We start from the raw sequence: 101072 nt of genomic DNA, 5'->3' as shown, positions 1-101072 counted from the left end.
CCACGTTGCCCGACAGGATGGCCGCCGGCGGCTGGTCGGCGAAGACCTCGCCCAGCGCGCCCAGCTTGCGGTCGCGCAGCTGGTGCGACAACTCGGGGTGCAGCACCGAATAGGTGCCCGCCGAGCCGCAGCACAGGTGCGACTCCACCCGCGCCAGGCGCAGGGTAAAGCCCAGCTCGCCCAAGTGGCGCTCGACGCCGCCGCGCAGCTTCTGACCGTGCTGCAGCGTGCAGGGCGGGTGGTAGGCCAGGGGCGCGGCCGGCGGGCGCACCCGGTCGCGCAGCGCCGGCACCAGCTCGGGCAGCAGCTCGGAGACGTCGCGCGTCAGCTCGCTCACGCGCGCGGCGCGCTCGGCGTAGGCCGGGTCGTGGCGCAGCAGGTGGCCGTATTCCTTGACCGAGGCGCCGCAGCCCGAGGCGTTGATGACCAGCGCCTCCACCTCGCCGCGCTCGATGTAGGGCCACCAGGCGTCGATGTTGGCGCGCATCTGGGCGCGGCCGCCGTCCTGGTCGTTCAGGTGGAACTTGATGGCGCCGCAGCAGCCGGCCTTGCGCGCGATCACGCACTCGATGCCGGCGGCGTCGAGCACGCGCGCGGTGGCGGCGTTGATGTTGGGCGCCATGGCCGGCTGCACGCAGCCCGCCAGCATCAGCATCTTGCGTGCGTGCTGGCGCTTGGGCCAGGGCCGGGCCTGCTGCTCGGGCGAGGACTTGGGCGGCACCTTCTCGCGCAGGCGCCCGGGCAGCAGGTCGCGCACGCCCTGGCCGAGCTTCATGGCCGGGCCGAACAGGGGCGAGGGCAGCCCTTCCTTGAGCAGCCAGCGCACGGCGCGCTCGCCGGCCGGGCGCGGCACCTGGTCGTCGACGATGCGCCGGCCGATGTCCACCAGCCGGCCGTACTGCACGCCGCTCGGGCAGGTGCTCTCGCAGTTGCGGCAGGTCAGGCAGCGGTCCAGGTGCAGCTGGGTGCTGCGCGTGGGCTCCTGGCCTTCGAGCACCTGCTTGATCAGGTAGATGCGCCCGCGCGGGCCGTCGAGCTCGTCGCCCAGCAACTGGTAGGTCGGGCAGGTGGCGGTGCAAAAGCCGCAGTGCACGCACTTGCGCAGGATGGCCTCGGCCTCCTGCCCTTCGGGCGTGCCGGCGTACTGGGGGGCTAACTGGGTCTGCATGGGATGGAGGAAAGTGCTTGGGAAAACCGGTTCAGGGACGGAGAGCGGCGGGCATCAGCGCGGCCGCGTGGTGCGCCGCAGCTGGCGTGCATCGGCAAACAGGGGCGGCAGCGACAGCGCCAGCAGCAGCGCCGCCTGCGGCACCACCCAGGCAAAGCCCGCGTATTTGAAGCCCGCCGCGCCCACCACGCCGCCCCCGGTGAACAGCAGCAGCAGGCTGGCGAACAGCCACGCGCGCTCGCGGTTGGCGCGCACGCGCGAGGCCGGCGGCGTGCCCGGGCGGTTGGGGTAGAGCATCTTGCCCAGCTCCATGCCCAGATCGGTGACCACGCCCGTCATGTGCGTGGTGCGGATCTGCGCCGAACTCATCTTGGTGACCACCGCGTTCTGCAGGCCCATCATGAAGGCCAGCAGCAGCACGGCCAGCGGCACGGCAAAGGGGGTGGGCCACTGCAGCGTGAGCGTGCCCAGCAGACCGAAGAGCAGCATCAGCAGCGCCTCGAGCAACAGCGGCAGCGCGTAGCTGCTCCACAGGTGCTGGCGCCGAGCCCAGTTGACCAGGATGGCCGTGGTGCCCGCACCCGACATGAAGGCCCACAACACCCCCGTGGCGGCCAGCACCAGGGCGAAATCGCCCAGCACCACACTGTCGGCCAGTGTGGCGAGAAAGCCGGTCATGTGCGAGGTGTACATGTGCACCGCCATGAAGCCGCCGGCATTCATGGCGCCGGCGTTGAAGGCCAGCATCAGTCCCAGGGTGCGATTGGTCGAACGCGTGCGGTGGCGCGCCGTCAGGTGGCGCAGCACGCGCATGGCGCTTCACCCCCGGGCGCCGGCGCCGCGGAAGATGCCGGCCGGATCGAACGCCTCCTGCAATCGCTGCTGCAGGCCGGCCAGCACCGGGTCTTGCAGGTCAAAAATGCCGGGAGCCCTTGTCCTGCCTTGACCTGTCGCCATGAAAAGCGTAGCGCTGCCGCCGGCCTGCGCGGCCAGCGCCCGCAGCGCCGGGCCGTGCTCGGGCGCGGCCTGCACCCAGCGCAGGCCGCCGTGCCACTCGATGAGCGGCGCCGCCACGCCCGGCGGCAGGGCCAGAGCCGGCGCGGTCTGCGGCAACGACAGGCGCCACAGCGCCAGGTGCGGTTCGCGAAAGGTGAACCACGACAGCCGCTGGTCGCGGCAGGCACGCCAGAAACTCTGCACGCGCGCGCCCTCCAGGCGCTCGCCGCCCAGGCTGCGGCAGGCGGCCTGCACCGCCGCGCGCGCGCCGCGCAGGCGCAGGTGCAGGCGGCCACGGCCGTCCTCGCTGCTCCAGCAGCTGGCATTGAGCGGCAGCGGCTTGCCGCCCCAGGCATGCAGGCGCGCCAGCGCCTCGGCCTGCTCGAAGTCGAAGGCCAGCGTGGCCTCGGACACCGCCATGGGCAGCACCTTGAGGCTGACCTCGGTGATCACGGCCAGGCGCCCCCAGGAGCCGGCCATCAGGCGCGAAACGTCGTAGCCGGCCACGTTCTTCATGACCTGGCCGCCGTAGCGCAGCAACTCGGCGCGGCCATTGATGATCTCGGCGCCGAGCACGAAGTCGCGCACCGCGCCGACGCTGGCGCGCGCCGGGCCCGACAGGCCGGCGGCCACCATGCCGCCCACGGTGCCGCCGGCAGCCAGGCGCGGCGGCTCGAAGGCCAGGCACTGGCCCTGTTCGGCCAGCAGCCGCTCGACCTCCGCCAGCGGGGTGCCGGCGCGGGCAGTGAGGACCAGCTCGCTGGGCTCGTAGCTGACCACGCCGGCCAGGGGACGCAAGTCCAGCATGGGCACGCCGGGGCCCGGGCGGCAGCTGGCGTCAGGGTGAAAGGCCTTGGTGCCGCCGCCGCGGATGGCAAGCGGCGTGCGCTGCGCGGCGGCATCGCGCACGCGCTCAAGGGTCTGGCGAAGGGCTGCATCCATAGGGCGTCGATGGTAGCGCCCACCCCCGCGCCCGGCCCGGCACGGGCTTTTGATTTTTTTGAACGCCGGCCGTGAAGGGGGCGGGACCCGCGTCAGCCCAGCTCGCACCAGGCCACGGGCAGGCCCGGCACGGCCACGCGCGCAGCCAGCACCTGGCCCGACAGCGGCAGGCGCGCCAACTCCTCCTCGCTGCGGCCGCCGCGCGCCGAGGTCACCAGCAGCGTGTCGCCGTCCGGCCCGCCCAGGCAGGGCATGGTCGGGCACTGCGCGGGCAGGGCCAGCTCGGCCAGCACCTCGCCCTCGGGCCCCAGGCGCAGCACGCGCCCGCCCTCGTACAGCGCGCACCAGTAGGCGCCTTCGGCATCGACGCAGGCGCCGTCGGGCCGCCCGCCGTAGGGCTGGCCGGCCTCGCGGCTCTCGGCCTGCGTGGCGAAGCGGCGCAGCACGCGCGGCGCGCCCACGGGCTCGTGCGAGGCGTCGCAGTCCCACACGCGGATGGCGTGCGTGGGGGTGTCGGCAAAGTACATCCGGCGCCCGTCGGGCGACCAGGCCAGGCCGTTGGCCGTGGTCACGCCCACGAACACCGCGCGCACGGCGGGGCGGCCGGCCACGCGCAGGTCCACGCAGTGGAGCGCGCCGACCGGCTGGCGCGGGCCGCTGGCGGGTTCGTGGATGGTGCCGACCCAGAAGCGCCCGAGCGGATCGCACTTGCCGTCGTTGGCGCGCTGGCGCGCCGCGTCGATGGGCAGGCGGGCCAGCTCCGTGAGCGCCCCGCCCCACTCGGGGGCGTGGCAGATGCGGTCGCGCAGCGCCACCACCAGGCCCGCGTCCCGGCCCTGGCGGCGCGCGGGGGCGATGCAGCCGGGCTCGCCGGGCAGGGGCCAGCGCTCGGCGGCGCTGCCGTCCAGGCGGGCACGCAACAGGGCACGGCCGGAGATGTCCACCCAGTACAGGCGCTGCTCGGCAGGGTGCCAGAAGGGGGACTCACCCAGTTGCGCGGGCGGGTGGGCGGGCAGCTCGGCCCAGGCGGGGTTCAAGGCAGGCATGGAGGCATTGTGGAACAGCGGCTGTCGCAGGCAGCGGTGCGCCACTGCCGCGCATCACGGTCCAACCCCGTCCGGCGTGGCACCAATCCGGTGGATCGCCAAGTCGGCGCCCATGAACTCGTCCTCCCGGCTCAGGCGGATGCCGACCAGGCGGCGCAGGGTGGCGTACACCGCGAACCCGCCCAGGCAGGCGACGGCCACGCCCAGCAGCGTGCCCAGCACCTGGCTCCAGAAGCTCACGCCGCCCAGTCCGCCCAGGGCGCGCTGGCCGAAGATGCCGCAGGCAATGCCGCCCCAGGTGCCGCACAGGCCATGCAGCGGCCACACACCCAGCACGTCGTCGATCTTCCAGCGGTTCTGCGTCCAGGTGAACAGGTGCACGAACATCAGCCCGGCCACGGCGCCGATCAGCAACGCCGCCAGCGGGTGCACGATGTCGGAGCTGGCGCAGATGGCCACCAGCCCGGCCAGCGGGCCGTTGTGCACGAAGCCGGGGTCGTTGCGGCCGCCCAGGGTGGCGGCGAGGGTGCCGCCTACCATGGCCATGAGCGAGTTCATCGCCACCAGGCCGGTGATCTTGTCCAGCGACTGCGCGCTCATGACGTTGAAGCCGAACCAGCCGACGATCAAGATCCAGGCGCCCAGGGCAAGGAAAGGGATGCTTGACGGCGGGTGCGCCGTCACGCCGCCCGTGGCGTAGTGCCCGCGGCGCGCGCCCAGCTGCAGCACCGCCATCAGGGCGATCCAGCCTCCCACCGCGTGCACCACGACCGAGCCGGCGAAGTCGTGGAAGGGCGCGCCCAGGTGGGCGGCCAGCCAGTCCTGCAGCCCGAAGGCTCCGTTCCAGGCGATGCCCTCGAAGAAGGGATAGACGAAGCCGACGATGAAGAAGGTGGCCGCCAGCTGCGGGGCGAAGCGCGCCCGCTCGGCAATGCCGCCCGAGACGATGGCCGGCACGGCGGCGGCAAAGGTCAGCAGGAAGAAAAAGCGCGTGAGGTCATAGCCGTGGTGCTCGGCCAACACCGGCGCGCCGCTGAAGAAGTGGATGCCGTAGGCAATGCCATAGCCGATGAAGAAGTACGACAGCGTGGAGACCGAGAAGTCCACCAGGATCTTGACTAGCGCATTCACCTGGTTCTTCTTGCGCACGGTGCCCAGCTCAAGGAAGGCAAACCCGGCGTGCATGGCCAGGATCAGGATGGCGCCCAGGAGGATGAACAGGACGTCTGCGGGAGTGTGCAGGGTGGACATGGCGGACTCTGGTGGCAGCGAAAAAATGGTTGTGCGCGGCTCAGACGGCGGCGTCGCCGGCCTCGCCGGTGCGGATGCGGATCACCTCGGCCAGGGGGGTGACGAAGATCTTTCCGTCCCCGATCTTTCCGGTGTGCGCGGCGACCTCGATGGCTTCGATCACGCGCTCCAGCAGGCCATCGGCCACGGCCGCGTCGATCCGCACCTTGGGCAGGAAATCGACCACGTACTCGGCCCCCCGGTACAGCTCGGTATGTCCTCTCTGGCGCCCGAAGCCCCTGACCTCGGTGACCGTGAGCCCTTGTACGCCCACTTCTGACAGTGCCTGGCGCACCTCGTCGAGCTTGAACGGCTTGATGATGGCAGTGACCATTTTCATGACGTGCTTCCTGTTGGGTGACATGACCCGCATTAAATGCTGCGTTGCATCATTATGCATAGATTGCATTGACTCATGCATATTGTTTTTAGACCACACCGTTTTTTGTCGTGCCGCGCCGGGTTCCCTGCCGCCCGCTACAGTGGCCGCACCCCGACAGATACCCTTGTCACCCATGAGCCTCGCCCTGGTTCAAAGCCGCGCCCTGCTGGGGCTCGCTGCCCCGCCGGTCACCGTCGAGGTGCACCTGGCCAATGGTCTGCCCAGCTTCACGCTGGTCGGCCTGGCCGACGTGGAGGTGAAGGAGGCCCGCGAGCGTGTGCGCTCGGCGCTGCAGAACGCGGGCCTGGAGTTCCCCCACAACAAGCGCATCACGGTCAACCTGGCGCCGGCCGACCTGCCCAAGGTGTTATCAAAAGCGATAAATGAGAATGAAAGACGCTCTGCGAGACTGAAAAATGGTTTTCGAGAACGGTGCAGCGGCTTCTGGCAAGTCACATATCAAGTTCTTACTCGGTGCGGCGCTCGGATTTGGGTCACCTCAGGGCTTTTATGAAGAGAAGTCCGCGAATGCTGTTAAAGCACTTGGGCGTTCCTCCAGGTGCATGGCAACTTTTCTGGTACGGACGGCTGACCGAGGTTCCCAGCGCTAGGCGAACGCCTTACATTCGGGCATATTTCGCCAAGGTTGTGCTGGAGGAAGGTGTAATCATTGATCGACCGGCGGGAGTGATACATCTTGACTTGCCTATATCGGACATCCCAGCTATCCCGCTCGGGACTGTATTTGATGATCGATTGATAATCCCGTCGCTGCCGCTGCACGACGATGCCGAGTGGACCGACATCTTTGTCGACTTCACCCGTCAGAACCTCCGAATTGTCGAGCGGATGGGCTGCCCCGATGACGGCGTTCGATTTTTGCCTCGTGGGCCAAAAACACCGAGCGAAGACAAGGAATATGAAGGATTACTGTTGGTCGCGGGCAGCGAGCAGCGCGGTCATCTAAACTACCTTTTTCCTTGCTCAACCATCTTTCAGTTCTTCTGGGCGCGGACAAGCAAGTGGGCTCAGCTAATGGTCGACGGAAGATTTGTGGATTACAACCGCTACATCTTTGACGCCCGAAACTCTTACCTTAGCGGCGATCGGCGCGAGGCCTTGGTTTGGCTGAGACAGTGGATGCGCGACGCTGATGCTCCATTCATCGCGACATTGGCCTTCGACGAATACGCACTTAACGCTGGGGCAGATATTTACAGGCATTTAGCGCAAGCACCTCGAGAAGTCGAGCGCCGTTCTCTTCGTGCGCTTCCCCCATACCAGGGCTGCATGTCGCTCCGCGTCCTCCAGCACACGGTCATGACCAGAAGCGGTCCCGCGATGCTTGTTCAGTGCATCTCGAGTTGCGACTACAAGTCGACAATCGAAAAACTCAGATTCGATCGTGATAACGATGGCCGCCCTCTGGCGGAAGTGGCTAGCGGCGAAGCAGGAGAAAAACTCCCGATGGACCGCCCGAGTTTTGGGGGCCCACTTGTCACGCTTCTAGAATCATCTATCACCCTCGAGAACGGACCTCACGCCACTCAGAAGGGAACCGTCGACATCCAACTCGCCCATCTGACAGAATGCTTTCCCGGCCTTCAGTTCATCGAAACGACCAAGCTGCCTCAAACAGAAACCATTTATACCAATCAAGCCCAGGCATTGATACGGCAGAAAAATTGGGAAAAGGCGGTATCAACTCTTGAAGACGCAATGACTTCGGGCGAATTGGCGCCCCACGCGCTTATCCGAGGTGAAGAGCACCTAGATGAAACAGAAAATGACGATGCCACCCTAGTGAACGGCGACATTGTCGAACTCGCACGGCGGCTGCTTTCGGGGGAGCACTTTAGCATCCAAGGCGATGAAGCGACCTGGACTGCAGCCCCATCGCTAGTCATCATGCCCGGACAATACGGTTACTTTTTCCCGGTTCGCCGCCGCGTTGCTGGCACCGCTTTGGCTTGGCTCTATCGGGACAAAGACAAATCATTGCGAAAACGCGCACTCTGTATTCGCGTGACATTTACCCATCCACGGAGCAAAAAAACGATAACGCGCTATCTCTTGGACTTCGAACCACGGCAAACATCAGGTACATCGCGGCAGACCAAGGTGCTTTTCTTTTGGAATTTTGAGAACACTCCCATTTATGGCGAGGTGGACTACGTATTGAAACTGATCAACGCAATAGCCAAAAAAGGGCAAACCAGCATTGCCAAGAGCGATATGCTTGGACTCGAGGGGCATCCTCGCAACCATCTATCGCGAATTACACACGAGAACGCGCAACGTTTTTTACAATCGATGTTCGACGCCGTTGACACCATGTTATGACATCGATCTGAAACACAGGTCGGGACGCCATCTACGTGAGAAAGACAACGATTTTTTCTAGATAGAAAAAAATCATGACTACAATTTTTTAAAAGAGTGAGCTCTTGATCAAATTGTCACCCTGCTCAAAGCAGGAGCGCGTTTGCTGGATTTGCATGATCTAATCCGAAATCCCGGCGCGTCGACCTAATATAAATTAGAAAAACAACCAGCCCTGCAAGAGGATCGTTATGTCACCATCACCAGCGAAGTCCTTACAGCACTCCAAGACTCCGGTGAAACTTGCAGAGCCACGATGAAAAAATTACCGCAGCCGAATTCCTGGCGCTCACTCGACTGCATATTGGCTTAGCGGCAAGCCAAAACGGCGTGAGATCATTACGATAAACTCTGGCATCCCTTCGATCAGGCTTTGACCACTTTTAGCCCTGTCGTGATGAGCCGCTCGACACGATACAGGCCACAGTTCTCGCCCGCTTCACGCAGGTCGCAGAAGACACGCCGAGCGCCATAAACACCGTGGCTGGCCGCGTAGGAGTGTCGGATGAGCTCCAGCAGCCTGGCATCGTCCTTGGCCCGCTCGGACAGCGGCCATTGCAGCCAGGCATAGAAGCCGGCGCGTGCCACCTGCAGCACCCGGCACATTACAGCCAGAGGGTATTCATGTCAGTGCTCGTTCATAAAGGGGTACTTCACTCGGGCCCCCTGGCAAAGTACCGCGCGGCTTTTTTTAGCAGGTCACGCTTCTCCTCGACCCGACGCATCTGGGCTCGTAGCCGAAGAATCTCGCTCTTGGCTTCGAGCAGCCCCTTAGACTGCTGCTCAGTTCGGTTCGGCGATACCGCCTCGACCCACTTGTACAAGCTATGCGCTGAGACTCCCAAACGGGCTGTCACATCGGGCACAGGGTAGCCGCGCTCGACCACCTGTTTGACTGCTTCTTCCTTGAATTCCGGTGTAAACCTCTGGGTGCTCATCGCACTCTCTCCTATGCTTAAAGGATAGGCGAGGGTTGTCTACGGGACCAGGAGCAGTCCACCAAAGGAGGGCGCGCCGTGGAGAATGACGAATAAAAGGGAGAGAGAAATGACAAATGCCAGCCCGCTGGGTGGAGGCGAGGGCGTAGCTCTGCCGACCAGCGCGTGGGTCCGTTTCCTGCGCAGCTACGGCCCGACGCCGAACAACCTGACGATGTTCGACGAATATGTGTCGGGCGCTCTACGTCGGGCCAACGTCCAGCCGATCAGCCTGTCGACGCCGATGCTCGATGACATGGTCAAGCACATCGAGTCCAAGGCTCCGGGGTCACTCTTGATTGCCGGCACTGCTGGAGACGGCAAAACTTACCACTGCCGAGCCCTTTGGGCTCGTATCGGCGGCGATCCGAAGGTCTGGGCAGGCAAAGAGAACGTGAAGGAGCATCGCCTGGACGATGGCCGCTTGGCGGTCTTCATCAAGGACCTCTCCGAGTTCAACGGCCAGGAGAGCGACTTGCCGCTGCAACGCCTTGAAAAATCGGTGCTCGGCGGCGACGACTCCGAGATAGTGATCCTGGCAGCCAATCATGGACAGCTTCTCGATCGCCTGCGCGACCTGGGCAAGCGGCAGGACCGCGTCCATCCGCTTCGCAAGCCCCTGCAGGAGCGCTTTCTGCAAGCCGGCCCCGCGCCCGACCGCCTGGCTGTCTTCGACCTTAGCCGCTCGACCAGCCGTAAAACGCTCGACGAAGTCGCCAAGGCGGTCGCGGGGCATCCCGATTGGGACAACTGCGAGCGCTGTTCGTTGAAGTCTGGCGGAAAGGTCTGTCCGATCGACGAGAACCGCCGCCGCCTCCTAGGCGAAGCCGATGGAGGGCAGCTTGCTCGCCGGCTCGGCGACCTAGTGGAGATCGCTCGCCTCAACGGGCTGCATCTTCCGGTGCGCGACCTGCTCGCTTTGTGCTCCAACATAGTCCTTGGCTACGCCGACGCCAAAGGCGCCAAAGAAAATCTGATGACTTGCGCGGACGTGCCCAAGATCCAAGAGGGCAGGAACGTCGGCAAAGCCAGCGTCTACGCCAATGCTTTCGGCGCGAACCTGCCCAAACGCAGGGCCTCCGACCGACCGCTCTTCAAAGCCATGGCAAGTTTCGGCGTGGGCGAGGAGACGACCAACGCGGCCGACGGCCTGCTGGTCTACGGCAAGGACGATTCGCGGCTTCAGAAGGATTTCGCTCGCTTGGTGGCAGTCGATCCGGTCTACGGCGCGACAGCCGATTTCCGTGCGGCCCAAGATGCCTACCTTGAGGGTCATGAAGGCGTTCGCTTGGAGGGCGGCTCCAACGAATTCATGGAGATGCTGGAGGACCAGCGCCGCCGGCTCTATTTCTCGCTGCCCGAGTCCGAGCCTGGCTATCCTCGCTGGTCGATGACTGTCTTCCGCTTCGCGGGCGACTACCTGGACATCATCGAATCGCTAAAGGCCAAGAAGCCTGTGAGCGACGCCACGCGCGGGCGCATCGCCCGGGGCCTCAACCGGGTCATGACCGGCCTGCTCTTGGAGAACGTCGACCGGATATTCATCGCCAGCTCTGGCGGCTTCACGCAAAGCCGGGTGAGCGTGCTCTGCGACCACGAGACGCCCTCGCGCAGGCAGGGTGGCGTGGGCATGGCCATCAAGCTCGACGAGGAGACCGGCCGCCCGCAGCTCGATGTCTCGCTCTCGCCTGGCCCCAGCAACTCGGTGGCCTTCGACTTGACTCCCATCCGGCATGAGTTCCTCTCGCGCGTCGCCGAAGGCGCGCTACCGGCGAGCTTCTCCAACGAGTGCCTCGAAGATCTGCTGGCCTTCAAGGCGAAGCTACTGCGCAAGGCCGAGATCGTCCGAAAGGCCGGGTTTGCCGGCGATGACGACGAGGTCGGCGGAGAAGCCTCGGCCTTGACGCTCAATTTCATCGACATCGAGCCGGGAGGCCGCGGCTTCTCCCGCCCTGTAACCGTGAGGGCCCCAGCATGAGCGAGATCTTCAAACGCCCCGAGATCAAGAGCGTCGACTTCACCGTCGACGAGAACATCTGGGGGCACCGCCTCTACGACGAGCAGCTCCCACATTTGACAGTGCTCGAGTTCCTCGGCGCACTGGGGTCGAACCTAGACAAGCCACTGCGCCCGCATGAGGGCCTCGGTGGCGCCTTCAAGTTTCAGCCGCAGCGCCAGATCCGCCTCCGCGGGCTGCTCTTCAACAACCCCTACGTTGAATCCATCTCCGAGAGCGCCCAGCCTGATGAGGAGAAGTGGCGGCAGTGGTTCGAGCACTTTGCCCAAGGCTCGACCGGCAATGGCGATGGCACCGACGACATGTCCTACCTGCGCCATTCGTTCGCTAGCTTCGACGATTTCGCCAAGGCCGTGGAACTGCTGCGCTCGTCTTCCTTCGAGTCGCGCAGCAACAAGCGCTGGAGCTCCAAGTTCGTTTTCCCTTTCGGCCCCGACGCCCTCTATGAGGACTTGGAGATCGACTCCAAGGGCAAGATGAACAACGACCGGCGCTTCTTCGCCCGCACCGGCGAGTTGCTCTACATGATGCTCACGCGGGCTAAGCGCGGCGCTGAGCTCGGCGATCTGCTGGCCAAGCGCCTCTTTGATCGCGAGGCGCCGATGAATCGGCTCGCCCGAGCGATGCAAGGAGCGCCGCAGCGCGCCGACGATTCCCGGCAGTCAGGCTACCTTCCTGAGACATCCAACCCGCGCTTCGACCAGATCTGCGAAGACTGGCTGTCGATCCTGGCTAAGGACATGCCGATCTACGACGCCTTGGAGCATCTGATCGCCATTTCCGGTCTCAACATGCTGCTCTACTTCCTCGAGCGAGCCAAGCGCGTGGCCGGTGACGATGATCCGGTGGAGATCGTCTGCGAGATCATCTCCAAGGAGCGCACGAAGGTCCGCGCTCTCTCCGGCGACAGCTACCAGCTCAATCAAGGACTCTCCGCCAAAGCGGTGCGGGCCCACGTCGAGTCGATCCGCAAGGACTCGGGCTGGGCGAAGGCTGGCGTGAGCGAGTTCCCCGAGGCCGAGCGCGTGAGACTCATGCGCGAGCGCTTCCAGTGGCCATCCGCCGTTGGTGGCGACGACGAGGACTATTCGGGAGAAAACCCAGACATGTTGGTTGGCAAGCTCGCCGAGCTGGCCCTCGCGCGCCATGAGCAGCATGTCGGCAAGATCCACGCGTCTTGGTCTCGGGCGATTGGCCTCAGTTCGCGGCGCCTCTCGCGTCGCACACGCTACGCTCCAAACGATCGGCTCTTGAAGTCGATCGTAGTGACCATTGTCGACGACCGCATGCAGTTCGATGAATTCTTGGCCGAAGCCAAGAAGCGCTATGGCCTAGTCCTCGGCGACGCCGAAGGCTCGCGCCTGGTCAACGCGAAGCTCGTTGATCAAGAGGAACTCAGCGAGAACCGGGACAACCTCGAAGCCCGGCTCGTGGGGCTGGGCTTGGTCCGCAGGCTCTCCGACTCCTGCTCGTTTGTCGAAAACCCGTTCGCGTTCAAGGGAGAGGCCGCATGCTGACCGACCGCATCATCGGGCGCGTCGGCGCGAACCTCCTCGCCACGCGCATTTCCAACCCCGGCCAGCCGGGTGATTCCGCCGCGCTCTTCCGGCTTGACAAGCTCTCGTCGAATCAAATCGCGGCGGTGGCGCGGGCGATCCTCGCCAATCCCGAACTGCTCTCCCGCGTTGATCTTATGATTCCGGAGGCCTTGGTCGAGGGGCAAGACCTGCCGCCCGAGATCCTGATCTCGCACAACGCCGGCTACGTCCGCAACAACGTGACGACCGCCAAGGCGGCCATCCTTACGGCCAACGGCAACGAGCACAACCTGGCCGATACGCTCGGCCACGTCATGGCCATCGGCGCCAAAGAGATGCGAGCCGACCCCGAGCCCTGGGTGGAGGCTGCTCTGCATGCCGGCGGACAGTCGCCCGTGCCGGACGACCGCCTCGTGTTCCTTGCGGCCCTGGGCGGCCTGCTGGCTTCTTCCGAGCTCTCGCTCATCCAGCTCGGCGAGTTCTGTTCCGAGATCGTCGAGGCCATGTCCACGCGCGGCCTTGCCATCCGCGACGCCGTGGGCTTTGCTCTTCCTCGCGCGGGCTTGCCCCGCGACAGCGCGTTCTTCGCGAACTCCAAGAGCTTCGGGACGCTTCGAAAGCCTTGGCAGAAGGCCTTCGCCAAGCTCTACACGCAGCGCGCGCCGCTGCTCAAGAAGCTTCGCCAGAACGGCCAGCCGCTGGATCCAGAGGAGTTGTCCGAGCGCATCGCAGCCAACGCCGCCGAGATCGCCGAAGCCGCGCGCCTTGCGCTCGACGCTTTCGCCGCAGCCCCGGCCGGCGACCAGGAGGCCGCCTCTGCCTTGGCGCAGTTCGAATGGGAGGCCGACGGCGTCTACCTGGCTTTCGACAAGCCCAAGGAGAAGCAGCTCGGCTTGGCCGATGCCACTGTCCGCTTCTTCGATCACGACTGCGACCAAGAGAATTCGCTCGACCCCGAGGGCCGCAAGCTCCTGGAAGATTTGAAGTCGCGCGAGCGACGCTCCGACTTCAACGAAGACGACGAGGAATTCTTCGTCAAGCACCGTCGGCTGCTTGAGCAGGACGCCAAGCTCTGCGCCCGCTGGGAGAAAGCCCTCTACGGCAAGCCGATTGAGTGCAACGACTTCTTCGACGGCTTCGCCCGCGTGGTCAATAGTCTCCATGCGGGCCTACGCGATGCCGAGGGCGATCGGATCCTGCGCTTTACCGTGGCCAAGGGTCGCAAGGAGTGGCGCGAGCGCTTCAACTACGACGCTGGCAGCTACTTCTCGGCGATGTATCGCGGCTTGAAGGAGCTCATGGGCTCGAAGGCTGAATGGAAGGTGGAGCGCCTCGGAAACGCGAATCTGCCCGACCCGCTCTTCGACTATGAGAGCTTCTTCGCCAAGGAGAAGAAGCTTCGCAACGACAAGAAGAACAAGGTCCGGCCGAATTCGTCGCTCTCGCGCGTGGCCTTGCAGATTAAGTTCGATGTGGCCCTGGTCCAGGTCTCCAAAGACAAGGAGACGGTGCTGGCTAAGACCCAGCTCCTGTGGAGCTACAAGCCCACATCGATCGGCCTGTCGATGGTCGCAGACATGCGCCGCCTTTTGGAAAAGGGCGCGGTCGGCTGCACGGAAGTCCCGCGCCGCCTGGTGAGCAAGAAGGGCGGGGTGCAAAACGTCTCGCTGCTCGACACCGGCACCTTGGAGGCGACTTATTCGACCGACGCGGGCTCGCTCGTGCCCGCGGCCAACAAGCTCCGAAGCCTGCGCCACGAAATCAAGACCCGGATCAAGGATCTCGCGGACGAAGGGCGCCTGACCCCCTCACGGCGCGACGAGGTCAAGGCCTCATGGGACAAGTTCGAAGAGGACTACATCAAGGCGATGGAGGATTTCGTTTCCATCGGACTGCATGGCGACGCAGTCATGCGCCAAGCCGAATCCTTTGGCGCCCTGTTGACCACCTTGATGACTCACGCTCGCGGCGACGTGTGCCGCTCGCGCCTGGTCTCCGAGATCCTCTCTGTAGGCACGGCCCGCGTGGCGGGCGACAACCCCGCGCTGATCGTACCGCCCTGGCATCCGGAGCGCATGAAGGCCCTGGCGGTGAAGTCCCGCCGCGTGGCCGGTTTCGCCACCCACTTGCTTTCGAGCGACAGCATCCTCTACGGGGATCGCGAGATCTTCATGCGCGAGCTCTCCGACGAGATCGCCCACCCGTTCTATCCGGAGATCGCCGTCCTCAACAGGGCCGGCGCGCCGACGCTGGTCTCGGAAAGCAGCACGGTCAACGGCTACAGCCTCTTGGAGTCGCCCACGCGCGGCGCCGAGGACGCCATGACCGATGTGGACTCGGCCGCAGCTGCTAAGCAGGCTCGCGAGCTCTTAGAGCGCTACGTCGGTTTGCAGCCCCACGAGGCCTCGAACCTAAGCGTCGTGCTCTACAACGCCGACGCGGCCGAGCTGCCGCTGGCGACGGTCCGCGAGCTCTCGTCGATCCAAGAGGACGGCAGGCTGCAATGCAGCGTGTCGGTCCGCCATTCGGACCCGGCCAAGCTTCGCAGCGTCTACGGCGAACTGGTCAACAAGGCCGGGGACGATCCGGATCTACCCGTGGTCAGCGAGACCAGCGACAACTTCATCTCGAAGCTGCGCATTTCGGTGACGCCGATCTCGGCCACGCCAAGCGAGAGCGCCCAGGGCTTCAAGGCCTTCGACGTGGCCTTCTTGCATGACGTGGTCGCGCGGGCGGCCCAGTCTGAATGGCTGCCGGTCTCTTGGACGAATGATCGGCCCAACCTGGAGCATGCCCCTTCGCGCTGGTCCTATCGCAGCGTCTCGGGTGAGAACGAGCTGAAATCCACCACGTTCTTGGCCTGCCCCTGGCAGACCGCGTCCGGCTGGGCCTATGTGTCGGCCGTGGCGGCCGTCTGCCGCCAAACCGACGCGTTGCCCGACGAGCGCTACCTGCCGGCCCGGCGCATCTCGCTGCAAAGCCCCGCGCTGGTCGGGATGATCAAGGACGCCCACGACTTGGCCGAATGGGTCGCCACCTACGACGAGCTGCTAGACAAGCGCCAGCTCCAGCACAACGACATCACCGTCGTCCGCTACCGCCGAGGTTCAACCAATGGCCGCAACATGATCGTGAGCTCGACATCCGAGCTGCGGCTGCTGGGCGTGCTGGTGCGCCGCCGCCTCGATGAGCTGAATTTGCAGCTCGACGCGGCCGAGATCCAGGCTGCCGCCGACAAGGCCAAGCGCGATGCGCTCTCCGTCTCCGGGGACATCGTGCTGCGGGCGGCCAAACGCGGCATCTCCGCAGGCGAGATGATTGGCTTGGTTCTCAGCCGCCACTTGCTCGCCGAGGAGTTCAAGGCCGCAGCGGCCGGGGGCCAGGTATTAACGGCCTACTTCCTACTCGACGACTACGCGAGCTGGCTCTCACAGCCAGAAAGCCGCATCGCCGACATCCTCGCGCTCAACGTCGAGGAGCGGGAGGAAGGCGTTCGGGTGGTCATTTCGGTCGTCGAATCGAAATACGTCGCCACCGATGGCCTAGCCAAGGCGCGCCGGGATTCCAAGGACCAGCTGCTGGCGACTCTGGGCATGTTCCGCGAAGCGCTCTTCGGTGACCCAGGCCGACTCGACCGCGACGTGTGGCTGGCCCGCCTGGCCGACATGCTCATCGACGCTGACATCCCGCCGGGCATGACGGGCTTGATGGAGCGTGCGCGCTCGAAGCTTCGCGAGGGCGACGTGGAGATCTCGCTGCGCGGCTACTCACACGTCTACGTCCACACCTCGGACGCCGGGTCGACATCCGCATCCGACCAGGAGCTTTTGGAGGAGTCCAACGGCGTGAAGGCTTGGCAAGAGGTCTTCGACCGGCCCGACCTGCGAAAGCTTGTCGAGGCCTACGCTAAGGGCGCCGGTGGGCTCGATGCCCGCGCGGGGCTTGGATCCCACCAGCCCTGGGGCGGTCACGGCTTCAAGAAGCCCGCCCCGCGCGTGCCCTGGCTCGCCGCCATGGGGCAGCTCGCCAGCGGCGGGGTCGATACTCCGGTGGAGGACGCTTCCGCTCCGTGGCCTACGCATACGGTCGCGGCAGCTCCGGCCAGCAGCCCGGCGCCCGAGCCGGCGGCACCGGAGCAAAGCCTGGCCCAAGCCAACGCCACGACGACGACTTCGGCATCGAGTCCCGCGTCCGCGCCGGCCGCCAACCCCGGCCCGGCGCTCTCGGAGCTGGTCGCCTCCAAGTTCGCCGGCGGCGCGCACTCCGACGCTGAGCGGGAGGAGTGGGCCCATGATGTCACCAAGAAACTCAAAGCCGCACTCAACAGCTACGGCCTACAGGCGGCCATCCTGGGCACGCGCTTGACCCCCAATGGCTGCCTGGTGCGCCTGGCCGGCTCCGACCGGCTGCGTGTCGAAGACATCGAAAACAAGCGAACCCAGCTTCTGACCACGCATGCGATCAACCTCGTCACGGTCCAGCCCAAGCCCGGCGAGATTGTAGTGACGGTTGCCGGGTCCAAGCGCCAGGCAGTATCTCTCTGGGAGCTTTGGTCGCGCCGCGAGCTCAATCGCAACGTCGCCGGGATCAACACGTCCTTCCTTCTGGGCCTCCAAGAGATCAACGGCGCGCTGCTGTATCTGAACCTTGGGGCAGAGTTCGGCGGGCTCTCCTCGCACGAGCCGCATTCCCTGGTGGCTGGCACGACCGGTAGCGGCAAGTCGGTGCTGATCCAGGCGCTGCTCTTGGATATCGCCGCGACCAACTCGAAGGATCTGGCCCAGATCATCTTGATCGATCCAAAGATGGGCGTGGACTACGCCCCCTTGGCCGACTTGCCGCACATGCGCGACGAGATCATCACCACCAAGGAGAAGGCCGGCGAGGTTCTCGAAGCGCTGGTCCAGGAGATGGAGGACCGCTACCGCGCTTTCGCTAAGGCCAGGACACGGGATCTGCCGACCTACAACTCCAAGGTCTCGGCCGAAGAACGGCTGCCCATGGTGTTCCTGGTTCACGACGAGTTCGCCGACTGGATGCTTGACGACGCCTATAAGGCGGGGGTGGGCGCGGCGGTGCAACGTCTCGGCGTGAAAGCCCGCGCGGCTGGCATCCACCTGATCTTCGCGGCGCAGCGTCCCGACAAGGACGTCATGCCAATGCAGCTTCGCGAAAACTTGGGCAACCGCCTGCTCTTGAAGGTGTCGAGCGAAGCTACATCCAAGATTGCGCTCGACCGCCCAGGGGCGGAGTTGCTGCTGGGCCGTGGCCACTTGGCCGCCAAGCTAAACGGCGAGCAGGGCCTGGTTTTCGCTCAGGCGCCGTTCCTGTCCGACCAAGACATCGAAGCGGCTGTGGCCGCCATCCGAGCCGATAACTCAATCCAGTAATTCAGGGAGCTCTCCGTGGCGCAACCATTCAAACACGATGCCGCTAGCCTCCAAGATTTCTTCTCCCAGGGAGGACGCGGCTTTTACGTCCCCTACTACCAGCGCAACTACTCATGGGACGAAGAGAACGCGACCAAGCTCATCGGGGACATCTTCTCGAGCATCAAGCGTACGCTGACCAAGCCCAACAACAGCATCTTCTTGGGAACAGTCATTCTTCACGACGAAAAAAATGTCGTAACCGGCGTCCACTCTGACACGCCAAATCTGCTGACAAAGGTGGCCAACGTCGTCGATGGTCAACAGCGCATCACCTCGATCGCGATGCTCGCTTGTGCCATCGAGGAGCAGATCAATCAGATGGTGCCCAAGCTCAAGGCATTGGCTGGATCGGCTACTGAGTTCGATACGCTTGCGACCGAGTTGACCGATGAGCTTCCGAACATTCGCCGGTTTTATTCGGTCGAGATCACGAAAACCGGCGCGCAGCCCAAGCTGAAGCCGAAGATCATCAGGGCAGGCGACGTGTCCGCCAATCCTGTGTCTGACCAGTGGACGCTTGGCGGAAACATCAACCACTTCTATCTCTCCAACACCTCGAGCTTCCTCTCGAAATTCATTGCTGGGATCGCGATCGATGCGATCCCAACCGACGAGCGGGTGGGGTCAGTACTGGAGGTTTTTCGAGAAAAGATCAGCGAAGAAATCAAGGCGGCAGACGCCGGGCTTGCGACTGGACTGTTATCGGCGAATGGCGTCACCGATGGCAGTCTGTCCAACTTCATGGCTTATCCGCCCAACTGGGCGAACATCCACACCCTTCCGCCGGATAAGCAGGCTCTCTACTGCGGCGGAATGTTGCTCTTGGCCGTCTGCTCGTTCTTGAAGAATTCATGCCATCTGGTTGTGATCGAGTGTCTCGACCTTGGGTTGGCTTTCGACATGTTCCAGTCGCTGAATGCGACAGGCACGCCGCTGACCGCGTTCGAAGTGTTCAAGCCGCAGATCGTCAAAGTCTGGGGCGCGGGCTACTCCACCGCGATCAAGCCGCAGGTCGATCGCATCGAGAAGGTTTTCGAGACTGAGAGCAACTCGTCAGACAAAGAGGATCTCACGGACAAGGTGATCGTGTCCTCTGCCTTGGTCTTCAATGGGATGGAGCGAAGTAGGCGATTCAGCGAAGAGCGCGACTGGCTGACCGACACGCTCGAAGGCTCTCTTTTGGCTGGTGTGCCAACACAGACGTCGATCGATTTTGTAACCTCCATCGCAGATCAGGCGGAATACTTCCTGACGTTCATCAAGCCGCGGAGGTCTCCTAAGAACTCGGCCACATTCGGCCTGTGCAACCACTTGCTAAACATGGGTCTGACGCAGCAGCAGGCTGATCGCGCCGCGCTGTGTGTGTTCTACCTTAAGGACGCCGGGCATCAGTTTGCCCATGCCGTTCTGAGTGTCTTCTATTCCAAGCTGCTACGCGTACAGTCCAACGCGGCTGCCAAGACGGCCGCAGCGGCTGAGTTTGTGGCGGTGTGCAAGGCAACGGCTGCCTTCTTTACGCTCTACATGGGAGCGCAGCAGGGCCGCTTCCCTGACTCAGACTATCGAGCCTTGTTCCAGTCGACTGCCGGGAACATCTCCTTCGCCAATGGGGCTGCGAATCAAACTGCTGCGTTTGTCAAGGCGGCATTCAGGCAAGCATTGGAAAACCAGAAGATCTACGACGCGGCGAATCCAGTCGCTGCGCGTCAAGTCTGGGTGGACTTGGCCAAAGAGAACGCCTGGTATTCCCGAAGGGCGGTTTGCCGCTTTGCACTGCTGGCTTCGGCGCATGACGCGGCACCGGATCTTACGGCTGGCAACGAGGGGTTTTTCACCAATGGGATGCTGAACTGCTCCGACCTGTTGAATTGCCGCGTATGGCACATGAGCAGCTACGAGGTGATCGAACACGTTGCCACTCGTGAGCAGCCATCGTCTATTAAGTTCGCTGCGCACTTCGATGCCACGATCTACCCAGGGAACTACTCGATCGTCGACAAGCTGGGCAACCTGACCCTACTCTCGGGTGCAGTGAACTCATCGATCTATTCCGAATGGCCCGACAAGGTCTTCTACTACTGGAACCTCACCACGCCGGGGTCGACGGCAGTGGGGCCGACGGGAGCGGCTATCGCCGCTTCCCTCGGGATCGGCAGCGTGCCTCCGGCCCTCTCTGCGCTAGTCGCTGCCTCGAGCTACCTCTCGCACTTGGCGCCGCTTGCGTTCAGAGGACAACATGGTCTTCGTTGGGACGCGGCCTTCATCGCGAGGCGCTCAGAGCACTTGTGCCAACGCGTCTTCGACAAGCTCGACGCCTGGCTGCGATAGCTCCCTTCAGCGCTCATCCGCTCCTCGCCTGCTATGAATTTACTTGTGACAAACGGCGCAGGATCCGTTGCCTTCATCCACGCCGTAGACATCGTCGATGTCCTCGGGGCATGCCTTCCCAGGCCGCAGCGGATTAATGGGGATGGCCTTGCGCATGCGAGCGCGGCGGATCTCGTATTCCGCCTTGATCTCCGCCACGCGCTCCGGCTGCTCCATATCCCCGAGCGACTCGCCCTTTGACCAGGTGAAGGGCGAGCCATGCTCCAAGGCGTCCTTTTCAAGGGCCTTGGCGGCCGCGTAGGCCTCGGGATGCCTCTCCCTGAGGCGCACCCACTCGATCTTCTGTTGGAAGAAGCAGAAGGTGCAGCCGCTGCGCGAGCGCCACTCGTAGTACTTGGGATAGCCGACCCCGGAGTTCTCCAAGATGTCGATCACGCCCGCCTTGTCGATGCCTTCCTCGCGGAAGGGCAGCTTGACGAACAGGTTGTCCGCCTTGGCCGCGTAGCCTTCGCGGTAGTCCTCATCGGCGCGGATCGCGACGTATGAAGTGACCTTGTCGCCCGCGGCCAGCATGGGTCTCACCCATTCTTCGAAGGGGGCCAGTTTCAACTTGCGCGTGCACCAGCGCGAGTTGGGATTGGGAAGGAAATGGTCGTATTGGCGCAGCCAGAAGGTGAAGTTGCGCTTGGGGTTCAGGCGAGCGATCGGCTTGCCAAGGAAGCCCTCCAACTTGCCCAGAAACTCCTCGACCTCAGGAAGCTCTTCGCCGGTGTCGGTGAAGAAGTAGTCAATGTCGAGCTCGGGGTGGCGGTCGCGCATGTAGACGGCCAACGCGGCGCTGTCTTTACCACCGGAGATCCCCAGAACATGACGTTCAGCCATTGACCACCTCCTTGTCGATGGACGCCAGCTTCATCCCGGCCTTGGCCAGGATCGCCAGCAAAACTTCCGTCCCCAAGCCTTGACCCTCCAGCATCGAGGCGACCTCGTCGGCCTTGGACTCCACCGTCTTGCGGTGGCGATCGGATATCGCGAACGAGCGCGAAATCGTCTTGGTGTCCGAGCCCGCGCCGATGACTACGGCGATGGCTTCGCTGTGCGCTTTGCGGCCTTGCACGGCCACGAAAGCCTCGGCTTCGCGGAAGCGCCGGGCGAACTTGGCTAGCTCCAAGATCGCCGCGTCGATGTGGCGGTCAACCCAGTCGCGAGGCGGCTTCTCGGCCGCCAAACTCAGGATGCCTTCAAGCGAGGCTCGGCTTCCGTCGAAGTTGGCCAAGCGCGTCGCGAACGCGTCCAGACGCAGGTCGCCCGAGACGCCGGAGACGGAGCTGGCCCGCTCGCGCAAGGCTTCGAGATCATCGCGGCTCGCGTCGAGCGCATCGAACATCTTGGCTTCGACCTCGCCGAGCATCTTGTTGTAGGCGCCGGCGAGTTCCTGCAGCGGCGCGCGCAGGGCCTTCACATAGGTCTTGCCATCAGCGGCGCTCAGCAGCGAAGCCAGGTCGACGAACAGGACCTTGTGTGGGTCGCTGGCCTTCAAGAGCATGTCGCGCATGTCCTTGGCCGTCTGGCCGAGCCGAGAAGTCCTTCGGGCCCACTCGGGCAGATTGAAGACCATGGCCACCAGGCCGCGCGCGGCTTCAAGCGGGTCGGCAGCCCCGGCGTTCTCGCCGATCTCGGCCAAGAGCGTGGAGATACCTTCGAGGATGCGGCTCTTGTCCTCGTCGATGGCTACCCAGCGCAGGGAGAAGCGATCGGGGTCTTGCAGGCACTCGTCGATGTCGAAGTCGGTGAGCCGGGGCACGAACATCCCGTCCTTGTAGACGGCGATGTTGGCCTTGTGGGCGAGCAGGAACGCCGTGAGGATCACCGGCTGGATGCCTAGCTTCATGCCGAAGGGCGGCAAGCTCCACAGCTCGTAGACCTCATGCGCACCCACGCGGGCGTTGGCATCTGAGAAGAGCGCGCGCGTCGCATCCCATAGCGGCGCGAAGCCTTCGGCGAACCCATCGCCTGGAGGCATGCAGCGCCAGGCTCCGGTAACGTCTTGACGGTGCAGCTCCGTGTTCCGCAGCAGCGTCTCGTAGAGCCCACGCTCAGCGGGGAAGCCCTCGAAGCCAAGGGCCTCTTGGCCTTCGGCATTGATCATCGCGTGTAGCAGGTCGCGGCGCGCCTTCACGCTGTTGCTCGACACGCTGTCGCGGTTGGCCAGCTCGCTCCACACCGGTGGCGAATGGCTGAACAGCTCTTCGCCGAGGACGGATGCCACAGGTGAGAGCCTCGAGCCAGGCTCGACGACTTGATCGGTTCCGTCGTGCCACTTTGCGAGCGACACGGCGGCTTGCAACTGGTCCTCAAGGTCGGCGCGTGTGGCGGCCAGACGCGCGTAGACCTCGCGGCGGGCCACGGCGTCGCCTGAGAGCTCGTGGCGATCCTTGACTTGCTCCAAGGCAACCAGCTCCGCGGAGAGCTCAGCGATGCGAGCGTGGTTGGAGGGGATGCCCACCATCACCGGCCAGGGACGGAGTTTTGAACAGGCCTGCGCGCGGATGCGCGCCGCCCTCGGGCTCATGCCCTTGCCCGGAAGGGCGAGGATGAAGGTGCCGAACTCGCCCTTCTTGGGCTGGAAGTTGGCGGCGATCTTCTCGGCCTGCTCGATGCTGCACAGTGAGAGCTCCATCCAGCGCATGGAGCCCGTCTCGTGATAGTGCCGCTTGGCCACCACGGGATGCAGCCCCATGAGTTGAGCCAGCCGTGCGTAGTCGATGCCAGGCGAGGCGGCCAGGGCTTGGGCGATGGCCGCGTCGATGTCAAAGTCGCTGCCCTCGAACACTGACCAAGCGCCGGTGTAGCTCTTGAAGAGCGCGACCTTGAGCGAGCTGAGCTTTTGCAGCGCGGCGTCGAGCTCCTCGGGCGTCTTGCCGTAGAAGAGCGCGGCTACGACCGCCGCGTCAGCCGCCAGGCCCGATCCGTTGCGGAACAGGTCGATGACCGCGATGTTCTTGATCAGCGACACGAGCAAGACGTCGCCCGTCTTGGCTTCGGCCCGCTCCACCGCTTCGACGGCCTGCGACCAGCGATGCCCATCAGGGGAGGCGAGGATCGCGGGCTCCAAGTTCGAGCGCAGGTAGTCCCAGTAATCGCTTGGGCGATACCAGCTCGTTTCGCTTTTGAGCGTCGAGTTCAGGTAGGAGCGGAAGCCATGCGGCTCCACTGACGACAGGAAGCCGAAGGTGCTGCGCTCGTTTTGGCCAAACTGCCGCTTGGAGATCGGGCCCAGCAGCGCGGCCATGGCTGGATGCAGCGGCCAGCAGGCCTCTAAGGCCTTGGCGAAATTCTGCCCCACGGCGGGGCGGCGCGCGCGGATCGCCTCGGCGATGGCCTTGGACGCGTCGCGCATCCATGGCGGACGCTCCTTAGCTTGGATCGCGCGGCCGATGAGCTCGACGACTTCGTCGCTCGCGGCGACGAAGGGCAAGTCGACGTAGCGGCCTTGAACTTTGGCCCAATCATCGCGAGTGTCGATGCCCAGCCGGGCCGAATACTGCGCGAAGGACTGATGCAGCACGCCGATGACCACCAGTCGGCCTTCGGAGCGGGCCGCGGCCTCGGCGAGCTCTTGGAAAAAGTAGACATCGTCTCCAGAGCCCAGGGCCGAAGCCTCCAGGAACTTGCCCATCTCATCGATGAGAACCAGCGCGCCATCGTGCGGGCGGCTCTTGGCTTCTTCGAGCAAATCGGCGATGAGAGACTGCGAGGTGGGCTTGCTGCGGCCGTCGACCGTCTTGCCCTGCGCCCTGCGTAGGGCAGCATGAAGCTCGGCCACGACGCTGCCGCGCCGGCCCACGGCCGGGACGATCAGCCATCCCTTCTGAACGGGGAAAGCTTTGTCGAAGAGCGGCTTGGAGTCCAGATGCAGGGCTTGGCGAGCCTTGACCCGCAGAGTCTTGTTGGTGTGCAGCGCGCTCGCCAAAGCTACTGCCAGCGAACTCTTGCCTCCGCCAAACGGCCCCGTCCAGGTGAAGCAGCGTTGATTGGTTTCCGCGATTTGCCTGCACATGCCCTCGACCACGGAGGCCGCGGTCGCATGGCAGATGTAACCGGAGAGGGCGTCGGCTCGGCCGATGTCCGCATCGACGCGGATGGAGCGCTGGTATTGGCGCGAAATCTGGACGATGTCAGAGAGGGCCTGTTGCTTCTTCTCAGTCATAGGCGCACCTGATCATGTTCTTGATGTCTTCCCGGGTCATGTGCTTGCGATGGACTTGCCGCAGTCCCGCCGAATCGGTCCATTCGAGCCTGCGCCCAGTGAAATCGGAGAGGGCGATGAGCCGTTGCGCGATCGATTCCTCGTCGAGCTTGAAGACCCGTCCCGGAGAGCCTTCCGCATAGGCGACGGTCTCGAAGGCCAGCGAGCTTTGGCCTTCGTCCTCTCGGTCCCAAAAGTCGATGAGTGCATAGGCGAAGACACCATCGTGAAGAGAGGCCTTCGGGCCGCGACGGAAGGCGTATTGCCCTTTGTGGACCTCTTGCAGCAGGCCCAATTCGCCAAGCAGCGGCTCGGCGAAGTCCTCGGGCGAGCCGCCGGCCGCGCGCGGGGCGTAGCTGCGAAGGCACGTCTCCAAGTCACGCGAGATCGTCGAGGCGGAGAGGCGATGCTTTGGATCGAGCTCGCGGGCGTATCGAGCCAGAGGCTCCTCGAGCTCTTGGCGGGTGAATGTAGGCGCCGTCACATGGTTGAACAGCCAATGCCATGTGGTCGAGCGGAAGCATCGGCCCGCGAGCTGCCAATGGGCGAGCCATGCGGTCGAGGGGCTCTCCGCATAGGGGTCGAGACCGCCGTCTTGCAGGATCTCGGAGGCGAGGTTGCCGACGCGGAAGCCACCGTCGGCCTGGCGCATGACCCCGCATGCCAAGGCCCAATGCCGGATCGACGCGACCATGTTCTTGCCGACGCCAAAACAGGCGATTGCGCTCTCGTCGGTGAAGGTCGTTTTGCGGATCAGGCCGCCATCGGTTGCTTGGTCAAAGGCCTTCTTGAGCCACATTTGACGCAGAGGGAACGTCTCATGCCCGGAAAAGTGGGCGGGCGTCGCTCCGCTGATTTTTGATGTGGTCTTCATGAGGCGCATTCTAGCGCCGGGTAGGTCCAACTGGTGAAGTTCACCAGTTAGCCCCTTCGCAAATACTGTAAAAAACAACAGTGCGCCACAGCGGGGCTCAGCGAGAACGATTTGCCGTGCTTCCTCTACGGACGGAAGGCCGGGAAAGCCCTCGAATTGCAAGGTCGGCGGGTGGCGCAGGATGAGCTACTGCGGCGCTGAGAGCCTCAAATTGGCGCTTTAATATACTGAATGAGCGGCGAAATTGAAATATTATCCTCAACGCCGAGCTCGCAACATGGCGAATTTCAGCTATCTCGCCACCATACTCAACTAAAATTGAATCGAGGGGAAACGGAGCGGCCGTCTAAAGCCTGACCCGGCGGTGAATATGCGCAGATCAGAGGAGATGACAAGATTTCATGACAGCTGCTACACGAAAACTGTGATTAGTTCGCATGTTAAGCAAGCAGCACACATCGCGTTGACGGACACGTCCCCCAAGGCGTACTAGATACAGAAAAGCATTCGTAATTTCTTCGTCACTGGGCACATACATCGATCGATCTAGAAAATCGTGGATGGGCTTCCATAGCCAGAACGGCGTCGATCCCTGACCGTGCAAGCTAAAATGGAGCACGTGATTGCTCGACACTCTTGCTTCGCTTGCAACCTCGACGAATCTATTCGGCCAATCATCCAGCAACCAACCTGAAGCCGCCAGCAACTTGTGCCGTCCTTCTGTACGCCGGACGTCAGCACCGCCATACCGCTTTTCTTGTCCCTCAATAAAGGAAAAGCCACGTCTTTGCATGCCACGGCGGAATGAAGCAGACCATCTTGGCGCGTCGAGAAAGGCCCACAGCATCCGCAGACCCTCAAAGAACAACACTGAATTAATCACGCGGCCACCCACATTGATCCAACCTCGCCGTAGAGTGCTGAGGAGAAGGATCTGAAATTCGAGCAAGTCGGCATCTAGCTTATGACTTGAAATCATGGCGTCAGCGAGGTCTGCTCGGCAATAGCTGCACCACCTTGCAGACGATTCGGGCTCGGGTGTGAATATGCCAACGTCGCCACGATGGATGACAAGCGGCGCTTCACAAGCGAAGCAATGATCCATCAGTAGGCAACCGTGGAACGGACACGCGATGTGAAACGCAAGTCGCCAAGAACGCCTGAAATATGGCATTTCATCACTGCGCAGACACTCTGCACATGCCTGCAATCCATACCCCGTTCGTCCGCTGCTTCGGCTCAAAACTGGCATAACCCAGCGCCGAACTCCGCGCGCTGAAATCTCATCCCATAGGTAGCCTGAATAGGCACCCAAGGTGGATGCGGCAACTCGCTCCTTTGCAGTCCTGGTCGCAAGAGCCAAAATCCTTAACACATCTGCGTCATGCCCTCGATCCAGATTTTGGTCACCTCCCTGAACGAAATTGAGCCCGCCATCAAACATTTTGAAGCTCAAGCTGTGCGATTTTTCTCCGTTGGCGTGAGCAAGGCGAACAAACCACGAGGACAGCAACTCATCGGGTAGCGGAGGAAAGCGCACGGGCAGGAGGCGTACACTCATGATTTAGCCCGCGTAACGGTGCCGACGGTTCGGGTGAACCCAGCCAAGCCTTTTGAGATTGGCTTCTTTTAGCGCGTGTGAGGTGATACATTCCGCACCGCTTCGGATGGCATCAATTGCCAGCATCTGCAACAGGTCGGACATGTAACCGATGATTCCGTTGCTTTCGTCGAGAATGCGTTGTGCGGCTGCTTCGGCCGCGAGGTTGGATGGCAACCGTAGGCTGAGGGTCTTTTCCATCGTGGCGAGTAGCTTCTGAAAATCCTCCCCCATCTTCCATTTTGGCAAGAACACGGGTTCGAAACGATTCGCCACTTGAGGATCGGACTGCAGCAGATTCAAGGTCTCTGGCACCGCTGCGACGACGATCGGGATCTGCAATTCATTTCCCAGGAATTTCAGGGCATTGAGGAGTTTGCGCTGTTTCATGGGAGTGCCTGCTTGAAAGAAGCCGAACTCGTCGATCAGCACCATGCGCGTCTTCAAAGCCTTAAGAATGACGCTGACCCGCCGCAGCTTGCTTTCGGCGGGCTCGCGGTCTGCTCCAGGGGCGTAGAGTTCGGTGAGCATGCGGTTGTAAAGCCGTCCCTCGTCAGGCTCTGGCGGCGCTTGAAAGAGAAAAACAGGTCGCTCGATCTTGTCGTCGTTGACGCTGTACCCTGGAGCACGTGTAGGATCGTGTCGACGCGCAAAATTGTTCAATAGCATCGACTTACCATTATTCGACTCGCCGATTACTGCGAGGTTAGGCATTCGATGCATGCGAGGATGATTGAACAGCTCTTCCATTTGCCGCCGTATTTCCACCACGCGCCCATAGCCAATCCACACCGGTTGCTTCAAAGCTTGAATGCGAAGATAGGGATCATTATTCGAATCCATGTGGCTCCTAAAAACGTTCTATCTCGTCGTACGGCACGATCGAGCTTGGCAGTGGCGATTCCACACCATCCGCAGCTTCTTTCAGATCGCCCTCAATGGGCGCGTTCGAACCAGCGGGCGCCGGAGAATCACGTCGACGCATGGAACGACGCGCGCCTTGGCTACGCCGTGCCTTGGCAGTCGCCCGCACGGCCTCCTCTTCAATCCGCCGCATCTCGTCGAGCGCCCGAAAAATTACATCTTCGTCGGCATCCTTCTTTCCTTGCTCACGAAGGTGAGCGCGTATCGCGCGCAACTCCCACAGACTGATCGCCGGATGCGCCATGTTGCGATAGGGCACGCGAAAATACGTCTCCGCATCCGGGTCGTAAAAAAGGATGCTACTGATGTCTCTTGGATCCCTTCGGCAAATGAACTTCCGGCGCTCAGTCTTTTTCTTTGGATCTACCGACCCGACCCATCGTCTGAGCACGTCCGAGTGATAACAAATATGATCGATCTTGATTCCATAGGTTTGCACGGTTGGCTCAAACAACGGCAAAAAATCGATGCGCAGCCGCTCCTCGTCAGTGACCACTTCTACTTGGCCGACGCCAGCGGTTTTGGCGTCGCCAAGAATGCCTCGCGTGTAGCGCCTGATTGGCTCTTCGCCAGTGCCGCCGTGCTCTCGGTTGTGGTATAGGCCAATTATTACATTTCCGAGCCACAGCTCAAACTCCTTAAGCGTTAACGCGGCGCGACCCTCAGAGTCGTAGTTACCTCGCTCGTTGGAGTTGGAGAAAGTCGTACCCGGCAATGCATGAATCTCGCCTCCCAGCGTCCCTAAGTAACGCTCGATATGCGCCCCGTAGCGCGGGGTCTTTATTTTGCGGAAAACCAAGTCGATGCCATATTCCAGACAAGCGCGCTCAAGCGCCTTTCCATGAAACTCCCGCGCGTTATCCATGTGGATGATTTGCGGCTTTCCCATGCACGGGTACTCATTTGACAGCCCAAGTCTACTGAGCAAACTTTTCTTCGACAAAATGGCGTTGGCTACGCATATTCCCGTACCTAATGTGCCAGGCGGATCAAATGAGATATAATAACCCGCGACCATGCGGCTATAGACATCGATGGCAAGAGTCAGCCAAGGACGGCCGATCGGAATTCGACGCTCTTCATCCACAAGCTGAATGTCCATCAGGGTGTGATCAATCTGCAATATGCCATACGGCCGATCGGCAAACGGCACCGTACCATCCACGAGTTTGAGCTTATCTTCAGCCGGTTGGCCGACACGCCGCTTTGCGACGTGTTTGCTGTCCATCTTCGCAATTCGCGCTATGAACGTTGGCAAGCTTGGGGGCGTCAGCCTTGGACTGGCGTTCCAGCAAAGGCGCTTCACTTCACGGTGCGCGCGAGTCGCACTACGCCGCTCTGGTGTGAGCCAGTAATCAGTGATGACCTCGCGCATAATTTTTTCGACTTCGGGCGGTAGGCGCTGAATACCGACATCTTTGCGTCGTTTCCGCATCAGGTTCGATACGAGATTGCCCTGCTGAAAATCCTTGAGCCATCGATAGATCGTCGAGCGCGCAACTCCGGCTTGCATTGCCGCCGCATCAATATCGGCTGGCGTCCATTTTCCGGCATCAAGCAGAGGTTTGAGCACAGCATATTTTTCCTGTGCTGCGTCGAGTCGTGGTTCTGCAATCGCATCGAGATCGATGTTCTGGCGGCGCGATGCAGGAACTTTGCATCGCAGGTGTTCCAACGGGACAACTTTGACCTCATTGGTATCCATATCTCGAATTTCCACGCGTGTCGGCGTTTCGAAACGACGAACTATGTACTCCCTGTTGCCGTCAAGTTTCACGATTGCGCCGGCAACAACCTTAGCGATACCAGTCATATACCTCCTGCCTCCACTTTGGTGTGGGATATGTGGTCTGGAACGGCCGATGAAAAATTCCGGGCCACACGACACTATTCATAGTCAATGGCTCAATCAAATCGGTTTCGAGCGCGCATATAGCGACAAAGTACCAGAGTCTAGTAAGGAGACGCGCACGCAACTCGAAACTCTGGCTGAATTCATCCAGAATTTTCTGCGGGGTCGTCGGTTCATTCAAGCCCCAGACCATTTTTAGCAACGCGGCGTCCATGGATTTTTCCTGGGGATCCTTGGCATTCTGAAATCGCTCGACCTTGTAGTTGAGCAAGAACCTGACGTTAGCTGCGAAGACTCGGTTGATCTGCCGATCTGTAATGAGCTTGAAACGCACACCCGTCCCCCGCAGGATTCGCATGGTGGCCCGATATTTCGGCTTTAGTTCGGCCAATTTATCGGAGAGCACTGCCGACGGCTTAACCTCAAAAATCGTTCCTCCCAGCCGGCGATCCGCTTCCCGCGCTTCGCGCGTGAATTTCACGAGCACGTCGGGTGTATAAAGAAGACGCCGCCCAGTAGGGTCGATCCAAGGAACGGATAAACATTGAGCACCGTATTTCTCCACCCTCGGATCAAAGTCGAGGATGTTCAAAAAATCGTATTCCAATAGGGATTCTGCTTGGATTGTCTGTCCGAGTTTTTTGCTGGACAGCCGTGCGGTAACACTGAATGGGTTCTCCCGCACCTTGCGTACTACGCCTCGCACCATGGGCTCCTCCTCTCGTGTAAGGAAGGCCAACAGCTGTTCTTGAACGCTTTCCTGGATCATTCGGATGTCCGTTCTTAAATAGCAATTGACCAGTTTCTCATAATTTTTTTTCAATCACACAAGGACTCGGGGCGTTTCGACCTGCCCATCGCCCTGGGCATCCTGGCCGCCAGCGGACAGCTGGACGCGGCGCGGCTGGCGGGCTGGGAATTTGCCGGTGAGCTGTCACTGTCCGGGCAGCTGCGCCCGGTGCGCGGCGCGCTGGCCGTGGCGCTGGCGCTGGCCGCCCAGGCCGAAGCCGCGCCGCGCATGGTGCTGCCGCCCGGCAGCGCCGAGGAGGCGGCCCTGGTGCCGGACGCCTGCATCTGGCGCGCGCGGCATCTGCTGGATGTGGTGCGGCAGTTCGTGCCCGCCGGGGACGACCCGGCCTGGCAGGCCGGGGAAGGCGCGGACGACGGCGGCTGGCAGCGGCTTGCGCCCGCGCCGCTGCAGACGGCGCCCTGCGGCCCCGATCTGGCCGATGTGAAAGGCCAGGCCGCCGCCCGGCGCGCGCTGGAGATCGCCGCCGCCGGCGGCCACGGCCTGCTGCTGGTGGGGCCGCCGGGCTCGGGCAAGTCCATGCTGGCCGAGCGCTTTTCCGGCCTGCTGCCGCCGATGACGGTGCAGCAGGCGCTCGAGAGCGCAGCCATCGCCAGCCTGGCCGGGCGCTTCTCTGCGGCGCAGTGGATGCAGCGGCCCACGGCGAGCCCGCACCACAGCTGCAGCGCCGTGGCCCTGGTCGGGGGCGGATCGCCCCCCCGGCCGGGCGAGATATCGCTGGCCCATCAGGGCACGCTCTTTCTCGATGAGTTCCCCGAATTTGCCCGCAGCGCGCTGGAGGCGCTGCGCGAGCCGCTGGAGAGCGGGCGCATCACGATTGCCCGTGCGGCGCGGCGCGCGGAGTTCCCCGCGCGTTTTCAGCTGGTAGCCGCCATGAACCCCTGCCCCTGCGGCTTCGCCGGCTCACGCCAGCGCGCCTGCCACTGCACACCCGAGCAGGTGGCGCGCTACCAGGGCCGACTGTCGGGCCCGCTGCTCGACCGCATCGACCTGCACGTGGAAGTGCCCGCCCTGCCCGCGGACGAGCTGCTGGCCGCCCCGCCGGGCGAGGCCAGCAGCGCCGTGCGCGAACGGGTGAGCGCCGCGCACGGCCGGGCGCTGGCGCGCCAGGGCAAGGCCAACCAGGCGCTGGCCGGCCAGGAGATCGACGAGCACGCCCGGTTGGAGCCGGCCGCCCGCGCCTTCCTGCAGACCGCCGCCACGCGCCTGGCCTGGTCGGCGCGCGGCACGCACCGCGCGCTCAAGGTGGCGCGCACCATTGCCGACCTGGCCGGCAGCGAGACGGTGGGCACGGTCCACGTGGCCGAGGCCGTGCAGTACCGGCGGGTGCTGCGGGCGGCGCAGGACTGAGCCAGAGAGACTGCGCGGCGGGCATGGCTTGCGGAACGCAAGCAGGTTTGTGCGTGCGCAACCAGTCGCGCAGTGCGTCGTTCATGCGCGCCTGCCACCCCGGGCCGTTTCATGGGCACTCCAAATCGTTCGCCTGCCGCTCCTTCACACCCCCAGATACCGCCGCCGCGCCGCCTCGTCGGCCACCAGTTGCGCCATGGGCGCCTCGTGCACGATGCGGCCCTGCTCCAGCACGCAGGCGCGGTCGGCCACGGCGGCGGCAAAGGGCAGGTTCTGCTCGCACAGCAGGATGCCCAGGCCCTGCTGTTTGAGCTCGGCGATGGCGCGCGCCATCTGCTGGACGACGAGGGGCGCGACGCCCTCGGAGGGCTCGTCCAGCAGCACCAGCAGGGGCTGGCCCATGAGCGTGCGCGCCACGGTCAGCATCTGCTGCTCGCCCCCGCTCATGCGCCCGCCCGGGCGGTGCGGCATCTCGGCCAGGTTGGGAAACAGCGCCAGCAGCCGCTCGGGCGTCCAGGGCGCCAGTGGCCGGCCATCGGGCCGGCGGCGCGGCGGCTGGCGGCCGACGTCGAGGTTCTCCAGCACGGTGAGGTCGGTGAAGATGCGCCGCTCCTCGGGCACGTAGCCCAGGCCGGCGCGGGCGATGCGGTGCGCCGGCCAGCCCAGCAGGGACGCGCCCATGAACTCCACCCGGCCAGCGGTGCGCGCCAGCAGCCCGGCAATGCTCTTGAGCGTGGTGGACTTGCCCGCGCCGTTGCGCCCCATCAGCGCCACGACCTCGCCCGGTGCGACGGCGAGAGACACGCCCTGCAGGATGTGCGCGGCGCCGTACCAGGCGTGCAGGTCCTGGACGTTGAGCAGGGACGAGGCGGGGTGAGGGCCGGCGAGCGCCGTACTCCCCGGCGCGCCCTCCCGCCCGAGCGCCTCGCCAAAACCACCCCCCAGGTACGCCTGCTGCACCCGCGCATCGGCCTGGATCTCCCGCGGCGGCCCCTCGGCCAGCAATTGCCCGCGCACCAGCACGGCCACGCGGTCGGCCTGGCCGAACACGACGTCCATGCTGTGCTCGGTGAACAGCACGCCCATGCGCCGCGCGCGCGCGAGGTCCCGCACCAGCTGCATCAGCGCGACGCGCTCGGCCGGCGCCATGCCGGCGGTGGGCTCGTCCATGAGCAGCAGGCGCGGCTGCCCGGCCAGCGCCTGCGCCAGCTCCAGGCGCTTGACGTCGCCGTAGGCCAGTTCGCTGCACGGGCGCGCGGCCTGCTCCTGCAGGCCCACCTGCGCCAGCAGCTGCAGCGCCTCTGCAGGCTGATGGGCGTCGGCGCGCTGCCACCAGCGCGCCGTGGCGCGCGCCTGGGCCAGCAGCGCCGCCTGCACGTTCTGCAGCACGGTCAGGCTGGCGAAGGTCTCGGCGATCTGGAAGGTGCGGCCCACGCCCAGGCGCGCCAGGCGGCGTGGCGGCACGCCGGTGATGTCCTGCCCGGCCAGCAGCACGCGCCCGGCGTCGGGCACGAGCTGGCCGCCGACCATGTTGAAGGTGGTGCTTTTGCCTGCACCATTGGGGCCGATCAGCGCCAGCAGCTCGCCCTCGGCCAGCTGCAGCGAAACGTCCTGCACGGCCTGCACGCCACCAAAGGCCTTGCGCAGGCCCTGCACGCTCAGCAGCGGCGGCGCGCTCATGCCGGCCCTCCCGGAGCATCTTTTTTCATAGCTGAAAGTCCGCGCCAGTATTGGGCAAAACCCGAAATTCCCTGCGGAAACAACAGCACCAGCAGCAGGATGATGCCGCCCAGCAGGGCGCGCCAGTACTCGGTGGCGCGCGCCAGGCTGTCGTGCAGCCAGGTGAAGGCCGCCGCGCCCACCAGCGGGCCGGCCAGCTGCTGCACGCCGCCCAGCAGCACCATGGCCAGGCCATCGACCGAGCGCGCCACCGCCAGCACGTCCGGCGACACGCTGCCCTTGGAGAAGGCGAACAGCGCCCCGGCCAGCCCCGCCAGCGCCCCGGTCAGCACGAAGGCCGCCCACTGCACGCCGCGCACGTCGATGCCGAGGGCCTCGGCGCGCGGGGCCGAATCGCGCGCCGCGCGCAGCGCCAGGCCCCAGGGCGAGAGCAGCGCGCGGCGCAGCAGCGCCACGCCCGCTGCGCACAGGGCAAGCGCCAGCCAGTAAAAGCCTGCGCCCCCGCCCAGGACCTCGGGCGGCCACACGCCCGTGATGCCGTTGCTGCCGCCGGTGACGGCGTCCCACTGCCAGGCGATGGCCCAGGTGATCTGCGCGAAGGCCAGCGTCAGCATGGCCAGGTAGATGCCCGACAGGCGCACGCACAGCCCGCCATAGACCAGCGCCCCGGCGGCCGCCACCAGCGGCGCGGCGGCCAGCGCCAGGCCGAAGGGCAGCTGGCCGTGGTGCACCAGCAGCGCCGCGCCATACGCGCCCAGCCCGAAATACGCCGCGTGGCCAAAGGAATGCAGCCCGCCCGGGCCGATCAGCGCGTGCAGGCTGGCGGCGAACAGCGCGGCGATGAAGACATCGACCAGCAGCACGCTGGCGTAGCTGCCCGGCCCGGCCAGCCAGGGCACGGCGGCCAGGGCGGCGAGCAGCAGCAGCCAGCCCGCGCGCTGGCCGGGCGTGGCCGCGTGCAGCGGCGCCTCGGCGCGCGCCAGCAGCCGCACCGGTGCCTGCGCGCGCCCCAGCAGCCCCCAGGGGCGCCACAGCAGCACGGCGGCCATGACGAGAAACTCCGCCACCAGCGTGAGCTTGGGAAAGGCGATCAGGAACGGCCCCAGCTGCACCACGCCCAGCCAGATGCACAGCGCCTTGACTTCGGCGATGACCAGCGCCGCGACGAAGGCCCCGGCGAGCGAGCCCATGCCACCCACCACCACCACGACGAAGGCGCTAGTGACGACGGCCAGGTCCAGCTCCAGGCTGGCGGGCTCGCGCGGCAGCTGCAGCGCGCCGGCCAGGCCCGCCAGCAGCGCGCCCAGGGCGAAGACGCCGGTGAACAGCCAGGCCTGGTGGACGCCCAGGGCCCCGACCATCTCGCGGTCCTGCGTGGCCGCGCGCACCAGCCGGCCCCAGCGCGTGCGCTTGAGCAGCAGCGTGAGCAGCAGCAGCACCAGCGGGCCGGCGGCCATCACCAGCAGGTCATAGACCGGAAAGCGCCGCCCCAGCACGTCCACCGCGCCGGCGAGAGCACCGGGCGCGCGCGGGCCGAACAGCTCCTCCGGGCCCCACAGCCACAGCGCCGCGTCCTTGAGGACCAGCACCAGCGCGAAGGTGGCCAGCAGCTGCAGCAGCTCGGGCGCGCGGTAGATGCGGCGCAGCAGCGCCAGCTCCACCACCGCGCCGAGCGCGCCCACCACGAGCGGCGCCAGCAGCAGCGCCGGCCAGAAGCCGATGCGGCCGGCCAGGTGCTCGACGCTGGAGTACGCCACGTACAGGCCCAGCATGTAGAGCGAGCCGTGCGCAAAGTTGACGATGCGCATGACGCCGAAGATCAGCGACAGGCCGGCGGCGACCAGGAACAGCGTGGACGCGCCGGCCAGGCCGTTGAGCAGCTGCACGAGCAGGCTGGAGAGGGTCATGGGGCTTGGGTTGGAGCGGGTGTTGCGCCCATGGCGGACCTGCCCTCACCCCCACCCTCTCCCAAAGGGAAACGGGGCAAGGCCCGAGGCATAACTGCCCCCCTGCTCCTTCCCCCCCTGGGGGAAGGCCGGGATGGGGGCCAGCACCGCCGAACGACCGCCACCGCCAGCCTCACTTGCCCGCAGGGCGCAGCCTGGCCACCTCGGCGTCCGAGGGCTGGAACTTGCCGCCGTCCATGTAGGTGAAGTCCACCATCACGCCCTTGCCCTGCTGCTGGGCCGTCTTGCCGACGTAGGCGCCCATGGTGGATTGATGGTCCTGCGTGCGGTAGGTGATGGGGCCGAACGGCGTGGCCACCTCCAGCCCGCGGAAGGCGGCAATCAGTTTTTCCGTATCGGCCGAGCCGGCCTTCTTCAGGCCCGCCGCCACCGACAGCACGGCGTTGTAGCCCACCACCGAGCCGGCGCGCGGATAGTCCTTGAAGCGCTTTTGATAGGCGTCCAGAAACGCCTGGTGCTCGGGCGTCTTGATGGCATACCAGGGGTAGCCGGTGACGATCCAGCCGTTGGGCGTCTCGGTCTTCAGCGTGTCCAGGTATTCCGGCTCGCCCGACAGCAGGCTGACCACGGCGCGCTGCTCGAACAGGCCGCGCGTATTGCCCTCGCGCACGAACTTGGCCAGGTCGGCGGCGAACAGCACGTTGAAGATGGCGTCCGGCCGGGCATCCTGCAGCGCCTGCACCACGCTGCCCGCGTCCACCTTGCCCAGAGGCGTGGCCTGCTCGGCGACGAACTCTACGCCCGGCTGCGCGGCGGCCAGCAGCTGCTTGAAGGTCGCCACCGCCGACTGGCCGTATTCGTAGTTGGGATAGACGATGGCCCAGCGCTTTTTGTTCATGCGCGCCGCCTCGGGCACCAGCATGGCGACCTGCATGTAGGTGGAGGGCCGCAGGCGGAAGGTGTAGCGGTTGCCCTGTTCCCAGACGATCTTGTCGGTGAGCGGCTCGGCGGCCAGGAAGAAGCGCTTCTTCTGCTGTGCGTAGTCCGTGAGCGCCAGGCCGACGTGCGACAGGAAGCTGCCCATGAGCACGTCGATCTTCTCGCGCGCAATCAGCTCGTCGGCGGCGCGCACGGCGTCGCCCGGCGTGCCGTTGTCGTCGCGCGTGATCAGCTCCAGCTTTCTGCCACCCACGCCGCCGGCGGCGTTGACTTGCTCCACGGCCAGCTCCATGCCCTTCTTGTAGGGCTCCAGGAAGGCCGGCTGGGCCTTGTAGCTGTTGATCTCGCCGAGCTTGTAGCTGCCCTGGGCGTGCACCAGGGCAGGGGCGGCGCCCAGCAGGGAAAGGACCAGGGCGGCGGCGCGCAAACGGGACTGCATGGTGGTTTCCATCCTTTGTCGCAGGTCAGTTCAAGGGCTGGCAAATGTACCCGGCACGCGGGTTTGCTCCACAATCCCAGGGTTTGCCCGTATCGGCGCCGCGACCAAAGGGCGCCTTATGCCTGGGAGGCATAACAAAGCGGTGACACTCGCATCCCGCCGGGTTCCCCCCTTTTTTCTCCTCTGCCCTTCCCCACCCATGAGCGCATTTCTCGAAGAGCGTGTCCTGTCGGTGCACCACTGGACCGACCGCCTGTTTTCCTTCACCACCACGCGCGACACGGCGCTGCGGTTCTCCAACGGCCACTTCACCATGATTGGCCTGAAGGTGGACGGCAAGCCGCTCTTGCGCGCCTACAGCATCGTCAGCGCCAACTACGAGGAGCACCTGGAATTCCTGTCCATCAAGGTGCCCGACGGCCCCCTGACCTCGCGCCTGCAGCACATCCAGGTGGGTGACACCATCGTCGTCGGCAAGAAGCCCACGGGCACGCTCTTGATCGACTATCTGCTGCCGGCCAAGCGCCTGTACCTGATGTCCACCGGCACGGGCCTGGCGCCGTTTTTGAGCGTGATCCGCGACCCGGAGACCTACGAGAAATTCGAGGAGGTCATCCTGATTCACGGCGTGCGCGAGGTGGCCGAGCTGGCTTACCACGACTACCTGACCGAGGAGCTGCCCCAGCACGAGATCCTGGGCGAGATGGTGTCGCAGCAGCTCAAGTACTACCCCACCGTGACGCGCGAGCCGTTTCGCAACCAGGGCCGCATCAACGAGCTGATCGACAGCGGCAAGCTGTTCGAGGACCTGGGCGTGCCGCCGCTGTCGCCGCTGGAAGACCGCGTCATGCTGTGCGGCAGCCCCGAGATGCTGGCCACGCTGAAGGAGTTGCTGGAAAAGCGCGACTTCGAGGAAGGCAACACCACCCGCCCGGGCGACTTCGTCATCGAGCGGGCCTTCGTCGAGAAATAGGGGCATCCCCCTGAGCCGCTGCGCGGCCTCCCCCTTCTCTGGCGCGCGCTTCGCGCGCTGGGAAGGGGGACGACGCCACTGGACCGGCGAAGCCGGATCCACGGCGTCCGCTGGTCTTGGGGCGCGCCGGTTTTTGAGGGCGCTGCGTTTTTCGTCCGCTGGCCAGGGATAGGCAGGCCGGATGTTTGCTTCTTTTTTTGTAGCTACCTGTCCCTGCTGAATAAGGGCGTAAGCCTCTTTTCATCCAAATCCGTTTCAGGCGGTGGGGCCGGGCGGGTCGTGGCGGGCCATGCGGGCCAGCTGGGTGAAATCGGGGCGTTGCTCGAAGCGGGCTGGGGATGGCGGCACAGGCTCGTCGGGGGCGTCGGCGGCCGGGGCAGGTGCTGCAGGCCGGGAGGCTGCGGTCGCGCCACTTTTCGCACTGTTTTTCGCGTCATCGCAGGTCGGCCGGGCGGCTGCGGCTTCCTGGGGCCGGGCCTGTTCGTGCAGGGCGCGTGCGCAGCTGGCGGCGAACAGCAGCACTGCCGACGAAAAATAGATCCACATCAGCAGCACCACCAGCGAGCCGGCCGCGCCATAGGCCGAGACCACGGCGGCGGTGGACAGGTACACGGCCAGCGCCTGCTTGCCCACGGTGAACAGGACGGCGCCGACGACCGCACCGAACAGCAGGCAGGCCATGGGAGGGTGGCGCCCGCCGCTGATGCGCATCAGCCCGACGAACAGCAGCACCGTCACGACAAAGGCCACCAGCTCGTTGACCAGGCTCAGCACCAGGCCCGAGTCATCGAAAGGCAGCCAGCCCCCCGCCCAGTTGGCCAGCACCTTGATGGCGGTGGACAGCACCAGCGAGACCAGCAGTAGGAAGCCGAACGCCAGGATGTAGGCCAGCCCGCGCAGGCGCAGCGAGGCCAGCCGCCACCAGGCGGACCTGCCGCCATCGGCGTCCTTGCTGTCCGCGCCGGTGTCCCACAGCCGTGCCAGCGCCGACTGCAGCTCGACGAAGACCCCGGTGGCGCCCGAGGCCAGCAACGCCAGGGCCACCAGGGACGCCAGGCGCCCCTGCGCTGGCTCCTGGGCGCTTTGCAGCGCCCCGCGCACCACCTCGGCGCCGCGCTCGCCCACGACGCCCTGCACCTGCGCGACCAGATTGCTCTCGAGATAGGAGCGGTCGAACCACCAGCCCAGCACGCCCACCAGCAGCAGCAGCAGCGGCGCCAGGCTCAGGATGCCGTAGAACGACATGGCCGCACTCATGCGCAGGCCATCGGCGTCGGACCACAGCCCCACCGCCCGGATGAAGGGCTGCACGGGCTTGAGCACTGGCTGCAGGCGCGCCTTGAGGGTGTCGAGCGTGGAGGAAAGAGCCATGGCGGCGATTGTGTGCGGCATTTGCAACCAGCCGTGTCGGCGCACGCCGCATGGCGCGCCCGTACACTCGTCAGCCCGCCCGGCGCACGTTCGCCTCTTTTCTCTCACTCCGGTTTTTCGGCTTTCCACCATGCAAGCACGCTGCGCCCTCGTCGGCCTGCCCGGCTCGGGCAAAACCACCGTCGGCCGCCAGCTGGCACGCCGCCTGAAGCTGCCGTTCATCGACATGGACCAGCTGCTGGAGGAGCGCCTGGGCACGAGCATCCGCATCTATTTCGAGCAGTGCGGCGAGGAGAGCTTTCGCAACCACGAGGAGCAGCTGCTGGCCGAGCTGGCCGCCCAGGGCGGGCCCATGGTGCTGTCCACCGGTGGCGGCGCGGTGCTGCGCCCGGCCAACCGCGCTGCGCTGCGCTCAGGCTTTGACCAGGTGCTCTACCTGCGTGCCGCGCCGGACGACATCCTGCGCCGTCTGAGCCACGACCAGAGCCGCCCGCTTCTGCAGGTGGCTGATCCGCTGGCGCGCCTGCGCGAGCTGTGCCGTGTGCGTGATCCGCTGTATCGCGAGACGGCGCACCACGTCATCGAGACAGGACGGCCGACGATCCAGGCCCTGGTGCGCATGGCTGCCATGCAGCTGGAGATGGCGCAGGCGGCGGGCACGCCTCCTCCGCCTGCCACCCCGGCCTGAGACGCTTGCGCCCTACAGCTTGCCGCCGTCCCCCGCCTGCGGCTGCCAGCGCATCAGGCGCCGTTCGATGCGTCCGACCACGGCGTCCAGCGCCAGGGCAAACGCCGTGAGCACCAGGATGCCGGCCATCACCGTGTTGATGTCGAAGCTGCCCTCGGCCTGCAGGATCAGGTAGCCCACGCCCTGGCTGGAGCCCAGGTACTCGCCCACCACCGCGCCGACGAAGGCCAGCCCCACGCTGGTGTGCAGCGAGCTGAAGACCCAGCTCGTGGCGCTGGGCAGGTAGACGTGGCGCAGCAGCTGGCGCTGGCTGGCACCCAGCATGCGCGCGTTGGCCAGGATGACCGGGCTGACCTCGCGCACGCCCTGGTAGACGTTGAAGAACACGATGAAGAACACCAGCGTCACGCCTAAAGCGACCTTGGAGCCGATACCCAGGCCGAACCACACGGCAAAGATGGGCGCCAGGATGATGCGCGGCATGGCGTTCATGGCCTTGATGTAGGGCTCCAGGATGGCCGAGGCCATGGGCGACAGCGCCAGCCACAGGCCGCCCGCGAGGCCGCCTGCGGCGCCGATGGCGAAGGCCAGCACGGTCTCGGCCAGGGTGACCCCCAGGTGCTGGTAGATGTCGGCATCCACCACGAACCAGTCCCAGATGCGGCCAAAGATCTTCAAAGGCTCGCCGAAGAAGAACGCCGCCTGCTGGTCGTTGTCAAACATGAAGGGCGGAATGACGCCCGGCTTGGTCATGACGTGCCAGAACACGAACAGCAGCACCAGCAGCGCCAGCTGCCACAGCCGCAGCGTGGCCGGGCGCGGTTTGATCAGATTCCACATAGTCGAGAAGGGGCGCCCGGGTTCAGGCGCGCTGCAGTTGTTGCTGGTAGCCCTTGAGCACCTCGCCGCGCAGTTCGTCCCAGATGGCGGCGTGCAGCTCCAGGAAGCGCGGCGTCATCTTGACCTCGGCCACGTCGCGCGGGCGCTCGATGTCGATGACGAACTCACCCATGGGGTGCGAGGCCGGCCCGGCGCTCAGCACCACCACCCGGTCGCTCATGGCAATCGCCTCGTCCAGGTCGTGGGTGATGAACAGCACGGCCTTCTTCTTGCGCTGCCACAGGTCGAGCACCTCGTTTTCCATGAGCTGGCGCGTCTGGATGTCCAGGGCCGAGAACGGCTCGTCCATCAGGATGATGTCCGGGTCCATGACCAGGGTCTGCGCCAGGCTGGCGCGCTTTCGCATGCCGCCGCTCATCTGGTGCGGGTAGCGGTCGCCAAAGCCTGCCAAACCCACGCGGCGCAGCCAGTCCTGCCCCTGGGCGCGGGCGTCCGCATCGAGCATGCCGCGAAACTGCAGCCCCGCCATGACGTTGTCCAGCGCCGTGCGCCAGGGCATCAGGCTCTCGGCCTGGAACATGTAGCCGGCGCGCGTGTTGATGCCCGACAGGGGCTCGCCAAAGATGCGCACGCTGCCCTCGGACGGCGGGAGCAGCCCGGCCGCCATATTCAGCAGCGTGCTCTTGCCGCAGCCCGTGGGCCCGACGACGCTGACGAACTCGCCGGCGCCCACCGTGAGATTCACGTCGCTGACCGCCGTGTAGCGCTGCGCCGGGTTGTCCTTGGACGTGAAGGTGCAGGCCACCGCCTGCAGCTCGATCGCGGGAGCACTCATCGCCACGTCAGCCCTTGGGATATTTGGCGTTGGCCCGCTTGACGAAGTCGTTGGTGTAGATGGCGTTCAGATCAACCTTCTTCACATCCAGCTTGGGATCGATGCTGGCCAGCGCGCGCAGGGCCGTCTCGGCCCCCTTGGCCGGAAAGCTGCCATCGGGCGACAGGGCCTGCTTGGACGCCAGAAAGCCGTCGATATAGACGGCTCGGTCACCCAGCAGATAGCTCTCGGGCACGACCTTGATGACGTCGCCACCACCCGCCTGCTGGATCCACTTGTCGGCGCGCACCATGGCGTTCACCAGGGCCTGTGCGGTGTTCGGGTTCTTGTCCAGAAAGCCCTGCGGCGCGTACAGGCAGCCCGCCGGCATGGGGCCGCCGAAGACCTGCTCGGCCTCGTCCATCTTGCGCGTGTCCGAGACGATCTTCAGGTCGCCCGAGCGCGCGAGCAGCGTGATGACCGGATCGAGGTTGGAGATGGCGTCTATCTGCCCGGCGCGCATGGCCGCCACGGCGCCATTGCCCGCGCCCACGCCGACGAAGCTCACATCGCTGGGTTTGAGGCCCGCCTTGGCCAGCACGTAGTTGGCAACGATGTTGGTCGAACTGCCCGGCGCGGTGACGCCGATCTTCTTGCCCTTGAGATCGGCCACGGACTTGAAGTTGGGCATGGTCTTGGGGTTGACGCCCAGCACCACCTGGGGCGCCGCGCCCTGCAGCACGAAGGCGCGCATGGGCTGGCCCTTGAGCTGCATGTTGATGGTGTGCTCGAACGCGCCAGAGACCACGTCGGCACTGCCGCCCACCGCCGCCTGCAGCGCGCGCGAGCCACCGGCAAAATCCACGATCGTGACGTCCAGCCCCTCATCCTTGAAGTAGCCCTGCTGCTCGGCAATGGTCAGCGGCAGGTAATAAAACAGGTTCTTGCCGCCGACGGCGATGGTCAGCTTGGGCTTTTCCAGCGCCTGGGCGAAGCTGAATCCGGGCAGCGCAGCCGCGGCCAGGCCGCCGGCAATGAGGTGGCGTCGTTGCATGGTGGGTGTCTCCTGTTGTCAGAAAAAAGCACCTTCGACGGCTGACCGGGGCCAGCGGCGGGGCGCTGCGGGCCATGATAGCCGTGCCTCACCGATGGCTGACACGTAGAAACCGCAACCCCCACCAGCCCCCGGGGGGGCACGCTGCAGGACATCGGCTGATTTATCCCAGATTTGGCGCCAGCCTCCGGCGCAGTTCGTCGAGATCCATGCCCCGGCGCGTGGCCATGTCCTGCACCTGGTCGTCGCCGATCTGCCCGACGCTGAAATATGTCGCCTCGGGGTGGGCGATGTAAAAGCCGCTGACACTGGACGCCGGGTACATGGCGAAGCTATCGGTCAGCTCCATGCCAATCTCGGGTGCATCGAGCACCTTGAACAGATCGACCTTGGCCGTGTGATCCGGGCAGGCCGGGTAGCCGGGCGCGGGGCGGATGCCCTGGTATTTTTCCTTGATGAGCTCCTCGTTGCTCAGGGTTTCATCCGCCGCATAGCCCCACAGATCGCGGCGCACGCGCTCGTGCAGGCACTCGGCAAAAGCCTCGGCCAGACGGTCGGCAATCGCCTTGAACAGGATGTTGGAATAGTCGTCCAGCGCGTCCAGGAATTCCTTTTCCTTCTTCTCCGCGCCTATGCCCGCCGTGACGGCGAACAGGCCGGCGTAGTCGGCAATGCCCGACTCCCTGGTCGCCACGAAGTCCGCCAGGCAGCGGCTGGGGCGCAGTTTGCCTTCCGCGTCCACCTGTTTTTCCGTCTGTTGGCGCATGCCGTACCAGGTCATCAGCACTTCGCTGCGCGTCTCGTCGGTATAGAACTCGATGTCGTCGCCCACGCGGTTGGCCGGGTACAGGCCCAGCACGCCGTTGGCCGTCAGCCAGCGGCCTTCGATGAGTTTTTTCAGCATGGCCTGGCCATCGGCATGGACCTGCCGCGCCTGCTCGCCGACGACCTCGTCATCGAGGATGGCGGGATAAGACCCGGCCAGGTCCCAGGTCTGGAAAAAGGGCCCCCAGTCCAGGTAGCGCACCAGCTCGGCGAGATCGAAGTTGCGCAGCACGCGCCGTCCCAGCGCACGCGGAACGGTGGGCCGGAACTGCGTGAAATCCACCTGCGTGGCGTTGGCGCGTGCCTTGTCGATCGGCCACAGCGGCACCTTTTTCTTCCTGGCGTGCAGCTCGCGCACGTGGTCGTAGTCGGCCTGGACTTCGGCCAGGTACTGATCCTTGCCCTCGCCCAGCAGGCTCTGCGCCACGCTCACGCTGCGCGACGCATCAGGCACATAGACCACCGGCCCGTCGTACTGCGGCGCGATCTTGACGGCGGTGTGCACGCGCGAGCAGGTCGCGCCGCCGATCAGGAGCGGAATTTTCTTGATGCGGAAATAGTCGTCCTTGTGCATCTCGCCGGCGACGTACTGCATCTCCTCCAGACTGGGTGTGATCAGGCCCGACAGGCCGACGATGTCTGCCCCTTCGGCCTTGGCGCGCGCCAATATCTCGTGGCAGGGCACCATCACGCCCATGTTGATGACCTCGAAGTTGTTGCACTGCAAGACCACGGTGACGATGTTCTTGCCGATGTCATGCACGTCGCCCTTGACAGTGGCAATGACGATCTTGCCCTTGCTGGTCACGTCCAGGCCGGCCGCCTCCTGCTGGCGCTTTTCCTCCTCGATGTAGGGAATCAGGTGGGCCACGGCCTGCTTCATCACGCGCGCGCTCTTGACCACCTGGGGCAGGAACATCTTGCCGGCGCCGAACAGGTCGCCCACGATGTTCATGCCGTCCATGAGCGGCCCTTCGATGACGTGCAGCGGCCGGCCACCGCCCTGCACCACGATGTTCTGGTAGGCCTCCTCGGTATCGTCCACGATGAAGTCGGTGATGCCATGCACCAGCGCGTGCGACAGGCGCTCGCCCACGGTCTTGGGGTTGTCCGGCGTGCCGCGCCATTCGAGCTTCTTGCTGTCGTCCTTGGCCGCGCCCTTGGTGGCCTCGGCGATCTCCAGCAATCGCTCCGCCGCATCCGGGCGGCGGTTGAGCACCACGTCCTCGACGCGCTCGCGCAGGGCCGGGTCGAGGTCGTCGTACACCCCCACCATGCCGGCGTTGACGATGCCCATGTCCATGCCGGCGGCAATCGCGTGGTACAGGAACACCGTGTGGATGGCCTCGCGCACCGGGTCGTTGCCGCGGAAGGAAAACGACACGTTGGACACGCCGCCCGAGACCTTGGCGCCGGGCAGATTGGCCTTGATCCAGCGCACCGACTCGATGAAGTCCACGGCGTAGTTGGCGTGCTCCTCGATGCCGGTGGCAATCGCAAAGATGTTGGGGTCGAAGATGATGTCCTCGGGCGGAAAACCCACCTCATCGACCAGCACGCGGTAGGCGCGCTCGCAGATCTCGATCTTGCGCTCGAAGGTATCGGCCTGGCCCTTTTCGTCAAACGCCATGACCACGGCGGCGGCGCCATAGCGGCGGATCAGCTTCGCCTGGCGCTTGAACTCCTCCAGGCCCTCTTTCATGCTGATCGAGTTCACGATGCCCTTGCCCTGCAGGCAGCGCAGTCCGGCCTCGATGACCTCCCACTTGGAGCTGTCCACCATGACCGGCACGCGGGCGATGTCCGGCTCACTCGCGATCAGGTTCAGAAAGCGCACCATGGCCGCCTTGCTGTCGAGCATGGCCTCGTCCATATTCACGTCGATGACCTGGGCGCCGTTTTCCACCTGCTGGCGCGCCACGGACAGGGCTTTTTCGTATTCCTCGTTCAGGATCAGCCGCGCGAAGGCCTTGGAGCCGGTGACGTTGGTGCGCTCGCCGACGTTGACGAACAGGGTGTCCGGACCGATCAGGACGGGCTCGAGGCCCGAGAGTTTCATGGGGGGCGGAAAAACGGCGGGGGCAGTCATCTGGCTCACCTGTGCAATCGAGAGAAAACGGGGACAGGCGAGCGTCGTTGCAAGGCCGGAGGGCCGGCTGAAAGCCCCAAGCCTGACGGGCCGCATGCCCGCTGCAACGCTCCTTGGGGAAAGCCGCCGATTCTATCGCCGCCCATCTGCATGGCCGCGTCCTACGCACCGTTCGGGCGCCACGCCCCTTGCGCCGTCGCCGGGCCTGCCTAGCATGGGGCCATGCCGAACCCGCTCCACGACGCCGCCCGCCTCGCGGTGCACCCCGCCTCGCTCGACTTCACCCTGCCCGCCCACGAGCTGGCCCCTCAACTCATCGGCATCACCCTGCTGGTAAACGGCGTCGGCGGGCGCATCGTCGAGACCGAGGCCTATGACGGCGCCGACCCGGCCTCGCACAGCTTTCGCGGGCGCACGCCGCGCAACGCCGCCATGTTCGGCCCGCCGGCGCGGGCCTATGTCTATCGCTCCTATGGCGTGCACTGGTGCCTGAACCTGGTGTGCGGGCACGAGGGCGATGGCACGGCGGTGCTCATCCGTGCGCTCGAACCCACGCATGGGCTGGACGCCATGCGCGTGCGCCGGGGGGGCGTGCAGGACGAGCGGCTGCTGTGCGCCGGGCCCGGGCGGCTGGCACAGGCCCTGGCCATCGATGGCGGCTTCGACGGCCTGCCGCTCGATGCGCCACCCTTTGCCCTGCTGGGCCCCGCGCCTGACAGCAGTGCGCCGGCCGTGGTGGCGGGCCCGCGCATTGGCATCACGCGGGCGGTGGACGTGCCCTGGCGGTTTGGCGAGGCCGGCTCGCGCTTTCTGAGCCGGCCGTCTCGTTGAAGATGCTCAGGAAGAGGCCAGCGCCTGCGCCGAAGCGGGCAGCCCGAAGATGCGGTCGAAGGCCCAGTTGAAGGCGTAGGTATAGACCAGGAAGAACACCAGCAGCCCGGCCTCCATCAGCGTGGCCTGCCACAGGCCGACGCCGAACCACCAGGCCATGAGCGGGATGAGCATCAGCGCCAGCCCCCCTTCGAAGCCCAGGGCGTGCACCACGCGGCGCAGCGCCGAGCGGCCGCGCACGCGCTGGCGCGACTCCCAGCGCTCGAACAGGTGATTGAAGGCGACGTTCCACAGCACGGCCAGGGTGGAGGCGACCACCGACATGACACCCGAGGCCGCCACCTCCTGGCCGATGGCCATGAACAGCAGGGTCGAGGCGGCGATGGCGATGAGTTCGTAGAGGCTGACGAAGACCACCCGGCGCCAGGGGCCCTGAAAGCCCGCGGGCTGGCGTGCGGGGACCGGTTGCGTGGTCGGGGAAGCTGCAGACATGCGGCAGTATAGGCACCAGGGCAATCCCGGCGCATGCACAGGAAAACCGGCTGCAGCCCTTGTCCTGCCTCGACTGTTAGCTACTCTTTTTGAAATCCTTGTCTGGCGCTCGCGGCCCGGCCCGCCATGCCGGCGCTGCATGGCGCAACAACGCAGCGGCGTTGGACAAGCCCGCGGGCCCGGCCTACAGTCGCCGGCTTGCCTTGCAAAGGCCCGCTCCCGAAAGGATTCGCCATGCCAGCCACTTCCCCCACCGCCCAGTCGCCCGTCGCCGGCCACGCCCTGCCCTCCTACCTCGATGCGGGCCACCTGGGCCCCTGGGGCATCTACCTGCAACAGGTGGACCGCGTCACGCCCTACCTGGGCAGTCTGGCGCGCTGGGTGGAAACGCTCAAGCGTCCCAAGCGCGCGCTGATCGTGGACGTGCCCATCGAGATGGACGACGGCACGATTGCCCACTTCGAGGGCTACCGCGTGCAGCACAACACCAGCCGCGGCCCGGGCAAGGGCGGCGTGCGCTTCCACCAGGATGTGACGCTGTCGGAGGTGATGGCGCTGTCGGCCTGGATGAGCATCAAGAACGCGGCGGTGAACGTGCCCTACGGCGGTGCCAAGGGCGGCATTCGGGTCGATCCGAAGAAGCTCTCGCGCGGCGAGCTTGAGCGCCTGACGCGGCGCTACACCAGTGAGATCGGCATCATCATCGGCCCGACCAAGGACATCCCCGCGCCGGACGTGAACACCAACGGCCAGATCATGGCCTGGATGATGGACACCTACTCGATGAACGTCGGCGAGACCTCCACCGGCGTGGTCACCGGCAAGCCCGTCGACCTGGGCGGCTCGCTCGGCCGCATGGAGGCCACCGGGCGCGGTGTCTACACCGTGGGCGTCGAGGCGGCCCGGCACACCGGCATGCAGATCGAAGGCGCGCGCGTGGCGGTGCAAGGCTTTGGCAATGTCGGCGGCACGGCGGGGCGGCTGTTTGCCGAGGCCGGCGCGCACGTGGTGGCGGTGCAGGACCACACCGGCACGGTCTTTTGCGACCGGGGCCTGGATGTGCCGGCGCTACTGGCGCACGTAGAGCAGACCGGCGGCGTGGCCGGCTTCGCCGGCGCCGAGCGCATGGAGGACGACGAGTTCTGGGGCGTGCCGTGCGACATCCTGATCCCGGCGGCGCTGGAGAGCCAAATCACCCGGGACAACGCCGACCGCATCCGCGCGAAGATGGTCATCGAGGGCGCTAACGGCCCGACCACGCCCGAGGCCGACGACATCCTGAACGGCAAGGGCGTGCTGGTGTTGCCCGACGTGATCTCCAACGCCGGCGGCGTGACGGTGAGCTATTTCGAGTGGGTGCAGGACTTCACCAGCTTCTTCTGGTCCGAGGACGAGATCAACGACCGGCTGGTGCGCATCATGCAGAACGCCTTCGCCGGCGTCTGGCAGGTGGCGCAGGAGCACCAGGTCAGCTTGCGCACCGCCACCTTCATCGTGGCGTGCACGCGCATCCTGCACGCGCGCGAGATGCGCGGGTTGTATCCCTGAGTCCTGGCCCGCCCTGGGCCGCCCCTGGCTGGGCGGCCCCGTGGCATGACAGCTGGGCGGCCATGAGGCCGCCTTTTTCCGCGTCGACGGGCGTGCCTCAGAACTTGGCCGAGAACGTCACCACCAGGTTGCGCCCCGGGCCGGGCAGCTCGTCGACGCCGGCGCGCCAGCCCTTGTCCAGCAGGTTGTTCAGGTGCAGGGCGGCGCGGTAGCGGTCCTGCGGGCCGAAGCTGCTACCCACGGCCATGTTGAGCGTGTCGGGCTGCGCCGCCTTCCTGTCGCTGCTCACCATGGCCATGTTTTCGGCAGTGGCTATCTATGTTTGGATGGCCTTGAATTCCAGGAATTCCTCCAAACCGATGGCGCCTGCCTCACGCCCAACACCACTTTGCTTGAAGCCGCCGAATGGCGCTAGCGGGTTGAAGCGCGCACCGTTGATGTCCACTTGGCCGGCGCGGATCTGGCGGGCCGCCTGTAATGCTTGTTTGGGCTCGCCCCATACCGCGGCCGCCAGGCCGTAGACGGAATCGTTAGCCAGCGCGATTCCATCGTCGACGCTGTCGTAGGTCAGCACGGTCAGCACCGGCCCAAACACCTCGGCGCGCGCCAGTGGGTTGTCACGCTCCACCCAAAAGGCCTGCGGGCTCACGTAGTTGCCATGGGCCGGCACCGGTGCAGCCTCGTTGATTGCGACCGCGCCCTGCGCGATGCCATCATCGATCAGCGCTTGCGCCCGTTCGCTTTGGCGAGGCGACACCAGCGGTCCGACACGTGTGCCTTCGCTCAGTGCAGGGCCAACGGTGAGCTTGGCCATCTCCTGGCGCAACAGGGCCTCGACATCGGCACGCTGCTGCGCCGGTACCAGCAGCCGCGTCAGTGCGCTGCAGGTCTGGCCATTGTTCAACATGCACGAGCCGAGCGTGCCCTTGACTGCACGTGCCAAGTCGGCGCCCGGCAACACCAGGGACGGCGACTTGCCACCCAGTTCGGTAGTGACCTTCTTGACAGTGGCGGCCGCCATCGCGGTCACCGCTATGCCGGCTTCGGTCGAGCCTGTGAAGCTCACCATGTCGACCAGGCCGGTAGTAGCCAAGCACGCCCCGACAACCGGGCCTGTGCCAGTCACCACGTTGACCACCCCGGCGGGAAAGCCTGCCTCGTGCAGCGCGGCACAGATCAGCTCATTGGTGCGCGGCACCATCTCGCTAGGTTTCACCACCACAGTGTTCCCACCCAGCAGCGCTGGCACGATTTTCAAGACAATCTGGTGCAGCGGAAAATTCCATGGGGTGATACATGCCACGACACCCACTGGCTCGCGCAGCACCTGCGAATTGCCGATCTGCCGCTCCCAATCCAGCGTGCGCGCCGCTTCAATGAAGTGCTCGACGTTGCGAATGGGAGAGTCAACCTGCACGATCTGCGCAATCTTCAGCGGCGTGCCCACCTCGGCAGCGATCGTTTGGGCTAGCGCATCCTTGCCTCTAGCCAGCGCAGCGCCAAAGCGCTGCACAAATTCAACACGGCGCTCCAGCGGCGTGGTGCTCCACCCGATCCATGCGCCGCGGGCAGCCGAGGCCGCGGCCAGCGCATCGCGCTCGTCGCCGCAGACGACACGCGCCACCGGCGCACCCGTAGCAGGGTCGGTAATCTCGATCGTTTCATTGCTGGCAGAAGGCTGCCAGTCTCCGGCAATGTACTGGCGAAGGAATTCTTGTGTCATAAGGATGTCGATACCGTGCCGGGCGCTCCATGACGTCGGCAAAATTTTTAAATCCACGCAGTCCATAGAGACCGCGCCTTCACGCCTTGCTGAACACCCCGGGTTCAACGAAGCGTCTATTGCGTTTGGCGGGCCAGCGTCCCAGGAGCGGGTTCAACCCGAGAGGGCACCCATCCTCATTGGCCGGCCAGCCTCTTCATTGCGCGCAAAGCAAATCCAGGAATAAGAGAGCATCATCGATTCAGATATCAGAGGATTTCCGCATACCCGTGGCTCAGAGCGACAACGCCCCGTTCCGCCACACGGGCGCGCAATTGGAATTTTTCTGGATAGCTTGGCACCCTCCAAATCTCGGTAATCAACGTTTCGCCCGGATAGACCGGTGCAGCAAAGCGGATGTCCAGCGCCTTCAGGCGCGATGCATCGCCACCGGCGCACCGGCGCACCACGGCCCAGGCCACCAAGCCGTAGCTGGCCAGGCCGTGCAGAATCGGACGTTCGAACCCGGCCTTGCGGGCCGCGGCCGGGTCGGCATGAAGCGGGTTGTAGTCGCCCATCAGGCGATACAGCAGCGCCGCCTCGGGACGGATGGCCTGCTCGTAGCACCAATCCGGAGCCTGACCCTCGGGCGTGGGTTGCAGCGCGCGCAGCGGCTCGTCGCTGGCCTGACCCGCGCGCTGACTGTAGCCGCCATTGCCGCGCAGGAAAGTGACTTGTTCGAGCGTTGCCAGCAACTCGCCTGCCTGGCTTTCCAGCCGCCGTTCTGTCACTAGGACAGCACCCTTGTCCGGACCTTTGTCGGTCAGGCGCGTGATGCGGCTCACACCGACCACGCTGCCGCTGGCCGGCAAGGGCTGATGCCAGCGCACGCGCTGCTCGCCGTGCAAGAGCCTCACCCAATCGATGCCGGTGTCCGGCTCGCGTGCCCAGAAGCCCGGGTAGCCCAAAACCACGGCCAGCGTGGGCAGAGCGCGTAGACCACCTTCCGTGCCTTCGTAGGTGAAGGGCAGACTGGCGGCATCCAGCGGATCGCGGCCCAGGCCCAGGCTCAGCGCATAGAGCATGGCATCACGCTCGGCATACTGCTGGTGCACCGGTGCGAACAGACGGCTTTTCAGGTGGTGGTAGTCCATGAACATCTCAGTTTTCCGAAATGCCGCACCGCTCCGGGAGAGCCGCTCATTGCCTCGGCAATATCCTGCCTGGGTTCCCTGACCAGCCCCAGGCCAGGGTGTCGCGCGAGATGCCCAGCAACACGCCGTGCAGCATCGAGGGGTGCACCCACAGGCCATCACGCTCGACAGGCTCGGTAGTCCGTCGGGTCCACTTTCCGTTGCGGGCCTCAAGACGCCTGATGATCTCGCCCAGATTGTTGGTCTCGACATAGCACATGTACAGCCCGTCCCCGTGCCGTTTGCTGAACCTGCCCATGGCGAAGCTCTCATCATGCGCTTCGGACAGCTCGATACGGTCCAGCTGGTCCGGGTGGAACTTCATCAGCGTGCCGGTGTAGCCGAAACGCTCGAAAGTGATCGGCACTTCATGCTGCCTGTCGATCCCGAGTTTTTCACTGTAATTTTGCGCAACGGTTTCCCACTTCGTGTCCAGGACAACGGTCAGCTCGTACAGATGGGTCACCAGAGCGCCGGGGGAAGCATCTATCGCTTTCTCCCCTTCGGTAATTACCAGCGGCAGGCCGTGCAACTGCGCACCAGAAATGTAGATCCGGTCTTCCGCTTGCGTGAATTCGACACCCACGCTCTGCAGATGCTCCGCATAGCCTTGGAGACTCTTGACGCAGATGCCCCCGGCCGCCAGCCCTTCCCGGGACTGCAGCTTGTCCGCTACCAAGCCACCGCCCTCGGGGACACACAGTTCCACCGCGCTACCACCGATTTTCATTTCCGCCACCTCGGCGGCCATGTATGGCGACTTCCACCGACGCACGAGCTCGGCATCCAGCAGGTATTCGTAATTCCCGATGGCCTGCTCCAGATCATTCACTGCGACGACGATCCGGTCGATTCCATTCAACATAAAGCCTCTCCAATCCGAAAATTCAAAACAACTCTTTACTCACCCGCCGGAAACTGCATCGATTCCGAGAACCTTGTCGACCTGCTCGGGGGAATAACCCAGTTCCTCGGCCAAGATCGAGCGCGTATGCTGCCCCCGCGTGGGCGCGGCACGCACACCACCGACGGGCACCCCATCCAGCCGGATGGGAGACCTGACGTTCGGGATCCAGCCCAGCGTGTCGTGGTGGATCCTGCCGACCATGTCCAGTTCACCCGCCTCCTCCGAGCGCAGCGCCTCCAGGACATTGCGCACCTTGCCGGCAGGAACTTTGTGTTCGGTGAAGCGGCGGTTCAATTCCTCCCAGGCAAGCTTGCCGAACTCTGCTTCTAGCACCGCGAAGATTTCGACCTGGTGGGCCAGCCGGCCGGTAGCCGTGGCATATTTCCCGGCTGCGGCCAAGTCCGCCCGGCCCAGCACGTCCCGCATCAGCCGCACAAATATCTCCGAATTGCCGCAGTGCAGGAAAAACTCCGCATCTTCGCACTGGAACACTCCGGTGGGACAACTGTCTGCACTGGTATTTCCCCGGCGCTCCGTGGGCACACCCGTGCACAGGGACTGCAGGGTCGCATATCCACTCATCAGCAGGGAGGAGGAGAACAACGGAATTTCCACATGGGCCCCGCCGCCCGTGCGCTGGCGGCGGACCATGGCGTTGAGAATTCCGATGACAGAAAACAGGGCCGTGCCGATATCCATCACCGCAGACGAGGTCCTCACACCCGGTCGGTCGGGGTAGCCATTCATCGATACGAAGCCGCTCTCGGCCTGTACCACGGTATCGAACCCCGGCCTTTTGGAGAACTTTCCTTTCCGGCCATAGGCCGAGATGGAGCAGTAGATCAGGCCGGGATATCTCTCTTTGAGCGTCTCATATCCGAGGCCCAGCCGATCCATTACACCGGTGGCGAAATTCTCGACCACCACATCGGCCTTCTCCAGCAGGCCAAGGATGATTTCCTTGCCGTGGGGCGATTTCAGGTCGATTTCTATGCTTCGCTTGTTCCTGTTGGCCCAGAGGAATGCGCCGCCCTCTTCCGGATGTGCTGCATCGTGCGGCGGGTAGGACCGGAACCTGTCGCCGCCAGGGCCTTCGATTTTTATCACATCTGCGCCGAAATCACCCAGAAGCATGGTGCCAAAGGGGCCCGCCACATAGTGGGTGAAATCCAGGACTCTCACACCTTCCAGCGGCAGACCGGTGGTGCCAGAGGCCTTGTGCTCCTGCAGGGATTGAATACCGTCAAAATCAAACATGTCTAGGGACGCACTCCTGTGAAATACACCAGCAGGCCCCTCGGGGCCGCCGGTCCAGTCGAACAAATATCCTCAACCAAATACGTAATAGTCGTTCGGGTGATCCATGGTGGTGAGGTTCTTGGCGATGACGATCTGCTGGATCTGGCTCGTTCCCTCGTAGAGGCGCAACAGGCGCACATCCCGGTAGAACCGCTCCACCTTGTACTCGCTGATGTATCCGGCACCACCGAATATCTGGACAACCCGGTCCGCCACGCGGCCCACCATTTCCGTACAGAACAGTTTGGCGGCAGCGGCCATGTTGCTCACGTCGAGGTTTCGCTCGCCGTTGTCCAGCGCTTCGTATTTCCGGCCTGCCGCCCTGAGCATGGAGAGCCCGGCCGCCAGCTCCGTGTAACTGTCCGCAATCATCGCCTGGATGAGCTGGAAGTCCGCTATCGGCTTGCCGAACGCAAAGCGTTCCTTGGAATAACGGATGCCTTCGCTCAAAAGGCGGTCCGCCATGCCGCAGGCTTGTGCTGCAATATGCAGCCGGCCGCGGTCCAGCACTTTCATCGCGGTGTAGAAGCCTCGGCCCGGTGTGAGGCCAATGATGTTTTCCTTGCTGACCCGGACGTTTTCAAAGATGACGTCGGCTGTCTTGGTACCTCGCTGGCCCATCTTCTTGTCCGGCTTTCCGACGATCAGGCCGGCGCTGTCGGCAGGAACAATGAACGCGCTGATGCCCCGTGCGCCTTCGCCACTCGTGCGCGCCATCAATGTGAACGCGCCGGCCCGAGTGGCGTTGGTGATGAAGCGCTTGGTGCCATTGACGACGTAATCGTCACCGTCAGCCCTGGCTGAAGTCCGGATGGCCGCGGCATCGGAGCCCGCGTCCGGCTCTGTGAGGGCAAAGGATGCCGTCAGCTCGCCGCTGGCGAATTTCGGCAGCCAATACTCTTTTTGCTCGGTCGTCCCGTCCATCAAGATCCCTTGGGAGCCTATGCCGACATTCGTCCCGAACAGGGAGCGGAATGCGAACGATGTGTGGCTGATGGTGTAGATAAGCTCAATCTCCTGGCTCATGGAGACACCGATACCTCCATACTCCTCAGGGATGGACAAGCCATACAGACCCAGGTCCTTGATATCGGAAATGATGTCTTCCGGTACTTCGTCGCGCTCTTCGACCAGATCCTCTGCAGGAATCAGTCGTTCAATGACAAAACGTTCTATCGAACTCTGCAGAAGCTGGAAAGTTTCCTGATCTACGCTCATGTTGCTGTGATTTTCCGGGGTTGGATGTCAGATATTTCAGTTGGAACGGGAAACCAGGGACTGGGTCGCATCCGTCTTGAGGCGCGCGTTGAATTCGGACACTTCACGGTCGATAACCTCAGCAAGCTTTTGCTTGTCGTGCGCCTTCATCAGTTCCTTGGCCATGTTCACCGAGCTGCGCGGCAGCTTCACCAGTTCATTCGCGCGCTCGCGTGCGCGCGCCAGAGTCGAACCCGCTTCCGCCAGCTCACTCACGAAACCGCTGGCCAAGGCTTCGTCGCCATGCACATACCTGCAGGTCATCAACCAGTCCGTGGCTTTGCGCGTACCGACGATCTTTTCCAACAGATAAGTGGAACCCGCCTCCGGCAGAAGCCCCAGCGCCACGAACGGAAACCGGAACTTGCATGTGGAGGTGGCAAAGACGAAATCACAATGCAGCAACATGGTTGCGCCTATGCCGACGGCAAACCCTTCGGTGGCCGCCAGGACAGGCACCCGGCAGGCCGCAAGCGCCCGGATGAACTGGATGCCGTGCGATTCCCCCGGAGCTCTCGGCTTCTTGAAGTCCTCCAGGTCGGCGCCCGCCGAGAACATACCGCCGGCTCCATGAATGATGATGGCTCGGGCAGAGGCTCCGTCGCCATGAGTCAGCAGCAACTCACGCATGCAGTCGTACATTTCATGCGTGATGGCATTCCGTTTTTCAGGGCGGTTTATTTGTATTTCCAGTATTTCATTTTGGATTTCATGAGAAATCATGGCAAACGCTCCTCGACAATTAAAAGGGGATGCAGCCGTAGCCGCCGTCAGGTAGGCCGTGGCCTTCTTCTGCGCTTGATCGCATCACGCCCCATCCAGAGAAGGATCAACGCGCAGATGCCGAGACAGACGCCGCTGATCGGGCGCTCGATGAAGGACATCAGGGAGCCCCGGGCAATCACCAGACTGCGCCGGAAATTCTCCTCGAGCATGGGCCCGAGCACGAAACCCAGCAATATTGGACCCGGTTGCATGCCAATCTTGGCGAACAGCACCCCCGCGCCTCCTATGATGCCGACAACGGCGACATCAAACAGACTATATTTCTCGCTATAAACCCCGAGACAGATCAGGCACAACACCACCGGAAATATCAATCGGTACGGCACGGAGAGCAGACGCACCCACAAGCTGATGAATGGGATATTCAATATCATCAACAATACATTACCGATCCAAAAACTGGCGATCAGCCCCCAGAACAATTCAGGCTGGTTCGCCAGGATGTTGGGGCCGGGGATGATGTCGTGAATGACCAGGGCACCCAACATCAATGCCATGACGGCATCCCCGGGCACGCCGAGCGTCAGCGTGGGGATGAAGGCGGTGATCGACGCGGAACTGTTCGCCGATTCAGGTCCGGCCACGCCCTCAATCTCTCCGGTGCCAAATTTTTCCGGGTGCTTCGAGAGTTTTTTCTCTAAGGAGTAGGACATGAAGGAGGCCAGGGTCCCGCCGGTACCCGGCAATGCTCCAAGGAAAGCCCCGATCCCGAAACCGCGCGCTATCGGTAGGGTACTGCGCCGAAAATCATCGCCACTAGGACGCACAGATTTTGCAGTGATCTTCTTACCGCCGGCGTCCGCGCTTCCCTCGCCGATGTTACCGGCACTGGTAAACACATCGGATATGCCGAAAAGGCCCATGGCCAAGGCGACGAGAGATACACCCTCCTGAAGGGAGATCAGACCAAAATCAAACCGGGGCGTGCCGGTAGTGATGTCCAGCCCCACGACACCAATTAACAACCCGAGGATCACCGAAGCGATTCCCTTGAGCGTCTCACCCGACCCGATCACCGAAGCGGCGATCAGTGCCAGCACCATCAGCGAAAAATATTCCTGGGGTCCGAATTTGAAAGCCAGCTCGGTGATGGGAATGGATGCGGCAGCCATGATGATTATGCCGACCGTCACGCCAACAAAGGACGCGAACATGGCCATGAAGATGGCTTGACCGCCCCGCCCCTGTTTCGCCATCGGATTACCATCCAGACAAACAACGGCGTGGGTGGCCGTACCCGGCAGGTTCAGAAGAATGGACGTGGTGGCGCCACCAAAGCTGGTCCCGTAGTAAATGCCCGCGAGCATCATGAGTGCAGCGACCGGGGGGATCCCGTACGTCATGGGCAGCAACATGGAGATCGCCGCCATGGCACCGATTCCCGGCAGCACGCCGATGAGGTTGCCTATGAACACCCCTGCGAACGCATAGAGCAGGTTGTTCCAGTGCAGTGCGACTTGCGCACCAAGTATCAAGTTGTCGAACATCGCTCAGCCCCACCTGAAAAGAGGAAATTGAATATCAATCATCAGATTGAATATCAACCCGCAGGCAACGCTGGTAGCGGCAGCGAGCAGGAAAATATTTTTTGGCGTGTTCTTGGTGTCAGCCAAGGCACTGAAGGCGACCAGTGCAAAAGTGGCAGGTACCAAACCACCGTACTTGCCCAGCAAAATGAAGCTCGCCAAGCCAGCAATGATGTAGAGCGGTGCGTTCTTTCTTCTCGTGGTGGGGACGGCGGGCGCATCCTGGGCAGCTTCCCGCACGACGCTTTCCAGCGTCTCGCCCGATCCCGGCAAGAGAAACAGGCCGATGGCGAACAATGCGACCCCCAGCAGCAACGGATAATAACCGGGTCCCATCTCGTTGAGCGTCCCGATTTCGTATTGCAGCGAAGCAACAATTGCGGATATTCCGAGAATTGTGATCACCAGCGCAGGCAACTTGCGTTCAATCAGTCTTTTCTGCATTTTGTCCACTTTGAATCATGAGCTGATCGATGCGGGGTTTGCGTCAATCTCCGCCCGGGTTCTGGTGAGGTGGAGAGATATCTCGATGGAGGTTGCTCTGGACCATGGGGCAGGGTTGTTGCTGCGGCGCAATCGCATGCGGCGTGCGTTACGACCCTGCGAGCCAGCACTGCATTTCGACGGCATCAGGAATGACGCCTTTCGACAGGCGCATCCCAGTCGCTTCCATGGCCGTCTCAATGCAGCATGCAAGGGGCGCAACCACAGCGCCCTCATACAGCCTGCTGGCCAATCAACCCTGCCGGCTCTGGGAAGAATGAATTATTTCTTCTTCAGATTCGCCTCTTCGATGATGGGCGTCCACTTCGCAATCTCACTCTTCACGAATTCCTTGAATTCCTCGGGCGTGCTGGTGCGCGTGGTCATGGCAAGCGTGTTCATATTCTTCTTCACATCCGGATTATCCATAGCCGCCTTGACTGCCTGATTCAGGCGAGCCGTCACATCGGCAGGCAAACCGGCCGGCGCCACGATGCCGAAGAAGGATCCGCCCTCGAATCCCTTGATGTAGTCATCGATGGAGGGCACACCCGGAAGCTGTGCAATTGTCTGCGGCTGCGTGACTGCAAGGATCTTGATCTTCTTGGCCTCGAAATGGGGCAGCAACGGGATGATCATGTCGATGCCAACGGGCACCTGCCCGCCAACCACGTCGACGACTGCCTGTGCGCTGCCCTTGTATGCCACATGTCGCATTTTGAAGCCCTGCTCCTGCTGCATCAATTCGCCCGCCAGGTGCGCGGCGCTGCCCTGCCCGTAGGTGGCGTAATTCATCTCGTTGGGATGAGCCTTTGCGTAAGCAACGAATTCCTTGAAGTTATTGGCCGGGAAATCTGCGTTCACGTAGATTGCGGTCGGCTGGTAACCGAAGGTCGAGATGTATTGAAAATCCTTGAGAGGATCGTATGCGGCCTTGTGGATGATGGGGGCAGTCACTAGGGGAGTGCTCGAACCAATCATCAGCGTGTAGCCGTTCGGTTTGGCACGCGCGGTTTCCGTGGCACCGATCAGCGTTCCGCCTCCGGCCACGTTCTTCACGATGACCGGTTGCCCGAGGTTTTCGCCCAGAGCTTTTGCCATGACCCGCGCCAGTGTGTCGGTGGGACCGCCCGGCGAGTAGGGAACAATGATCTCAAGAGATTTGTTAGGGAAATCCGCCGCCAGAGCGCTTCCCGCGAGAAGGAGACCGGAGGAAAACAGGGCGATGGGCTTCAGAAATTTTTTGAACGAAGTATTCATGGCGGTGTGCTTCTCTGTGTACGTTGAGTCAGTATCGGATGACTACCCGCTCTGTCAGGGAAATTTGGCGGGCACCCGGGCAATTCGATCAGTCACGCTCCAACTACGCTATGGATTGTTTTCCCCTGACCAAAAAATATGAAATGCGCTGGACGTGGTTCAATGGTGGTCCTGTAGTGCTCCTTTGAAATTTTCGACAAAAGAATAGAAATGCCAAACAGGGAGAAAACTGCCCTGCCCCTCCATTTTTCTGATAAAAGCCGGGCAGAAAGGCACGCAGCGCACTCCACGCAAAGTCCAACCCCGACAGGGCTCGACGCCGCCTGCTGGCCGGCATTTGGCGCAGGGGCGCAAGCGTGCTTGGCATTTGCCTTGGGAAATCCACACAAACCTTCGGAACAGGACTTTCTGCAGAACCACCGGGACGACTGTTGACCTCTTGGGATACATCATGTACGGTTCGTGGCGTTGTATCGAAGTTCACTTAGATGAACCAAGTGCTATACAATGAACTTCGGTCATGATATAGAATCTGCGGAACCGCTGTCAACCGCACCCCATGAGTGTTAACCCTAGTGACTAGGCGCTCTCGGGGCGTATTCGTTCAATTGCGTCTTACACAACCTGAGAGGTGTCCCATGGGAGACAAACTTCCGTCACCGGCCGTAGGCAGGGCAGCCGCCATCCTCGACTGCATCGCACATGCTGGAGGGCCGCTGTCGTTCACCGAGCTGGCGAAACTCTTGCAGTTGCCCAAAAGCAGCCTGCACGGTCTGTGCAACACGCTGGTGCAGCTCAATCTGTTGACGCGCCTGGACAGTGGCCTGCTGTCACTCGGCCCTCATGTGGTGGTATGGGCCAATGCATTTCTCGCGCGGATCGATATCACCCAGGAATTTTTTGCTTCCTGGGATGAAATGCGCGTCCTCCCCGACGAAACCATCACCCTTTCCGTAAGGGATGGCCGGGAAGTGGTCTATATCGCCTGCAGAAACGGCAATCGCCCCTTGGGTTTCATTTTCAAAACCGGTAACAGAATCCCGGCTGTCTATACGGCAACCGGTTTGGCGATATTGAGCACGCTACCGGACCAGAGTGTGTACAGGCTCTTGGATCCAACCCAGTCTCCATGGCCCTCGCCGCTGACACGCAAGGGTCTGACCAGCCTGGAAGAACTGATGGCCGAGCTTCCGAAAATCCGTCAACGCGGCTATTCGATCGATCGAGAGGGGGTGCGCGAGGGCATGTATTGCTTCGGTGCTCCGGTATTCGACTCCCACAGTCCGGAAGCAGTGGCGGGTGTGGCAGTGAGCATTCTTGCGAATGAGGTCAATCCGCAGCTGGAACAGCAGGCTGGGCTTGCGGTGCGCCAGCTCGCTGATCGCCTGACCGAGCGGTTGGGGGGGTTCTCGACGTTGCGCAGCGCTTGGCATCAACACCCCCCGGTCTCTCTGCCTCGCGTCCCGCTGTTCCACACCTCGTTGCCCGACGCCCCACTGCCAGACGCCGAGTCGGTTTCGGCGTGAGGAAGGCGGCGCCCGCCCCGCAGTTCGCGCCCGGCCTTCCGGCATCCGGGACAGACATGCACGGTCATCCGGTTCCATCAGGTGGTTGCCGGCAGGCAGATCACCGCCTGATTCCTCGCAGCAGCGGGCCTCCTGAGCGCCATGGCAGGGCGCCAAGACGTTTTTCATTTCATCTAATTACGGAGACACACCATGCACCCTTCCCTCTCGCCGCTCGCTTCGCTGCAGGACCCGAGCTTGTTCAAGACCGACAGCCTGATCGATGGGAAGTGGGTCCAGGGACATCGACGCTTCGATGTGCGTGATCCAGCCACTGGCCAGAAGCTGGCCGACGTGGCTGACCTGGGAGCACAGGAAACTCGCGCCGCCATCGAGGCGGCCCATGCCGCCTGGCCGATGTGGCGCGAGTTCACGGCCAAACAGCGCCACCGGGTCCTGATGGATTGGTTCCAACTGCTGATGGACCACCAGGAAGACCTTGCACGCATGATGACCGCCGAGCAAGGCAAGCCGCTGGCGGAAGCGCGCGGCGAGGTGGCCTATGGCGCAAGTTTCGTCGAATGGTTTGCCGAGGAGGCCAAGCGTATTCACGGTGAGACGCTGCCCACCTTTGATCGCAACAAGCGTGTCAGTGTGATCCGCCAACCCATCGGTGTCTGCGCCGCCATCACGCCCTGGAACTTCCCGCTCGCCATGATCACCCGCAAGGTGGCGCCGGCGCTGGCTGCTGGCTGTCCGGTCGTGATCAAACCGGCCGAGCTGACGCCGCTGACCGCGTTGGCTGCGGCTGAACTGGCCCAGCGCGCAGGCCTGCCGGCCGGTGTCATGAACGTCATTACGGGCCTGGATGCGAAGGCCATCGGCCAAGAGCTGTGCAGGAGCGACGCGGTACGCCACCTGTCGTTCACCGGTTCGACCGAAGTCGGTCGCATCCTGATGGCGCAATGCGCGCCGACGGTCAAGAAGCTGTCACTGGAGCTGGGCGGCAATGCACCCTTCATCGTCTTCGACGATGCGGATCTCGACTCCGCCGTCGAAGGCGCACTGGCGAGCAAGTATCGCAACGCAGGCCAGACCTGTGTGTGCACCAACCGCCTGTACGTGCAGGATGGCGTTTACGACGCTTTCGTCGAGAAGCTGGCATCGCGCGTCGGGGCAATGAAAGTCGGCAACGGCTTCGAGGATGGCGTCACCGTAGGCCCCTTGATTGAGCCCAGCGCCTTGCGCAAGGTCGAGGAGCACGTGCGCGACGCCGTGCACAAGGGAGGGCGCGTCGTTACTGGCGGTAATAGGCTGGACGGCCAGTTTTTCGAACCCACCGTGGTCGCTGATGCAGACGCCGGCATGCTGGTGGCACGCGAGGAGACTTTCGGCCCGCTCGCGCCGGTCTTTCGCTTCAAGACCGAACAGGAGGTGATTGCAGCCGCCAATGCCACCGAATTTGGCCTCGCTAGTTACTTCTACGCACGTGACATAGGCCGCATCACGCGCGTCTCCGAGGGGTTGGAATGCGGCATGGTCGGCATCAATACAGGCATCATCTCGACCGAGCACGTCCCTTTTGGGGGTATCAAGCAGTCTGGTCTCGGCCGCGAAGGCTCGACCCATGGCATGGATGAGTACCTGGAGATGAAATACCTGTGTCTCGGAGACGTGATGAAGTGAGAGAAGGTTTGGTAGCAGCGAACCATTTCAGGGTGGAAGAAGGCCACGGGACTCAAGCATCTGCCTCTGGCGGCTCCGCTGCCTTTGCGTCCCCTGGCCGTTCCGGGGACCGCTGCACACACCGCTTCGCACAGGAGCATGGCCCGCCGGCCTCGCCGGCTCAAAAGGCGTAAGGCGACTTCAATGGCGCTACCGGGAGCGCCTGGCGCCCGCTGTAGGGCTGCAACGCGTAGCGCACGTACAGCCCGCCCGTGAACTGGCGGTAGTTGCGTGCATTGTCCAGCGCCAGCTGGCCGCCCAGGAACAGTTGCGGATGCAGCTGGTACTCCATCGCCACGCCCAGGTTGTAGCCCAGGCCGGTCTTGCTCTGGCCGGGGTAGATGGCGTTGGTGCTGGCGCCCACCTCTCCGAAGGCCTCGGCGTCGCTGGCGGCCTGGGCGGCGGCCGCCTGGCGCGCGCGGCTGGTCGGGAAGTAGGGCGAGGCGTCCTCCTTGAAATACTGCACACCCAGGGCGCCCTTGATCTGGTAGCTCAGCCGGCCGGTGCGCTGTGCCCAGTCGAACGGCACGCTCATGGCCAGGAACTGCTGCGGACTGAAATAGCCGCCATGGCCATAGGTGAAGTAACGCAGGTTTTTGTTGTAGCTCATGCCCGTGACGTTCAGCCCGGCGGTGAAAACCGAGTCGCTCGCGCGGTGGATGCGCCAGTACATGCCACCGCCCAGTTCCAGGCGGCTGTTGCTCTGCACGTTGCGGCCCTGCAGCGCGTGCGCCGCGCCCACGGCGTAGGCGCCGAACTCGCCGTCGTCCCAGGTCAGGTCCAGCCGTGCGCCATTGGCCGAGACGGCGCCCCAGCGCTCGCCGGTGCGCGCGTCGCGTGCGCCGGCGAACGACAGCACGCTGTCGGTGACCGGCCGGCGCGACAGGTCGCCCGTCAGGCTGATCTGCTCGGACAGGTTCATGCGGTAGCGCACGCCGCCCATGACGTCCGTCTGCTGGAACCCGAGCGGCAGCGAACCCACGTCCACGGCCAAGTTGCCGGTCTCATATCCCACGCCCAGGCCCACGCCGCTGTCCTTTTGAGAGCCGGGCGAGCGCTCGGGCATGTCCAGCGCCGTGGCCGGGCCCGCGCCAAAGCGGCTGAGCGTGCCGTAGCTGGTGTCGGGACTGCCCGCACCCACGCCGGTGGGCGTCACGCGCACGGCCATCATGCCGTCGCCGGCGGGGAACTTCAGCTCTACCGGCGCCTGCAGGTCGGTCAGGCGGCTCAGGCCGCTCTCGCCCTGGCGCGCCCGGCCGACCACGCCCACCGAGAGCATGCTGGTGCGGCCTTCCTGCAGTTCGGCCAGCTCGTCGAGTGCGCTGCGCGGGCGCGCCGGTGCGCCGGGCAAGGCGGACGCCGCGGCGCCCTGCCCCATCCAGGGCGAGGACGCTGCGGGTGCGGCCTGCGCCACGCCATAGCCGGCGGGGGGCGGCAGATACCCCACCGGCCCCACACCCTGAGGCGCCATGGGAACAGCCGGCACCTGGCCGGCCACGGGCGCCGCCATGGAGCGCGCGGCAGTCGGCGTCATCAGCCCGCCGTTGGCGAGCATGGCCGGCGCGGCAGTGGGCGTGCTGGCGGCGGCCATGGGCATGGCTGCGCGCCCGCCGGGGGCAGCACCGGAAGCGGAGCCCGAGGCCGGCGTGCGCTGCGCCGGCTGGCCGGCCGCAGCGCGCGGAACAGGGGCCGGACTGGCGGGAGCGCGGGCGGCCTGGCCAGAGGCGGGCGCTGAGGTATCGGCGCTGCCGTAATAACTGGCCGGCGTGGCCGGCGCCAGCGCAGGCTGCTGCACCGGAAACCGTGCGGCCCCGGCCGGCTGCGGGATGAACGGCTGCGGCCCGGGCAGGGCCGCCGGCGCCGCTGCCGCCACGGCATAGCCCGCGGGCAGATAGGCCGGGGGGGCGGCAGCAAGTCCGGGCAGCGGGGCGGCCGCGCCCCACACCGGCTGCGCCGCGCCGCGCCGGAACGGGTTGCCGCCCGGCGCCCCGGGCGCGGCGTAAGCGCTCCCGCCCTGCCCCGTGGTGGCCAGCAGCTGGGCGCGCTGGCGGTTCTCGGCCTCGACGGCGGCGGCGAAATACTGCCCGGCCTTGCTGGCCTGGCCCTTGGCGCGGTAGACGCGGCCGGCGGCGGTGAGCACCTCCGGGTCCTGCGGCGCCAGCTGCAGCGCGATCTGCACCGCCGATTCGGCATAGGCCAGGTCCCTGGCGCCGGTGGCGGTGTTGGCGGCGGCCAGCAGCAGGCGGGTGTTGCGTGGGTCCTTCTCCAGCAGGCGCTGGTACAGGCCCAGGGCCTGGGCGTGGTCGCCATGGTCGGCGTACATGCGCGCCAGCGCGCCGACCACGTCCGGATCGCGCGGTCGCTCGGCCAGCAGCGGCGCGAGCACGTCATAGGCGCCGGCCAAGTCGCCGGCGGCGCGCAGCGCATCGGCCTGGCGCAGGATGTAGCCCACGCGCAGGTCTTCGAAGCTGCGCCGCTCCTGCGCCGTCATGGGCGTGTCCTGCAGCTGGCGCAGGATGCCGGCCAGCTCCACGTCCTGCTGGGTCTTGAGCAGGGCGGCGGCGTACTGCAGGCGCAGCCCCGTGCTCGGGCGGGGCGAGCGCGCCAGCATGTCGCGCACCATGGCCAGCGCCCGGGTGGGGTCGCCGGCATCGGCCCAGGCCAGTGCCACCGTACCCAGCAGCTCCGCATCCTGGCCGACGAAGGGCTCGGCCTGCGCGAGCAGCGCCTGCGCCTGCGGCAGGCGGCCCTGGCGCGCCAGCGACGCGGCAGCGTCGGCCTGCACGTGCACCCAGACGCGCTTTTGCAGCGCGGCGATGTCGCGCGTGCGGTTCTGCTCGGGGATGCGCTCGAGCGTGTTCAGGGCGCCGGCCCAGTCGCCCGCCTCCGAGGCCAGCAGTGCGCTGGCGTACAGCGCCTCGGGCATGTGCGGGTTGGACACCAGCAGCCCGTCCATCACGCCGCGCGCCTCGGCCATGGCGCCCATCTTCAGGTACAGGCGCGCCAGGTCCAGCCGCACCCAGGGGTTGCCCGGGTCGTTGAGCAGCGCGTCCTCCAGCGCCAGGCGCGCGGCGTTGTCGTCGCCCCGCGCAGCGGCGGCGCGCGCCTGGCCCATGGCCTGGGTGGCGCGCAGGCGCCCGAGCGCGCCCACCTTCTCCTGCTGGCTGGGCGTGAGGCGCTCGACCAGGGCCAGCGCCTCGGACGCCTTGCCGGTCTGGGCCAGCACACCCACCAGGCCGCGCAGGGCATCGGGGTTGTCGCCCTGGCGTGCGAGCACGCGCCGGTAGCCCGCCTCGGCCGCTTCGAGCTGGCCCGACTCGGCCAGCACGTCGGCCAGATCGTTCTCGCCGGTGATCTCCTTGGGGTCCAGGCGCACGGCCTGTTCGAGTAGCTGGCGGGCACTGGCGAGGTCGCCCGCGTCGCGGGCGCTGCGCGCCTGCTCCAGCAGCGACCAGTAGGTGGCGCTGGCGAGGGCCTGCTTCCAGCGCGCGGGCGAGCCCTGGCGGCTGGCGCGCTCCAGGTAGCTGCGGGCCTGGCTGAATTCCTCCTGGCGCAGGCGCAGCACGCCCAGGCCGCCCAGCGCATCGGCGTCATTCGGGCGCGCCTCCAGCACGCTGCGAAACTGCGCCTCGGCCGCCTCCAGGTCGCCCTCGTCGAGCGCCTTGAAGCCCTCGGTGCTGCGCTCGCGCAGCGGGTCGCGCGCGGCCGCCGCCTCGGCGCGGGCCGTGCGCTGGCGCGCCTGGATCTCGCGCAGCCGCGCGGCCACCGCCTCGTCGCCCGGGTTGGCCTGCAGGAAGGCCTGGTAGAGCGGGATGTCCGAGGCGCGCGAGCCCGTCCAGGCCAGTGCCTTGCGCCAGCCCTCGGTGGCGGCCTTGCCGACATCCGGGTGGCCAGCCAGCCGCGCCAGCTGGGCGATGCCTTCGCGCCGGGTGGACTCGCGGTAGGTCAAATGCTGGGCCAGCGCCAGAGAGATCTTGGGATCGTCGGGCGACTCGCGCGCGAGCCGCTCCAGTCCGCGGCGCGCTGGCTCCCAGCCCCCCGAGGTACCGCCCAGCGTCTGGTAGTACTCCAGCGCCAGAGGCCCGGTGGGCTGCTGCTCGCCCAGCGCCGCCTGGTAGTTCTCCATGGCCTGCTCGGCCTGGCCGGCGCGCGCCAGGTTGCGCGCCTGCTGGATCTGCGCGCTGTTGCGCTGCACGTTGAGCTCTTGCGCCAGCCGCTCGCCCAGACGGTGGCCAGGGTGGGCCTGGCGCAGCTGTTCAAGGTAGCGCTGGGCTTCCTCCAGACGCTGCTCGGCCATCAGGGCGCGGGCCATGCCGTAGAGCGCCTCGGGCTGGCGCGGCTGCACGCGCAGCAGCTTCTGCCAGGCGTCGGCCGCGCGCTGGGCGTCGCCGCGCGACTGCCAGTACTGACCCTGTTCGATCAGGGTCTTGATGGCGGCGTCCTGCTCCTGCGCCAGGGCAGGAGAGGTGCTCAGCGCGGCCGCCAGCCCCAGGATCAGTGTCTGTCGGTGGCGGCGGCGTTTTGGCTCTTTTGCGAAGGACATGCCTTTTCCCAGCGTAATTGCACCCTGCCCGTGGGCAGGAATTGATAGCGTTGTTCCATGTAGCCCGTGCCGAACAGGCCCAGCACCTGATCGTAGTAGCGGGCGGGTGTCTCGGGCGGCGCCTCCAGCAGCAGGGTGCGCACGCGCTGGCGCTGCGCCTCCAGGGCGCTCGACAGTCCCAGCGACTGCAGGTAGGGCAGCAGCGCGGCGGAAAAGCCCACCGGCGCCGCGCCCTCGACCTCACCGCTGGCCGTGCGCACCCGCTCGGGCGGCAGCGGCACGCTCTGCAGCGCCGTTGCCATGCCCGACAGCTGCTGGCGCAGCAGGGGCGCGAGCGGGTCGGCCCGCGGAGTCATGCCGGCCCAAAGGTAGGTACGGATGGCGTCGTAGCTGCCGATATCGCCCTTTTCCGGGTCGGTGACGAAGGCGCCCTTGCCACCGCCCTCGGGCACCTCCCAGGCCACCCAGTCGGCCGCGAAGCCATGCGGCGTGGTCTCGGCCAGCATGCGGGCATGGCTGGCGGCAACAGCCTTCCAGGGACCCTGCGGGTCGAGGCGCTCCAGCGCACGCACCAGGGGCACGGGCAGGTAGCTCGGGTTGAGGCGCCAAATGCGCTCCTTGAGCACGAAGCCCGAGGGCGCGGGCAGCAGCGTGGGCCCCAGGCCCGGCAGGTCGGCCACTTCCTTTTCGGCCACCTGCGCCAGCAGTGTCCTGGCGGCCTGGGTATAGCGCGGCTCGGACCACAGTCGGCCGGCCTCGGCCAGCGCGTAGACGAACCAGAGGTTGGCGTCGGAGGCCGGGTTGGGGTCCACCACGCCCCAGCTGCCGTCGGTCTTCTTGCCCCACTGCCAGGCCGGCAGGCGCGCGCCGATGTCGCCGCCCGCCAGGTTGGCGACGCTCCAGCTCCACAGCTTGTCGAAGCGTGCGCGGTCGTGCGCCACCAGGGCGAAGAACATGGCGTAGGACTGCCCTTCGGAGGTCGAATGCTGCTGCGAGACGCTGTAGTCGATCACCCGGCCGTCGGCCTGCATGAAGCGCTGGGCGAAGCGCTCCCACAGCGGCCAGGACGCGGCGGCGCAGCCAGGGGCGGCTTGCGCGGCCGGCAGCGCCAGCATGCCGGCCAGCAGCGCAGCCAGGGCACGCCGACGGCGCCGCGGCGCGCCGCCTGCGGGAGTGTCAGGTCTGGAGAACATGGAGAAGACGCCTTTCGCAAGCCATGTGCCGCCCGGCCCGGGCGCAGGCCGACGCTTCACTTGTGCTGCATGCGCAGCCGGGCACGGGCGCGGGCACGCAGCGCAATGTAAAGCAGGAAGCCGACCAGCAAGGCACCCGTCACCCCCAGCAGCACCATGCTCAACGGGTTGCGCGACAGCCACCATTGCACGTAGGTGAACGGGTCGAGCCGGCCAACGTAGTACGCCGGCTCGGCCAGCAGGCTGCTGACCTGCTTGCCGCGCACCACGGCCGCGCTACCCTGGATGCGCTTGAGCAGGTCCGGGTCCAGCAGCGCGTCCATCGCCTGCTGCAGCCCCGCCGCCTGGTGGCTGGCCAGCAGCACCACGCTGCGGCCCTTCTGGTAGGGCGATTCCAGACCGGCGATCACGGCATCACTGCTGCTGCTGGAGAAGACGATCTCGCTGCGCGCGCGGCGTACCCGGTCGCGCTCGTCCGGATCGAACCAGTTGAACAGGTGCGACGCATAGTCGGACAGCCGGAAGCCCTTGGCGCCTTCCTTCAGGCTGAACGGCAGGCGGTCGGCCCACTGGGTGAGCAACTGGACGTTGCCGCCGGTGGCCAGCACCAGCAGGTCCTTGTCGGCCAGCTGGGGCAGCAGCTCGGTGCCCAGCGCCACCGTGGCGGCATGCGCCGGGTAGCCGGTGACGTTGCCCATCAGGCCCATGAGCAAGAGGTAGGCACTGTAGTCGGCCGCCTCGGGCCGCGCCGGCAGCACCACGGCCGTCTGCGACAGGTCGGCCAGGCGCGAGAACGGAAATCCGCTGTTGGCGAAGGCCGCCAGGTCGGGCATCGCCATGAAGTGCGAAAAGCCCGTGATGTCGATGGTCGAATCGGGCTCCACGGTGCCGCGCACGTTGTCCAGCAGCACGTCTTTGCAGGCGCCCTCCTTGACGACGTCGTGGTAGTAGTGGAACTGCAGCTGGTTGCGCGCCGTCAACTTGAACAGTGGCACCTTGAACAGGTCTTCGGCCGGCAGCAGGTCGCCCGCGGGCAAGGCCTGGTTGAGCCAGCCTTCGATGCGGCTGGGCTTGGCATGGCTTATCGCGCGCAGCGGCAGCGAGCGCAGGAACTGCTGGTTGACGTTGATGTTGAGCGTCGACTTGTCCGCCGCCGGCCGCGCCGTGTAGCGGTATTTGAGGCGCACGGGGATGTCGCGCTTGCGCCAGCCGAACAGGTCTGGTGGCACCTGAAAGTTGACCCGGATCAGGTCGGGCGAATAGCCGGAGACGCTGAGCATGTCGGCATCGACCAGCTCGCCGAACTTGACCGGCCGCTCGCGTGAGAGCCAGTTGGGCGCGTCGTAGGGCTGGCGCGGCTCGGTGTCCTTGAAGGCGGCAATGGTGGCCGACGGCCCCGACAGTGCTGCCGAGCCCAGGGCGAGCGAGGCCGCAGCGCGCTTGAGCTCGGCCGCGTCGCGGCCGCTGATGACCAGCACCTTGGAGGCCGGGTCCGACGGGTGGGTGGCCATGGTGATGGTGGGGCCCGTCGGGGTCGGCAGGCCCAGGCCACCCAGCTCCTGCACGCCCGTTCCAAGCGCCAGCACCACGGCATGGCCGCGCAGGGGCAGCTGCCCGATCGAGGTCGGAAAGCTCGCCCCGCGAAAGCCTGCCAGTGCCCCGAACCACGAGGACACGGTGCCCGCGGCCTCCAGCTGCGCGGCGTCGGGCGGGCGGGCGAAGACGATGGGCATGACCAGCTGGCGGGCGTCGCGCCGGTCAAAGAAAGGCTCGGGCAGAAAGGCCAGGTCGTTGGGCAGGGCCAGCGGATTGACAGCCAGCTCCAGCACGCTGTCGTTGCCGACGTTGGCCCACAGGCTGGAGTGAGCGGGGTCCTCGCACTCCATGGTGTAGTGGCCAATCAGCTCGATGTTGAGCCGGTTGAACTCACCGATGACCCGGGGCGGGATGTCGATCACACGCTGCAGGTTCTGCCCGCCCTGCTCGTTGGGTACCGGGATGGTGGCCACCACCTGCTCGTTGACCAGCACCCGGATGTGCGACAGCGAGGGGATCAGCGCGGGCGAATAGGCGTAGTTCAGGTGCAGGCGCGCGCCAGTGACGACCTCGTCGCTGCGCACACCGAACTGCACGCCGCTGGAGCCCTGCACGCCGTGCAGTTGCATCGGAAAGACCGCGCCGAGCTGGCGGAAGGTGACCTTGTAGCTGCGCCCCGGTGCGCCCTGGGTCTGGCCGGGCAGCTGGCCCTCGGCCTGCGCCGCCGGCAGCGCGCGGGGCGTGGGCGCGCCCTGGGCAGAGGCCGGCGCCGCCATGGCCAGCAGGGCCGCCAGCAGCAGTGCCGGCGCAGCCGGGCGTGCCATGGAAGCGGCGGTCATGCGGTTTTCTCCGTTTTCATGGTGATTTGCGAGGGTTTGGTCTTCCTGAATTCTTCCTGCGGGTCGAGCAGCTCGCGGCGTCCGCGCACGATGTTGCCCAGGTTGCCCACCACCTGGCGCAGACCGCGCAACCCGACGCGCATCACGCTCCTGAGCGAGCGCAGGGGCTTGTCGCGCCGGCGGTTGCCCCAGAAGTCGAGCCAGGCGTCGGCGCGCGCGAACGTCAGGCGCGTGAGGTCGGCCTGCTGCTGCAGGTTCAGCTCGGCAAAGGCCAGGCCGATGCGCCCGCGCGCGCTGAAGGTGACGTGGGCCGGGAAAGTGCCCTCCTCCTGTGAGCGCATCAGCGACACCTGCACCGCCGTGCCCAGCGGCAGGGAAAAGTCTGGCGGCACCTGCAGGCCCACGCCGCCTTGCGAGAAGTCATCGGTCTCGCACATCAGCGTGCGCCCGTCGGCAAAGCGCAGCGCCGCCGGCATCACGGTGGCCACGCGCGGCGTGCTGCGCACCTGGCGCGTCTCGCTGGCCACGGCCAGGCTGGCGCTGGCCAGGACGATGTTGTAGAGCGTCCAGAGCATGTTGATGAGCACCGTGGTGACGACCTCGCTGCTGGGCGCCACCAGCAGCCGCCCTATGCCCACGGCGAAACCCAGCAGGTTGATGAGCAGCAGCACCAGGTAGGGCCTGGCGATGGACCAATCAAAGTAGGAGCGCTCGATGACGCCGCCCTTGGCCGTGACGTTGAATTTGCCCAGCTTGGGGTTGAGCACGGCCAGCATGACCGGGCGCATGATGTACCAGGCCAGCACCGACTCGTAGACCTCATTCCAGAACGAGTAGCGAAAACGCCCCTGGATGCGCGAGTTGGTGATGCTGGCGTGCGCCAGGTGCGGCAGGGCGTAGGCGGTGATCAACATCGCCGTGGCCTGGAACACGTGCGCGCCGAAGAACAGGTAGGCCAGCGGCGCCGTCAGGAACACCAGCCGCGGCAGGCCGTTGAAGAAGTGCAGCATGGCGTTGAGGTAGCACAGGCGCTGGCCCCAGTTCAGGCCCTTGCCCAGCAACGGGTTGTCCACACGGAAGATCTGCGCCATGCCGCGCGCCCAGCGGATGCGCTGGCCCACGTGGGCCGACAGGCTCTCGGTGGCCAGGCCGGCCGCCTGGGGCAGCTCCAGGTAGGCGGTGTTGTAGCCCAGGCGGCTGAGCTTGAGCGCGGTGTGCGCGTCCTCGGTCACGGTCTCCACCGCCACGCCGCCCACCTCCAGCAGTGGGCCGCGCCGGATGACGGCGCACGAGCCGCAGAAAAACGAGGCGTTCCATAGGTCGTTGCCGTCCTGCACCACGCCGTAGAACAGCTCGCCCTCGTTGGGCATGGCGTGGAAGGTATCCAGGTTCTTCTCGAACGGGTCGGGCGAGAAGAAGTGGTGCGGCGTCTGCAGCATGGCCAGCTGCGGGTCGCGCAGGAACCAGCCCATGCACACTTGCAGGAAGGAGCGCGTGGGGATGTGGTCGCAGTCGAAGATGGCAACGTATTCCGAACTGGTGACGGCCAGCGCCGCATTGATGTTGCCCGCCTTGGCGTGGTCGTTGTCGCTGCGCGTGAGGTAGCCCACCCCCAGGGCTTCGCAGAAGGCCCGGAATTCGGCACGCCGCCCATCGTCGAGCACGTACACGTGCAGGCGATCGGCCGGCCAGTCCATCTGCATGGCCGAAAACACCGTCTGCTTGACCACGTCCAGCGGCTCGTTGTAGGTCGGGATGAAGACATCCACGCTGGGCCACGTCTGCGTGTCGGCCGGCAGGGGCACGGGTTTGCGCTGCAGCGGCCAGGCCGTCTGGAAGTAGCCGATCAGCAGCACCAGGAAGGCGTAGAGCTCGGCCGCCACCAGGCCGAAGCCGAAGAAGCCGTCGACGATGTTGGTGAACCCCGTGGTCTCGGTTACGCGCCAGTACATGTAGCGCGTGGAGGCGGTGATCGACAGCACGATCATGGCCAGTGTGGTCAGCCGCCCCGGCGTGCGGTTGAGCAGCAGGGCGCCAGCGAAACTGCCCGCAGAGAACAGCAGCTGCCCCGTCAGGTCCAGCGGCACGCTGACCACGATGGACAGTAGCAGCGCCGACAGCACCACCGCCACCAGGCGGGCCAGCGGGTGGTGCCACAGCGGCGCGTCGGCCAGGCGATGCACGGCGCGGCGCCAGCGGGCCTGGAAACTGTTCGGGTCGAGGTCGGCGACCTCGTCGGCGGCGGTGCGGTTGTCGGTGGTCACTGGCTGCCTCGCCCCGGGTGATGCGCGGCGGGCAGCACCTGCATGCGCTCGGCCAGGGCAGAGGCGAGGGCCATGATGTCGTGGCGTGCCTGGCTGTAGGGCCCGTGGTCGAGCACGCTCTGGCCCAGCGCCAGTGCCTCGGGCACGGCCTCGTCGGCGTGGATGGCGCCCAGGTAGCTGTCGCCCACCGACTCGCGCAGCACGCGCAGGATGTCCTGCGAGAGCTGGCGCGCGGAGTTGAGCTGGTTGAGCAGGTAAAACGCGCCGGCGAATTCGGGCCGGGGCGTGCAGTAGGTCTGCACCATGCGCTGCATGAGCGGCATGGTGGCGTAGGACGCCGCGTCCGCCAGCATCACCACCACCACCCACTGCGCGGTGCTGAGCGCCTGCTGGCCATACACCGAGGGGCCGGGCGGCGTGTCCAGCAATACCAGCGCGTCGTCCGGCAGGTCGAGCGCGTGCAGCTGCTGTGCCAGCCAGCGCGGCTCGGCGGCGATCTGCGCCTCCAGCGTCGTGCGGTCTTCCTCGGTCACCACGCCAAACGGCAGGGCATAAACGCCCTCATGGCGCTCGAAGCACACGGCGCGCCAGTCCTGGCCCGCCAGGCTCGAGCGCGACAGGCCGCGCAGCTCCTGCGGGTCCACCCCCAGGTGCAGTGCCAAGGCATTCTGCGGGTCCAGGTCCACGGCCAGCACGGTGCGGTGCGTCAGGCGCGACAGCGCGACGGCCAGGCTTTCGGTGACGGTGGTCTTGCCCACCCCTCCTTTGGCGGAAGCGACGGCCAGGATCTTCATGGGCGCTCATGACCCGTCAGCCGGGCGAAGAAGGACTGCAGGCCCGCCGGACGAGTATCCGGGGCCGGCTGTGCCACTCTCTGCGCCAGCCGCGCCAGCGGGGATGCGCCCCGCAGACCGCTGGGCTGCGATGCGGGGTCGAAGCCGGAGCTGGATGCGGGAGCGGGCGTTGCCTCCGGCCTGGCCGTGGCGGCAGGCCCGGGCTCCGGCGCCTGCCAGGGACGGGCGGGCGGCGCAGGTGGCGCGGGCCTGGCGGCCGGAGCCTGCCGGGCCGCGGCGGGCGGGGAGGCGAACAGCGGGTTCGTTGCCGCCTGCCCGGCTGCCGGACGGGCCGCAGCAGGCTCTTGCGCCTGGGGCTCAGGCGGGCGAAACAGCGGCGAGGGCGTCGGCTGTGGTGCCGCTGCGTCCTGCCGGTGTCGCGCGGGAGCCGGGGCTGGCCCGGAGGGCGGGACGCTTCGGTGAGGCGGCGGGCTTTCACTGCGCGCCCAGGGCAGAGCCGCTGGCGCTGGCGCTGGCGCTGGCGCTGGTGACGGCGACGGCGACGGCAAAGGTGGTTGCGGGGGCTTCGGCGCTGGCGCCGCGCCGGACGGACCATGCGGCAGCCAGGGCAGCGGTGCTGGTGCAGCCGCCAGCCGGGGCGCGTCGCAGGCGGCCGGCACAGGGCCCGCCCCCAGGGCCGGCCAGGGGCCGCCCGGCTCGACGCGCTCCTGCGGGGGGCGCAGCGCCGGCACCGGGGCCGCGCGCCAATCCAGCTGGGCGTCGCCGGCCGGCTCGTCGGGCCGCACCGGCGGCACGGCCGCGCCGGGTGGCAGCTCTTCCAGGCGGGAGATCAGTGGCCAGCGCTCGCGCGCCTGCTCGGCCGCCCGGGTGCGGGTCAGCTCCTGGTAGGAGTCGGGACGGCCGCCGAACTCCTGGTAGAGGTGAACGATGTCCTTGGGCTGTTGTCCGGCCATGGCGTGTTCAGGCAGTGGCCAGACGCAGGCGGGCGCTGCCCAGCGTATCCAGCGGCGCGGTGACCTGCACCCGCAGGCCGCCGGCGCCGGCAGCCTCGAACCATTGCTGGTAGACCCCTTGCAGGAAGCCGGTAGCCCAGCCCTCCTCGCTGTTGCCGAAGGCTGCTGCCAGGGGAGAGAAGCGGTGATGCACTTCCATGCCTGCCGGGGTCTGGGCCAGTTCGGCAAAGCCCCAGTCCAGCCCTTCCCAGACCTGGTTCATGGCGTCCTGCAGCGCAGCGATGGTCTCGCAGTTGCCCAGGTTCTGCTGCACGGCAAAGCGCGTGCCGATGCGCGCCATCAGGGCATGCAGCTCTCCGGGCGGCAACGCCTCGGCGAATTCCTGCCCCAGTGCGGCCAGGAAGCCGCGCCACTGGCGCGTGCACTGCAGGCGCCGGGCGTAGGTGGCATCGATGGGGTAGCTGCCGCTTTGTTGCGGGGCGGGTGAAGGCATGGCTGCTGCTCTGCTGTTGGAGGTTCGGGGCCGTTTTAACCGCTTTTGCGGAAAAACCAAATCAGACGGTGACTCTACCTAACCAAGCAGCGATAACAATAAAGACTTTCAATTGAAGACACTTATTTGCACATTGCCAAAAGCAGAAAAGCCACGGACACCGAAGGCGCCCGTGGCTCGTGCAGTTCAGTGCCGGCAGGTCGCCGCCGTGGTCAATGCACCACGGTCAGCGAGAACGGCCAGACATAGGCTTGCAGCGTCACGTACAAGCCCACCAGGCAGGCCAGCGCGATCGAGTGGAAGAACACATAGCGCAGGATGTCGCCTTCGCGGTTGAACCAGCGCGTGGCGGTCGAGGCCACGACGATGGACTGCGCGTCGATCATCTTGCCCATCACGCCGCCCGAGCTGTTGGCCGCGCCCATCAGGTTGGGCGACAGGCCCAGCTGCTCGGCCGCCACCTTCTGCATGCCGCCGAACAGCACGTTGGAGGCCGTGTCCGAGCCGGTGAGTGCCACGCCCAGCCAGCCCATCAGCGTGCCAAAGAACGGGTACAGCACGCCGGTGTTGGCAAATGCCAGGCCCAGCGTGGTGTCGGTGCCCGAGTAGCGCGTGAGCGTGCCCAGGGCCAGCATCAGCACGATGGTCAGCAGCGAATACTTCACCAGCCACAGCGTCTTGAAGAAGGTGCGCACGATGGCCACCGGGTTGTACTTCATGACCAGCGCGCTCACGATGGCCGACAGCAGGATGCCGGTGCCGGTCGCCGACAGCAGGTTCAGCGTGTAGACGGCGCCTTCCTTGGTCGGCTGGGGCACCACGGGCGGCACCTTCTCGACCAGGTTGTGCAGCCCTTCCATGGGGAAGGCGGGCGCGAAGATGCCGTTCATCCAGGCCTTGACCGAAGGCAGGCCCCAGATGAAGACGAACACCGACAGGATGACCCAGGGCGTCCAGGCGGCGATCAGCGCCTGGGTGCTGTGCTGGGTGACGGGCTTGGGCGGCTTGGCCTCGGCAGCGCTCACGTCGTTGCCGCGCAGCGAGGGCGAGGTCCAGACCTTTTTGGGCTGCCACACGCGAAGAAAGCCCACCAGGCAGGCCATGGAGACGATGGCGGCGATGATGTCCACCAGCTCTGGTCCGATGAAGTTGGACACCAGGTACTGCGGAATGGCGAACGACAGGCCGGTGACCAGGATGGCCGGCCAGATTTCCATCATGCCCTTGCGCCCGGCGAAGGCCCAGATCAGCCAGAACGGCACGATCATCGAGAACACAGGCAACTGGCGGCCGATCATGGCGGTGACCTCCATCAGGTCGTAGCCGTGCACCTTGGCCAGCGTGATGACCGGCGTGCCCAGGGCGCCGAAGGCCACCGGCGCGGTATTGGCGATCAGGGACAGGCCCGAGGCCGCCAGCGGCGAAAAGCCCAGGCCGATCAGGATGGCCGCGGTCACCGCCACCGGAGTGCCGAAGCCCGCCGCGCCCTCGAAGAAGGCGCCGAAGCAAAACGCGATCAGGAGCAGCTGGATACGCCGGTCCTGCGTGATGCCCGAGAGCGAATCCTGCAGCACAGCGAAGCTGCCGTTCTGCTCGGTCAGCTGGTGCAGGAAGATGATGTTCAGCACGATCCAGCCGATGGGCAAGAGGCCCGTGAAGCCGCCGAACAATGCGGCCCGCCCGGCCATGTCCGCCGGCATGCCATAGACGAAGATGGCCACCACCAGCGCGGCGATGAGGCCCAGACCGGCGGCGATATGCGCCTTGATGTGGAAGAAGCCTAGCGCCGCGAGCATGACCACCACTGGCACGGCAGCCAGCGCGGTGGAAATGACCATGTTGCCTAACGGGTCGTAGATTTGCTGCCAGGCCATATGCCTTGTCCCCTGTCGTTGTACGGATGTGTCGGAACCAAAAAAAGCGCGCTTCGCACCGCCGGCATGGCCGGCCGCCGTTTGCGCGCGGCTTGAGACTGTAGGTAGCCCGACGGCGGCGCAGCGTGAAAATTGTTGTGCCGCCGGGTGAAGCATTTTCATGCGGCGGCGGAAGGGGCGCGTTGCGGTTTTCACTACCCCCGCCGTCCGGCAGGCGACAGCGCAGGGCGGCGCCCGGGCGGTCAGCCCTCGGGGTCGATCGCGGCGATCACGCCGCCGCCCAGGCAGACCTCGCCGTCGTAGAGCACGGCCGACTGCCCCGGCGTGACGGCCCATTGCGCCTGCTCGAAAGCCAGCGCGAAGCCCTGCAGGTCGGCCCGCTCCACCCGGCAGGCCGCATCGTGCTGGCGATAGCGCGTCTTGGCCGCGCACAGCCCCGGCGCGGGTGGCCGGCCGGCGATCCAGCTGGCATCCTGGGCCGCCAGGCGGTGCGACAGCAGCCAGGGGTGGTCATGGCCCTGCACCACGCGCAGGGTGTTGGTGTCCAGCTCCTTGCGGGCGACGAACCAGGGCGCGTGCTCGCCGCCGCCGCGCTGCGCGCCTTTTTCCTTCACGCCGCCTATTCCCAAGCCCTGGCGCTGGCCCAGGGTGTAGAAGGACAGGCCCACGTGGCGGCCCAGCTTGCGGCCGCGTTCGTCCAGGATGGGGCCGGGTGCATGGCTGATGTAGCGGTTCAGGAATTCGCGGAACGGCCGCTCGCCGATGAAGCAGATGCCGGTGGAGTCCTTCTTCTTCGCGTTGGGCAGGCCGATCTCGGCGGCGATGCGGCGCACCTCGGTCTTTTCCAGCTCGCCCACCGGGAACAGCGTGCGTGCCAGCTGCGCCTGGTTCAGGCGGTGCAAAAAGTAGCTCTGGTCCTTGGACGCATCCAGGCCCTTGAGCAGCTCGTGCAACCCGGTGGCCGGGTTGTGGCGCACGCGCGCGTAGTGGCCGGTGGCGATTTTTTCGGCGCCCAGCGCAAAAGCATGGTCCAGGAAGGCCTTGAACTTGATCTCGGCGTTGCACAGGACGTCCGGGTTCGGCGTGCGCCCGGCCTGGTACTCGCGCAGGAACTCGGCGAACACCCGGTCCTTGTACTCGGCGGCGAAGTTGACGTGCTCGATCTCGATGCCCAGCACGTCGGCGACGCTGGCCGCATCCAGGAAGTCCTGGCGCGACGAGCAGTGCTCGCTGTCGTCATCATCCTCCCAGTTTTTCATGAAGATGCCGACCACCTCATGGCCCTGGGATTTCAAGAGATGCGCCGTGACGGCCGAATCCACTCCGCCGGACAGGCCGACCACGATGCGCTGCTTCTTGCTGGACATAGGCGGGCGATTATCCCGGCGGGCCCAAGGCCTTGCGAATGCTCAGGACGCCTGCGCGGCTGTCGCCCCCACCCGCAGCACCGACGCATCGGTGTGCACCAGCGACAACGGGTGGCGCTGGCCGGCCAGGTAGTCCTCCAGCGAGCGCAGCAGCAGCGGGCTGCGGTGGCGCCCGGGGCAGGCGCGGATCTCGTCGGCCGTCATCCACACGGTGCGCACGATGCCCTCGTCCAGCGCGCGCCAGGCGTGGTGTGCGCCCAGGCGGCCGGCAAAGGCAAAGCGCATGTAGGTCACGTCGTCGCCGGTGCGGGTCTTGATGAAGCGGTTCAGATAGACGCCGATCAGCGCCTCGGGCACGAAGTCGTGGGCGGTCTCTTCCAGCACCTCGCGCGCGCAGGCGTCCTGGGGCGACTCGCCCGGGTCCAGGTGGCCGGCGGGATTGTTGAGCTTCAAGCCATCCGTGGTGTTTTCCTCGACCAGCAGAAAGCGGCCATCCCGCTCGACGATGGCGGCCACGGTGACGTTGGGTTTCCAGCGGTGGGGCATGGCGCGGATTATGGCGAGGGCCGGGGCATCGCTCGCAATTTGAAGTGTTTTTGGCCTACAGCCCTTGCTGGTCAACGACTTGCAACTATCTATTCAGGAGCGTCGACGTCATGTATACCGCCTGCTCGCCATAGCTGGCCAGGCGCTGGCGCTGGGCGGCGGGCAGCTGGGCGCAGGCGGCAAAGCCGCGCCGCTGCCACCACGGCTGCGAGCCCTGCACGGCCACCAGCGCGGCGTGGGCCAAGCCGGCGGCGCGGGCCTGCGCCAGCACGGCCGCCAGCAGCGCGCCGGCCAGGCCCTGGCCGGCGCATTCGGGCAGCACGGCCATGTCGTGCAGGTACAGCGTGTCCGGCTGCGCCGCAGCCTCGAAGTCGCCGTGCAGCGGCGTGACACGGCCCAGGCGCGAGCGGTAGGCCGCCAGGTAGGCGCAGACCCGGCCCTGCGCCGTGGCCAGCACCAGCGAGCAGTTGGCGGGGCTGGCCAGGCGGCGGGCATAGACCTCGGCGGCCTCGACGTAGGCGTCGCTATAGCAGGCGCGCTGCACCGCCAGCAGGCCGGGCAGGTGCCGCGCGGCCAGGGGCTGGGGCGCGGCGTGGCCGCTCATGCGCGGGGGGCGGCGGGCAGCTCGGGCCGGGGCAGGTAGTCGTCCAGCGACAGGCCCTTTTCCGCCAACAGCGCCTGCAGCACCGGCTCCAGCGCGCCCAGGCGCTCATGCACCGCCTCGCGCACCGTGTCCACCACCACCTGCGTGCTGCGCTCGATCTCGATGTTCAGCAGGTCGCCCGCGCGCTTGCCCTCGAACACCGTGGCGCGGCGCGTCTCGGGGATCAGCCAGACCTCGAACCAGCCCTCCTGGCGGTCCACCTCGGCCACCGTGAGGCTGGCGCCGTGGATGGCGATGTAGCCCTTGGCGAAGATGTAGCGCCGGTGCGATGCGGGCACGCTCACGCGCCAGACCAGGTTGTTGTCGAACTCGCGCACGCTGGCCAGCTGGCCGGTGCAATCGATGTGGCCCGACAGCGGGTGGCCGCCGATCTCCGCGCCGTCCCTGGCCGCGCGCTCCACGTTCACGCGGTCGCCCTGCGCGTAGCGCCCCAGCGTGGTCACGTTCAGACTCTGCTGCATGACGTCGAAGCGCGCCTGCACGGGCGAGACGATCTCCGTGACCGTCAGGCACACGCCATCGACGGCCACGCTGGCGCCGATGGCCAGGCCCTCACAAAAGCCTTCCGGAAAGGCGATGGTGAAGGTGCGCAGACCGGCGCGGTCTTCGATGGCGGCGAGGGTGGCGACGGCCTGGACGATGCCGGTGAACATGCGTGCGGGTTTCCTGGCAAAGAAGCGGAAAGGGGGGGCAGCGGCGGCGGGGCGACCGGCTGGCAAAGCGGGCAATTTTGCCAGCGCGGGCGCGCCGGCTGGCGGGGCGGGACAATGCGCCGGGCCCGCCGGCCGGTCGGCGCGCCCCAGCCGCCCCTGCGGCTTCACGCTCCTGTCCCCGCCCATGCCAGACCCCTGCCCCCACCCCGCCGCGCCCGCCCCCGGTCCTGAAGATGCGGCCCCCACCGCCGCCGACGGGCCCGCGGGCCTGGTGCGCCTGCAGGTGGCGCCGGCCGCCATCCGGCCGCTGAGCCCGGCGCAGCAGAAGTACAACCGCCTGCTGGCCCGGGTGAACGACCTGGAGCGCCTGCTGGAGAGTCTGCAGCACAGCGCCGACACGCTGCGCGCCCCGCATCTGCAGCGCATGGACGCCCTGCGCCGGCGCACCGGCCAGGCGCAGCGGGCCCTGGCCCACTGCCTGCACGAACGCCTGCAGGATGAGCAAGGGCTGACCGCGCCCCAGCAGCGCGCGATCCGCACGCTGCTGCGCGCCCTGGTGCCGTCCGTGCCCGCGCCGCAGGACGAGGCGGGGCGCCGGGCCTGGCAGCCGCTGCAAAACGCCTACCGGCCACCCCCGGCCTCACCGGAAGAACGCCAGGCCAGCCTGCAGGCGCTGCTGGTGCAGTTCGAGGAATGGACCGGCCAGCCGCCGCAGGTGCCGGACCTGGACCAGATCCAGTCGCCCGAGCAGCTGTTGCAGATCCTGCTGCGCCAGGCGCAGGAGCGCCGCGAGGCCACCGCCGAACGCCGGGCCGCGCGCCGCGCCAGGCGCAAACCCACGGCGCGCCAGCAGCAGGAGCAAGAGCGCCAGCAGGACGCGCGCGGCACCTTGCGCAGCATCTACCGCCAGCTGGCCAGCGCCCTGCATCCCGACCGCGAGCGCGACCCGGCCGAGCGCGAGCGCAAGCAGGCGCTGATGAGCCAGGCCAACACCGCCCACGAGCGCGGCGACCTGCTGGCGCTCTTGCGCCTGCAGCTGGCGGCCGAGCAGGTGGACGAGGGCGCGATCGCCCGCCTGGGCGAGGACCGCCTGGCCGCGCTGTCGCTGCTGCTGCAACGCCAGGTCGGCGTGCTGGACAAGGAGCTGGCCGGGCTGGAGGCGCGCCTGTCGCACGAGCTGGGCGTGCGTGTGCTGGCGCGCGACAACCCCCGGCGCCTGGCCGACGATCTGCAGCAGCTGCAGGCGCAGATGGAGCAGGTGGCGCAGGGCATGAAAGACGATCTGCAGCGCGTGCAGGAGAGCGACGCCGCCCTCTGGCGCTGGCTGCGCGAGCAAACCAGGCTGGCCAGGGAGCACGCGCGCGCCCAGGCGCCGGACGCATCCGGTCCGCCATCCGGTTGGGGTTGAGAAGAAAACCGCCCAAACCCTTGTCCAGCAAGCGGTATTAGCTATTAAAAATGCAGTATTCCCGAGCGCTGCGCCCGAACCACCCCCTCACCCCCCGCCCTCTCCCCCAAGAGGCGATGGAGCCCAAACCCTTGCCCAGCAAGCGGCAGTAGCTATCGTTTCAGGAGCCATCACTGATCGGCAGGCACAACAGCAGCCGCGCCCCACCCAGCGCCGAGGCCTGCGCCTGCACGCTGCCGCCATAGGTCTCGACCAGCGCGCGCACGATGTCCAGCCCCAAGCCGGAGCCGGGCTGGCCTTCATCGAGCCGCGTGCCGCGCTCGAACATGCGCGCGCGCTCGGCCTCGGGGATGCCAGGGCCGTCGTCATCGACGCTGATGCACGCCAGCGCCCCGGCGCGCTGCACATCGACCAGCACACGCGCGCACGCCCACTTGCCAGCGTTGTCCAGCAGATTGCCCAGCAGCTCGTACAAGTCCTGCGCCTCGCCGCGAAACGGCAGATCCTGCGCGCCCTGTGCCAGCGTGAACGCGATGCCGCGCGCGGCGTGCAGCCGGCTCATGGTGCGCAGGAGCGCCCGGATCGGCTCCAGCACCGGCGTCGCCAGGCCGGTGGCGCGCACGGCGGCGGCAGCGCGGGCGCGCGCCAGGTGCCAGTCCACCTGCCGGCGCGCGCTGGCCACCTGCTCGGCCACCAGTTGCGCCAGCGGGCCGGATTCCTGCCCAGCGGCATTGGCCAGCACGGCCAGCGGCGTATGCACGGCGTGCGCCAGGTTGCCGGCCTGGGTGCGGGCGCGCTGCACCATGTCGGCGTTCTCGGCCAGCACATGATTGAACTCATCGACCAGCGGCGTCAGCTCTTGCGGGAATTGCCCCTGCAGCCGCTCGGCGCGGCCCAGGCGCACATCCGCCAGCCGCTGGCGCAGCACGGCCAGCGGACGCAGCGCCAGCTGCAGCTGCAGCGCCACGGCCAGCGCCAGGCCCAGTGCCAGCATGGACAGCGCCAGCAGGAGCATGCGCGTGAAGCGCTGCAGCGGCTCGGCCAGCAGCGCCTCGTCGCCGGCCACGACCAGGCGCAGCAGCGGCGCCTCGTCCTCGGGCAGCGCCAGCGTGCGCGCCACAGCCAACAGTTGCTGGCCCTGCGGGCCGGCCAGGCGCAGCACGCGGTGGCCGCGCGCGGGGTATTCGCCCGGCACGGCAGGTAGCTGCAGCACCTGGTCCCACAGCGAACGCGAGCGCGCCAGCGCCACCTGCGGCGCGCTGCCCAGGCGGTCGATCTGCCAGTACAGGCCCGACAGCGGCTGCCCCAGCCGGGCATCGGACAGCAGCGCCACGCGCGGCTGCTGCGCCGCATCGTCCCAATCGACATTGCCGCTCAGGGCGTCGAGCTGCAGCACCAACTGCGCCTGCAATTGCTGGGCGATGTGCTCGCGAAACAGCGAGCGCAGGCCCCAGCCGGCCAGCGCCACGGTCAGCAGCACCCAGGCCAGCGTGCCGGCCAGCAGGCGCAGGCGCAGCGAGCCGGTCGCGGCGCTGCCCTTCATGCGCTGGCGTCGCCGCTCTGCCCGGGCGCCACCAGCCGGTAGCCCAGGCCGCGCACGGTCTCGATGCAGCCGGCGGGCAGCTTGCGCCGCAGCCGGGCGATGAATACTTCAATGGTGTTGGAGTCGCGCTCGTTGCCGCCGGGGTACAGGTGCTCGGACAGCTCGGTGCGCGTGAGCACCTCGCCCTGGCGCTGCATGAGCTGGGCCAGCAGCATGAATTCGTGACTGGTCAGCTGCAGCGGCTGGCCGGCCACCAGGGCGCGCGCGGCGCGCGTGTCCAGCCACAGGGGGCCGCACTGCCACTGCGCGCTGGCGTGCTGGCTGTCGCGGCGCAGCAGGGCACGCAGGCGGGCCAGCAGTTCTTCCAGGTGAAAAGGCTTGGCCAAGTAGTCGTCGGCGCCGGCGTCGATGCCGGCGACCTTTTCCTGCCAAGTGCCGCGCGCAGTGAGGATCAGCACCGGCATGGTGCGCCCGGCAGCGCGCCAGCGGCGCAGCACCGACAGGCCGTCGAGCCGGGGCAGGCCCAGGTCGAGCACCACGGCATCGAAGGTCTCGACCTCGCCCAGCCAGTGCGCCTGCTCGCCGTCGGCGGCCTCCTCGGCAATATGGCCGGCAGCCGCGATGGCCTGCACCAGCTGGGCGCGCAGGCGGGGTTCGTCTTCGACGATCAGGATACGCATGGGCGGGGGGTCCCCAGGGACGGTTTCAGGGATGCTTGCGCTTGATGGACAGCACGCGGCCATCGACCGCATCGACCTTGAGCTTGGCAACCCGGCCATCGGGCTGCAACAGGCGGATTTTGTACAGGTAACGGCCGTCGTCGCGCTCGAACTCGATTTTCAGCACCTGGCCCTGCTGCGTGCGCTCGACCTGCTCGAGCACGGCGCGCAGCGGCAGCACCTCGCCGCGCTCCAGCGCCCGGCGGGCGCGCTCATGGTCATCACTGCCGGCGTACAGCCCGGTCGAGGCCGACGCCGCCAGTGCCACGGCCAGCAGCAGGCGGCCCGCCGGGCGGCGCCAGCGGCGCCAGCGGGGCCAGGAAAGGGGGACAGAGAGGGGAAGAAACCGGCGTGCCATGCCCCGTGGTTGTAGCGCGGCACGGATGAACGGGCGATGAACAAAGCCTTCAGACCAGGTTCAGCGCCGCTTTTCCATACTGGCGGCACGCCGGCTGGCAAGGCTGGCGTAGCACCCCGCCAATCCCTTCGACTCTTTTCTGGAGCACACCATGAACACCACCTCGTCCCTCCGCCAGCGCGTCCTGCTGATCCTGGCCACGACTGCCGCCCTGGCGCTGCCCGCAGCCCACGCCCAGAGCCCGGCGCAGTCTTCGGCGCAAAGCGCCGCGCCGGCTGCTGCCACCAGCGCACCGGTTGCCGCCCCGGCCAGAGCCACCCCGGCTGCCGCTGCGCGCCTGAACATCCGCGACATCTACGACCGCGCCAGCGCCGCCGGTTACCGCGACCTGTACGAGATTGAGCTCGACCATGGCCGCTACAAGGTCAAGGGCTACGACGCCCAGGGCGCGCGCGTCAAGGTCTATTTCAACGCCACCACCGGCGCCGTCGAGGACGGGCGCAAGCACCGTTGATGACGCTCCCGCTCCCTCTCCCGCGCGCGGGAGAGGGCTGGGGTGAGGGGGCCGGCAGTGGGCGTTGTGCCCGAACCACCCCCTCACCCCAGCCCTCTCCCCCACGGGGGAGAGGGAGCGAAAACCCTTGCTCGGCAAGCGCTGTCAGCTATCAAAAACAAAGCAGATTGATCTCACTCATACCCTGAAAGGAGCATCCCATGCGCGCCCGCAGAGCCCTCGCCCTGACCCTGTTGACCTTGACCCTGGCCTGGCTGGCGGTCGCGCCCGCCATCGGTCCCCTGGTCGATGCCCAGGGCGTGGCCAGCGGCGCCTGGGAGCTGCGCCGTCAGCTGCTGTACCTGAGCGGCCTGCTGTCCATCGGCCTGATGGCGCTGACCCTGCTGCTGGCGCTGCGCCTGCCGCTGGCCGAGCAGCTGCTGGGCGGCATGGGTCAGGCCTATCGCCTGCACAAGTGGGCCGGCATCGGCGCGGCGCTGGCCGCGCTGGCGCACTGGGGCGTCAAGGAATCGTCGGGCTGGATGGGCGCGCTGTGGGGCCGCGCCGGCAAGCCGGTACGCGATGCCGTCCTGCCCTGGCTGGCGGACAGCCGCGGCCTGGCCAAGGACGTGGGTGAATGGACCTTCTATCTGCTGCTGGCCGCCGTGGCGCTGACGCTGCTGACCCGGCTGCTGGCCTACCGGCCCTGGCGGGCGCTGCACCGCGCCATGCCGCTGCTCTTCCTGGCGCTGGCGCTGCACAGCGTGGCGCTGACGCCGCTGGCCTGGTGGGGCCAGCCGACGGGCGTGCTGCTGGGCGCGCTGCTGGCGCTGGGCAGTGCGGCGGCGCTGTGGTCGCTGGCCGGCCTGGTCGGGCTGCCGCGCCGCCACGCCGCACGCATCGAGTCCGTGCAGGTGCTGGGCGAGGGGGCCGATGCGCCGCTGCAGGTGCTGTGCGCCGTGGCCCCGTCCTGGCCGGGGCACCGCGCCGGGCAGTTCGCCTTCGTGCGCTTCGAGCGCGGCGAGGGCGCCCACCCCTTCACCCTCGCCAGCGCCCCGGGCCGCCTGGGCCGCAGTGCCGACGGACACGAACTGCTGCGCTTGGTCATCAAGCCGCTGGGCGACTACACCCGCAGCCTGCGCCAGCGGCTGCAGGCCGGGCAGACGCTGGATATCGAAGGGCCGTACGGCCGCTTTGATGGCGTGGGCGCCGGGAAGCGCCAGCAGGTCTGGGTCGCTGCCGGCGTCGGCATCACGCCCTTCCTAGCATTGCTGGAGGCGCGCCAGGGCGACGCGGCCCCGGCGGGCGCCCAGCCAGCCCAGCTGCACTACTGCACGCGCAATGCGGCCGCCGATGCGCTGCTGCCGCCCTTGCAGACGCTCTGCGCGCAGGCCCGCCCGTCCGTGCAACTGACCGTGCATGACGCCGCCTGCGGACAGCGCCTGACGCCCGAGGCCCTGGCCGCCACGCCCGGCGTGCTGGACCTGTGGTTCTGTGGCCCGCAAAGCCTGGGCGACGCGCTGGCCGGGCAGGCACGGCAGCGGCCCTGGCGGCTGCACCGCGAATCGTTTGCCATGCGCTGAGCGCTGCCGGTGCGTGCGAGGTGGCGGCGCTGCGCGCGCAACATGGCCGACGCCCTGCACCAAGCACGCATGGTGGTCGACCCCGACGCGGGCCATGGCGCCCAACCTAACGCACCTCGCGCTCGTTAATAAGGCGCTGCTGGAGTTCCCGAGTCGGTTGCCGCACTTGCCTGTTCCTGCGCCGCAGGCTTGGGCCCGGCGGCGGGGCTGTGTGGCAGCACCACGTCCGGCGGCACCAGGGCGGTCACCGCCTGGCCCGGCGCGGGCGGGGCCGTGTGCGCTGGGTCGCCCGCCAGGCGCAGCTGCCCCTTGTCGTTCAGCGTGAACAGCAGGATGGCACGCCCGCCCCAGGCCTGTTGGAACTGCTCCCAGCCGTATTTGTCGGTCAGTGCGGTGGTCTTGAGCTTCCAGCCCGCGTCCAGCAGCTCCTGCAGGCGCGCGTGCGTCACGTCCCTGCCGAACAGCGCGGGGGCTTGCAACGGCTCGGCCAGGCGCTGGCGCTCGCTGCCCTGCTCGCGCGCCACGGTGCGCAGGGCCAGCACCTTGTCGCGGCCGAACTCCTGCCGGTAGTGCACGACGGCCAGCGAATTGCGCTCGTGCTGCGTGGACAGGGCCAGCAGCCGGCCCAGGCCCGTGAGGTCCAGGTGACGGCTGGCGTGGCGCGAGGTCGGGTTGCCGAAATAGGTCGGCAGGCCGGCCATGCGCGCAGCGCGGATGCCCTCCCAGTCGTCGTCGGCCACCAACACCTGCACGCCCTGGTCGTGCAGCGCCTGCGCCACGGCGCGCGCCACGGGGCCCGCGCCATAGACCAGCACGCCGCGCGGGTCGGGTTCGCGCACGCCCAGCCAGCGCGCCAGGTGGCGCGACGTCAGGCTCTGCACCACCACGGTGGCGATGATCAGCATGAACACCAGTGGCACCAAGCGGTCGACGCCTTCCACGCCGCGCTCCTGCAGCTGCAGCGCAAACAGCGCCGAGATCGACGCGGCGACGATGCCGCGCGGCGAGATCCACGCCGCCAGCAGCCGCTCGCGGGTGCTCAGGGGGCTGCCCAGCGTGGACAGCCACACCGACAGCGGCCGCACCACGAACTGCGCCGCCAGATACACCAGCAGCCCGCCCAGCAGCATGCCCGGCGGCAGCGGCCAGGACAGGCGCGCCGCCAGGACCAGGAACAAAATGGACACCAGCAGGATGGACAGGTTCTCCTTGAAGCTGGTGATGGGCTCGACGTGGATGCCGCGCAGGTTGCCCAAGGCGATGCCCATGGCGGTGACGGCCAGCAGACCCGACTCGCGCGTGAGCGCATTGCTGAGCGAGAAGGTGGCCAGCATCAGCGCCAGCGCCGCGTAGCCCTGCAGGTACTCGGGGATGAAGTGCCGGCGCAGCGCCAGCGCCAGCAGCCAGGCTGCCAGCAGGCCGATCAGCGTGCCGCCGACCAGCGTCAGCACAAACAGCCACAGCGGTTCGCCCGGGAACTGTTTGGCGGCAATGATTTCGTAGGTCAGCACCGCCAGCAGCGCGCCCAGCGGGTCGATGACGATGCCCTCCCAGCGCAGCAGGCTGGCCACACGGGCGTTGGGCCGCACCACGCGCAGCAGGGGGTTGACCACCGTCGGCCCGGTCACGCAGGCGATGGCGCCGAACAAAAAGGACAGCGACCACGGCAGCCCCGCCAGCCAGTGCGCCGCCGCGGCCAAGCCCAGCAGTGCCACCAGGGCGCCATAGGTGGACAGGCGCCGCACCGCATGGCCAATACCCTCCAGCTCGGCAAAGCGCAGGTTCAGGCTGCCCTCGAACAGGATGACGGCCACCGACAGCGACACCACCGGAAACAGCAGGTCGCCCAACAGCGCATCCGGGTCCAGCAGCCCCGTGAACGGCCCGAGCAGCAAACCCGTGAGCAGCAGCGGCAGGATGGCCGGCACGCGCACCCGCCAGGCCAGCCACTGGGCGAGAAAACCGATCGCCAGGATCAGCGACAGGAGCAGCGCGGGACGGGAGGTCAGTAGGTCGGCCAAGTGCATCGGCCCGATTGGATGGCCCGCAGGGCTGCGCACGCCGCCGGCAGGGCACGCCTGGGGCTGTCAGTGCGCGGCCCGACCGCGCCGCTGTGCCCGCCGCAAGGCCACTGGCGGGATCAGTCCGGCCACTGCGCCATGATGGCCCGCATGGCCGGCAGCTCCTGGATGAACAGCTCGACCAGTGCCGGGTCGAAGTGGCGGCCCGCCTGCGAGCGCAGCTGCTCGATGGCGGCGTCCACACTCCACGGTTCCTTGTAGGGCCGGCGCGTGGTCAGGGCGTCGAACACGTCGGCAATGGCGACGATGCGCGCCTCCAGCGGGATGGCCTCACCCGCCAGGCCCCGCGGGTAGCCGCTGCCGTCCCACTTCTCGTGGTGTGCCAGGGCGATGGTGCGCGCCATGCTCAGCAGGCCGCCGGCGTGCTCGCCGATGATCTCGGCGCCGATCTCGGGGTGGCGGCGCATGACGGCCCACTCCTGCTCGTCCAGCGGCCCGGGCTTGCGCAGCACCGCGTCCGGAATGCCGATCTTGCCCACGTCGTGCATGGGTGCGGCGTGCAGCAGCTCCTCGGCCCAGGCCGGCGAGCGGCCCAGCACCAGCGCCAGGCGGTGTGCGAAGTGGCTCATGCGGATGACGTGCATCCCGGTCTCGTTGTCTTTGTACTCGGCCGCGCGGCCCAGGCGCTGCACGATCTGCAGGCGCGACTCGCGCAGCTCCTGCATGCGCACCAGCGACAGGTGGGTGCGCACACGCGCACGCACCACCGGGGCGCTGATGGGCTTGGTGATGTAGTCGACGCAGCCGGCGTCGAAGCCGCGCGTCTCGTCCTGCGAGTCCGACAGGGCGGTGACGAAGATGACCGGGATGGCGGTGGTGGTCGCATCGGCGCGCAGCGTGGCGCACACGGCGTAGCCGTCCAGGCCGGGCATCATCACATCCATCACGATGAGCTGGGGCTGCTGCTGGCGGGCGATGGCCAGGGCCCGCTCGCCATCGGTGGCAAACAGCAGGCGGTAGTCGTCCTGCAGCACATGGCGCAGCACGTGCAGGTTGGTGGGCTCGTCGTCAACGAGCAGCAGGCGGGGGCGATGGTCTTCGGCGGGCGTCATGGCGTTGGGCGCAGGAAAGGGTTGGGGCACCGGTTCAATAGCACTCGGGCCAGACCTGGCCGCGCAGGATCTGCAGCTGGTTGCGGGCCTGGTCGAAGTCGAACCGCTCCAGCGCATCGCGCAGGGCGCCCAGGTGCGTGGCGCTCAGGTGCTGCTCCAGCACCGTCACGGGCCCGTGCGGCATCTCGCCCATGGCCAGGGCCGGCACCAGGGCGTCGATGGCGCCGCGCACCTCGGAGCAGGCCTGCGGGTCCATCAACGCGGGCTTCGGCGCGGTGGGCGCGGCGTCCGGCGCGTCGGTGCAGGTGAGCGCAGCGCGCACGTCGGCCAGGGCGGCTTCGAGTGCGTCGGTGTGGGCGGTCCAGGCGAGGGCCTCCTGGGCTGCCTGCGCAGCCGCCTCCAGCTTGGCCGCGTGCTGCTGGACCGCCGTCAGCGCCAGGTTGGCCGCAGCGCCGTGCAAGCGGTGGGCAGCGCCCGCCAGCGCCTGGGCGTCGCCTGCCCGCGCAGCGGCGCGCAACGCCCCCACCTGGGCCGGCCCGTCCTCCAGGAAACGCTGCACCGCCGCGCGCAGGAAGCGCGCCTGGGTCCACAGCCGCAGGCCCCGCTCCCAGTCGATGACAGGCAGCGCGGCCCCATGCCCGTCCACCGCCAGGCTCTCGGGGGCGGACGGCTCGGGCGCGGCGCCGGGCTCGGGCGTCAGCGGCTGGGCTCCCAGCACGCGGGCCATCTCCGCCAGCAGCCGCTGGGGCTCCACGGGCTTGCTGGCGAAGCCGTCCATGCCGGCGGCGCGGGCGTTGCGCCGGTCCTGCTCGAGCACGCTGGCCGACAGGGCCACGATGGCCGTGGGCCGGCGTCCGTGCTCGCGTTCATGCTCGCGCATGCAGCGCGTGGCCTGCAGGCCGTCCATGTCGGGCATCTGCAGGTCCATCAGGACCAGGTCGAACCGCTCCTGCTCGAACCGCCGCACGGCCTCGGCCCCGCCCGCGGCGCACACCACCTTGTGGCCGCCGCGCGCCAGGGTGATGCACAGCAGCTCCAGGTTGGCGGGCACGTCGTCCACCGCCAGCACCCGCAGCGGCGCCAGCGCCAGGCTGCGCGGCGAGAGGGCGTCCTCGGGCAGCGACGGTGGGCCCTCGCGCAACGGCAGGTGCACGCTGAAGGTGCTGCCCTCGCCAGGGAGGCTCTGCACATTGATGCGCCCCTGCATCAGCTCGGTGAGCTGGCGCGCGATGGTCGTGCCCAGGCCCGTGCCGCCATAGCGGCGCGTGGTCGAGGCATCGGCCTGCGAGAACGGCTCGAAGATGCGGCGCAGGCCCGCCTCGTCGATGCCTATGCCCGTGTCCGTCACCTGCAGCAGCAGCGCGCCGTCGCCGCCCGAGACGCGCAGCGTCACGCTGCCCTGGTGCGTGAACTTCAGGGCATTGCCCATCAGGTTCAGCAGGATCTGCTGCAGCCGGAAGGCGTCGCCCTGCCAGAACTCGGGCACGTCGTACGGATACTCCAGCACCAGCTCCAGCCCCTTGCGCGCGGCACTGATGCGCAGCGAGGCGAGGATCTGCGCGCACAGCTCGCGCAGGCTGAACGGGGCTTCCTCCAGCCCCACGGCGCCCTTCTCCAGCTTGGCGGTGTCCAGGATGTCGTTGAGCAGGCGCAGCATGGAGCGCGCCGAATGGTGCACGGTGCCCAGGTGGCGCCTCTGCGTAGGGTCCAGGGGCGACTCCAGCAGCGCCTCGGTGAAGCCGATGATGGCGTTCATGGGTGTGCGGATCTCGTGGCTCATGTTGGCCAGAAAGGTGCTGCGCGCGGCCGCGGCGGCCTCGGCGCGCTCCTTGGCGGCGCGCAGGTCCTGCTCCATGGCGCGGCGCCCGGTCAGGTCGCTGGCGAACTTGATGATCTTGAAGACCTTGCCCTCGGCGTCGAAGATGGGGTTGTAAGTCGCCTGCAGCCACACCTCGCGGCCGTTTTTGCCGAAGCGCTGGAATTCGCCAGCGGCAAACTCGCCCTTGGTGAGCGACTTCCAGAAATCCCGGTAGGCCTCGCTCTGCGCGTACTGCGGTGCGCAGAGCAGGGCATGCGAGCGGCCGATCACGTCGTCCAGGGTATAGCCCATCAACTCCAGGTACTGCGCGTTGGCATCGACCAGGTGCCCGTGCAGGTCAAACTCGGCCGCCGCCTGCGACCGCCCGATGGCCGCCACCGTCCCCGCGAACTCGGCGTTGCGCATCTTCGCCTCGGTGATGTCCAGGATCACCCCGTCGATGTGGCGCACCGCGCCGTCGGCATCCGGCACGCCGCGCCCGTGCTCCGACACCCAGCGCGTGCGGCCGTCGCGCGTGGTGATGCGGTACTCCAGGTGGTAGGACTGGTCCGTGCGCAGGGCGTATTCCAGCTCCAGGGCGATCTCCTGCGCATCACGCGGATGGATGAGCTGCCCGTAACGCACCTGCCCCTGCAAAAACTCCTGCGCGCTCCAGCCGGTGAGCGCCAGCACCGCGTCGCTGACCAGAAGCATGGGCCAGTCGCCTTCATTGGCGCAGCGGAAGGCGACACCCGGCAGGTTGCCCATGAGCGAGCGCAGCTGCGCCCGGTCGTGCTCGCGCTCGCGCTCCAGGGCGCGGCGTTCCCTGAGGTCGGTCAGGAAGCCGACGAACATCGGCTCGCCCGGGCCGTCCGCGCGCCCCACGGCCAGGCGTACCGGCAGCAGCGTTCCGTCCCGGTGCAGCGCCTGCACCTCGCGGCCCCGCCCGATGATGGACGAATGGCCCGTCTGCAGGTGCCGCTGCAGGTAGCCGTCGTGCGCCTCGCGGTGCGGCGTGGCCATGAGCATGCTGACGTTGTGGCCGATGACCTCGTCGGCGCGCCAGCCCAGCAGCTGCTCGGCGGCGCTGTTGAACAGGCGCACGATGCCCCGGGCATCGATGATGACCACGCCATCGGCCGCAGTGCTCACCAGCGCCGTCAGGCGCGAGGCATCGGCGCGCGTCTGGCGCAGCAGCTGGCGCAGGCGCAGGTGCATGTGGATCGCGGTGACGGCCCCGCCCACCAGCAGCGCCACCACGGCGACAGCCAGCGCCAGCTGGCTGGCCGGCGTGCCGGACGCCGGCGCCGCCTCGGCCGGCCCGTCCATGCGCAGGGCCGCCATGCTGATGTAGTGCATGCCGGCAATCGCCAGGCCCATCACGGCGCCGCCCAGCAGGTTGGCGGCCCAGCCCGGCAGCCCGGCGATGCGCGCCAGGCGAAAGCGTGTCCACAGCGCAAGCGTCGCCATGCCCACGGCGAACGCGAGCGAGACCGCGAAGCCGCTCACTTCATAGCGCATGAGCGGCCCGAACTGCGACGCGGCCATGCCGCTGTAGTGCATTGCACCGATGCCCCCGCCCATCAGCGCCCCGCCCAGCAGCAGCGCGCCGGGCCGCAGCTGCGGCCGGGTGAGCACCGACAGCGCCACGCCCGAAGCCAGCAGGCTGGGCAGCATCGAGGCAGCGGTGATCCATGGCTGAAAGCCGCCCGACGCGCACAGGTCGAACGCCAGCATGCCCACGAAGTGCATGGACCACACGCCCGCACCCAGCACCAGGGCGCCCGAGACCACGCCCACTCTGCGGCCCCAGCCGTCCGGGGCGTGCCGGGCCAGGCCGGCCAGATGCAGGGCCATGCACGACGAGGCGATGGCCACCAGCAGCGACAGGGCCACCAGCCAGGGGTCGTGGATCAGCGCCGGTGCGTGCGAGCCATACGCCGTGCCGACGGCGAAGAATTGCTCCAGCATTGCGCGACAAATGTAATAAGAAGTGTCCCATTGTGCGGATTTATGACCCCCGCCCGTGTAACGGCGATGAATGCCCAAATGGCAGTGGGGACTCTGGGACCCGATTGCTGTGCCGCCGATTCTGGCAACGCAAGGGGTGCCGCAGCCATGGCGGGGGTGCCGCTGACAATCGTTGGCGTTTCGTTGGCGCGGTGCAGCTATGAAAAAGGTAGCAAATTTCCGTTACGTGTCAACGAGAAACAGCACTTTTTATGGATATCTCACGGGCTGCGCGGGTTTTCTGCTCCCGGCGGACATCGCCACAATGGCCGTTCCACTCCTGTTCCACGCCCGTTCCGCCACTTTCCTGCAAGGAGCCGCCATGCCTTTCGCCGCGATCGATGCACCGTCCACCGCCACCGAGCCGTCCGCACGCAGGGACGCCGCCTGGCTCGACGCCCACTGGATGCCTTTCACCGGCAACCGCAACTTCAAGGCGCGCCCGCGCATGGTCGTCTCGGGCGAGGGCGCGTATTACACCGACGCCGAGGGCCGCAAGATCTTCGACGGCCTGTCGGGCCTGTGGTGTTCGGGGCTGGGGCATGGGCGGCGCGACATTGCCGAGGCCATCGGCCGCGCGGCGCTGCAGCTGGACTACGCGCCGGCGTTCCAGTTCGGCCACCCGGCGTCGTTCGAGCTGGCCAACCGCATCAAGGCGCTCGTGCCCGAGGGGCTGGAGCACGTGTTCTTCACCAGCTCCGGCTCCGAGGCGGCCGACACGTCGCTGAAGATGGCGCGCGCCTACTGGCGCGCCCGGGGCCAGGCCGGCAAGACGCGGCTGATCGGACGCGAGAAGGGCTACCACGGCGTGAACTTCGGCGGTATCTCGGTCGGCGGCATGGGGGGCAACCGCAAGACCTTCGGGCAGGGCGTGGAGGCCGACCACCTGCCGCACACGCAGCCGCCGGCGGGGTCGTTCCACCGCGGCATGCCGCAGGACGGCGGCCGGCAGCTGGCCGACCGGCTGCTGGACGTGATCGCCCTGCATGACGCGTCGAACATCGCTGCCGTCATCGTCGAGCCGTTCTCGGGCTCGGCCGGGGTGCTGATCCCGCCGGTGGGTTATCTGGAGCGCCTGCGCGAGATCTGCACGGAGCACGGCATCCTGCTGATCTTCGACGAGGTCATCACGGCCTTCGGCCGCGCGGGCGGCTGGACGGGCGCCGAGGTCTTCGGCGTCACGCCCGACATCATGAACTTTGCCAAGCAGGTGACCAACGGCGCCCAGCCCCTGGGCGGCTGCGTGGTCACACGCGAGATCTACGAGACCTTCATGGCTGCCGGCGGGCCCGAGTACCTGGTGGAGTTCCCGCACGGCTACACCTATTCGGCGCACCCGGTGGCCTGCGCCGCCGGATGCGCGACGCTGGACGCGCTGCAGCAGGAGGACGCGCCCGCCCGCGTCAGGGCCCTCGCGCCCGCCTTCGAGCGGGCCGTGCATGGCCTCAAGGGCGCCAGGCACGTGCTGGACATCCGCAACTACGGCCTGGCTGCCGGCTTCACCATCGAGGCCCTGCCGGGCGAGCCGGCGCGCCGGCCCTACGAGATCGCCATGAAGTGCTGGGACAAGGGCTTCTACGTGCGCTATGGCGGCGACACCATCCAGCTTGCGCCGCCCTTCATCAGCACCGAGGCCGAGCTGGACCGGATGGTGAGCGCCCTGGGCGACGCGCTGTTCGAGACGGACTGAAAACGACGGGGGCGGGGCCGGCGCCATTGCCCGGCCCCGCGCCTCGACTCAACCTGCGATCCAACGTCAGTACGGCACCTTTTTTTCCAGCTCCAGCGGCAGCCGCACGACGCTGCCAGGCAGCGCCGCCTGCAGCGCCGCCAGGCCCTGCACGGTCTGGGCGAAGTCGGTGTAGCGCAGCACCGTGATGCCCGTGCTTGCGTAGTGCTGCACCGAGGCCGGGCGCGGCCCCTGGGCGGCCGCGGCCTGCACGCGCGCTTCGGGCACGTCGGCCACCAGCACCTCGTGGCGGCTGGCCGCCACCTCGCCCTGCTCGGTGAGCACCAGCGTCGCGCCGCCTTCGCCCTTTTGCGGCAGCACCCTGTACGTGGCGCTGGCGCTGCGGTAGGTGGGCAGCTCGCCGAGCTGGCCGGCCTTCTCCTGGCTCAGGCGCTGCCCGGGCTTGTAGGAGGGAGCGGGGGCGGCGCAGCTGGCCAGCGCCAGCGAAACACCCGCGAAGCCGAACGCCACGTGCGTGGCGAACCTGGTCATGGTTTTCATGGTGATGTCCTTGAAAAGTGGGGTTCGTGCGGGCGGCTCACTGGGCAATGATGCGCGCCTCGGCGGCGAACAAGAAGTCGCGCGGCTGGCCCTGGGCATCGGTGGACAGGCAGGCCGCGGCTTCTTCCACCTCGGTGGAGCCGTCGGGCAGCTCATGGGTGACATCCGGCGGCAGCGGGCCGTCGGGGTTGCCCGCCAGGGCGAAGATCTGCCACTGGCCCTGCGCCGGCTCGCCATGGAAGGTCATGCTGGAGAGGCCGAAATGGGCGAAACGGTCCACCCCGTAGAAGCGGAAGTGGTCGTTGGGCAGCTTGAGCAGCGACACCGTGCCCGAGGGCGAGCGCACCGCCACGCCCACCGAGCCCAGGCAGACATTCTGGCCGTACAGACGCACCTGGAAGGTGTCCACCGTCTGGGCACCGCCCTGCAGCGTGCCGATGAGGCTCACGCGCTGGTAGGGAAAGGCGCCCACGCGCGTGGGCTGCCCTGCGTCGACCTGGGCCGGGTTGGAGTCGGGCTTGAGCTGCCAGACGGCAACACCCTCGAACTCGGGAGTCTGCACGTCCTGCTTGCGGCTGCGCTGCGGGTTCTGTCGATACTCCTTGGCCAGCGCGACCGCGCGGGCCGCATCGGGCAAGCCAAAGCCGTACCAGTTGGAGTGCTCGGCGCCGGCGGCATTCTTCTGCCAGCCCAGGTCGATGGGCACGGCGACGGAGCCCTCACGAATGTCGGCCGCGCTGCCCATACTGGTGCCCAGCGTGTTGCTGGCCAGGTCCATGCGCGCGCCGTAGGGAATTTTCTCGCCGGGCGAGGCAGACGCGTAGCTGGCGTCCACCTTTCTCGCCGACAGGCGCAGGATGTCGCGCACGTCACGCCAGGTCAGCTCGGGGTTGGCGCTGAGCATCAGCGCCACCACGCCCGAGAGCGTGGGCGTGGCCGCCGAAGTGCCGTTCATGTAGGCGTAATCGCAACGGGGGTTGTCAGGCACGCCGCCGCGCTGGCTCTCGCCGCGCAGGAAGGCCGTCCTTGCGCCCTTGCGGCTGAAACCCGCGTCGCAGCCGCGCAGGTCGGTGCTGAAGATGGTCGGGCCGGAGTAATCGTTGTACCGGGCTTCGCCATAGGTGCCCGCGGCGCCATATTCGCCACCCAGGCCCGACACCCACACGACCGCACCCGAACTGCTGTAGCTGCTGGCTTCGCCGAAGGCATTGACGGCAGCCACGACGATGGCGTTGGGCTCGCGCGCGCCCTCGTCGTTGCCCGGGTTGGTGCAGTCGTAGTAGCCGTGGTTCAGACCGCAGTACTGCCCGTCGAAAGCGTTGCCGGCGGCCTTCATGTAGATGCCGCCCTTGCCGCCGCGCAGCTTTTTCATGGAGCGCAGGATGGGGGTGAACGCGTCTGCCTCGCTCTCATAGGCCGCGGGACGCCTGCTGCCGCCGTAAGACGCATTGAAGATGTCCGCCTTCTCCGACCAGGGCGCACCACCCAGGGATGCCGCATGCGTGCCGCGCTGGTTTTGCAAGAAGTTCACCCCGCCGATCTTCACGCGCGGGGCGATGCCCATCACGCCCTTGCCGTTCTGCGCGGCGGCGATGATGCCCGCCACGGCCGTGCCATGGGCGTCGTCGGGATCGTCGCCGACGGGATAGGGATCGCTGGTGTCCGTCACCAGGTTCCGGGAGATGCCGAAGTCGGCGTTCGGCGCCAGGTCCTCGTTGTGCAGGTCCACGCCCGTGTCCACCACCAGCACGTTCACCCCCTCGCCCTTGATGCCCTCGCGGTGCACGGGCTCGACGTTCAGGTCCAGCCCGCCACCGAAGGTGTCGGGAAAATCGCGAAAGAAGCTCTTCGCGTAGTTCAGCGCCCACTGGAAGGTGTAGAGCGGCTCGGTCTCGCCGGTCTTGCAGGCGTAGGGGCCGGTCTCGTTGCAGGCCACGGGCTCGGGAGGCGCGGAGCTGTCCGACCCCCCACAGGCGACAAGGGCGGCGGCGACCACCGGCAAAAGGCAGAAGCGCAAGGATGGATACATGAAAAGTCCTCGGGATGAGCGTGGAGGAAGGCGGAGCAGGGACCGGGCCCTGGCCTTTCACGGACGGCGGCGCCGGACGCTCTGCCGTGCGTGCGCAGTTTTTTCAGGCCCTCCGGCAGCGTCAAGCCCGGGTTTACCCAGGCCGGCAGCCGCTTTCTTACCCGAAGGCTGCCCATGTCGCCATTGCATTCGCCGGCGACAAAACTGTTTCGCCCGCGTGGTGCCCCTGCGGGGGCGGGCTGACGGAGGGGCCCTCCTACAATCCTTCCTTTGTGCGCGCAGGGCGCCCGTGCCGGGCTTCAGTTGCACGCACGCAGCGCTTTTTTTGAGCTGGAGACGCCCGCATGCCCGACACCACGGCACCCCTTTCTTCCTCCCCCGCTCCCGAAGCCGCCGACAAGCGCGCCCTGCTGCGCCGCGCGGCCCTCGAATACCACGAGCATCCCCAGCCCGGCAAGATCACCATCGCCGCGACCAAGCAGATGATCAACCAGCACGACCTGGCGCTGGCCTATTCGCCCGGCGTGGCCGCACCGTGCGAGGAGATCGCCCAGGACCCGGCCGCGGCATTTCGCTACACCGCGCGCGGGAACCTGGTGGGCGTGGTCACCAACGGCACGGCCGTGCTGGGCCTGGGCGACATCGGCCCCCTGGCCAGCAAGCCGGTGATGGAGGGCAAGGGGGTGCTCTTCAAGAAGTTCTCGGGCATCGACGTCTTCGACATCGAGATCAACGAAAAAGACCCGGACAAGCTGATCGAGATCATCGCCGCGCTCGAGCCGACCTTTGGCGGCATCAACCTCGAAGACATCAAGGCCCCCGACTGCTTCTACATCGAGCGCAAGTTGCGCGAGCGCATGAAGATTCCGGTGTTCCACGACGACCAGCACGGCACGGCCATCGTGGTGGGCGCGGCCGTTCTCAACGGCCTGAAGGTGGCGGGCAAGGACATCACGCAGGTCAAGCTGGTGGCTTCCGGAGCCGGCGCGGCGGCGCTGGCCTGCCTGGGCCTGCTCGTCAAGCTGGGCATGCCGCGCAAGAACATCTGGGTTACCGACATCGCCGGCATGGTCTACCAGGGCCGGCCCGAGCTGATGGACGAGGACAAGGCCCAGTTCGCGCAGGACACCGAGCTGCGCACCCTGGCGCAGGCCATCGAGGGCGCCGACATCTTCCTGGGCCTGTCGGCCGGCGGCGTGCTCAAAAAAGACATGGTCGCCAAGATGGCCGCCCACCCGCTGATCTTCGCCCTCGCCAATCCCAACCCGGAGATCGCGCCCGAGGACGTCAAGGAGGTGCGGGGGGACGCCATCATCGCCACCGGCCGCACCGACTATCCCAACCAGGTCAACAACGTCCTGTGCTTCCCGTACATCTTCCGCGGCGCGCTCGACTGCGGCGCCACCACCATCACCACCGAGATGGAGATCGCCGCGGTGCATGCCATCGCCGAGCTGGCCCAGGCCGAGCAGAGCGAGGTGGTGGCCGCCGCCTACGCCGGCGAGCCGCTGGCTTTCGGGCCTGAATACCTCATCCCCAAGCCGTTCGACCCGCGGCTGATGATGAAGATCGCGCCGGCGGTGGCGCAGGCCGCCATGGACAGCGGCGTGGCCCAGCGCGCCATCATCGACATGGATGCCTACCGCGACCAGCTGCAGACCTTCGTCTATGCCTCGGGCACGATCATGAAGCCCATCTTCATGGCGGCCAAGGGTGCCAGCGCCAAGCGCGTGGCGTTCTCCGAAGGCGAGGAGGAGCGTGTGCTGCGCGCAGCGCAAATCCTGGTGGACGAGCACATCGCCCACCCCACCTTCATCGGCCGCCCGGCCATCATCGCCCAGCGCATCGAGAAATTCGGCCTACGCCTGAAGGAAGGCGTGGACTACGAGGTGGTCAACGTCGAGGACGACCAGCGCTACCGCGACTTCTGGCAGACCTACCACCGCATGACCGAGCGGCGCGGCGTCACGGTGCCGATCGCAAAAATAGAGATGCGCCGGCGCCTGACGCTGATCGGTTCGATGCTGCTGCACAAGGGCGAGGTGGACGGCCTGATTTGCGGTACCTGGGGGCATACGGCGCACCACCTGCAGTACATCGACCAGGTCATCGGCAAGCGCGCCGGCGCCACCACCTACGCCGCCATGAATGCGCTGCTGCTGCCCGACCGCCAGGTCTTCGTGGTGGACACGCACGTCAACTACGACCCCACGGCCGAGCAGCTGGCCGAGATCACCGTCATGGCGGCCGAGGAGATCATGCGCTTTGGCATCCGGCCGAAGGCCGCGCTGCTGTCGCATTCCAACTTCGGCTCAAGCAACCACGAAAGCGCCGTGAAGATGCGCCAGACGCTGCAGCTCCTGCGCGAGCAGGCGCCCTGGCTGGAGGTGGACGGCGAGATGCACGGCGACGTCGCGCTCGACGAACAGGCACGCCTGGAGCTCATGCCCCACGGCACGCTGGCGGGCAGCGCCAACCTGCTGGTCATGCCCAACATCGACGCGGCCAACATCTCTTACAACCTGCTCAAGACCGCCGCGGGCGGGGGCATCGCCATCGGGCCCATGCTGCTGGGCGCGGGCGCGCCGGTGCAGGTGCTCACCCCCAGCGCCACGGTGCGCCGCATCGTCAACATGACGGCCTTCACCGTGGCCGACGCCAACGCCGTGCGCTGACCGAAAAAGCACACAAAACGCGCCCGCCGCACGCGGCGCCTGCCCCCTGCCGGGCAGGCGCTTGCTTTTGCCAGCCCTTTTTGTCACACTTGCGCGTCGAAATTTCGGGTTAACCCGAAGTTTTTGAAAGGTGTAGTGGATGCTGAAGGCTGTGGCCCTGCCTGCGTGCAAGGCATTTGTGGCGTGCGCCGTGGGTGTTGCACTGGCCTTGCCGGCGCAGGCCCGCACCCTGTCCGCCTCTTTCCCGGGCGCCTCCATCCCTCTGGCCGAGCTGCCCGCACAGGGCCGTGCCACCTACGCACTGATCCATGCCGGCGGGCCCTTCCCCTACGACAAGGACGGCACGGTGTTCGGCAATCGCGAGCGGCTCCTGCCCGCGGCCCGGCGCGGCCACTACCGGGAATACACGGTGCCCACGCCCGGCGTGCGCCACCGCGGCGCGCGGCGCATCGTCTGTGGCGGCCCGCCCCGTCTGCCCGAGGCCTGCTACTACAGCGGCGACCACTACGCCAGTTTCCGGGCCATCGCACCATGAGCGCCGATGGCCTCCACCGCGCAGGCATCCCTTGCCCATGACCTGCGCGGCCCCGCCTGCCCCCGCCCGCCGTGCCCTGCCGACGGGCGGCTACCTGTTTTGTGGACTTCAGAAAGAAAGAGCAACGGAGATGCAAACGCCCCTTCGCAAGGACCCGGAAACCCTGTTACGCGGCGTGCGGCCCAACATCGTGCAGTCCATCCGCGCCTTCCAGGTGCAGGACCTGCAGGAAACCGCGCGCGCCCTGGGCCAGCACTTCCTCTACGCCAACTTGGCGCACGCCCAGACCCGCCAGGACATCCTGGAGCTGATTGCCACACAGTTCACCTTCCCGGCGCACTTCGGCAAGAACTTCGATGCGCTGTACGACTGCATGACCGACCCGCTGCACAAGTGCGGCCCGCAGCCGGGCTTCGTGGTCGTGCTCGACCAGATCCCGGTGACTCCGAAGTTCGACAAGGAAGTGCGCGAGCAGCTGCTGGACATCTTCCGCGACGCGGCCGACTACTGGGCCGACCGCAAGATCGCCTTCCGGTGCTTCTATTCTTTTC

Annotated in this window: 69 protein-coding genes, 4 pseudogenes and 1 riboswitch; of the genes and pseudogenes, 20 read left to right on the top strand and 53 right to left on the bottom strand. The window is 66.4% G+C overall.

Annotated elements, in window-relative coordinates; translation table 11 throughout:
* The 6 genes from glcF to glnK form a co-directional block, all read right to left on the bottom strand.
* A partial coding sequence (glcF, locus tag RT051_RS01870; RefSeq protein ID WP_313070520.1) for a glycolate oxidase subunit GlcF occupies positions 1-1168 on the bottom strand: 1168 nt, incomplete at its 3' end.
* A gap of 54 nt (positions 1169-1222) precedes the next feature.
* Positions 1223-1981, bottom strand: a complete 759-nt coding sequence (locus RT051_RS01865) for a YoaK family protein (protein WP_313070517.1) — start codon at positions 1979-1981, stop codon at positions 1223-1225.
* Positions 1982-1987: 6 nt separating this feature from the next.
* Positions 1988-3106: a glycolate oxidase subunit GlcE gene (gene glcE, locus RT051_RS01860; protein WP_313070513.1), complete on the bottom strand. Its 1119-nt coding sequence runs from the start codon at positions 3104-3106 to the stop codon at positions 1988-1990.
* A gap of 92 nt (positions 3107-3198) precedes the next feature.
* Positions 3199-4143, bottom strand: coding sequence for an SMP-30/gluconolactonase/LRE family protein (locus RT051_RS01855; protein WP_409520515.1), 945 nt, complete (start codon positions 4141-4143; stop codon positions 3199-3201).
* 63 nt (positions 4144-4206) lie between these two features.
* Positions 4207-5403: an ammonium transporter gene (locus RT051_RS01850; protein WP_313070505.1), complete on the bottom strand. Its 1197-nt coding sequence runs from the start codon at positions 5401-5403 to the stop codon at positions 4207-4209.
* Between the two features lie 40 nt (positions 5404-5443).
* Complete coding sequence (gene glnK / locus RT051_RS01845) at positions 5444-5782, bottom strand: P-II family nitrogen regulator (RefSeq protein WP_313070500.1); 339 nt, start codon at positions 5780-5782, stop codon at positions 5444-5446.
* A 175-nt stretch (positions 5783-5957) separates the two neighbouring features.
* On the opposite strand from glnK, the pseudogene RT051_RS01840 reads away from it, so the two are divergent.
* Both RT051_RS01840 and RT051_RS01835 read left to right on the top strand, forming a co-directional pair.
* Positions 5958-6188: pseudogene (locus tag RT051_RS01840) on the top strand (magnesium chelatase domain-containing protein); the annotation flags it as partial.
* Positions 6189-6352: 164 nt separating this feature from the next.
* On the top strand, positions 6353-8167 hold the full coding sequence (locus RT051_RS01835) for a hypothetical protein (RefSeq protein ID WP_313070496.1): 1815 nt from the start codon (positions 6353-6355) through the stop codon (positions 8165-8167).
* Between the two features lie 435 nt (positions 8168-8602).
* On the opposite strand, the pseudogene RT051_RS01830 reads toward RT051_RS01835, so the two are convergent.
* Positions 8603-9144, bottom strand: a pseudogene (locus RT051_RS01830) (transposase); the annotation flags it as partial.
* A 109-nt stretch (positions 9145-9253) separates the two neighbouring features.
* On the opposite strand from RT051_RS01830, the gene RT051_RS01825 reads away from it, so the two are divergent.
* The 4 genes from RT051_RS01825 to RT051_RS01810 are packed head-to-tail and all read left to right on the top strand — an operon-like array spanning position 9254 to position 20498.
* Positions 9254-11161, top strand: a complete 1908-nt coding sequence (locus tag RT051_RS01825; protein WP_313070492.1) for a hypothetical protein — start codon at positions 9254-9256, stop codon at positions 11159-11161.
* Positions 11158-12717: a hypothetical protein gene (locus RT051_RS01820; protein WP_313070489.1), complete on the top strand. Its 1560-nt coding sequence runs from the start codon at positions 11158-11160 to the stop codon at positions 12715-12717. The genes RT051_RS01825 and RT051_RS01820 overlap by 4 nt, the downstream gene beginning before the upstream one ends.
* On the top strand, positions 12711-18128 hold the full coding sequence (locus RT051_RS01815; protein ID WP_313070484.1) for an FtsK/SpoIIIE domain-containing protein: 5418 nt from the start codon (positions 12711-12713) through the stop codon (positions 18126-18128). Before RT051_RS01820 ends, RT051_RS01815 begins: the two co-directional genes overlap by 7 nt.
* A gap of 15 nt (positions 18129-18143) precedes the next feature.
* Positions 18144-20498, top strand: coding sequence for a DUF262 domain-containing protein (locus RT051_RS01810; protein ID WP_313070480.1), 2355 nt, complete (start codon positions 18144-18146; stop codon positions 20496-20498).
* Positions 20499-20537: 39 nt separating this feature from the next.
* Here RT051_RS01810 and RT051_RS01805 read toward each other — a convergent pair whose 3' ends face one another.
* The 7 genes from RT051_RS01805 to RT051_RS01775 form a co-directional block, all read right to left on the bottom strand.
* Positions 20538-21380 carry a phosphoadenosine phosphosulfate reductase family protein gene (locus RT051_RS01805; protein ID WP_313070476.1) on the bottom strand — a complete coding sequence of 281 codons (843 nt, stop codon included), beginning with the start codon at positions 21378-21380 and terminating at the stop codon, positions 20538-20540.
* Entirely contained in the window at positions 21373-24708 is a 3336-nt protein-coding gene (locus tag RT051_RS01800; protein WP_313070473.1) for an ATP-binding protein, read from the bottom strand. Before RT051_RS01800 ends, RT051_RS01805 begins: the two co-directional genes overlap by 8 nt.
* On the bottom strand, positions 24701-25621 hold the full coding sequence (locus tag RT051_RS01795; protein WP_313070469.1) for a DUF4007 family protein: 921 nt from the start codon (positions 25619-25621) through the stop codon (positions 24701-24703). Before RT051_RS01795 ends, RT051_RS01800 begins: the two co-directional genes overlap by 8 nt.
* A 379-nt stretch (positions 25622-26000) precedes the next feature.
* A complete protein-coding gene (locus RT051_RS01790) occupies positions 26001-27182 on the bottom strand; it encodes a TniQ family protein (RefSeq protein ID WP_313070466.1) in 1182 nt (393 codons plus the stop codon).
* Positions 27183-27185: 3 nt separating this feature from the next.
* On the bottom strand, positions 27186-28064 hold the full coding sequence (locus tag RT051_RS01785) for a TniB family NTP-binding protein (protein ID WP_313070462.1): 879 nt from the start codon (positions 28062-28064) through the stop codon (positions 27186-27188).
* Positions 28065-28071: 7 nt separating this feature from the next.
* Positions 28072-29958, bottom strand: coding sequence for a Mu transposase C-terminal domain-containing protein (locus tag RT051_RS01780; protein ID WP_313070459.1), 1887 nt, complete (start codon positions 29956-29958; stop codon positions 28072-28074).
* Positions 29942-30766, bottom strand: a complete 825-nt coding sequence (locus RT051_RS01775) for a TnsA endonuclease N-terminal domain-containing protein (RefSeq protein WP_313070455.1) — start codon at positions 30764-30766, stop codon at positions 29942-29944. Before RT051_RS01775 ends, RT051_RS01780 begins: the two co-directional genes overlap by 17 nt.
* A 60-nt stretch (positions 30767-30826) precedes the next feature.
* Between RT051_RS01775 and RT051_RS01770 the strand changes: the two are divergent.
* Positions 30827-32155: pseudogene (locus RT051_RS01770) on the top strand (YifB family Mg chelatase-like AAA ATPase); the annotation flags it as partial.
* Positions 32156-32299: 144 nt separating this feature from the next.
* Here the strand turns inward: RT051_RS01770 and RT051_RS01765 are convergent.
* The 3 genes from RT051_RS01765 to RT051_RS01755 form a co-directional block, all read right to left on the bottom strand.
* On the bottom strand, positions 32300-33835 hold the full coding sequence (locus tag RT051_RS01765; RefSeq protein ID WP_313070452.1) for an ATP-binding cassette domain-containing protein: 1536 nt from the start codon (positions 33833-33835) through the stop codon (positions 32300-32302).
* A complete protein-coding gene (locus RT051_RS01760) occupies positions 33832-35742 on the bottom strand; it encodes an ABC transporter permease (RefSeq protein ID WP_313070447.1) in 1911 nt (636 codons plus the stop codon). Before RT051_RS01760 ends, RT051_RS01765 begins: the two co-directional genes overlap by 4 nt.
* 172 nt (positions 35743-35914) lie before the next feature.
* The gene (locus RT051_RS01755; protein WP_313070443.1) at positions 35915-37120 is read right to left on the bottom strand and encodes an ABC transporter substrate-binding protein; all 1206 of its coding nucleotides are present in this window, start codon (positions 37118-37120) and stop codon (positions 35915-35917) included.
* 199 nt (positions 37121-37319) lie between these two features.
* Between RT051_RS01755 and RT051_RS01750 the strand changes: the two genes are divergently transcribed.
* A complete protein-coding gene (locus RT051_RS01750) occupies positions 37320-38093 on the top strand; it encodes a ferredoxin--NADP reductase (protein WP_313070439.1) in 774 nt (257 codons plus the stop codon).
* Between the two features lie 468 nt (positions 38094-38561).
* Here RT051_RS01750 and RT051_RS01745 read toward each other — a convergent pair.
* Positions 38562-39485, bottom strand: a pseudogene (locus RT051_RS01745) (YihY/virulence factor BrkB family protein); the annotation flags it as partial.
* A gap of 109 nt (positions 39486-39594) precedes the next feature.
* Here RT051_RS01745 and RT051_RS01740 point away from each other — a divergent pair.
* Entirely contained in the window at positions 39595-40152 is a 558-nt protein-coding gene (locus RT051_RS01740; protein ID WP_313070435.1) for a shikimate kinase, read from the top strand.
* Between the two features lie 12 nt (positions 40153-40164).
* Here the strand turns inward: RT051_RS01740 and RT051_RS01735 are convergent, their stop codons facing one another.
* The 4 genes from RT051_RS01735 to metH form a co-directional block, all read right to left on the bottom strand.
* Positions 40165-40992, bottom strand: a complete 828-nt coding sequence (locus tag RT051_RS01735; RefSeq protein WP_313070432.1) for an ABC transporter permease — start codon at positions 40990-40992, stop codon at positions 40165-40167.
* Between the two features lie 22 nt (positions 40993-41014).
* Positions 41015-41827: an ABC transporter ATP-binding protein gene (locus RT051_RS01730; RefSeq protein ID WP_313070428.1), complete on the bottom strand. Its 813-nt coding sequence runs from the start codon at positions 41825-41827 to the stop codon at positions 41015-41017.
* 7 nt (positions 41828-41834) lie between these two features.
* On the bottom strand, positions 41835-42860 hold the full coding sequence (locus RT051_RS01725; RefSeq protein ID WP_313070425.1) for an ABC transporter substrate-binding protein: 1026 nt from the start codon (positions 42858-42860) through the stop codon (positions 41835-41837).
* 163 nt (positions 42861-43023) lie between these two features.
* On the bottom strand, positions 43024-45774 hold the full coding sequence (gene metH, locus RT051_RS01720; protein ID WP_313070422.1) for a methionine synthase: 2751 nt from the start codon (positions 45772-45774) through the stop codon (positions 43024-43026).
* 32 nt (positions 45775-45806) lie between these two features.
* Positions 45807-45895: riboswitch (S-adenosyl-L-homocysteine riboswitch) on the bottom strand.
* A 101-nt stretch (positions 45896-45996) separates the two neighbouring features.
* Between metH and RT051_RS01715 the strand changes: the two genes are divergently transcribed.
* On the top strand, positions 45997-46605 hold the full coding sequence (locus RT051_RS01715; RefSeq protein ID WP_313070419.1) for a DNA-3-methyladenine glycosylase: 609 nt from the start codon (positions 45997-45999) through the stop codon (positions 46603-46605).
* 6 nt (positions 46606-46611) lie between these two features.
* Here the strand turns inward: RT051_RS01715 and RT051_RS01710 are convergent, their stop codons facing one another.
* On the bottom strand, positions 46612-47097 hold the full coding sequence (locus tag RT051_RS01710) for a PACE efflux transporter (protein WP_313070416.1): 486 nt from the start codon (positions 47095-47097) through the stop codon (positions 46612-46614).
* A 234-nt stretch (positions 47098-47331) separates the two neighbouring features.
* On the opposite strand from RT051_RS01710, the gene RT051_RS01705 reads away from it, so the two are divergent.
* Positions 47332-48645 carry a Glu/Leu/Phe/Val dehydrogenase gene (locus tag RT051_RS01705; protein ID WP_313070413.1) on the top strand — a complete coding sequence of 438 codons (1314 nt, stop codon included), beginning with the start codon at positions 47332-47334 and terminating at the stop codon, positions 48643-48645.
* Between the two features lie 97 nt (positions 48646-48742).
* On the opposite strand, the gene RT051_RS01700 is transcribed toward RT051_RS01705, so the two are convergent.
* The 10 genes from RT051_RS01700 to RT051_RS01655 form a co-directional block, all read right to left on the bottom strand.
* On the bottom strand, positions 48743-48937 hold the full coding sequence (locus RT051_RS01700) for a hypothetical protein (protein ID WP_313070411.1): 195 nt from the start codon (positions 48935-48937) through the stop codon (positions 48743-48745).
* 24 nt (positions 48938-48961) lie between these two features.
* Entirely contained in the window at positions 48962-50434 is a 1473-nt protein-coding gene (locus RT051_RS01695) for an aldehyde dehydrogenase family protein (protein WP_313070408.1), read from the bottom strand.
* Between the two features lie 182 nt (positions 50435-50616).
* Positions 50617-51507 carry a MaoC/PaaZ C-terminal domain-containing protein gene (locus RT051_RS01690; RefSeq protein ID WP_313070405.1) on the bottom strand — a complete coding sequence of 297 codons (891 nt, stop codon included), beginning with the start codon at positions 51505-51507 and terminating at the stop codon, positions 50617-50619.
* 40 nt (positions 51508-51547) lie between these two features.
* Positions 51548-52405, bottom strand: a complete 858-nt coding sequence (locus RT051_RS01685) for a VOC family protein (RefSeq protein ID WP_313070402.1) — start codon at positions 52403-52405, stop codon at positions 51548-51550.
* 39 nt (positions 52406-52444) lie between these two features.
* Positions 52445-53704: a CoA transferase gene (locus RT051_RS01680; protein WP_313070399.1), complete on the bottom strand. Its 1260-nt coding sequence runs from the start codon at positions 53702-53704 to the stop codon at positions 52445-52447.
* Positions 53705-53776: 72 nt separating this feature from the next.
* Positions 53777-54964 (bottom strand): acyl-CoA dehydrogenase family protein, encoded by a 1188-nt coding sequence (locus RT051_RS01675; RefSeq protein WP_313070397.1) that lies wholly within the window; start codon positions 54962-54964, stop codon positions 53777-53779.
* Positions 54965-55000: 36 nt separating this feature from the next.
* Positions 55001-55726 carry an enoyl-CoA hydratase/isomerase family protein gene (locus RT051_RS01670; RefSeq protein ID WP_313070395.1) on the bottom strand — a complete coding sequence of 242 codons (726 nt, stop codon included), beginning with the start codon at positions 55724-55726 and terminating at the stop codon, positions 55001-55003.
* A gap of 47 nt (positions 55727-55773) precedes the next feature.
* Positions 55774-57276 carry a tripartite tricarboxylate transporter permease gene (locus RT051_RS01665; protein WP_313070393.1) on the bottom strand — a complete coding sequence of 501 codons (1503 nt, stop codon included), beginning with the start codon at positions 57274-57276 and terminating at the stop codon, positions 55774-55776.
* Positions 57277-57279: 3 nt separating this feature from the next.
* Entirely contained in the window at positions 57280-57759 is a 480-nt protein-coding gene (locus tag RT051_RS01660) for a tripartite tricarboxylate transporter TctB family protein (RefSeq protein WP_313070391.1), read from the bottom strand.
* 321 nt (positions 57760-58080) lie between these two features.
* Positions 58081-59058: a tripartite tricarboxylate transporter substrate binding protein gene (locus tag RT051_RS01655; RefSeq protein ID WP_313070389.1), complete on the bottom strand. Its 978-nt coding sequence runs from the start codon at positions 59056-59058 to the stop codon at positions 58081-58083.
* A 638-nt stretch (positions 59059-59696) separates the two neighbouring features.
* On the opposite strand from RT051_RS01655, the gene RT051_RS01650 reads away from it, so the two are divergent.
* On the top strand, positions 59697-60584 hold the full coding sequence (locus RT051_RS01650; protein WP_313070387.1) for an IclR family transcriptional regulator: 888 nt from the start codon (positions 59697-59699) through the stop codon (positions 60582-60584).
* A 192-nt stretch (positions 60585-60776) separates the two neighbouring features.
* Positions 60777-62249, top strand: coding sequence for an NAD-dependent succinate-semialdehyde dehydrogenase (locus tag RT051_RS01645; RefSeq protein ID WP_313070386.1), 1473 nt, complete (start codon positions 60777-60779; stop codon positions 62247-62249).
* Positions 62250-62409: 160 nt separating this feature from the next.
* On the opposite strand, the gene RT051_RS01640 is transcribed toward RT051_RS01645, so the two are convergent.
* From RT051_RS01640 to RT051_RS01585, 12 genes are all read right to left on the bottom strand, one after another.
* Positions 62410-66831, bottom strand: coding sequence for a cellulose synthase subunit BcsC-related outer membrane protein (locus RT051_RS01640; protein WP_313070383.1), 4422 nt, complete (start codon positions 66829-66831; stop codon positions 62410-62412).
* Positions 66783-68024: a cellulose synthase complex periplasmic endoglucanase BcsZ gene (gene bcsZ, locus RT051_RS01635; RefSeq protein WP_313070381.1), complete on the bottom strand. Its 1242-nt coding sequence runs from the start codon at positions 68022-68024 to the stop codon at positions 66783-66785. Before bcsZ ends, RT051_RS01640 begins: the two co-directional genes overlap by 49 nt.
* 56 nt (positions 68025-68080) lie before the next feature.
* Positions 68081-70399, bottom strand: a complete 2319-nt coding sequence (gene bcsB / locus RT051_RS01630) for a cellulose biosynthesis cyclic di-GMP-binding regulatory protein BcsB (protein WP_313070378.1) — start codon at positions 70397-70399, stop codon at positions 68081-68083.
* Positions 70396-72663, bottom strand: a complete 2268-nt coding sequence (bcsA, locus tag RT051_RS01625) for a UDP-forming cellulose synthase catalytic subunit (protein WP_313070375.1) — start codon at positions 72661-72663, stop codon at positions 70396-70398. Before bcsA ends, bcsB begins: the two co-directional genes overlap by 4 nt.
* Positions 72660-73457 carry a cellulose biosynthesis protein BcsQ gene (gene bcsQ / locus RT051_RS01620; RefSeq protein WP_313070372.1) on the bottom strand — a complete coding sequence of 266 codons (798 nt, stop codon included), beginning with the start codon at positions 73455-73457 and terminating at the stop codon, positions 72660-72662. The genes bcsA and bcsQ overlap by 4 nt, the downstream gene beginning before the upstream one ends.
* Positions 73454-74410, bottom strand: coding sequence for a cellulose biosynthesis protein BcsP (gene bcsP, locus RT051_RS01615; protein WP_313070370.1), 957 nt, complete (start codon positions 74408-74410; stop codon positions 73454-73456). Before bcsP ends, bcsQ begins: the two co-directional genes overlap by 4 nt.
* A gap of 7 nt (positions 74411-74417) precedes the next feature.
* A complete protein-coding gene (gene bcsD, locus RT051_RS01610) occupies positions 74418-74903 on the bottom strand; it encodes a cellulose biosynthesis protein BcsD (RefSeq protein ID WP_313070367.1) in 486 nt (161 codons plus the stop codon).
* 212 nt (positions 74904-75115) lie between these two features.
* Complete coding sequence (locus RT051_RS01605) at positions 75116-76777, bottom strand: L-lactate permease (protein WP_313070364.1); 1662 nt, start codon at positions 76775-76777, stop codon at positions 75116-75118.
* A 242-nt stretch (positions 76778-77019) separates the two neighbouring features.
* Entirely contained in the window at positions 77020-78144 is a 1125-nt protein-coding gene (mnmA, locus tag RT051_RS01600; RefSeq protein WP_313070361.1) for a tRNA 2-thiouridine(34) synthase MnmA, read from the bottom strand.
* A 42-nt stretch (positions 78145-78186) separates the two neighbouring features.
* Positions 78187-78690 (bottom strand): NUDIX hydrolase, encoded by a 504-nt coding sequence (locus tag RT051_RS01595; RefSeq protein ID WP_313070358.1) that lies wholly within the window; start codon positions 78688-78690, stop codon positions 78187-78189.
* 85 nt (positions 78691-78775) lie between these two features.
* Positions 78776-79294, bottom strand: a complete 519-nt coding sequence (locus RT051_RS01590; protein ID WP_313070355.1) for a GNAT family N-acetyltransferase — start codon at positions 79292-79294, stop codon at positions 78776-78778.
* The gene (locus tag RT051_RS01585) at positions 79291-80007 is read right to left on the bottom strand and encodes a riboflavin synthase subunit alpha (protein ID WP_313070352.1); all 717 of its coding nucleotides are present in this window, start codon (positions 80005-80007) and stop codon (positions 79291-79293) included. Before RT051_RS01585 ends, RT051_RS01590 begins: the two co-directional genes overlap by 4 nt.
* 184 nt (positions 80008-80191) lie before the next feature.
* Here RT051_RS01585 and RT051_RS01580 point away from each other — a divergent pair, with 184 nt between their 5' ends.
* Entirely contained in the window at positions 80192-81415 is a 1224-nt protein-coding gene (locus RT051_RS01580; protein WP_313070349.1) for a hypothetical protein, read from the top strand.
* A gap of 160 nt (positions 81416-81575) precedes the next feature.
* On the opposite strand, the gene RT051_RS01575 is transcribed toward RT051_RS01580, so the two are convergent.
* The 3 genes from RT051_RS01575 to RT051_RS01565 are packed head-to-tail and all read right to left on the bottom strand — an operon-like array spanning position 81576 to position 83945.
* Positions 81576-82958 (bottom strand): sensor histidine kinase, encoded by a 1383-nt coding sequence (locus RT051_RS01575; protein WP_313070347.1) that lies wholly within the window; start codon positions 82956-82958, stop codon positions 81576-81578.
* Positions 82955-83638 carry a response regulator transcription factor gene (locus RT051_RS01570; RefSeq protein WP_313070344.1) on the bottom strand — a complete coding sequence of 228 codons (684 nt, stop codon included), beginning with the start codon at positions 83636-83638 and terminating at the stop codon, positions 82955-82957. The genes RT051_RS01575 and RT051_RS01570 overlap by 4 nt, the downstream gene beginning before the upstream one ends.
* Before the next feature lie 25 nt (positions 83639-83663).
* The gene (locus RT051_RS01565) at positions 83664-83945 is read right to left on the bottom strand and encodes a PepSY domain-containing protein (protein ID WP_313070342.1); all 282 of its coding nucleotides are present in this window, start codon (positions 83943-83945) and stop codon (positions 83664-83666) included.
* A gap of 241 nt (positions 83946-84186) precedes the next feature.
* On the opposite strand from RT051_RS01565, the gene RT051_RS01560 reads away from it, so the two are divergent.
* Both RT051_RS01560 and RT051_RS01555 read left to right on the top strand, forming a co-directional pair.
* Entirely contained in the window at positions 84187-84549 is a 363-nt protein-coding gene (locus RT051_RS01560; protein WP_313070339.1) for a PepSY domain-containing protein, read from the top strand.
* 200 nt (positions 84550-84749) lie between these two features.
* Positions 84750-86111 carry a ferric reductase-like transmembrane domain-containing protein gene (locus tag RT051_RS01555; RefSeq protein WP_313070337.1) on the top strand — a complete coding sequence of 454 codons (1362 nt, stop codon included), beginning with the start codon at positions 84750-84752 and terminating at the stop codon, positions 86109-86111.
* 125 nt (positions 86112-86236) lie between these two features.
* On the opposite strand, the gene RT051_RS01550 is transcribed toward RT051_RS01555, so the two are convergent.
* The 3 genes from RT051_RS01550 to RT051_RS01540 form a co-directional block, all read right to left on the bottom strand.
* On the bottom strand, positions 86237-88138 hold the full coding sequence (locus RT051_RS01550) for a sodium:proton antiporter (protein WP_313070335.1): 1902 nt from the start codon (positions 88136-88138) through the stop codon (positions 86237-86239).
* A 113-nt stretch (positions 88139-88251) separates the two neighbouring features.
* Positions 88252-89244 (bottom strand): HD domain-containing phosphohydrolase, encoded by a 993-nt coding sequence (locus RT051_RS01545; RefSeq protein ID WP_313070332.1) that lies wholly within the window; start codon positions 89242-89244, stop codon positions 88252-88254.
* A 34-nt stretch (positions 89245-89278) separates the two neighbouring features.
* Positions 89279-93013 (bottom strand): PAS domain S-box protein, encoded by a 3735-nt coding sequence (locus RT051_RS01540; protein WP_313070329.1) that lies wholly within the window; start codon positions 93011-93013, stop codon positions 89279-89281.
* Between the two features lie 361 nt (positions 93014-93374).
* Between RT051_RS01540 and RT051_RS01535 the strand changes: the two genes are divergently transcribed.
* Positions 93375-94742: an aspartate aminotransferase family protein gene (locus RT051_RS01535; protein ID WP_313070326.1), complete on the top strand. Its 1368-nt coding sequence runs from the start codon at positions 93375-93377 to the stop codon at positions 94740-94742.
* 66 nt (positions 94743-94808) lie between these two features.
* Here the strand turns inward: RT051_RS01535 and RT051_RS01530 are convergent, their stop codons facing one another.
* Positions 94809-95282 carry a hypothetical protein gene (locus tag RT051_RS01530; RefSeq protein WP_313070324.1) on the bottom strand — a complete coding sequence of 158 codons (474 nt, stop codon included), beginning with the start codon at positions 95280-95282 and terminating at the stop codon, positions 94809-94811.
* A gap of 37 nt (positions 95283-95319) precedes the next feature.
* Entirely contained in the window at positions 95320-97311 is a 1992-nt protein-coding gene (locus RT051_RS01525; RefSeq protein ID WP_313070322.1) for a S8 family serine peptidase, read from the bottom strand.
* Positions 97312-97655: 344 nt separating this feature from the next.
* On the opposite strand from RT051_RS01525, the gene RT051_RS01520 reads away from it, so the two are divergent.
* The 3 genes from RT051_RS01520 to RT051_RS01510 all read left to right on the top strand — a co-directional run.
* Entirely contained in the window at positions 97656-99986 is a 2331-nt protein-coding gene (locus RT051_RS01520) for an NADP-dependent malic enzyme (protein WP_313070319.1), read from the top strand.
* A gap of 139 nt (positions 99987-100125) precedes the next feature.
* Positions 100126-100521, top strand: a complete 396-nt coding sequence (locus RT051_RS01515; RefSeq protein WP_313070316.1) for a ribonuclease — start codon at positions 100126-100128, stop codon at positions 100519-100521.
* A gap of 130 nt (positions 100522-100651) precedes the next feature.
* Positions 100652-101072, top strand: a 421-nt coding sequence (locus RT051_RS01510; RefSeq protein ID WP_313070314.1) for a barstar family protein, incomplete at its 3' end; no start/stop codon positions are given.

The sequence above is a fragment of the Melaminivora sp. genome (genome assembly GCF_032059615.1).
In the GTDB taxonomy this organism is placed as follows: Bacteria; Pseudomonadota; Gammaproteobacteria; order Burkholderiales; family Burkholderiaceae_C; genus Melaminivora.
This window is presented reverse-complemented; position numbering and strand designations above follow the sequence as displayed.

Bases quoted from the DNA above. Each gene is read 5' to 3' on its own strand.
- RT051_RS01865 (WP_313070517.1), bottom strand. From the start codon at position 1,981: ATGCGCGTGCTGCGCCACCTGACGGCGCGCCACCGCACGCGTTCGACC.
- glcE (WP_313070513.1), bottom strand. From the start codon at position 3,106: ATGGATGCAGCCCTTCGCCAGACCCTTGAGCGCGTGCGCGATGCCGCC.
- RT051_RS01850 (WP_313070505.1), bottom strand. From the start codon at position 5,403: ATGTCCACCCTGCACACTCCCGCAGACGTCCTGTTCATCCTCCTGGGC.
- glnK (WP_313070500.1), bottom strand. From the start codon at position 5,782: ATGAAAATGGTCACTGCCATCATCAAGCCGTTCAAGCTCGACGAGGTG.
- RT051_RS01835 (WP_313070496.1), top strand. From the start codon at position 6,353: ATGCTGTTAAAGCACTTGGGCGTTCCTCCAGGTGCATGGCAACTTTTC.
- RT051_RS01825 (WP_313070492.1), top strand. From the start codon at position 9,254: ATGACAAATGCCAGCCCGCTGGGTGGAGGCGAGGGCGTAGCTCTGCCG.
- RT051_RS01820 (WP_313070489.1), top strand. From the start codon at position 11,158: ATGAGCGAGATCTTCAAACGCCCCGAGATCAAGAGCGTCGACTTCACC.
- RT051_RS01815 (WP_313070484.1), top strand. From the start codon at position 12,711: ATGCTGACCGACCGCATCATCGGGCGCGTCGGCGCGAACCTCCTCGCC.
- RT051_RS01805 (WP_313070476.1), bottom strand. From the start codon at position 21,380: ATGGCTGAACGTCATGTTCTGGGGATCTCCGGTGGTAAAGACAGCGCC.
- RT051_RS01800 (WP_313070473.1), bottom strand. From the start codon at position 24,708: ATGACTGAGAAGAAGCAACAGGCCCTCTCTGACATCGTCCAGATTTCG.
- RT051_RS01795 (WP_313070469.1), bottom strand. From the start codon at position 25,621: ATGAAGACCACATCAAAAATCAGCGGAGCGACGCCCGCCCACTTTTCC.
- RT051_RS01790 (WP_313070466.1), bottom strand. From the start codon at position 27,182: ATGAGTGTACGCCTCCTGCCCGTGCGCTTTCCTCCGCTACCCGATGAG.
- RT051_RS01785 (WP_313070462.1), bottom strand. From the start codon at position 28,064: ATGGATTCGAATAATGATCCCTATCTTCGCATTCAAGCTTTGAAGCAA.
- RT051_RS01780 (WP_313070459.1), bottom strand. From the start codon at position 29,958: ATGACTGGTATCGCTAAGGTTGTTGCCGGCGCAATCGTGAAACTTGAC.
- RT051_RS01775 (WP_313070455.1), bottom strand. From the start codon at position 30,766: ATGATCCAGGAAAGCGTTCAAGAACAGCTGTTGGCCTTCCTTACACGA.
- RT051_RS01765 (WP_313070452.1), bottom strand. From the start codon at position 33,835: ATGAGCGCGCCGCCGCTGCTGAGCGTGCAGGGCCTGCGCAAGGCCTTT.
- RT051_RS01760 (WP_313070447.1), bottom strand. From the start codon at position 35,742: ATGACCCTCTCCAGCCTGCTCGTGCAGCTGCTCAACGGCCTGGCCGGC.
- RT051_RS01755 (WP_313070443.1), bottom strand. From the start codon at position 37,120: ATGCAGTCCCGTTTGCGCGCCGCCGCCCTGGTCCTTTCCCTGCTGGGC.
- RT051_RS01750 (WP_313070439.1), top strand. From the start codon at position 37,320: ATGAGCGCATTTCTCGAAGAGCGTGTCCTGTCGGTGCACCACTGGACC.
- RT051_RS01740 (WP_313070435.1), top strand. From the start codon at position 39,595: ATGCAAGCACGCTGCGCCCTCGTCGGCCTGCCCGGCTCGGGCAAAACC.
- RT051_RS01735 (WP_313070432.1), bottom strand. From the start codon at position 40,992: ATGTGGAATCTGATCAAACCGCGCCCGGCCACGCTGCGGCTGTGGCAG.
- RT051_RS01730 (WP_313070428.1), bottom strand. From the start codon at position 41,827: ATGAGTGCTCCCGCGATCGAGCTGCAGGCGGTGGCCTGCACCTTCACG.
- RT051_RS01725 (WP_313070425.1), bottom strand. From the start codon at position 42,860: ATGCAACGACGCCACCTCATTGCCGGCGGCCTGGCCGCGGCTGCGCTG.
- metH (WP_313070422.1), bottom strand. From the start codon at position 45,774: ATGACTGCCCCCGCCGTTTTTCCGCCCCCCATGAAACTCTCGGGCCTC.
- RT051_RS01715 (WP_313070419.1), top strand. From the start codon at position 45,997: ATGCCGAACCCGCTCCACGACGCCGCCCGCCTCGCGGTGCACCCCGCC.
- RT051_RS01710 (WP_313070416.1), bottom strand. From the start codon at position 47,097: ATGTCTGCAGCTTCCCCGACCACGCAACCGGTCCCCGCACGCCAGCCC.
- RT051_RS01705 (WP_313070413.1), top strand. From the start codon at position 47,332: ATGCCAGCCACTTCCCCCACCGCCCAGTCGCCCGTCGCCGGCCACGCC.
- RT051_RS01700 (WP_313070411.1), bottom strand. From the start codon at position 48,937: ATGGTGAGCAGCGACAGGAAGGCGGCGCAGCCCGACACGCTCAACATG.
- RT051_RS01695 (WP_313070408.1), bottom strand. From the start codon at position 50,434: ATGGACTGCGTGGATTTAAAAATTTTGCCGACGTCATGGAGCGCCCGG.
- RT051_RS01690 (WP_313070405.1), bottom strand. From the start codon at position 51,507: ATGTTCATGGACTACCACCACCTGAAAAGCCGTCTGTTCGCACCGGTG.
- RT051_RS01685 (WP_313070402.1), bottom strand. From the start codon at position 52,405: ATGTTGAATGGAATCGACCGGATCGTCGTCGCAGTGAATGATCTGGAG.
- RT051_RS01680 (WP_313070399.1), bottom strand. From the start codon at position 53,704: ATGTTTGATTTTGACGGTATTCAATCCCTGCAGGAGCACAAGGCCTCT.
- RT051_RS01675 (WP_313070397.1), bottom strand. From the start codon at position 54,964: ATGAGCGTAGATCAGGAAACTTTCCAGCTTCTGCAGAGTTCGATAGAA.
- RT051_RS01670 (WP_313070395.1), bottom strand. From the start codon at position 55,726: ATGATTTCTCATGAAATCCAAAATGAAATACTGGAAATACAAATAAAC.
- RT051_RS01665 (WP_313070393.1), bottom strand. From the start codon at position 57,276: ATGTTCGACAACTTGATACTTGGTGCGCAAGTCGCACTGCACTGGAAC.
- RT051_RS01660 (WP_313070391.1), bottom strand. From the start codon at position 57,759: ATGCAGAAAAGACTGATTGAACGCAAGTTGCCTGCGCTGGTGATCACA.
- RT051_RS01655 (WP_313070389.1), bottom strand. From the start codon at position 59,058: ATGAATACTTCGTTCAAAAAATTTCTGAAGCCCATCGCCCTGTTTTCC.
- RT051_RS01650 (WP_313070387.1), top strand. From the start codon at position 59,697: ATGGGAGACAAACTTCCGTCACCGGCCGTAGGCAGGGCAGCCGCCATC.
- RT051_RS01645 (WP_313070386.1), top strand. From the start codon at position 60,777: ATGCACCCTTCCCTCTCGCCGCTCGCTTCGCTGCAGGACCCGAGCTTG.
- RT051_RS01640 (WP_313070383.1), bottom strand. From the start codon at position 66,831: ATGTCCTTCGCAAAAGAGCCAAAACGCCGCCGCCACCGACAGACACTG.
- bcsZ (WP_313070381.1), bottom strand. From the start codon at position 68,024: ATGTTCTCCAGACCTGACACTCCCGCAGGCGGCGCGCCGCGGCGCCGT.
- bcsB (WP_313070378.1), bottom strand. From the start codon at position 70,399: ATGACCGCCGCTTCCATGGCACGCCCGGCTGCGCCGGCACTGCTGCTG.
- bcsQ (WP_313070372.1), bottom strand. From the start codon at position 73,457: ATGAAGATCCTGGCCGTCGCTTCCGCCAAAGGAGGGGTGGGCAAGACC.
- bcsP (WP_313070370.1), bottom strand. From the start codon at position 74,410: ATGGCCGGACAACAGCCCAAGGACATCGTTCACCTCTACCAGGAGTTC.
- bcsD (WP_313070367.1), bottom strand. From the start codon at position 74,903: ATGCCTTCACCCGCCCCGCAACAAAGCGGCAGCTACCCCATCGATGCC.
- RT051_RS01605 (WP_313070364.1), bottom strand. From the start codon at position 76,777: ATGGCCTGGCAGCAAATCTACGACCCGTTAGGCAACATGGTCATTTCC.
- mnmA (WP_313070361.1), bottom strand. From the start codon at position 78,144: ATGTCCAGCAAGAAGCAGCGCATCGTGGTCGGCCTGTCCGGCGGAGTG.
- RT051_RS01595 (WP_313070358.1), bottom strand. From the start codon at position 78,690: ATGCCCCACCGCTGGAAACCCAACGTCACCGTGGCCGCCATCGTCGAG.
- RT051_RS01590 (WP_313070355.1), bottom strand. From the start codon at position 79,294: ATGAGCGGCCACGCCGCGCCCCAGCCCCTGGCCGCGCGGCACCTGCCC.
- RT051_RS01585 (WP_313070352.1), bottom strand. From the start codon at position 80,007: ATGTTCACCGGCATCGTCCAGGCCGTCGCCACCCTCGCCGCCATCGAA.
- RT051_RS01580 (WP_313070349.1), top strand. From the start codon at position 80,192: ATGCCAGACCCCTGCCCCCACCCCGCCGCGCCCGCCCCCGGTCCTGAA.
- RT051_RS01575 (WP_313070347.1), bottom strand. From the start codon at position 82,958: ATGAAGGGCAGCGCCGCGACCGGCTCGCTGCGCCTGCGCCTGCTGGCC.
- RT051_RS01570 (WP_313070344.1), bottom strand. From the start codon at position 83,638: ATGCGTATCCTGATCGTCGAAGACGAACCCCGCCTGCGCGCCCAGCTG.
- RT051_RS01560 (WP_313070339.1), top strand. From the start codon at position 84,187: ATGAACACCACCTCGTCCCTCCGCCAGCGCGTCCTGCTGATCCTGGCC.
- RT051_RS01555 (WP_313070337.1), top strand. From the start codon at position 84,750: ATGCGCGCCCGCAGAGCCCTCGCCCTGACCCTGTTGACCTTGACCCTG.
- RT051_RS01550 (WP_313070335.1), bottom strand. From the start codon at position 88,138: ATGCACTTGGCCGACCTACTGACCTCCCGTCCCGCGCTGCTCCTGTCG.
- RT051_RS01545 (WP_313070332.1), bottom strand. From the start codon at position 89,244: ATGACGCCCGCCGAAGACCATCGCCCCCGCCTGCTGCTCGTTGACGAC.
- RT051_RS01540 (WP_313070329.1), bottom strand. From the start codon at position 93,013: ATGCTGGAGCAATTCTTCGCCGTCGGCACGGCGTATGGCTCGCACGCA.
- RT051_RS01535 (WP_313070326.1), top strand. From the start codon at position 93,375: ATGCCTTTCGCCGCGATCGATGCACCGTCCACCGCCACCGAGCCGTCC.
- RT051_RS01530 (WP_313070324.1), bottom strand. From the start codon at position 95,282: ATGAAAACCATGACCAGGTTCGCCACGCACGTGGCGTTCGGCTTCGCG.
- RT051_RS01525 (WP_313070322.1), bottom strand. From the start codon at position 97,311: ATGTATCCATCCTTGCGCTTCTGCCTTTTGCCGGTGGTCGCCGCCGCC.
- RT051_RS01520 (WP_313070319.1), top strand. From the start codon at position 97,656: ATGCCCGACACCACGGCACCCCTTTCTTCCTCCCCCGCTCCCGAAGCC.
- RT051_RS01515 (WP_313070316.1), top strand. From the start codon at position 100,126: ATGCTGAAGGCTGTGGCCCTGCCTGCGTGCAAGGCATTTGTGGCGTGC.